80 protein-coding genes and 2 pseudogenes (2 of these 82 only partly in view) are annotated in these 115,343 nt (G+C 73.3%); 40 read left to right on the top strand and 42 right to left on the bottom strand.

From position 1 onward, the window contains the following. The 4 genes from K2224_RS19225 to K2224_RS19210 form a co-directional block, all read left to right on the top strand. Window positions 1–12,232, top strand: partial view of a non-ribosomal peptide synthetase gene (locus K2224_RS19225; RefSeq protein ID WP_221907742.1) — the 3' portion only. Its footprint begins 6,389 nt before the window's first position; only the last 12,232 of its 18,621 coding nucleotides appear in the window; its start codon lies beyond the left edge, outside the window; it ends in the stop codon at window positions 12,230–12,232. A gap of 11 nt (window positions 12,233–12,243) precedes the next feature. Then, window positions 12,244–32,265: a non-ribosomal peptide synthase/polyketide synthase gene (locus K2224_RS19220; protein WP_221907741.1), complete on the top strand. Its 20,022-nt coding sequence runs from the start codon at window positions 12,244–12,246 to the stop codon at window positions 32,263–32,265. 119 nt (window positions 32,266–32,384) lie between these two features. Next, window positions 32,385–32,588 carry an MbtH family NRPS accessory protein gene (locus K2224_RS19215; RefSeq protein ID WP_018539451.1) on the top strand — a complete coding sequence of 68 codons (204 nt, stop codon included), beginning with the start codon at window positions 32,385–32,387 and terminating at the stop codon, window positions 32,586–32,588. 264 nt (window positions 32,589–32,852) lie between these two features. Further along, window positions 32,853–33,356: a GNAT family N-acetyltransferase gene (locus tag K2224_RS19210; RefSeq protein WP_221907740.1), complete on the top strand. Its 504-nt coding sequence runs from the start codon at window positions 32,853–32,855 to the stop codon at window positions 33,354–33,356. A 105-nt stretch (window positions 33,357–33,461) separates the two neighbouring features. Here the strand turns inward: K2224_RS19210 and K2224_RS41710 are convergent. After that, window positions 33,462–33,611, bottom strand: a pseudogene (locus tag K2224_RS41710) (ribosome-inactivating family protein); the annotation flags it as partial. Between the two features lie 58 nt (window positions 33,612–33,669). Further along, window positions 33,670–34,272, bottom strand: coding sequence for a hypothetical protein (locus tag K2224_RS19200; RefSeq protein ID WP_260692793.1), 603 nt, complete (start codon window positions 34,270–34,272; stop codon window positions 33,670–33,672). A gap of 194 nt (window positions 34,273–34,466) precedes the next feature. Between K2224_RS19200 and K2224_RS19195 the strand changes: the two genes are divergently transcribed. The 4 genes from K2224_RS19195 to K2224_RS19180 all read left to right on the top strand — a co-directional run bounded on the left by K2224_RS19195 (window position 34,467) and on the right by K2224_RS19180 (window position 38,159). Next, entirely contained in the window at window positions 34,467–34,898 is a 432-nt protein-coding gene (locus tag K2224_RS19195) for a helix-turn-helix domain-containing protein (RefSeq protein ID WP_221907739.1), read from the top strand. A 13-nt stretch (window positions 34,899–34,911) separates the two neighbouring features. Next, the gene (locus K2224_RS19190) at window positions 34,912–35,838 is read left to right on the top strand and encodes an alpha/beta fold hydrolase (protein WP_221907738.1); all 927 of its coding nucleotides are present in this window, start codon (window positions 34,912–34,914) and stop codon (window positions 35,836–35,838) included. 150 nt (window positions 35,839–35,988) lie between these two features. Beyond that, the gene (locus K2224_RS19185; protein WP_221907737.1) at window positions 35,989–37,182 is read left to right on the top strand and encodes a M20 family metallopeptidase; all 1,194 of its coding nucleotides are present in this window, start codon (window positions 35,989–35,991) and stop codon (window positions 37,180–37,182) included. A 92-nt stretch (window positions 37,183–37,274) separates the two neighbouring features. Beyond that, entirely contained in the window at window positions 37,275–38,159 is an 885-nt protein-coding gene (locus K2224_RS19180) for an SAM-dependent methyltransferase (RefSeq protein ID WP_221907736.1), read from the top strand. Between the two features lie 65 nt (window positions 38,160–38,224). Here K2224_RS19180 and secD read toward each other — a convergent pair whose 3' ends face one another. Then, the gene (gene secD / locus K2224_RS19175; RefSeq protein WP_260692792.1) at window positions 38,225–40,531 is read right to left on the bottom strand and encodes a protein translocase subunit SecD; all 2,307 of its coding nucleotides are present in this window, start codon (window positions 40,529–40,531) and stop codon (window positions 38,225–38,227) included. Window positions 40,532–41,154: 623 nt separating this feature from the next. On the opposite strand from secD, the gene K2224_RS19170 reads away from it, so the two are divergent. From K2224_RS19170 to K2224_RS19160, 3 genes are all read left to right on the top strand, one after another. Continuing rightward, complete coding sequence (locus K2224_RS19170; RefSeq protein WP_221907735.1) at window positions 41,155–41,997, top strand: SAM-dependent methyltransferase; 843 nt, start codon at window positions 41,155–41,157, stop codon at window positions 41,995–41,997. Between the two features lie 254 nt (window positions 41,998–42,251). Next, window positions 42,252–42,488, top strand: coding sequence for a DUF397 domain-containing protein (locus K2224_RS19165; RefSeq protein WP_221907734.1), 237 nt, complete (start codon window positions 42,252–42,254; stop codon window positions 42,486–42,488). 128 nt (window positions 42,489–42,616) lie between these two features. Beyond that, window positions 42,617–43,528, top strand: a complete 912-nt coding sequence (locus K2224_RS19160) for a helix-turn-helix transcriptional regulator (protein WP_221907733.1) — start codon at window positions 42,617–42,619, stop codon at window positions 43,526–43,528. 66 nt (window positions 43,529–43,594) lie between these two features. Here K2224_RS19160 and K2224_RS19155 read toward each other — a convergent pair whose 3' ends face one another. After that, on the bottom strand, window positions 43,595–44,881 hold the full coding sequence (locus tag K2224_RS19155; RefSeq protein ID WP_221907732.1) for a glycoside hydrolase family 55 protein: 1,287 nt from the start codon (window positions 44,879–44,881) through the stop codon (window positions 43,595–43,597). Between the two features lie 39 nt (window positions 44,882–44,920). Between K2224_RS19155 and K2224_RS19150 the strand changes: the two genes are divergently transcribed. Then, window positions 44,921–45,652, top strand: coding sequence for a CDP-alcohol phosphatidyltransferase family protein (locus tag K2224_RS19150; RefSeq protein WP_221907731.1), 732 nt, complete (start codon window positions 44,921–44,923; stop codon window positions 45,650–45,652). A gap of 48 nt (window positions 45,653–45,700) precedes the next feature. Here K2224_RS19150 and K2224_RS19145 read toward each other — a convergent pair whose 3' ends face one another. The 5 genes from K2224_RS19145 to K2224_RS19125 form a co-directional block, all read right to left on the bottom strand. After that, entirely contained in the window at window positions 45,701–46,129 is a 429-nt protein-coding gene (locus tag K2224_RS19145; protein WP_221907730.1) for an adenylyltransferase/cytidyltransferase family protein, read from the bottom strand. Window positions 46,130–46,152: 23 nt separating this feature from the next. Beyond that, complete coding sequence (locus K2224_RS19140; protein ID WP_221907729.1) at window positions 46,153–47,694, bottom strand: fibronectin type III domain-containing protein; 1,542 nt, start codon at window positions 47,692–47,694, stop codon at window positions 46,153–46,155. Between the two features lie 89 nt (window positions 47,695–47,783). Beyond that, on the bottom strand, window positions 47,784–49,358 hold the full coding sequence (locus K2224_RS19135; protein WP_221907728.1) for an oligosaccharide flippase family protein: 1,575 nt from the start codon (window positions 49,356–49,358) through the stop codon (window positions 47,784–47,786). Then, a complete protein-coding gene (locus tag K2224_RS19130; RefSeq protein ID WP_221907727.1) occupies window positions 49,355–51,073 on the bottom strand; it encodes a polysaccharide biosynthesis tyrosine autokinase in 1,719 nt (572 codons plus the stop codon). Before K2224_RS19130 ends, K2224_RS19135 begins: the two co-directional genes overlap by 4 nt. Next, window positions 51,070–52,596, bottom strand: coding sequence for a hypothetical protein (locus K2224_RS19125; protein ID WP_221909807.1), 1,527 nt, complete (start codon window positions 52,594–52,596; stop codon window positions 51,070–51,072). The genes K2224_RS19130 and K2224_RS19125 overlap by 4 nt, the downstream gene beginning before the upstream one ends. A 218-nt stretch (window positions 52,597–52,814) precedes the next feature. On the opposite strand from K2224_RS19125, the gene K2224_RS19120 reads away from it, so the two are divergent. Continuing rightward, a complete protein-coding gene (locus tag K2224_RS19120) occupies window positions 52,815–54,050 on the top strand; it encodes a glycosyltransferase (RefSeq protein ID WP_260692791.1) in 1,236 nt (411 codons plus the stop codon). Window positions 54,051–54,115: 65 nt separating this feature from the next. Here K2224_RS19120 and K2224_RS19115 read toward each other — a convergent pair whose 3' ends face one another. The 3 genes from K2224_RS19115 to gmd are packed head-to-tail and all read right to left on the bottom strand — an operon-like array spanning window position 54,116 to window position 56,873. Beyond that, window positions 54,116–55,237 (bottom strand): glycosyltransferase, encoded by a 1,122-nt coding sequence (locus tag K2224_RS19115; RefSeq protein WP_221907726.1) that lies wholly within the window; start codon window positions 55,235–55,237, stop codon window positions 54,116–54,118. Continuing rightward, the gene (locus K2224_RS19110; RefSeq protein ID WP_221907725.1) at window positions 55,234–55,782 is read right to left on the bottom strand and encodes a DapH/DapD/GlmU-related protein; all 549 of its coding nucleotides are present in this window, start codon (window positions 55,780–55,782) and stop codon (window positions 55,234–55,236) included. Before K2224_RS19110 ends, K2224_RS19115 begins: the two co-directional genes overlap by 4 nt. Then, a complete protein-coding gene (gene gmd, locus K2224_RS19105; protein ID WP_260692789.1) occupies window positions 55,779–56,873 on the bottom strand; it encodes a GDP-mannose 4,6-dehydratase in 1,095 nt (364 codons plus the stop codon). The genes K2224_RS19110 and gmd overlap by 4 nt, the downstream gene beginning before the upstream one ends. 96 nt (window positions 56,874–56,969) lie before the next feature. Here gmd and K2224_RS19100 point away from each other — a divergent pair, with 96 nt between their 5' ends. Continuing rightward, a complete protein-coding gene (locus K2224_RS19100; RefSeq protein WP_221907724.1) occupies window positions 56,970–57,914 on the top strand; it encodes a GDP-L-fucose synthase in 945 nt (314 codons plus the stop codon). Window positions 57,915–57,987: 73 nt separating this feature from the next. Here the strand turns inward: K2224_RS19100 and K2224_RS19095 are convergent, their stop codons facing one another. Together K2224_RS19095 and K2224_RS19090 are read right to left on the bottom strand one after the other, a co-directional pair. Then, the gene (locus K2224_RS19095; protein ID WP_221907723.1) at window positions 57,988–59,040 is read right to left on the bottom strand and encodes a sugar transferase; all 1,053 of its coding nucleotides are present in this window, start codon (window positions 59,038–59,040) and stop codon (window positions 57,988–57,990) included. Between the two features lie 251 nt (window positions 59,041–59,291). Beyond that, window positions 59,292–60,296: a YdcF family protein gene (locus K2224_RS19090; protein ID WP_221907722.1), complete on the bottom strand. Its 1,005-nt coding sequence runs from the start codon at window positions 60,294–60,296 to the stop codon at window positions 59,292–59,294. Window positions 60,297–60,430: 134 nt separating this feature from the next. Here K2224_RS19090 and htpG point away from each other — a divergent pair, with 134 nt between their 5' ends. After that, window positions 60,431–62,332, top strand: a complete 1,902-nt coding sequence (gene htpG, locus K2224_RS19085; RefSeq protein ID WP_221907721.1) for a molecular chaperone HtpG — start codon at window positions 60,431–60,433, stop codon at window positions 62,330–62,332. 106 nt (window positions 62,333–62,438) lie between these two features. Here htpG and K2224_RS19080 read toward each other — a convergent pair whose 3' ends face one another. Continuing rightward, window positions 62,439–63,011, bottom strand: a complete 573-nt coding sequence (locus K2224_RS19080; RefSeq protein WP_221907720.1) for a DinB family protein — start codon at window positions 63,009–63,011, stop codon at window positions 62,439–62,441. Window positions 63,012–63,240: 229 nt separating this feature from the next. On the opposite strand from K2224_RS19080, the gene K2224_RS19075 reads away from it, so the two are divergent. Together K2224_RS19075 and K2224_RS19070 are read left to right on the top strand one after the other, a co-directional pair. Then, window positions 63,241–64,164, top strand: a complete 924-nt coding sequence (locus K2224_RS19075; protein WP_221907719.1) for an LLM class F420-dependent oxidoreductase — start codon at window positions 63,241–63,243, stop codon at window positions 64,162–64,164. Window positions 64,165–64,309: 145 nt separating this feature from the next. Then, window positions 64,310–65,914, top strand: coding sequence for an ABC-F family ATP-binding cassette domain-containing protein (locus K2224_RS19070; protein ID WP_221907718.1), 1,605 nt, complete (start codon window positions 64,310–64,312; stop codon window positions 65,912–65,914). 97 nt (window positions 65,915–66,011) lie between these two features. On the opposite strand, the gene K2224_RS19065 is transcribed toward K2224_RS19070, so the two are convergent. From K2224_RS19065 to K2224_RS19050, 4 genes are all read right to left on the bottom strand, one after another. Next, complete coding sequence (locus K2224_RS19065) at window positions 66,012–66,803, bottom strand: thioredoxin domain-containing protein (protein WP_221907717.1); 792 nt, start codon at window positions 66,801–66,803, stop codon at window positions 66,012–66,014. 344 nt (window positions 66,804–67,147) lie between these two features. Continuing rightward, the gene (locus K2224_RS19060; RefSeq protein WP_221909414.1) at window positions 67,148–68,350 is read right to left on the bottom strand and encodes an IS110 family transposase; all 1,203 of its coding nucleotides are present in this window, start codon (window positions 68,348–68,350) and stop codon (window positions 67,148–67,150) included. Between the two features lie 258 nt (window positions 68,351–68,608). After that, window positions 68,609–69,094 carry a hypothetical protein gene (locus K2224_RS19055; RefSeq protein WP_221907716.1) on the bottom strand — a complete coding sequence of 162 codons (486 nt, stop codon included), beginning with the start codon at window positions 69,092–69,094 and terminating at the stop codon, window positions 68,609–68,611. 12 nt (window positions 69,095–69,106) lie between these two features. Beyond that, window positions 69,107–69,778, bottom strand: a complete 672-nt coding sequence (locus K2224_RS19050; protein WP_221907715.1) for a DJ-1/PfpI family protein — start codon at window positions 69,776–69,778, stop codon at window positions 69,107–69,109. Window positions 69,779–70,013: 235 nt separating this feature from the next. Here K2224_RS19050 and K2224_RS19045 point away from each other — a divergent pair, with 235 nt between their 5' ends. Next, window positions 70,014–71,015, top strand: coding sequence for a GlxA family transcriptional regulator (locus K2224_RS19045; protein WP_221907714.1), 1,002 nt, complete (start codon window positions 70,014–70,016; stop codon window positions 71,013–71,015). Here the strand turns inward: K2224_RS19045 and K2224_RS19040 are convergent. Next, window positions 70,988–71,800 (bottom strand): GNAT family N-acetyltransferase, encoded by an 813-nt coding sequence (locus K2224_RS19040; RefSeq protein ID WP_399018990.1) that lies wholly within the window; start codon window positions 71,798–71,800, stop codon window positions 70,988–70,990. The two genes, K2224_RS19045 and K2224_RS19040, sit on opposite strands and share 28 nt — an antisense overlap. A gap of 166 nt (window positions 71,801–71,966) precedes the next feature. On the opposite strand from K2224_RS19040, the gene K2224_RS19035 reads away from it, so the two are divergent. Next, window positions 71,967–72,818 carry an alpha/beta fold hydrolase gene (locus K2224_RS19035; protein WP_260692788.1) on the top strand — a complete coding sequence of 284 codons (852 nt, stop codon included), beginning with the start codon at window positions 71,967–71,969 and terminating at the stop codon, window positions 72,816–72,818. Between the two features lie 166 nt (window positions 72,819–72,984). On the opposite strand, the gene K2224_RS19030 is transcribed toward K2224_RS19035, so the two are convergent. The 3 genes and pseudogenes from K2224_RS19030 to K2224_RS19020 all read right to left on the bottom strand — a co-directional run bounded on the left by K2224_RS19030 (window position 72,985) and on the right by K2224_RS19020 (window position 74,064). Next, window positions 72,985–73,431 carry an SRPBCC family protein gene (locus K2224_RS19030; protein WP_221907712.1) on the bottom strand — a complete coding sequence of 149 codons (447 nt, stop codon included), beginning with the start codon at window positions 73,429–73,431 and terminating at the stop codon, window positions 72,985–72,987. 52 nt (window positions 73,432–73,483) lie between these two features. After that, a pseudogene (locus tag K2224_RS19025) lies at window positions 73,484–73,681 on the bottom strand (GNAT family N-acetyltransferase); the annotation flags it as partial. Between the two features lie 56 nt (window positions 73,682–73,737). Further along, a complete protein-coding gene (locus tag K2224_RS19020; RefSeq protein WP_221909978.1) occupies window positions 73,738–74,064 on the bottom strand; it encodes a hypothetical protein in 327 nt (108 codons plus the stop codon). 27 nt (window positions 74,065–74,091) lie between these two features. Between K2224_RS19020 and K2224_RS19015 the strand changes: the two genes are divergently transcribed. Then, on the top strand, window positions 74,092–74,619 hold the full coding sequence (locus K2224_RS19015) for a S9 family peptidase (RefSeq protein WP_260692787.1): 528 nt from the start codon (window positions 74,092–74,094) through the stop codon (window positions 74,617–74,619). A 148-nt stretch (window positions 74,620–74,767) separates the two neighbouring features. Here K2224_RS19015 and K2224_RS19010 read toward each other — a convergent pair whose 3' ends face one another. The 3 genes from K2224_RS19010 to K2224_RS19000 all read right to left on the bottom strand — a co-directional run bounded on the left by K2224_RS19010 (window position 74,768) and on the right by K2224_RS19000 (window position 77,375). After that, the gene (locus K2224_RS19010; RefSeq protein WP_221907711.1) at window positions 74,768–75,157 is read right to left on the bottom strand and encodes a tautomerase family protein; all 390 of its coding nucleotides are present in this window, start codon (window positions 75,155–75,157) and stop codon (window positions 74,768–74,770) included. Window positions 75,158–75,393: 236 nt separating this feature from the next. Continuing rightward, a complete protein-coding gene (locus K2224_RS19005; RefSeq protein WP_221907710.1) occupies window positions 75,394–76,065 on the bottom strand; it encodes a response regulator transcription factor in 672 nt (223 codons plus the stop codon). A gap of 5 nt (window positions 76,066–76,070) precedes the next feature. Continuing rightward, window positions 76,071–77,375 carry a sensor histidine kinase gene (locus tag K2224_RS19000; protein WP_221907709.1) on the bottom strand — a complete coding sequence of 435 codons (1,305 nt, stop codon included), beginning with the start codon at window positions 77,373–77,375 and terminating at the stop codon, window positions 76,071–76,073. Between the two features lie 193 nt (window positions 77,376–77,568). Between K2224_RS19000 and K2224_RS18995 the strand changes: the two genes are divergently transcribed. Both K2224_RS18995 and K2224_RS18990 read left to right on the top strand, forming a co-directional pair. Continuing rightward, the gene (locus K2224_RS18995) at window positions 77,569–78,126 is read left to right on the top strand and encodes a heme-binding protein (protein WP_221907708.1); all 558 of its coding nucleotides are present in this window, start codon (window positions 77,569–77,571) and stop codon (window positions 78,124–78,126) included. Between the two features lie 255 nt (window positions 78,127–78,381). Continuing rightward, window positions 78,382–79,125, top strand: coding sequence for an SDR family NAD(P)-dependent oxidoreductase (locus K2224_RS18990; protein ID WP_221907707.1), 744 nt, complete (start codon window positions 78,382–78,384; stop codon window positions 79,123–79,125). Here the strand turns inward: K2224_RS18990 and K2224_RS18985 are convergent. After that, window positions 79,111–79,782, bottom strand: a complete 672-nt coding sequence (locus tag K2224_RS18985) for a TetR/AcrR family transcriptional regulator (RefSeq protein ID WP_221907706.1) — start codon at window positions 79,780–79,782, stop codon at window positions 79,111–79,113. The genes K2224_RS18990 and K2224_RS18985 overlap by 15 nt on opposite strands. A gap of 30 nt (window positions 79,783–79,812) precedes the next feature. After that, the gene (locus K2224_RS18980; RefSeq protein ID WP_221907705.1) at window positions 79,813–80,619 is read right to left on the bottom strand and encodes a HipA family kinase; all 807 of its coding nucleotides are present in this window, start codon (window positions 80,617–80,619) and stop codon (window positions 79,813–79,815) included. 152 nt (window positions 80,620–80,771) lie between these two features. Between K2224_RS18980 and K2224_RS18975 the strand changes: the two genes are divergently transcribed. The 3 genes from K2224_RS18975 to K2224_RS18965 all read left to right on the top strand — a co-directional run bounded on the left by K2224_RS18975 (window position 80,772) and on the right by K2224_RS18965 (window position 81,880). Further along, a complete protein-coding gene (locus K2224_RS18975; protein ID WP_221907704.1) occupies window positions 80,772–81,002 on the top strand; it encodes a hypothetical protein in 231 nt (76 codons plus the stop codon). A 64-nt stretch (window positions 81,003–81,066) separates the two neighbouring features. After that, entirely contained in the window at window positions 81,067–81,438 is a 372-nt protein-coding gene (locus tag K2224_RS18970) for a hypothetical protein (protein ID WP_260692786.1), read from the top strand. A 160-nt stretch (window positions 81,439–81,598) separates the two neighbouring features. Beyond that, a complete protein-coding gene (locus tag K2224_RS18965; protein WP_221907703.1) occupies window positions 81,599–81,880 on the top strand; it encodes a chaplin in 282 nt (93 codons plus the stop codon). A 122-nt stretch (window positions 81,881–82,002) separates the two neighbouring features. On the opposite strand, the gene K2224_RS18960 is transcribed toward K2224_RS18965, so the two are convergent. Beyond that, a complete protein-coding gene (locus tag K2224_RS18960; RefSeq protein ID WP_221907702.1) occupies window positions 82,003–82,473 on the bottom strand; it encodes a MarR family winged helix-turn-helix transcriptional regulator in 471 nt (156 codons plus the stop codon). Between the two features lie 150 nt (window positions 82,474–82,623). On the opposite strand from K2224_RS18960, the gene K2224_RS18955 reads away from it, so the two are divergent. From K2224_RS18955 to pcaB, 4 genes are all read left to right on the top strand, one after another. After that, window positions 82,624–83,406, top strand: coding sequence for a CoA transferase subunit A (locus K2224_RS18955; RefSeq protein ID WP_221907701.1), 783 nt, complete (start codon window positions 82,624–82,626; stop codon window positions 83,404–83,406). Then, window positions 83,406–84,110, top strand: a complete 705-nt coding sequence (locus tag K2224_RS18950; protein ID WP_221907700.1) for a CoA transferase subunit B — start codon at window positions 83,406–83,408, stop codon at window positions 84,108–84,110. Before K2224_RS18955 ends, K2224_RS18950 begins: the two co-directional genes overlap by 1 nt. Before the next feature lie 60 nt (window positions 84,111–84,170). Next, window positions 84,171–84,944, top strand: a complete 774-nt coding sequence (pcaH, locus tag K2224_RS18945; RefSeq protein ID WP_221907699.1) for a protocatechuate 3,4-dioxygenase subunit beta — start codon at window positions 84,171–84,173, stop codon at window positions 84,942–84,944. An 88-nt stretch (window positions 84,945–85,032) separates the two neighbouring features. Next, window positions 85,033–86,394 carry a 3-carboxy-cis,cis-muconate cycloisomerase gene (pcaB, locus tag K2224_RS18940; RefSeq protein ID WP_221907698.1) on the top strand — a complete coding sequence of 454 codons (1,362 nt, stop codon included), beginning with the start codon at window positions 85,033–85,035 and terminating at the stop codon, window positions 86,392–86,394. A gap of 391 nt (window positions 86,395–86,785) precedes the next feature. Here the strand turns inward: pcaB and K2224_RS18935 are convergent, their stop codons facing one another. Continuing rightward, the gene (locus K2224_RS18935) at window positions 86,786–87,049 is read right to left on the bottom strand and encodes a hypothetical protein (protein WP_221907697.1); all 264 of its coding nucleotides are present in this window, start codon (window positions 87,047–87,049) and stop codon (window positions 86,786–86,788) included. Between the two features lie 747 nt (window positions 87,050–87,796). Between K2224_RS18935 and K2224_RS18930 the strand changes: the two genes are divergently transcribed. Beyond that, on the top strand, window positions 87,797–89,827 hold the full coding sequence (locus K2224_RS18930; RefSeq protein WP_221907696.1) for a LodA/GoxA family CTQ-dependent oxidase: 2,031 nt from the start codon (window positions 87,797–87,799) through the stop codon (window positions 89,825–89,827). Further along, a complete protein-coding gene (locus K2224_RS41420) occupies window positions 89,824–91,704 on the top strand; it encodes an FAD-dependent monooxygenase (RefSeq protein WP_313904785.1) in 1,881 nt (626 codons plus the stop codon). Before K2224_RS18930 ends, K2224_RS41420 begins: the two co-directional genes overlap by 4 nt. Window positions 91,705–91,780: 76 nt before the next feature. On the opposite strand, the gene K2224_RS18915 is transcribed toward K2224_RS41420, so the two are convergent. The 3 genes from K2224_RS18915 to K2224_RS18905 all read right to left on the bottom strand — a co-directional run bounded on the left by K2224_RS18915 (window position 91,781) and on the right by K2224_RS18905 (window position 94,253). Next, on the bottom strand, window positions 91,781–92,605 hold the full coding sequence (locus K2224_RS18915) for a lipase family protein (protein ID WP_221907695.1): 825 nt from the start codon (window positions 92,603–92,605) through the stop codon (window positions 91,781–91,783). Between the two features lie 180 nt (window positions 92,606–92,785). Continuing rightward, the gene (locus K2224_RS18910; RefSeq protein ID WP_221907694.1) at window positions 92,786–93,568 is read right to left on the bottom strand and encodes an SDR family oxidoreductase; all 783 of its coding nucleotides are present in this window, start codon (window positions 93,566–93,568) and stop codon (window positions 92,786–92,788) included. Between the two features lie 130 nt (window positions 93,569–93,698). Next, on the bottom strand, window positions 93,699–94,253 hold the full coding sequence (locus K2224_RS18905; RefSeq protein WP_221907693.1) for a TetR/AcrR family transcriptional regulator: 555 nt from the start codon (window positions 94,251–94,253) through the stop codon (window positions 93,699–93,701). 211 nt (window positions 94,254–94,464) lie between these two features. On the opposite strand from K2224_RS18905, the gene K2224_RS18900 reads away from it, so the two are divergent. Both K2224_RS18900 and K2224_RS18895 read left to right on the top strand, forming a co-directional pair. After that, the gene (locus tag K2224_RS18900; protein ID WP_221907692.1) at window positions 94,465–95,685 is read left to right on the top strand and encodes a cytochrome P450; all 1,221 of its coding nucleotides are present in this window, start codon (window positions 94,465–94,467) and stop codon (window positions 95,683–95,685) included. Between the two features lie 32 nt (window positions 95,686–95,717). Beyond that, window positions 95,718–95,936, top strand: a complete 219-nt coding sequence (locus tag K2224_RS18895; protein WP_221909801.1) for a ferredoxin — start codon at window positions 95,718–95,720, stop codon at window positions 95,934–95,936. 88 nt (window positions 95,937–96,024) lie between these two features. On the opposite strand, the gene K2224_RS18890 is transcribed toward K2224_RS18895, so the two are convergent. From K2224_RS18890 to K2224_RS18880, 3 genes are all read right to left on the bottom strand, one after another. After that, window positions 96,025–97,008: a helix-turn-helix domain-containing protein gene (locus tag K2224_RS18890; RefSeq protein ID WP_221907691.1), complete on the bottom strand. Its 984-nt coding sequence runs from the start codon at window positions 97,006–97,008 to the stop codon at window positions 96,025–96,027. Window positions 97,009–97,197: 189 nt separating this feature from the next. Further along, window positions 97,198–97,779 carry an HAD family acid phosphatase gene (locus K2224_RS18885; protein WP_260692784.1) on the bottom strand — a complete coding sequence of 194 codons (582 nt, stop codon included), beginning with the start codon at window positions 97,777–97,779 and terminating at the stop codon, window positions 97,198–97,200. 285 nt (window positions 97,780–98,064) lie between these two features. After that, on the bottom strand, window positions 98,065–99,354 hold the full coding sequence (locus K2224_RS18880; RefSeq protein ID WP_313904784.1) for a Gfo/Idh/MocA family oxidoreductase: 1,290 nt from the start codon (window positions 99,352–99,354) through the stop codon (window positions 98,065–98,067). A 199-nt stretch (window positions 99,355–99,553) separates the two neighbouring features. Between K2224_RS18880 and K2224_RS18875 the strand changes: the two genes are divergently transcribed. From K2224_RS18875 to K2224_RS18855, 5 genes are all read left to right on the top strand, one after another. Continuing rightward, the gene (locus K2224_RS18875) at window positions 99,554–101,722 is read left to right on the top strand and encodes a DUF2264 domain-containing protein (RefSeq protein WP_221907690.1); all 2,169 of its coding nucleotides are present in this window, start codon (window positions 99,554–99,556) and stop codon (window positions 101,720–101,722) included. Between the two features lie 246 nt (window positions 101,723–101,968). Further along, the gene (locus K2224_RS18870; RefSeq protein ID WP_260692783.1) at window positions 101,969–102,880 is read left to right on the top strand and encodes a hypothetical protein; all 912 of its coding nucleotides are present in this window, start codon (window positions 101,969–101,971) and stop codon (window positions 102,878–102,880) included. A 291-nt stretch (window positions 102,881–103,171) separates the two neighbouring features. Next, on the top strand, window positions 103,172–103,615 hold the full coding sequence (locus K2224_RS18865; protein WP_221907688.1) for a hypothetical protein: 444 nt from the start codon (window positions 103,172–103,174) through the stop codon (window positions 103,613–103,615). A gap of 116 nt (window positions 103,616–103,731) precedes the next feature. Beyond that, window positions 103,732–104,076: a hypothetical protein gene (locus K2224_RS18860; RefSeq protein WP_221907687.1), complete on the top strand. Its 345-nt coding sequence runs from the start codon at window positions 103,732–103,734 to the stop codon at window positions 104,074–104,076. 549 nt (window positions 104,077–104,625) lie between these two features. Continuing rightward, window positions 104,626–106,596, top strand: a complete 1,971-nt coding sequence (locus K2224_RS18855; RefSeq protein ID WP_221907686.1) for a hypothetical protein — start codon at window positions 104,626–104,628, stop codon at window positions 106,594–106,596. Between the two features lie 16 nt (window positions 106,597–106,612). Here the strand turns inward: K2224_RS18855 and K2224_RS18850 are convergent, their stop codons facing one another. Beyond that, a complete protein-coding gene (locus tag K2224_RS18850) occupies window positions 106,613–108,640 on the bottom strand; it encodes a S8 family serine peptidase (protein ID WP_260692782.1) in 2,028 nt (675 codons plus the stop codon). Window positions 108,641–108,831: 191 nt separating this feature from the next. Between K2224_RS18850 and K2224_RS18845 the strand changes: the two genes are divergently transcribed. Next, entirely contained in the window at window positions 108,832–109,212 is a 381-nt protein-coding gene (locus K2224_RS18845; RefSeq protein ID WP_221907685.1) for a VOC family protein, read from the top strand. A 271-nt stretch (window positions 109,213–109,483) separates the two neighbouring features. Here the strand turns inward: K2224_RS18845 and K2224_RS18840 are convergent, their stop codons facing one another. Further along, on the bottom strand, window positions 109,484–109,705 hold the full coding sequence (locus K2224_RS18840) for a hypothetical protein (protein ID WP_221907684.1): 222 nt from the start codon (window positions 109,703–109,705) through the stop codon (window positions 109,484–109,486). A 396-nt stretch (window positions 109,706–110,101) separates the two neighbouring features. On the opposite strand from K2224_RS18840, the gene K2224_RS18835 reads away from it, so the two are divergent. Further along, window positions 110,102–110,191, top strand: a complete 90-nt coding sequence (locus K2224_RS18835; protein WP_018539510.1) for a hypothetical protein — start codon at window positions 110,102–110,104, stop codon at window positions 110,189–110,191. 76 nt (window positions 110,192–110,267) lie between these two features. On the opposite strand, the gene K2224_RS18830 is transcribed toward K2224_RS18835, so the two are convergent. The 4 genes from K2224_RS18830 to K2224_RS18815 all read right to left on the bottom strand — a co-directional run. Further along, on the bottom strand, window positions 110,268–111,836 hold the full coding sequence (locus K2224_RS18830; RefSeq protein WP_221907683.1) for a Na+/H+ antiporter: 1,569 nt from the start codon (window positions 111,834–111,836) through the stop codon (window positions 110,268–110,270). A 223-nt stretch (window positions 111,837–112,059) separates the two neighbouring features. Then, window positions 112,060–112,473, bottom strand: coding sequence for a DUF3592 domain-containing protein (locus K2224_RS18825; RefSeq protein ID WP_221907682.1), 414 nt, complete (start codon window positions 112,471–112,473; stop codon window positions 112,060–112,062). 62 nt (window positions 112,474–112,535) lie between these two features. Then, on the bottom strand, window positions 112,536–115,097 hold the full coding sequence (locus K2224_RS18820; RefSeq protein ID WP_221907681.1) for an ATP-binding protein: 2,562 nt from the start codon (window positions 115,095–115,097) through the stop codon (window positions 112,536–112,538). Window positions 115,098–115,257: 160 nt separating this feature from the next. Then, window positions 115,258–115,343 carry the 3' portion of a potassium-transporting ATPase subunit C gene (locus tag K2224_RS18815; protein WP_221907680.1) on the bottom strand. 583 nt of this gene lie beyond the right edge of the window, so 86 of the gene's 669 nt are visible here — the last part of the coding sequence; the start codon falls outside the window, past its right edge; its stop codon occupies window positions 115,258–115,260.

Here is a 115,343-nt window from a genome sequence, read left to right as displayed (position 1 = left end):
CGCGACCCAGGCCGGCATGCTCTTCCACCGGCTCGCCCAGGACGACGGCGGTGTCTACTTCCAGCAACTCACCTTCGTCCTGGACGGCGTGCCCGACCCCACGGCGCTCGCCGCCGCCTGGCAGCAGGTCACGGACCGCACCCCGGTGCTGCGCGGCCGCGTCGTCTGGCAGGACGTGCCCGAGCCGCTGATGGTGGTCGAGAACGGCGTCACCCTCCCGGTCACCCACCTCGACTGGCGCGCCCTGCCGCCCGATGCGCGCGGGGCCCGGCTGCGCGAACTGCTCGCCCGGGACCGGCGAGTCGGGCTGGACCTGGCCGCCGCCCCGCTCCAGCGCCTGGTACTGGCCCGGCTGTCCGCCACCGAGGTGCGGGTGGTGTGGTCCTTCCACCACCTGGTGCTGGACGGCTGGAGCCTGTTCCAGGTGCTCTCCGACGTCTTCGGCGACCATGCCCGGCTGAGCGGACCGGCGGACGGCAGCGGCCCGGCGCCGGAGACCGCCCCGCCCGCCCGCCGGCCGTTCCGCGACTACGTCGCCTGGCTGCGCGAGCGCGATCCGGCGGAGGCCGAGGACCACTGGCGGGCCCGGCTCGACGGGCTGACCGAACCCACCGCCCTGCCCTACGACCGCGACCCCCGGGAGAGCCACCGCACGGAGTCCACCGAGGCGGTGCGGGTCACCCTGCCCCCGGCGCTCACCGGGCGGCTGACGGACCTGGCCAAGGGCGCCGGCGTGACCATGAACACGCTGGTGCAGGCCGCCTGGGCGCTGCTGCTGGCCCGGCAGAGCGGCCGCCCGGAGGTGGTCTTCGGCACCACCGTCTCCGGCCGCCCGCCGGAGCTGCCCGGCGCCGAGGCGATGACCGGCCTGTTCATCGCGACCCTGCCGACCCGGCTGACCGTGCCCGCCGAGGGCACCCTGCCGGACTGGCTGCGCCGGGTGCAGGAGATCCAGACCGAGGACCGGCGCTTCGACTTCGTCCCGCTCGCCCGGCTGACGGCGTTCGGCGAACTGCCGGAACGCACCGCCCTGTTCGACAGCATCGTGGTCTTCGAGAACTACCCGGCCGGCGACGGTCTCGCCGCGGCGCACGGGCTGCGGCTGAGCGACCTCGACGGCATCGAGACCACCAACTACCCGCTGAGCCTGGTCGCCTACCCCGGCCCGGAACTGGCCCTGCGCCTCGGCTACGACCCCGAGCTGTTCGACACCGACACCGTCGAGCTGATGGCCGAGTACCTCACCGTGCTGCTGGCGGGCATGGCCGCCGACGCCCACCGCCCGCCCGCACGGCTGCCGGTGCTCGGCGCGGCACGCCGCCGCCAGGTGGTCGAGGAGTGGAACGACACCGCCGTCGCGCTGCCCGACGGGACGGTCGCCGGGCTCTTCGCCGACCGGGTCCGGCGCACCCCCGACGCACTCGCCGTGGACGCCGGCGCCATCCGCCTGACCTACCGCGAACTCGACGCCCGTGCCGAGGACTTGGCACACCGGCTGGTCGCGCTCGGCGTGCGCCCCGAGCAGCCGGTCGGGGTCCTGATGGACCGCTCGGCCGCCCTCGTCGTCGCCCAGGTCGCCCTCGCCAAGGCGGGCGGGGTGTACGTCCCGCTGGACGGCCGCGCCCCACGGGAGCGGCTGCGGCTGCTGCTGGGGGAGACCACCGCGGACCTGGTGCTCACCGACGCCGCCTGGGAGGACACCGCACGCGCGCTGGCGCCCGGCGGGCGGACGCTGCGGGTGACGGCAACCGCCCCGGACCCGACCGGGCACGAGCCCGCGCCCCGCACCGCCCTCCCTGCCCTCCACCCCGACAACGCGCTCCAGTTGATGTTCACCTCCGGCTCCACCGGCCGCCCCAAGGGCGTCGCGGTGCGCCACCGCGATGTCGTGGCGCTCGCCTTCGACCGCGCCTTCGAGGGGCACGAACGGGTCCTGGTGCACTCGCCGGCGGCGTTCGACGCGGCCACCTACGAACTGTGGGTGCCCCTGCTGCGCGGCGGCCGGGCCGTCCTGGCCCCGCCCGGCGACCTGGAGGCCGCCACCGTGCGCCGGGCGGTCACCGACCAGGGCGTGACCTGCCTGTGGCTGACCGCCGGGCTCTTCCGCCTGCTGGCCCAGGAGGACCCCGGCTGCCTGCGCGGCGCCCGCGAGGTGTGGACCGGCGGCGAGGCCGTGCCGGGCGCCGCGGTGCGCCGGTTCCTCGACGCCTGCCCGGACCTCGCCGTCGTCGACGGCTACGGCCCGACCGAGACGACCACCTTCGCGACCCGGCGGGCCTTCCGCGCCGGCGACCCGCTGCCCGCCACCCTGCCCATCGGCCGCCCCCTGGACAACACCCGCTGCTACGTCCTGGACGGCGCGCTGCGGCCGCAGCCGCCGGGCATCCCCGGCGAGCTGTACGTCGCCGGCGCGGGAGTCGCCCGCGGCTACCACGGCCGACCCGGCGCGACCGCCGCACGCTACCTCGCGGACCCGTTCGGGCCGCCCGGCGGCCGGATGTACCGCACCGGCGACCTCGTGCGCTGGAGCGCCGGCGGCGAACTCCACTTCGTGGGGCGCACCGACGACCAGATCAAGATCCGGGGCTTCCGCGTCGAACCGGCCGAGATCGAGGCCGCGCTCACCGGGCACCCCGCGGTCGCCGAGGCGCTGCTGACCGCCGTCGAGGCGGACGGCCGCAAACGCCTGGCCGCCTACCTCGTCCCCGCCCCGGAGGCGATCGTGCCCCCGGCCCAGGAACTGCGCGACTTCCTCGGCGCGCGGCTGCCGGACTACATGCTCCCCGCCGCCTTCGTCACACTCGACGCGCTGCCGCTGACCGGCAACGGGAAGGTGGACCGGCGCCGGCTGCCCGCCCCGCGATGGTCGACCGCCGCCGGCGGCACCCACCGCGCACCGCGCGCGGGGGCGGAACAGGCCCTCGCGGACATCTGGCGCGACCTGCTGGGCGTCGAGCGGATCGGCGCCGACGACAACTTCTTCATGCTGGGCGGCGATTCGATCCTCAGCATCCAGGTCGTCTCGCGCGCCCGCCGGGCGGGCCTGACCCTGACCCCCCGGGACGTGTTCCGCCACCCCACCGTCGCCGCCCTGGCCGCCGCCACCGGCGCCGCCGCACCCGTCACCGGCACCGGGCCGGTCACCGGCGAGGTCCGCCTGCTGCCGATCCAGCGCTGGTTCCTCGACGCCCGGCCGACCCGCCCGGGCTACTTCAACCAGTCCGTCGTCGTCGAACTCGCCGAGGACCCCGACCTCCGGGCACTGGAGGACGCCCTGGCCGCGCTGTGGGCCCACCACGACGCCCTGCGGGCCCGCTTCGCGCAGCGGGCGGACGGCGGCTGGGAGCAGCACTGCCCGGCCGCGGGCGCCGCCGAGCCGCCGGCCCTGCGGGTCCACGACCTGACCGGACGGGACGCGCGGGAGTGCGCCACCGCCGTCGAGGCCGCGATGGCCGAGGCCCACGCCGGCTTCGACCTCGCGCGTGGGCCGCTGGTCGCCGCCCGGCTCTTCACCGGCGCGCCGGACGCGCCGCCGCGGCTGTTCCTGACCGCCCACCACCTCGTCGTCGACGGCGTCTCCTGGCGCATCCTGCTGGAGGACCTGGAGAGCGGCTACCACCGGGCCCGCACCGGAGAGCCGGCGGCCCCGCCCGCCCGCACCACCTCCGTGCAGGAGTGGTCCAGGCTGCTGCACGAGCGCACCGAGGCCGGCGGGTTCGCCGCCGAGCAGGAGCACTGGAGCGCAGCGGCCGGCCACTGCGCGGCGCCGCTGCCGACCGACGCCGACGGCACCAACACCATCGCCGACCTCGGCACCGTCACCGTCCGCCTGGACCGGTCGCGCACCGCCGCCCTGCTGCGCGACGTCCCCGGCGCCTACCGGACGCAGATCAACGACGTCCTGCTCACCGCCCTCGGCCGGGTCCTGGCCGACTGGACCGGCCGGCGCACCGTCGCCGTCGGCCTGGAGGGCCACGGCCGCGAGGACGCGCTCTTCGACGGCGTCGATCTGTCGCGCACGGTCGGCTGGTTCACCACCCTCTTCCCGGTGGCCCTCGACATCCCCGACGGCGACTGGGGAACGGCGCTGAAGTCCGTCAAGGAACAGCTGCGCGCCGTGCCCGGCCGCGGCCTGGGCCACGGCGCACTGCGCCAACTCGACGCGGAGGGCGCTCTCGCCGGTACGCCGCAGCCCCGGATCAGCTTCAACTACCTGGGCCGGTTCGACTGGTCCGGCGAGGGCGGGCTGATCCGCGGTGTCCGCGGCGGACTGGACGGCGCCGCCGCCCCCGAATCCGTCCGCCCCCACCTGCTCGACGTGGTCGGCAGAGTCGAGGGCGGCGCCCTGGAACTCACCTGGTACCACAGCCGCGCGGTGCACCGCGACGAGACCGTCACCGCCCTGGCCACCGCCATGCGCACGGCACTTGAGGAGATCGTCGCGCACTGCGCCGGTCCGGACGCCGGCGGCCGCACCCCCTCCGACTTCCCGCTCGCCCGCCTCGACCAGCCCACCGTGGACCGGGTCGCCGGCGACGGCCGGGAGGTGGCGGACCTCTACCCGCTGACCCCCATGCAGGCGGGCATGCTCTTCCACACCCTGCTGGACCCCGCCTCCCACACCTACGTCAACCAGGTCCAGTTGGTGCTCTCCGGCGTCCGGGACCCGGCCGCGCTCGCCACCGCCTGGCAGCGGACGGCCGACGCCAACCCGGTGCTCCGCACCCGCCTGGTGTGGGCGCAGACCCCCGAACCGCTCCAGGTCGTCCAGGCCCGCGCCACCGTACCCGTCACCCACCACGACTGGACCGGTCGGAGCCCCGAGTCCTGCGAACGCGCCCTGGAGACGCTGCTCGCCGAGGACCGTGCGGCCGGCCTCGACCTCACCCGGGCCCCGCTGATGCGCCTGACCCTGATCAGGCTGCCCGCCGACCGGGTCCGTCTGGTGTGGACCTTCCACCACGTCCTCCTCGACGGCTGGAGCGCCGCCCAGATCTTCGACGAGGTCTGCGAACGGTACGCGGCGCGCACCGCCGGCCGGGCGCCCGAGGTCCCGGCCCGCCCGCCCTTCGACGGCTATCTGCGCTGGCTGGCGGAGCAGGACACCGGGCAGGCCGAACACCATTGGCGGGCCGCGCTGGCCGGGTTCACCGAGCCGACCCGGCTCCCCAAGGACCGCGCCCAAGCGCCGGCCCACCGCGCCTCGTCGTCCGCCTCCGTCCGCATCACCCTGGACGCGGCGGAGTCGGCGCGCCTGCGCCGGACCGCGCAGCACGCCGGCCTCACCATGAACACCGTGCTCCAGGGCGCCTGGGCCCTGCTGCTGTCCCGCTACAGCGCCAGTGACGACGTGGTCTTCGGCACCACCGTCTCCGGACGGCCCGCCACGCTGCCCGGCGTGGAGACCATGGTCGGCCTGTTCATCAACACCCTGCCCACCCGGGTCCGCATCGACGGGCGGCGCGCCCTGCTGGACTGGTTGCGCGAGCTCCAGACCGCCCAGTCCGAGGCGCGGCGGTTCGACTTCGTCTCCCTGGCGGACATCCGGTCCTGGAGCGAACTGCCCGCCGGAACAGACCTGTTCGAGACCATCGTCGTCTTCGAGAACTACCCCTTCGACAGCGACGCCCTGGGCCGGCACGGCCTCGGCCTCACCTCCGAACGCGACCTGGAGCCCACCAACTACCCGCTCAGTGTGATCGTCGCCCCCGGCGAGCGGTTGACCGTCGCCCTCGACCACGACCCGGCGGTCTTCGACACCGCGACGGTCGAGCGGCTCGGCGCCTGCCTGCGCACACTGCTCACCGGGATGGCGGCGGACCCGGAGCGCCGGCTCGCCGAGCTGCCGCTGCTCACCGAGGACGAACGGCACCGCGTCGTCACGGAGTTCGGCGGCGCCGTCGTGCCGCGGCCGCGCCGCACCCTGCCCGAGGCGTTCGAGGCGCAGGCCGCCCGCACCCCGCACGCCCCGGCCGTCCTGGCCGGCGCGGACCGGCTCACCTACCAGGAGCTCAACGACCGCGCCAACCGGTTGGCGCGGCTGCTGATCGCCGCGGGCGTGGGCCCCGAACGGTTCGTCGCGCTCGCCCTGCCGCGCACCTGCGACCTGGTCGTGGCCCTGCTGGCCGTCCTCAAGAGCGGCGCCGGCTATCTGCCGATCGATCCCGGCCACCCCGCCGAGCGGGTCGCCTTCCTCCTCGACGACATCGCACCGGACCTCGTCCTGGCCACCGCCGCGACGGCCGGCCGGCTGCCCGACGGGCCCGCCACCCGGCTCATCCTGGACGACCCCGGGGTGGCGGACCACCTCGCCGCCGGACCGGCCGCCGACGTGGACGACACCGAGCGCACCGGCGAACTGCTGGCCGACCACCCCGCCTATGTGCTGCACACCTCCGGCTCCACCGGAGTGCCCAAGGGCGTGGTGGTGACCCACGGCTCCGTCGTGGCGCTGGCCGACTGGGCGGCCGCCGAGTTCGGCACCCGGGGACTGTCCCACGTCGTGGCGTCCACCTCGCTCAACTTCGACGTGTCGGTGTTCGAACTGCTCTGCCCGTTGTTGTCCGGCGGCCGGGTGGAGATCGTCCGCGACCTGCTGGCCCTCGCCGAACGCCCCGGGCCCTGGACCGCCGGGCTGCTCAGCGCGGTCCCCTCCGCCCTCGGCCGGCTGCTCGCCGAGGACACCGTCCAGGTCACCGCGGACACCGTGGTGCTGGCCGGCGAGGCGCTCGCCGCCCGCACCGTCCGCGAGGTCCGCACCGCCGTCCCCGGCTGCCGGGTCGCCAACATCTACGGCCCCACCGAGGCCACCGTCTACGCCACCGCCTGGCACTGCGACCCCGCCGACCCGGACCGCACCCCACCCATCGGCCGCCCGGTCGGCGGCGCCCGGGCCTACGTCCTGGACCCGTGGCTGCGCCCGGTGCCGGTCGGGGCGCCCGGTGAGCTCCATCTCGCCGGCACCGGCGTGGCCCGCGGCTACTTCGCGCGGCCCGGCCTGACCGCCCGGTGCTTCCTGCCCGACCCCTTCGGTCCCCCGGGCGAGCGGATGTACCGCACCGGCGACCTCGTACGCTGGGACGCCGAGGGTCGGCTGGAGTACCTCGGCCGCACCGACGACCAGGTCAAGGTGCGCGGCTTCCGGATCGAACTGGGCGAGGTCGAGGCCGGGTTGGCCCGCCACCCGGACGTGGCCGCGGCCGCCGCCCGGGTCGTGGCGGCCGACGGCCACAAGCGCCTGGTGGGCTACGTCGTCGCCCGCGACGGGACCGCACCCGACCCCGTCGAGGTCCGTGCCTTCCTCGCCCGCGGCCTCCCCGACCACCTGGTCCCCGCGCTCGTCGTGCCCCTGGAACGGCTGCCGCTCGGCCCCACCGGCAAGCTCGACCGGCGCGCCCTGCCCGCGCCCGGCCCGGCCGCCACCCCGGCCGCCGGACACGTCCCGCCGCGCACGGACGCCGAGCGGGTACTCGCCGCCGTCTGGGCCGAGGTGCTGGGCGTGCCACAAGTGGGCGCCGAGGACAACTACTTCGCGCTCGGCGGCGACTCCATCCTCAGCATCCGCATCGTCTCCGCGGCCCGCCGCGCCGGCCTCGCGCTCACTCCGAGCCAGCTGTTCGTCCACCAGACCGTCGCCGCCCTCGCCGCGGCCGCCGGGGAACCGTGGGCCGCGGCCGCCACCGCCGAACAGGGCCCGGTGGTGGGCGAGATACCGCTCACCCCCGTCCAGCACTGGCTCTTCGCCACCATGCCCGACCACCCGGCGCACTTCACCCAGGCGCTCTCCTGCCACCTCGCCGCCGACACCGAGGAGGACGCGCTGCGCGCGGCGCTCGGCGCGGTGCTCGACCACCACGACGCGCTGCGCATGCGGTACCGCACCACCGAAGACGGCAACTGGCGCCAGTACGGCACGATGCCCGGGACGGGCGCCGCCCTGGAGGTGCGCGACCTGTCCGGCCGGCGGCCGGGGGAGCGCCCCGCCGCGCTGCGCGCGCTCACCCGTGAGCTGAGCGCCGGATTCGACCTGACCGAGGGGCCGCTGCTCAAGGCCGCCCTGTGCCACCTGGGCGGCCAGGACCGCCCGGTCCTGCTGCTCGTCGCCCACCACCTGGTCGTGGACGCGGTGTCCTGGCGCATCCTCCTGGAGGACCTCGACACCGCCTACCGCCAGGTGCGCACCGGCGGCCGGGCCGTGCTCGGACCCAAGACCACCTCGTTCCGTGCCTGGGCCGAGCGGCTGTGCGAGCACACCGCGGCCGGCGGCTTCGACGACGAACTCGCCCACTGGAAGGGGACCGGCGGCCACCACGAACTGCCCACCGACCGCACCGGCCGCAACACCGCGGACTCCGAGGAGACCGTGACCGTCCGCCTGGAAGCCGAGGAGACCCGCCGACTGCTCCAGGACGTGCCCGACGTCTACCGGACCCGGATCGACGACGTCCTGCTGTGCGCCCTGGGCCGGGTGCTGGCCCGCTGGACCGGGCACGACCGGGTGCTCATCGGGCTGGAGGGCCACGGCCGCGAGGAACTCTTCGGCGACGTCGACCTCTCCCGCACCGTCGGCTGGTTCACCACCATGTTCCCCGTCGCGCTGGACCTCCCGCCGCACGCGGACCTGGCGACGGCGCTGAAGTCCGCCAAGGAGGGGCTGCGGGCACTGCCGCGGCACGGCCTGGGCCACGGTGCGCTGCGCCGGCTGCGCACCCCGGCACCGGCCGGCCTCCCGGCCGCCCCGCAGCTCGTCTTCAACTACCTCGGCCGGCAGGACTGGAGCGCCACCGAGGACGGCGGCCTGCTGCACGCCCCGTACGGCGCGCTCGACGGCGACCTGGACCCGGCCGCCGAACGGCCGCACCTGATCGACGTGATCGGGCAGGTCGCCGACAAGCGGCTGGAGTTCACCTGGTCGTACTCGGCCAACCTGCACCGGCGCGCCACCGTGTCCCGGCTCGCCGAGGAGACCGCCGCCGAACTGCGGGACATCCTGCGGCACTGCGCCGCACCCGGTGCCGGCGGCCGCACCCCCTCCGACTTCCCGCTCGTCGCCCTCGACCAGCGCACCGTCGACCGGCTCGCCGGCGACGGCCGGGACGTCACCGACATCTACCCGCTGACCCCCACGCAGACCGGACTGGTCTTCCACGCCCTCGACGAACCCGGCCAGGGCCTCTACGTGGAACAGGCCACCTTCGTCCTGGACGGCGTCACCGACCCGGGGCTGCTGGCCGCCGCCTGGCAGCAGGTCGTGGACCGCACCCCCGTCCTGCGCACCGCCGTGATCCTGGGCGACGTGCCTACCCCCCTCCAGATCGTCCACCGTTCCGTCACCCTGCCTGTCACCACCCTCGACTGGAGCGCCCGCACACCGGAGGAGCGGGACGCCGCACTGGCCCGGCTGCTCGCCGAGGACCGGGACCGGGGCATCGCGCTGGACCGGCCCCCGCTGCTCCGGCTCACCCTCGTCCGGCTCGCCCCCACCGAGGTGCGGGTGGTGTGGACCTTCCACCACGTGCTGCTCGACGGGTGGAGCGTCTTCCAGGTCCTCTCCGACGTCTTCGCCTGCCACACGGCGCTGGCGCACGGCACCGAGCCACGGCTGCCGGACCGCCGCCCCTTCGCGGAGTACGTCGGCTGGCTGGCCGCACAGGACCGGGCCCCGGCCGAGGAGCACTGGCGCCGGGCGCTGGCCGGTCTCGCCGCCCCCACCCCGCTGCCCTACGACCGCCGCCCGGCCCCCGACGCGCCGACCCGCGCCGGCACCTGGCTCCCGTACCGGTTGGGGGAGTCGGAGACCGCCGCGCTCCAGGACTTCGCCCGGCGCCACCATCTCACCCTCAACACCGTCGTCCAGGGCGTCTGGGCGCTGCTGCTGTCGCGTTGGAGCGGGCAGCGGGAGGTGTGCTTCGGCAGCACCGTCTCGGGCCGCCCGGCCGGCCTGCCCGGCGCCGACGCCATCCCCGGCCTGTTCATCGCCACCCTGCCGGTGCGGTGCGACGTGGCCGGCGACGCGGACCCGGCCGACTGGCTGGGCGTGTTGCAGACCGCCCAGGCGACCGCCCGCGGCTTCGACCACGTCCCGCTCGCCGAGCTGCGCGAGTGGAGCGACGTGCCGGCCGGGACCCCGCTGTTCGAGAGCCTGCTGGTCTTCGAGAACTACCCGATCAACGACACCGCGGCCACCGCCCACGGCCTCCGCGTCCGCGACCTGCACGCCCTGGAGGCCACCAACTACCCGCTCACCGTGGTGATCTCACCCGACAGCCGGCTCGGCGTCGAACTCGGCTACGACCCCCGCCACTTCGAGGAGTCCACCGCCCGCTCCCTCGCCGACCAGCTGATGCACACCCTGGCCGCGACGGCCTTGGCGGGCTCGCCCGGGGGCCCGGCGACCCTCGACGCGATCACCACCCTGCCGCCGGCGGAGCACGCCCGGCTGACCGCGCCGGCCGCCCCCGACCCCGTCCCGCCGGCCACCCTGGCCGCGCTCGTCGAGGCGGCGGTGGACCGGTGGCCCGACGCCCCCGCGGTCGCCGCACCCGACCTGTGCCTGACCTTCGCCGAGCTGGAGGCGCGGGCCAACCGCCTCGCCCACCGGCTCGTTTCCCGCGGCGCGGGCCCCGGCGACCTCGTCGCGCTGGTCCTGCCGCGCTCGGCCGAGATGATCGTCGCCCAGCTCGCCACCGCCAAGGCGGGCGCCGCCTACCTGCCGGTGGACCCCGGATACCCGGCCGACCGGATCGCCCTGATGCTGCGCGACGCGGCCCCCGCGGTCACCCTGGAGGCCGACGAGGTCCACGCCCTCCTGGCAGCCGACGACGCACCGGACCACCGCCCCACCGACCGGGACCGCTCCCGTCCGCTCGCCCTCGACGACCCGGCCTATGTGCTCTACACCTCCGGCTCCACCGGCACCCCCAAGGGCGTGGTCGTCACCCACCGCGGCCTGGCCGCCTTCGCCGCCGCCGAGGCCGCCCACTACCAAGTGCGGCCCGGCGACCGCGTACTGGCCTTCGCCTCCCCCAGCTTCGACGCCTCGGTGTTGGAGCTGTGCATGGCGCTGCCGGCCGGCGCCCGCCTGGTGGTGCCGCCGCCCGGCCCGCTGCTCGGCACGCAGCTGGCCGAGGTGCTGCGGGCCGAACGCGTCACCCACACCCTGCTGCCGCCCGCCGCGCTCGGCACCGTGCCGCCCGGCACCGCCGGGACGCTGCCGGACCTGCGGACCCTGATCGTCGGCGCGGACGCCTGCGGCGCCGACCTCGTCGCCCGCTGGGCCCCGCACCACCGGATGATCAACTCCTACGGTCCCACCGAGGCCACGGTCGTCGCCACCTGGTCCGGGCCGCTGCGGCCGGACGGCACCGCGCCGCCCATCGGCCGCCCGCGGCCCGGCAGTTGCGGCTACGTCCTCGACGCTCGGCTCCGCCCCGTCCCCGACGGGGTCCCCGGCGAACTGTGGCTCAGCGGGCCCTCCCTGGCCCGCGGCTACCTCCGCCGCCCCGGCCTGACCGCCGCCCGCTTCGTCGCCGACCCCTACGGCCCGCCGGGCACCCGGATGTACCGCACCGGCGACCTGGTCCGCCGCGACGCCCACGGCGAACTGCACTACCTCGGCCGCACCGACCACCAGCTCAAGCTGCGCGGCCACCGGATCGAGGCCGGCGAGGTCGAGGCGACCCTGGCCGGCCACCCCGCCGTACGGGACGCGGTGGTGACCCTGCGGGAGGACGAGCCCGGCATGCCGCGCCTGGTGGCCCACCTGCTCGCCGCCCCCGACACCGACGTCCCGTCCGGCGCCGAGCTGCGCGCGTTCGCCGCCCGGACGCTGCCCGGACCGATGGTCCCCTCGGCCTTCGTCGTCCTGGAGCGCTTCCCGCTCACCGAGAACGGCAAGACCGACCGCGCCGCCCTCCCGGCCCCCGGTCCCGAACTGCCCGAACCCGCGGCGCGCCTGGCGCCCCGTACACCGACCGAGGAGTTCCTCGCCGACCTCTGGGCGTCGGTGCTGGGCCGGCCGGTGGGCGTCGAGGACGACTTCTTCGCCCTGGGCGGCGACTCGCTGCGCAGCCTGCAGCTCGCCTCCCGGACCAACGAGACCTTCGGCGTGCACCTCACACCCCGGGACGTGCTGACCGCCCGGACCGTCGCCGCCCTCGCGGACCTGGTGGAGGAGCACGTTCTGCGCGAACTGGAAGACGCCGCCCGCGACAGCGACCACGACCAACGGTGAGGAACGACGACATGACGTCCTCGGACGCGAAGAAGGACCGTGCCGCGGCCCTGCCGCCGGAGCTGCGGGAGGCACTGCGCCGCCGGCTGGCCGGACAGGCCCCGCCGGCCGCCACGGCCCGGCCGGGCATCCCGGCCGCGGACCGGTCCCGCCCCCTGCCGCTCTCCTTCGCCCAGCAGCGGCTCTGGTTCCTCGACCGGCTCCGGCCCGGTGACGCCCGCTACAACAGCGCCGTCGCCCTGCGGCTGGCCGGCCCCCTGGACCGCACCGCGCTGTCCGGGGCCCTCGACGCCGTGGTGGCGCGCCACGAGGCGCTGCGCACCACCTTCGACGAGGACGGCGGCCGGCCGCACCAGGTGGTCCACCCGGCCGCCCCCGTCCCGCTGCCGTTACACGACATGACGGGGCGTCAACCAGCTGCGTCCGGCGCGGGCGACCGGGACGGGACCCTGGACGGGCTGCTGCTCGCCGAGTACTCCCGCCCGTTCGACCTGCGTACCGGCCCGCTCCTGCGTGCCCTGCTGATCCGCCCGGCCGCGGAGGAGCACGTCCTGCTGCTCACCGCCCACCACATCGTCACCGACGGCTGGTCCATGGGCATAGTGCTGGAGGAGGTCTGCGCCCACTACGACGCCCTCGCCCACGGGGAGGCGCCCGACCCCGCCCCGGCCGCCACCCCCTACCCGGACTTCGCCGTCTGGCAGCGCGAACGGCTCTCCGGAGCCCTGCTGGAGGAGCAGCTCTCCTACTGGGCCAAGCAGTTGGACGGACTGGTGCCGTGGGAGCTGCCGCTCGACCGCCCGCGCGGCGGCGAGGAGTCCGGCGCCGGCGCGATCCACACCTTCCGGGTCCCGGCCGCCACCGCCGCCCGGCTGCGGGAGGTGGCGACCGAGCAGCACACCACCCTGTTCACCGCGCTGATCGCAGCCTGCCAGGCGCTGTTCGCCCGCTGGTCGGGACAGGACGACATCGCCGTCGGCTCCCTGACCCCCGGCCGCGGACGCACCGAACTGGAGCGCGCCGTCGGTCTCTTCGTCAACACCGTCGTGCTGCGCGCCCCGGTCGACGCCACCCGCTCCTACCGCGAACAGCTGGACACCTCCGCCACCGCCGTCCTCGACGCCTTCGCCCACGACGACCTCCCCTTCGAACGGGTCGTGGAGGCCGCCGGGGCCGCCCGGGAAGCGGGCCGCAACCCGCTCTTCGACGTCATGGTCCTGCTCCACCCGGCCCCGCCCGCGGCCCCCGCCCCGCGCGGGCTGACCGCCGGGACCGTCCCGGTGCCCCGCCGCGCCGCCGCCTTCGACCTGAGCTTCGAGTTCGTCCCCGACGGCGACGGGCTGAGCGGACTGCTGGAGTACCGCACCGACCTCTTCGACGCCCCGACCGCCGCGCGGATGGCCGACCAACTCGTCGTCCTGCTCGGCGGGGTGGCCGCCGAACCCGACCGGCCGCTGGGCGAACTGCCGCTGCTGTCCGAACGGGAACGGCGGCGGCTGACCACCGAGTGGAACGCCACCGCACTGCCGGTCGCGCCCACCACCTACCCCGCCGTCTTCGAGGCACGGGCAGCCCGCACTCCGCATGCCACCGCGCTGGTGGCCGGCGACACCGTGCTGGACTTCGCCACGCTCAACGCCCGCGCCAACCGGCTCGCCCACCGCCTCATCGCGCGCGGCGCCGGGCCCGAACGGCTCGTGGCCGTGCGGCTGCCGCGCACCGCCGACCTGATCGTGGCGCTCCTCGCGGTCCTCAAGAGCGGCGCCGCCCACCTGCCCGTCGACCCCGAACTCCCCGACGAGCGGCAGCGGTTCCTGCTCGACGACGCCCGCCCGCTGCTGGTCCTCGACGAGGCCGCCGTGCGCGACCTGCCCGGCCCTGACCGCACCGACGACCCCACCGACGCCGACCGCCGCGCACCACTGCTCCCCGACCACACCGCCTACGTCCTGTACACCTCCGGCTCCACCGGCCGCCCCAAGGGAGTGGCCGTCGCACACCGCTCCCTGATGAACCTGCTCGCCGGCCACCGGCACGGATTCGTCGCCGACGCCGGCGGCGGCCCGCTGCGGGTCGCGCTGACCGCGTCGTTCTCCTTCGACACCGCGCTGGAGGGCGTGCTGCTGATGGCCGACGGCCACCGGCTGCATCTCGTCGACGAGGCGACCCGGCTCGATCCGGCGGCCCTGGTCGAGTACGTAGTCGAGCACCGCGTCGACTTCCTCGACCTCACCCCTTCCCACCTGCGCCAACTGCTGCCCGCCGGACTGCTCACCGACCCCCGGCACCACCCCCGGGTGCTGATGCTCGGCGGCGAGGCGGTCCGCCCGGACCTGTGGCGGGAACTCGCCGCACTGCCCGACGTCGCCGCCTACAACTTCTACGGGCCCACCGAGTGCACCGTCGACGCGCTGTCCTGCCGCATCGACGGCACCGGGCGGCCCCTGGTGGGCCGGCCGCTGCCGAACGTGCGCGCCCACGTCCTGGACGGCCGGCTCCAGCCGGTGCCGCCCGGCGTCGGAGGCGAGCTGTACCTCGCCGGCGACCAGGTCGCCCGCGGCTACCACCACCGCCCCGGCCTGACCGCCGCCCGGTTCGTCGCCGACCCGTTCGGGCCGCCCGGCAGCCGGATGTACCGCACCGGCGACCTGGCCCGCCGGACGGCCGACGGCCGCCTCGACTACCTCGGCCGCGCCGACGACCAGGTCAAGATCCGCGGCCACCGCATCGAACCGGGCGAGGTCGAGGCGGCGCTCACCGCCCTGCCGGACGTCGCCGAGGCGGCCGTCGCCGCCGTCCCCGACGCCCATGGCCACGCCCGGCTCGCCGCCTACCTGGTGCCCGCCGCCGGCGCCGCCCGGCCCGCCGCCGCGGCTCTGCGCGCGGCCCTGCGGCGCACCCTGCCTGACCACATGATCCCCGCCGCCTTCGTCGTGCTGGCCGTGCTGCCGCTCACCACCAGCGGCAAACTGGACCGCCGCGCCCTGCCCGCCCCCGACCTCGAAGCCGACCGCGACGAGCGAGAGTTCGTGGCCCCGCGCACCGAGGCCGAACGGACCCTGGCCGGCATCTGGTCCGAGGTACTGGGGATCGCGCGGGTGGGTGTCACCGACAACTTCTTCGAACTCGGCGGCGACTCGATCCTCAGCATCCAGGCGGTCTCCCAAGCCCGTGCCGCCGGACTCCGGCTCACCTCCCGGGACGTCTTCCGGCACCAGACCGTCGCCGAACTCGCCGCCGCATGCGTGCACAGCGCCCCGGCCGCCACGCCCCGCCCGGCCGACGCCGCCGGACCGGCCCCGCTCACCCCCATCCAGGAGTGGTTCTTCGCCGCCCACGGGCCGCTGCGGCACTTCAGCATGTCGGTCCTGCTCGACCTGCCGCACGACCTCGATCCCGACGCCCTGGAGCGCGCCCTGCACGCGGTGGCCGCCCACCATCCGGCGCTGCGCACCCGGTTCGTCCGCACCGGCGACACCTGGCGCCAGGAACCCGGCGCCGCCGTCCCGCCCGGCCTGCTGGCCCACCCCGACCTGCCGGGCGCCGCCGGCACCGCCCGGGACGCCGCGCGCACCGCCGCCGCCGACGCCGCCCGCGCCGCCCTCGACCCCGCAGCCGGTACCCTGCTGCGCGCCGCCCTGTTCCCCGCGGCACCCGGCGGCCGCCCGCAACTCTTCCTCGCCGCCCACCACCTGGCCGTCGACAGCGTCTCCTGGCGGATACTCCTCGCCGACCTGGAGACCGCCTACCGCCAGGCCGCCGCCGGCGAACCGGTCCAACTACAGCCCACCACCACACCGTTCACCACCTGGGCCGCACACCTGTCCCGATACGTCCGGGACGGCGGACTCGACGGCGACCTGGCCCACTGGACGGCCGAGTGCGCCGCGCCCCGCACCCCACTGCCGGTGGACACCCCGGGCACCGCGCTCGCCGGCTCGGTCCGCACCGTCCGCGCCCGCCTGGACCGCGACACCACCGAGGCGCTGCTGCGCCGGGTGCCCGGGGTGTACCGCACCCAGATGAACGACGTCCTGCTCAGCGCGGTGGGCCGGGTGCTCGCCGACTGGGCCGGCGCCGACCGCGTCACGGTGGCGCTGGAAGGCCACGGCCGCGAGGACCCGGCCGGAGCCGAGAGCCTCGAACTGTCCCGTACCGTCGGCTGGTTCACCACCCAGTACCCCGTCACCCTCGTCCCGGCCGGGACACCGGAGGAACCCGACTGGGGCGCCACCCTCAAGGCGGTGAAGGAGCGCCTGCGGGCCGTCCCGCACCGCGGCCTCGGCTACGAGGCGACGGCCCGCCTCGGCTCGCCCCACCCGGCCGCCCGCACCCTCGCCGAACTCCCGCTGCCCCAGGTCTGCTTCACGTACCACGGCCAGTGGGAGAGCACCCCCGGCCGGGACTTCGCGCCCGCCGGCGAGACTCCCGGCCGCGACATCGCCCCCGGTGAACCCCTCGACCACCTGCTGGACATCTCGGCCGTGGTGGCCGACGGCGTGCTGGAGTTCACCTGGCACTACAGCGACCGGATCCACCGCGAGCACACGGTCCGCGAGCTGGCGGACGGCACCGTGCGCGCGCTGGCCGCCCTCGCCGCGCACTGCGCCCGCCCCGAAGCGGGCGGCCGCACCCCCTCCGACTTCCCGCTGACCCGGCTCGACCAGGCAGGGGTGGACCAACTGGCCGGTGACGGGCGCACGGTCGAGGACATCCTCCCGCTCACCCCGCTCCAGGAAGGCATGCTCTTCCACCGCCTGATGGGCGGCGCCGACGACGTCTACCTCGACCAGGCCGGCCTGCTGCTGGACGGCGTCGCCGACCCCGAGGAGTTCGCCCGCGCCTGGCAGCACGTCACCGACCGGACCCCGGCGCTGCGCACCTCGGTCGTCTGGGAAGGGGTGCCGATACCGCTGCAGCTCGTCCACCGACGGGTGACGGTGCCCACCGCCCATCTCGACTGGCGCGACCTGGACGAGGAACGGCGCACGGCCGAACTCGCCCGCGTACGGGCCGAGGACCTGGCGCGGGGCCTGGACCTCACCACCGCGCCCTTGATGCGGCTCACCCTGATCCGGCTGCCCGCCGGCCGGCTGCGCCTGCTGTGGACCTCGCACCATCTGATCCTGGACGGCTGGAGCCTGGCCCAGGTCCTGACCGACGTGTGCGAGGAGTACGCCGCCCTCGTCGCCGGCCGCACCACGGCCCCGCCCGTGCGCCGCCCGTTCGGTGACTACGTACGCCGGCTCGCCGCCCGGGACGACCGCGCAGCCGAGGAGCACTGGCGCACCGTCCTCGCCGGCTTCGCCACCCCCACCCCGCTTCCCTGCGACCGCCCGGCCCGGGAGGCGCACCGCGCCCGTTCCGCCGCGGTGCGCAGCGGCGGCCTGGACCCCGAGCGGTCCCGCCGCCTGGCGCACGCCGCCCGGCGCCGCGGCCTGACCCTCAACACCGTTGTCCAGGGCGCCTGGGCGCTGCTGATATCCCGCTACAGCGGGGAGCGGGACGTGGTGTTCGGCACCACGGTCTCCGGCCGCCCCGACGACCTGCCCGGCGCCGAGTCCATGGTGGGGATGTTCATCAACACCCTGCCCACCCGCGTCCGGGTGGACGAGCGCCGCCCGGCCACCGCCTGGCTGCGGGAGCTCCAGGACGGCCAGGCCGAGTCCCGGCGCTTCGAGTCCGTCTCCCTGGCGCGGCTCACCGGGCTCAGCGACGTCCCGGCGGGCAGCGCGCTGTTCGAGTCCATGGTGGCCTTCGAGAACTACCCGTTCGACGACGCCCGGACCGCCGGCGCCGGCGTCCGCATCCTCGACGTCGCCTCGCGGGACGCCACCAACTACCCCCTGGTGCTGCGCGCCCACCACACCGACCGCCTCGGCTTCGACCTCGCCTACGACCCGGACCGCTTCGACCCCACCACCGCCGACGCCCTCGCCGACCGGCTGTGCCTGCTCCTCACCGGCCTCGCCGACGACCCGGACCGGCCGCTGCGCGACCTGCCCTGGACCACCGCCGAGGAACGCCGGCGCATCCTGGAGGACTGGAACGGCACGGACCGCGGCCGGCCCGCGGCGACCCTGGTGGACCTCTTCGAGGACCAGGTGGCCCGGACACCCGACGCCACCGCCGTGACCTTCGAGGGCAGCGCCCTGAGCTACGCCGAACTCGACGCCCGGGCAGGCCGGTTGGCCCACCGGCTCGCCGGGAGCGGTGCCGGCCCCGAGAGCCTCGTGGCGCTCGCCCTGCCGCGCTCCGCAGAGATGATCGTGGCGCTCGTCGCGGTGCTCAGGACCGGTGCCGCCTACCTGCCCCTGGACCCCGAGCTTCCCGCCGACCGGATCGCCGGCCTCCTCGCCGACGCGGCACCGGCCCTGTTGGTGACCACCACCGCCGTCGCCGGGCGCCTCACCGGCAGCGCCTGCCCCCGGCTGCTCCTCGACGACCCCGCGGTCCGCGCCGACCTGGACCGGCGCCCCACCACCGGCCCGGCCCCGGCCCGCCGCCCGCTGCCGGAGCACCCCGCCTACGTCATCTACACCTCCGGCTCCACCGGCCGGCCCAAGGGCGTCGTCGTACCGCACGCCAACGTGGTGCGGCTGTTCACCCGCACCCGCGGCCACTTCGCCTTCGGCGCCCACGACGTCTGGACGCTGTTCCACTCCTACGCCTTCGACTTCTCCGTCTGGGAGATCTGGGGCGCGCTGCTGCACGGCGGCCGGCTCGTCGTCGTCCCGCACGACGTCGCGCGTTCCCCCGAGGACTTCCTGCGCCTGCTGGCGGACGAACGGGTCACCGTGCTCAGCCAGACGCCCTCGGCCTTCCAACCCCTGATGCGCGCCGACGCCGAACACCCGGACGTGGGCGCGCGGTTGGCGCTGCGCCGGATCGTCTTCGGCGGCGAGGCGCTGGACTCGTCCCGGCTCGCCGACTGGTACACCCGGCACCCGGACACCGCACCCGTCCTGGTCAACATGTACGGGATCACCGAGACCACCGTGCACGTCACGTACGCCCCGCTGGACCGGGCCACCGCGGCCGAGGCCACCGGCAGCGCCATCGGCCGCGGCCTGTCCGACCTGCGCGTACGGGTGCTGGACGGTGGCCTCGCCCCGGTGCCGCCCGGTGCCGCCGGTGAGCTGTACGTGGCGGGGGAGGGGCTGGCCCGCGGCTATCTGAACCGGCCCGGCCTGACCGCCGCCCGGTTCGTCGCGGACCCGTTCGGCCCGCCCGGCACCCGGATGTACCGCACCGGCGACCGGGCCCGGTGGCGGGCCGACGGCACCCTGGAATACCTGGGCCGCGCCGACCAGCAGGTCAAGATCCGCGGGTTCCGGATCGAACCCGGCGAGATCGAGGCCGCACTGACCGCCCACCCGGACCTCGCCCAGGCCGTGGTCACGGTCCGCGCGGACGCCGACGAGGTGCGGCGCCTGGTCGCTCATGTCGTACCCGCCGCCCGGCGCCCCGCGCCCGCCCCGGCCGCCCTCCGCGCCCATCTGGCCCGGACCCTGCCCGCCCACATGGTGCCCGCCGCCTACGTCACCCTGGACGCGCTGCCGCTGACCCCCAACGGCAAACTCGACCACCGGGCGCTGCCCGCCCCCGGCCGCGACGGGTTCGCCGCCGCCGGCGCGGACCGCACCGCACCGCGCACCGCCGCCGAACGGCTCGTCGCCCGCGTCTGGGCCGACGTCCTCGGCGCCGACGACGCCGAGCCGGCCATCGGCGCCGAGGACGGCTTCTTCGCCCTGGGCGGCGACTCGATCCTCGCGCTGCGCGTCGCCTCCCGGCTCCGCGCCGCACTCGGCACCGACGTCTCCCCCCGGCTGCTGTTCGCCCACCCCACCCTCGAAGCCCTGGCCGCCGCCCTGCCCGGCCCGGCCACCCACCGCCCGGCCGGCCACGAGCCGATCCCGGCGGCCGACCGCACCGCCGACCTGCCGCTCTCCTTCGCCCAGCAGCGCCTGTGGTTCCTGGACAGCTTCGAACCGGGCGGCACCGCCTACCTGACCTTCTTCGTGCTGCGCCTGCGCGGACCGCTCGACGAACCCGCCCTGCACACCGCCCTGGACGCCCTGGTGGCCCGGCACGAACCGCTGCGCACCACCTTCACCGAGCGGGACGGCCGGGCCCACCAGACCGTCCACGACCCCCGACCGGTCGCACTGCCGCTGCACGACCTGTCGGACACCCCGCAGGCGGACCGCGAGGCCGCCCTCGACGCCGTGCTGGCCCGCGAGGGCGCCACCCCGTTCGACCTGGGCGAGGGGCCGCTGCTGCGGACCCGCCTGATCCGGCTCGCCGACGACGAGCACGTCCTCACCCTGGCCATGCACCACATCGTCACCGACGGCTGGTCCACCGCCGTGCTCGGCCGCGACCTCGGCGAGCTGTACGCCGCGGCCCTGGACGGCCGCCGCCCCGACCTGCCCCCGCTCCCCGTCCAGTACGCCGACCACGCCGCCTGGCAGCGGGCCCGGGCCGACGAGACCGAGCGCGCCCAGCTCGGCTACTGGACCGCCAAGTTGGCCGACCTGGCCCCGTTGGAGCTGCCCACCGACCGGCCGCGCCCCGCCGTGCGCACCACCAACGGCGCGCTGCTGGAGTTCACCCTGCCCGCCCCGCTCACCGAACGGCTGCGCGCGGTCGGCCACCGCGCCGACGCCACCCTCTACATGACGCTGCTGGCGACCTGCAAGGTGCTCCTCGCGCGCTGGGCCGGCCAGGAGGACATCGCGGTCGGCACCGTCGCCGCCGGCCGCGACCACCCCCAACTGGAGCATCTGGTCGGGATGTTCGCGCACACCCTGGTACTGCGCAGCCGGGTGCCCGACGGCCTGCCGTTCAGTGCGCTGCTGTCCGAGGTGCGCACCACCGTGCTGGACGCCTTCGCCCACCAGGACGTGCCCTTCGAGCGGCTCGTCGACGTGCTCCAGCCGGAGCGGGACACCAGCCGCACCCCGCTGTTCCAGGTCATGGTCGCCCTGCACAACCTGGGCGCCGAGGCCCCGCACCTGCCCGGCCTCGACGTGCGGACCCTCCAACCGCCCGGCCGGCACGCCGCGTTCGACCTCGCCTTCGACTTCGTGGCCCGCGACGGCGGGCTGACCTGCTTCGTCGAGTACAACACCGACCTGTTCGACACGGCCACCGTCGAAGCCGCCGCCGAGCGGCTGCGCCGCCTGCTGACCGCGGTCGCGGAGGACCCCGGGCGCCCGGTGGGCGCCCTGCCGCTGCTCTCCGACGCGGAGCGGCGCCGGCTCCTCCAGGAGTGGCAGGGCGCCTCCCTGCCCGTACCGGACACCACCTTCGTGGAACTCTTCGAGGAGCAGGTGGCCCGCACCCCCCACGCCACGGCTCTGATCGCCCGGGACGCCACCCTCGACTTCAGCACGCTGAACGAGCGCGCCAACCGGCTGGCCCACCACCTCATCGCCCTCGGCGTCGGCCCCGAGCGGGTGGTCGCCGTCCAACTGCCGCGCACCTCCGACATGCCGGTGGCGCTCCTCGCCGTCCTCAAGGCGGGCGGCACCCTGCTGGCCCTCGACCCGGAACTGCCCGCCGCCCGCCTCGCGTTCCTGCACGCCGACGCCGTACCGCACACCGTGCTGACGGCCGACGCGCTGCGCACCGCTCCGCTCGGCCACCGGCCGGCCCACAACCCCACCGACGCCGACCGCACCGCCCCGCTGGACCCCGCCCACACCGCCTACCTCACCTACACCTCCGGTTCCACCGGCCGTCCCAAGGGCGTCGCGGTCGAACACCGCCAGCTGGTCAACCTCTGCCACGACCACCGGGCCGGCCTGGTCGCCCCGCACACCACCGGCAGGGAACCGCTGCGCTTCGCGCTGAGCGCCGCCTTCTCCTTCGACACCTCGTGGGAGGGGCCGGTGCTGCTGGCCCTGGGCCAGCAGGTCCACCTCGTCGACGAGGACGAACGCCTGGACCCGGCCGCCTTCGTCCGCCGGATCGTCGAGCACCGCCTGGACGCCGTCAACGTGACACCGTCCTTCCTGCACGAGCTGCTGGCCGCCGGGCTGCTCGACGGCGACCACCACCGCCCCGGGATCGTCATGGTGGGCGGCGAGGCCGTCGGCACCCCGCTGTGGCAGGAGCTGCGCGCGGCCCGGGGCGTCACCGCCTACAACGTCTACGGCCCCACCGAGTGCACCGTGGACGCGGTCTACGGCCGCTTCACCGACCACCGCGAGCGGCCGGTCCTCGGCCGGCCGGGCCGCAACGTGCGCGCCTATGTGCTGGACGGCGCGCTGCGGCCGGTCCCGGCGGGCGTGCCGGGCGAACTCCACCTCGCCGGCGCCCAGGTCGCCCGCGGCTATCTCGGACGGCCCGGACTGACGGCCGGGCGCTACCTCGCGGACCCGTTCGGCCCGCCCGGCACCCGGATGTACCGCACCGGCGACCGCGCCCGCTGGAACGCGGCGGGGCAGCTGGAGTTCCTGGGCCGCACCGACGACCAGGTCAAGGTCCGCGGCTTCCGCATCGAGCCCGGCGAGGTCGAGGCCGCGCTGCTCGGCCACCCCGCCATCGGGGACGCCGTGGTGGTGGCCCGCGACGACGACGGCCGGGCCCGGCTGGTGGCCTACCTGGTGCCCACCGCACCCACGGCGCCGCCCGCCGAGGAACTCCGCGTCCACCTGCGCCGTACCCTGCCCGACCACCTCGTCCCCACCGTCTTCGTCCCCCTGGCGCGGATACCCCGCACCACCAGCGGCAAGACCGACCGGCGCGCCCTGCCCGCGCCCCCCGACCGGCCCGACGGCGGCGCCCGCCACGTGGCCCCGCGCAACGGGACCGAGCGGAAGCTCGCCGCCATCTGGGCGGAGGTGCTGGGCCTGCCCCGGGTCGGCGTCGACGACAACTTCTTCGCCCTGGGCGGCGACTCGATCCTCAGCATCCAGATCGTCTCCCGGGCCCGCCGCGCCGGATACGCCCTCACCTCCAAGGACGTCTTCCGCCACCAGACCGTCGCCGAACTCGCCCTGCGCACCGCCCCGGTGGACCCCTCGCCCGCCGCCGAAGCGCCGGCCGTGGCCGGACCGGCGCCGCTCACCCCCATCCAGCACTGGTACCTCGACCGGCGGCGCCCCGGGGACGCCCTCCGCTTCACCATGACCCACCGCTTCGCGCTGACCGGCGGCACCGGCGAGGAGACGCTGCGGCGCGCGGTGGACGCGCTCGTCGCCCACCACCCCGCGCTGCGCACCCGGTTCCTCCGCACCGGCGGCACCTGGCACCAGGAGGCGCTGCCCGCCGCCCCCGGCGAGGTCTTCGCCCGCCACGACCTGACGGGCCTGGACGACCCGCGGGCCGAGGAGGCCGTCCAGCGCGCCGCCACCGCGGCCCAGACCTCCATGGACCCCACCGAGGGCCGGGTCGTGCGGGCCCTGTACTTCGACCTCGGCGACCACCGTCCCGCGCAACTCCTGCTCACCGCACACCACCTGGTCGTCGACGGGGTGTCCTGGCGGATCCTGCTGGAGGACCTGGCGACCGCCTGCCGAACGGCCGCCGCCGGCCATCCGGCCGCCCTGCCCCCGGCGAGCGCCGGCCCCGACCGCTGGGCGGCCCGCCTGGAACAGCACACCCGCGCCGGCGGCTTCGACGGCGACCTGGCGTACTGGACCCGGACCGCCGAAGTCCCCGCCGACCTCCCCACGGACCGCCCCGCCACCACACCGCCCGCGACCGCGGCCACCGCCGCCACGGTGACCGTCCGCCTGGACCGGGACACCACCGACGCCCTGCTCCGGCAGGTCCCCGACGTCTACCGCACCCAGGTCAACGACGTCCTGCTCAGCGCCCTGGGCCGCACCCTGACCCGCTGGGCCGGCCGCGACACCGTGCTCGTCGGCGTGGAGGGCCACGGCCGCGAGGACCTCTTCGACGACCTGGACCTCTCCCGCACCGTCGGCTGGTTCACCGCCGAGTTCCCGCTCGCCCTGACCGTCGCCCCGGACGCCGACTGGCACGCCACCCTGCGCTCCGTCAAGGAGCAGCTGCGCGCCGTCCCGCTGCGCGGACTCAGCTACGGCGCGCTGCGCCACCTGGCCCCCGACAGCTCGCTGGCCGCGGCGCCCACGCCGGGCATCGGCTTCAACTACCACGGGCAGTGGAGCCCCGCCGCGGGCGACGGTTCGGCCGCGCCCGGCCCCTACGGCTCCACCCTGCCCCCGGCCGGGCAGGACACCGACCCCGACGAGCCCCGCGGCCACCCTCTGGAGGTCACTGGCGCCGTCCAGGACGGCCGGCTCGAACTCGGCTGGACCTACCCGCCCGAGCTCTACGACGAGGCCACCGTGCGCCGCCTCGCCGAGGACACCCGCGCCGCCCTGATCGAGATCGTCGCGCACTGCGCCCGCCCGGGCACCGGCGGCCGCACGCCCTCCGACTTCCCGCTCGCCCGGCTCGACCAGCGCCGGTTGGACCTGGTCGCCGGCGACGGACGGGACGTCGAGGACGTCCTCCCGCTCACCCCGCTCCAGGCCGGCATGGTCTTCCACGGGCTGGTCGGCGAGGACGGTGCCTACCTCGACCGGATCGTGCTCCGGATCGCCGGGGTCGCCGACCCGCGGGCGTTCGCCGCGGCCTGGCAGACCGTCGCCGACCGCACCCCGGCCCTGCGCAGCAGTGTCCACTGGCGCGGCCTGCCGCACCCCGTGCAGGTCGTCCACCGGCAGGCCGTCCTGCCCGTCGTGCACCACGACTGGCGCACCCTGGCCCCCGCCGAGCGCGACGGGGCGCTGGAGCGGCTGCTCGCCGAGGACCGGGCGGCCGGCTCGGACGTGACCACCGCGCCGCTCAGCCGCCTCGCGGTGGCCGCGCTCCCCGGAGACGAGATCGTCCTGGTGTGGACCTCGCACCATGTGATGCTCGACGGCTGGAGCACCGGCGCCCTCTTCGCCGACGTCTGCGCGCAGTACGCGGCGGACGTGTCGGGCCGGGCCGGCCGCCCGCCGGCGCGCAGGCCGTTCCGGGACTTCCTGGAGTGGCTGGACGGACAGGACCGGGCGGCCGCCGAGCAGCACTGGGCCGCCACCCTCGCCGGGTTCACCGCCCGCACCCCGCTCCCGTACGACCGGCCCCCCGTCGAGGCGCACCGCGCCCGCTCCACCACCCTGGTCCACCTGGAGCTGGACGACGAGGTCTCCGCCCGGCTGCGCGCGAAGGCCCGGAACGGCGGGCTGACCGTCAACACGGTGGTGCAGGGCGCCTGGGCGCTGCTGCTGGCCCGCTACAGCGGTCGCCCGGACGTGGTCTTCGGCACCACGGTCTCCGGCCGCCCGGCGGAACTGCCCGGCGTGGAGTCGATGATCGGCATGTTCATCAACACCGTGCCGACGCGCGCCCGGACCGACCGCGCCGGCGGCGTGCTGCCCTGGCTGCGCGAACTCCAGGAGCAGCAGAGCGACGCCCGCCGCTTCGACTTCGTCTCGCTCGCCCGCATCCAGGCACTCGCCCCGCTCCGACCCGGCGAGCCGCTCTTCGACAGCATGGTGGTGTTCGAGAACTACCCCTTCGACGAGGCCGCCACCAACGGCGCCGGCATCCGCATCCTGGACGTCCAAGCCGAGGACGCCACCAACTTCCCGCTGTGCCTGCGCGCCTACCTCGCCGACCGCCTCGGCTTCGACCTCGCGTACGACCCGGCGCTCTTCGACCGCACCACGGTCGAGCGGGCCGCGCAGCGACTCGAAACCCTGCTGACCGCGCTCGCCGACGGCACCGCCCGCACCCTCGACGACCTCACCCTGCTCACCGCCGCCGACCGGGAGGTGCTGCGCGGCTGGAACACCACGGCCCGCCCCGCCGCGGGCGGTTCGCCGGTCGACCTCTTCGCCGAGCAGGCCCGGCGCACCCCGGAAGCGGTCGCGGTCACCGAAGCGGACACGGAGCTGACCTACCGTCAGCTCGATGACTGGTCCGGCCGGCTGGCCGGCCTCCTGCGGGCCGGTGGGCTGTGCCCCGAGGACCGCGTGGCGCTCCACCTGGACCGCTCGGCCGCCCTCGTGGCGGCCCAGCTCGCCGTGCTGAAGGCGGGTGGCGCCTACGTACCGGTGGACGGCCGTGCCCCCGAGGACCGCCGCCGACTGCTGCTCGACCAGGCCCGGGTGACCGCCCACCTGACCGCCGGCGAAGTCCTGGCCGCCCGGACCGCCGACCCGGCCGCCGCGCCGCCGCTGCCGCCCGCGGACCCCGACCGGCTGGCCTACGTGATGTTCACCTCCGGCTCGACCGGCACACCGAAGGCGGTGGGGGTGCGCCACCGCGACGTGGCGGCCCTCGCCACCGACAGCCGCTTCACCGGCCCCGCCTTCGACCGGGTCCTGCTGCACTCGCCGGTCGCCTTCGACGCCGCCACCTTCGAGGTGTGGGTGCCACTGCTCAACGGCGGCCGGGTCGTGGTGGCCCCGACGGGCACGGTGGACGCGGCGTCGCTGCGGCGGCTGACGGCCGGGGGAGCGGTCACCGCGCTGTGGCTGACGGCCGGCCTGTTCCGGCTGCTGGCCCAGGACGCGCCGGAGTGCTTCGCCGGGCTGCACCAGGTGTGGACCGGCGGCGACGTGGTCCCGTCCGCCGCCGTCCGCCGGGTGCTGACCGCCTGCCCCGGCCTGACCGTGGTCGACGGCTACGGCCCCACCGAGACCACCACCTTCGCGACGTCCTTCGCCCTCACCGACCCCGCGGCCGTCCCCGCCGCCGTCCCGATCGGCCGGCCGCTGGACGACATGCGCGTCCACGTCCTCGACAGCCGGATGCGGCCGGTGCCGCCGGGCACCGCGGGCGAACTCTTCCTGGCCGGCGAGGGCGTGGCCCGCGGCTACCTCGGCCGCCCCGCCGCCACCGCGGACCGGTTCGTCGCGGACCCCTTCGGTCCGCCCGGCGGCCGGATGTACCGCACCGGCGACCTGGCCCGCCGGCGGCTCGACGGCACGGTGGAGTTCCTCGGCCGCACCGACGACCAGGTCAAGATCCGGGGCTTCCGGGTCGAGCCCGGCGAGGTGGCGGGCGCGCTCGCGGCCCACCCCGGCGTCGCGGACGTCGCGGTGGTGGCGCAGGCGGCCCGCTCCGGCGCCCGGCACCTGGTCGCCTACGTGGTGGTGCGCGACGGCCTCGACCTGGAGGAGCTGCGCGCCCACGCCCGCGCCACCCTCCCCGACTACCTGGTGCCCACCGCGTTCGTGCCGCTGGCGGCCCTGCCGCTCAGCCCCAACGGCAAGGTGGACCGGGCCGCCCTGCCCGTGCCCGAGGACGGACCGGGCCGGCCGGAGCCGGTCGCCCCGCGCACCGAGGCCGAACGCCGCACGGCCGAGGTCTGGGCCGAGGTGCTCGGCACCGAACGGATCGGCATGCGGGACGACTTCTTCGCCCTGGGCGGCGACTCGATCCTCAGCATCCGGCTCGCCTCCCGCCTCGCGGAGGTCTTCGGCACCGAGTTGACCCCGCGGGCGGTCTTCACCCACCCCACCCCCGAAGCGCTCACCGCACTGCTCGCCCGCCCGGACACCGCCGGCCGGACCGCGCCCACCCCCGTCCCCCGGGACACCCCGCCGCCGCTCTCCTACGCCCAGCAACGCCTTTGGTTCCTCGACGCGTTCGAGCCCGGCGGCACCGAGTACCTCACCCCGCTCGCCCTCCGCCTGCGCGGCCGCCTCGACACCGCCGCGCTCGGCACCGCCCTGACGAAGCTCGCCGCCCGCCACGAGTCGCTGCGCACCACCTTCGACACCGTGGAGGGCCGGGGCGTCCAGATCATCCACCCGCCCCACGACGTGCCGCTGCCGCTGCGCGACCTGTCGACGCTGCCCGCCGCGGCGCGCCGGGACCGGCTGGCGCGACTGCTCACCCAGGAGCGCACCCGACCCTTCGACCTGCGCCGCGGCCCTCTGTTGCGGGCCGGGCTGATCCGGCTGGCCGACGACGACCACGTCCTGACCCTGACCCTGCACCACATCATCACCGACGGCTGGTCGACCGCCGTGCTCACCGGCGACCTGGCCCACTACTACCGGGCCGCGCTCGGCGCCCCCACCGCCGAACTCCCGCCGCTGCCCGTCCAGTACGCCGACATCGCACACTGGCAGCGGACCGCGCCGGACGCCGCGGCCGAGGAGCAACTGCGGTACTGGCGGGACCACCTGGCCGGCCTGGAGCCCCTGCAACTGCCCACCGACCGGCCGCGCCCCGCCGTGCGGACCAGGAACGGCGCCACGGCCCGGCTCGTCCTGCCGCCGCAGACCGCGCGCCGCCTGGCGGACTTCGGCCGGGCCCGGCGAACCACCCTGTTCACCACCCTGGTCGCCGCGGTGCAGACCTTCTTCGCCCGGCTCTCCGGCCAGCGCGACATCGCCGTCGGAACCGTCACCTCCGGCCGCGACCGCGCCGAGACCCAGCGTCTGATCGGATTCTTCGTCAACACCCTCGTGCTCCGCTCGACCGTCGACCCGGACCTGCCGTTCCCCGAGTTCCTCGCGCGGGTGCGGGAGACGGTGCTGACCGCCTTCGCCCACCAGGACGTGCCGTTCGAGCGGGTGGTGGACGAGGTCCAACCCGCCCGGGACACCAGCCGGACCCCGCTCTTCCAGGCCATGGTCGTCCTGCAGAACGCCCCCGGGGCCGCGCTGGACCTGCCGGGCCTCCAGGTCGACGACATCGAACCGGACACCCACCACGCCGGCTTCGATCTCACCCTGGAGTTCGCCGAGCACGACTCCGGCGCCCTGCACGGACTGCTCACCTACAACACCGACCTGTTCGACCCCACCACCGCCGAGCGGATCACGGACCAGCTCACCACACTGCTGACCGCCCTCGCCGACGCCCCCCAACGGCCCCTCGGGGCACTGCCGTTGGCCCCCCGCGAGGAACTGCGGCGGCTGCTGGCCGACGGCCGCGGCACGGACCGCCCGGTGCCCCCGGCCACCCTCGGCGAACTGTTCCGGCGCCGCGCGGCCCGCACACCACGGGCGGTGGCCCTCACCACCGGCACCCGCGCACTGACCTACGCGGAGCTGGAGTACGCCGCCAACCGGCTGGCGCACCATCTGATCGGCCGCGGCGTCGGCCCCGAGCGGGTGGTGGCGGTGGCGCTGCCCCGCTCGGCGGAGACCGTCGTGGCCCAGTTGGCGGTGGCCAAGGCCGGCGGCGCCTTCCTGCCCGTCGACCCGGCCTACCCGGCCGACCGCCGCGCCTTCATGCTGCGCGACTCCGGGGCCCACCTGGTCCTCGACGACCCCGCCGCCGTCTGGCGCCCGGACGGCCCCGACACCGCGCCCACCGACGCCGACCGCCGCGCCCCGCTCACCACCGACCATCCCGCCTACGTCATCTACACCTCGGGCTCGACCGGCACCCCCAAGGCCGTGGTGGTCCCGCACACCGGGCTCGCCGGTTTCGCCGCGGCCGCCACCGCCCGGTACGAGGTGCGCCCGGGCGACCGGGTCCTGCAGTTCGCCTCGCCCAGCTTCGACGCCGCCGTCCTGGAACTGTGCGTCTCGCTGCTCTCCGGGGCCACCCTGGTCGCCGGCGAGGAGGGCCCGCTGCTCGGCGAACGGCTCGCCCAGGTCCTCGCCGAGCGGCGGATCACCCACGCCCTGATCCCGCCCGCGGCACTGGCCACCGTGCCGCCCGAGACGGCCGCCGCCCTGCCCTGCCTGCGCACCCTGATCGTCGGCGCCGAGGCGTGCCCGGCGGACCTCGTGACGCACTGGGCCCCCGGCCGCCGCGTGATCAACTCCTACGGCCCGACCGAGGCCACCGTGGTGGCCACCTGGACCGGCCCGCTCGCCCCGGCGGCCGGCCCGCCGCCCATCGGCCGCCCCGCCGCCGGCACCCGGGTCCAGGTGCTGGACGGCGCACTGCGCCCCGTACCGGTCGGCGTGACCGGTGAACTGTACGTGGCCGGGCCCGGATTGGCCCGCGGCTACCTAGGCCGCCCGGGGCTGACCGCGAGCCGCTTCCTGGCCGACCCGTACGGCCAGCCCGGCTCCCGCATGTACCGCACCGGAGACCTGGTGCGCTGGGACACCGACGGCCAACTGCGGTTCGCCGGCCGCGTCGACGACCAGGTCAAGGTGCGCGGCTTCCGCATCGAGCCAGGCGAGATCGAGAGCGCGCTGCGCCGCAGCCCGCTGGTGCGCGACGCGGTGGTCGTGGTCCGCGCCGTCGGCCGCGACGAACCGCGCCCGACCGGCACCGGACGGCTGGTCGCCTACGTCGTCCCGGCTCCCGGTACCCCGGAGCCGCTGCCGGTCCCCGAACTCCGCGACCACCTGGCCCGGTTGCTGCCGCCGCACATGGTGCCCGCACTGTTCGTGCCGCTGGCGGCGCTGCCGCTCACCCCGAACGGCAAGACCGATCGGCGCGCCCTGCCGGACCCCGGAGGGGCAGCCGTCTCCGCCGCCCCGCACATCGCACCGCGCACCGAGACCGAACGCCGGATCGCGCGGATCTGGGCCGACGTCCTCGGGCTCGACACCGTCGGGGCCGACGACAACTTCTTCGACCTCGGCGGCGATTCCATCCTGACCATGCAGGTGGTCTCGCGGCTGCGCCGGGACGGGCTCCACCTGGCGACCAAGGACCTGTTCACCCATCAGACGGTGGCCGCGCTGGCCGCCGTCGTGACCACCGGCCCGACCCGCCCCGACAACGGCCCGGTGACCGGGGAGCTGCCGCTCACCCCCATCCAGGAGTGGTTCTTCGCCACTCCCCGCGCGGCCCGCCACCACTTCAACCAGTCGGCGCTGCTCGAACTGGCCGGCACCCCCGACCCGTCGGCGCTGCGCACGGCGCTGGCCGCGCTGCTGGAGCACCACGACGCGCTGCGGATGCGGTTCACCGAGGAGGACGGCCGCTGGCACCAGCACAACCCGCCGCCGTCCCCGCCGGACGACCTCCTCGTCCGGCACGATCTGAGCGGACTGTCGCCGGAGGAGGCCGACGCCGCCATGGACCGGGCGGCCGACGCGCTGCACACCGGCTTCGACCTCGGCCGCGGGCCGCTGTTCCGGGCGGCGCTGTTCACCGGCGGCCCGGACCGGCCCGCCCACCTGCTGCTGGTGGCCCATCACCTCGTCGTCGACGCGGTGTCCTGGCGCATCCTCCAGGACGACCTGGAGACCGCCTACGGGCAGGCCGTCGCGGGAGCTCCGACCGACCTCGGCGACCGCACCACCGCCTTCCGGGACTGGGCCCGTGGCCTGGCCGCGCACGTCGCCGAGGGCGGCCTGGACCACGAACTGCCGTACTGGGAGGAGGCCGTGTCCCCCGCCCCGCTGCCCGTGGACCACGACCCCGGCACCCCCGGCGAGTCGTCCCGCACGGTCACCGTGACGCTGGACGAGCGGGACACGACGGCGCTGCTCCGCTCCGCCCCGCTCGCGTACCGCACCCGCATCAACGACGTCCTGCTCGCGGCCCTGGCGCTCGCCCTGGCCCGCTGGACCGGGAACGAACGGGTCTGCGTGGACCTCGAAGGCCACGGCCGCGAGGACCTCCTGGACGGGGTGGACCTCTCCCGCACGGTCGGCTGGTTCACCACCGTCCACCCGGTGGGCCTGCGGGTCTTCGACCCGGAGGACCTCGGACCGGACCGGGACTGGCGGGCGCTGGTCAAGTCGGTCCGGCGGCAGCTTCGCGCGGTGCCCGGCAACGGCCTGGGCTTCGGCGCGCTGCGCACCCACGGCCCCACGGAGATCCGCGAGCGCCTGGCGCGCACCGGCCGCGGCCAGCTGGTCTTCAACTACCTGGGCCAGTGGGACGCTCGGCCCGACGGCACCGGTGGCGCGCTCGTCCGCGCCGAGCACGGCTCCTTCGGCCGGGACCACGACCCCCGGGACGGCGGCTCCCACCTGCTGGAGGCGGTCGGCGCCGTGCAGGACGGCCGGCTCGCCTTCACCTGGCACTACCGCCCCGACGTCCACGCGGAGGCCACCGTACGGGCGGTCGCCGAGGACTTCGCGCTGGCCCTCGGACGGATCGCCCGACACGCCCGGGACAGCCTGTGAGCGGCGCGACCGGCGTGGGCACGGCCTACGGAAAAGGCCCCCGCGCCCCGGCCCGCCGCGGCACCCTGGACCCGACCGATCACCGCACCGCACACCCACGCCCGACAGGAGAACCGGAAATGGACGAGAACGCCCGCTACCAGGTGCTGCGCAACGACGAGGACCAGTACTCGCTGTGGCTCGCCGACCTCGAAATACCCGCCGGCTGGCACGCGGTGGGCAAGGAGGGCACCCAGGACGAGTGCGCCGCCTACGTCGACGAGGTCTGGACCGACATGCGCCCCCGCAGCCTGCGCGAGCGGATGGACCAGGTCGGCTCCTGACCCGGCGCTCCGCGCGGGCCGGGACCGGCCACCGCCGGGCCGGCCCGCACGGACCGCCCGCGCCGCACGGCGGCACACACCAGCACCACCGCACACCGCGCCCGGGCCGGACGCCCGGCCGCGGCACCGACACGCTCACCGAGGCGGGGGAAGCGCGGATCACGGGGGATCCGCCGGGCAGGCCGGTGCGCACCCCGTCACGGTGCCCGGAGGGCTCGGCACCCCCGGAAGTTCTCCCGCTCACCACGAGAGGGGACTTGCGGAATGACTCCGACAGTGCACACCCGGCGCCTGGTGCTCTCGCCCTACCGCCCCGAGGACGAGGACGCCTTCGTGGCCCTCCTGCGGGACGAGACGGTCTGCCGCTGGATGGGCCAGGAACGCGCGCCCGAGAAGGAGATCCGGGCCGTGTTCCGGGCGATCCTCGAAGAGATCTATCCCCAGGCCCTGTTCGACGTGTGGGGCGTCCGGGCCGAGGGCCGCTACGTCGGCCATGCGGAGATCAAGCCGACCGGCAACGTCGACGGGCACGAACTGGTCGCCGCACTGGTCAGACCGAGCTGGGGAAGAGGGCTCGGCACGGAACTGGTGCGCGGCCTGATCGACTACGCCGCCCGCGCCCTGCAACTCCCCGAGGTCTACGGCATGGTGGGCGCGGAGAACACCGCCAGCCTGGCGCTCTGCGCCCGCCTGGGCTTCAGACACGTCCGCGATGTGGTCGGCGACGACGGCACGGTGACCCGGATGCTGGTCGTGTCGACCGGCTGACCGCGAGGCAGGAGGCCGGCCTCGGTCGCGGTCACCGGGGCGCGGACCGACGGCCGCCCCCGGTGACCGGGTTCGCCACGTCAGTGCTCCGGCGGCGGCGATCAGCCCGGGGATCACCTGGAACCGCGCCCCTTCGGCCAGGGCCACGGCCAGCGTCTCCACCCTCTCCCGCAGATGGTGGTCGCTCGTGCCGGGATCGTTGTCGAACAGCCGGCGTACGGCGTCCCTCAGGCGGCCCCGGCCGACCTGGATGGTGGGGAGGCCGCGATGGGTGACGGGGAAGGGTAAGCGCGACCTCTGGGCCTTGTCGGAGTCAGGCCCAGAATTCGAACTCGGCCCGCAGACGGCCCTTGGTGACCCGGCCGCCGTCGCTCCAGTAACGGGCCTTGTACTCCTCGCCCTTGTTCGTCGACATGCCGATCACGGTCGAGCCGTACGCGCCGCAGTGGGCGTTGCCGCAGGCCCAGTCCCACGTGATGCGCTTGCCCTTGCTGTCCACGATCTCGATCCAGTCCCGGCCGTTGTACGGATCCCGTCCCGAGGGCGTCGTCCAAGTCACGTTGATGCCGGTGAGGTGGGACTGGTACCACCAGCCGCGGTACTGCGCCGGTGACACCTCGCGGATCAGGTAGTCGGTGTTGAGCGCCGGGTCCCCGGGACCCTGGTGCGTCGGGTCCCCGGAGCTCGGCTGCGTCGGTGGCTGCCAGTGCTCACGCGCCGAGTCGGTCGCCGGAGCCTTCTGCACGGCGGCCGTCGTCGGCTTCTCCGGAGCCTGCGGTGCCGCGGAAGCCGTCCCGAGCGCCATCATGGACACACTCGCGAGCACCCCGGCCATGACCGCGGTCCGCCGCTGGGGCGTGTTCGCCCGGGCGCACAGAGAAGAGATCCTGCCCTTGCCTAGCGTGCGGAACAACATGCCTGGTTCACCCAATCGTTGATCGGTGATCGATGCGCCGGAAATGCTAGGGAGCGGCGATCAACGTTCTGTTGACGACCGCTCAACATGAGGTCGCCCCGTGCCGTACGGGCAGCCGAAGACTCCTGAGCATTCTCTATCCTTCCCTAACTTTCCCTATTGGGTAGGCGCATGAGGAAGGTTAGGGTAGTTTCATGAGTGACCGTTTGTACTCCGTGGAGCAGGTGGCCGAGCGACTCGGGCTGCATGTGCGCACCGTCCGCAACTACGTGCGCGACGGGCGGCTGCCCGCCGTCCGGATCGGCAAGCAGTACCGCATCGCGCACGACGACCTGGAGGTCTTCACCGGCCGGCCGGTGCCCGCGCCCGACGCCGGACCGGGCGTCCGGCAGCGACATGCCGAGGTGTCGAGCATCGTCGAGGTCGAGGGCGTCGACCGGGCGACCGCCGACCGCCTGGCCACGCTCATGATGACCGCGGCCGCCGGCCGTGGCCCGGGGGAGCGTCCGCTGCGGATCGAGACGGTGCACGACAAGGACCGGGCTCGGATGAAGGTCGTCGTCCTGGGCGGACTGGCCGACACGGCCCGGCTGTTGGAGTGCGTGGAGGCGGTGATCGAGTCATGAGCACCGTCGAGTCATGAGTACCGGAGAAGGCGAGGAAGTCGTGAGTGTGCAGGGGGGAGCGGATGCGCGTCCTGACGCGCGGGCGCTCTACAAGTCGCAGGCCGGCGCGGAGGAGATCCTGCGGCGCTATCGGGCGGCGCTGGAGACCTGGCCGGTACCGGCCGAGCACGTACGGGTGCCGACCGTGCAGGGGGAGACGTTCGTCGTGGTGTCCGGACCGGAGGACGCACCGCCCCTGGTGCTGCTGCACGGTTCCGGCGCGAACGCGACGATGTGGCTGGACGACGTCGCCGGCTGGTCCCGGCACTTCCGCACGTACGCCGTGGACGTCATCGGGGAGCCCGGCCTCAGCGCGCCCGCCCGGCCGTCGTTGGCTTCGGAGGACCTCGCGCGATGGTTGGACGAGGTGCTGGAGGGGCTCGGCATCTCCGCAACGTCCTTGGTGGGAACCTCACTTGGCGGTTGGCTGGCGCTGGACTACGCCCGGCGGCGGCCGGAACGGGTGACGCGGCTGGCGCTGCTGTGCCCGGGCGGAATCGGACGGCAGAAGATGGGCTGGCTGTTCCGGACGCTGCTGCTGCGCGCCCTGGGCCGCAGGGGAGTCGCCCGGTCGGTGCGCAAGGCGACGGGTCTGGAGGACCCGAAGTTCCGGGACGTCCTGGACACGGTGGTCCTCACGTTCACGCACTTCAGGCCGCGTACCGAGCGGTTGCCGACGGTCCCGGACGAGGAACTGCGCCGACTCGCCATGCCGGTGTTGGTGATCGCCGGGGAGCGGGACGCGCTGTTCGACTCGGCCGGCACCGCGCGGCGGGTGCGGGCGTGCGTACCGCGGGCGACCGTCCACCTCCTGCCCGGGACCGGACACGCCCTGTTCGGTCAGACCGACACCGTCCTCGACTTCCTGCGCGAGCCCGAACCCGCCCGCCACGGAACCTGACCGAGGGCTCCGGAGGCCCGGTCGACGCGGGCCCCCTGGGGCCCCGGGGGGCGGCCGGTGCCTCGGCCGTCCCCTTTCCGGGTACGTACCCCGTCCGTACACCGAGCGACTCCACCGGACACCCCTCGGCCCGACCTCTGAGGAGCACGCATGAACCTCCGTGACGACGCCCGCGCTCTCTCCGACGACCTCGTACGGCTGCGCCGCACCCTGCACCGCGCCCCCGAGACCGGCCTGGACCTCCCGCGCACCCAGGAGACCGTGCTGGCCCAACTGGACGGGCTGCCACTGGAGGTCACCACCGGCAGGGGGCTCAGCTCGGTGACCGCGGTGCTGCGCGGCGCGGCGCCCGGGCCCGTCGTCCTGCTCCGCGGAGACATGGACGCCCTCCCGGTCACCGAGCGCACCGGCCTGGACTTCGCGGCCGACAACGGACGGATGCACGCCTGCGGCCACGACCTGCACACCGCCATGCTCACCGGCGCCGCGACCCTGCTCTGCGCCCACCGCGACCGGCTCGCCGGCGATGTGGTGTTCATGTTCCAGCCCGGCGAGGAGGGCTTCGACGGTGCCCGGCACATGCTGGCCGAAGGGCTGCTGGACGCCGCCGGCCGGCGCCCGGACGCCGCCTACGCCGTCCACGTGATGTCCGCGGGGCTGCCCGGCGGCGTCTTCGGCACCCGCGGCGGCCCGGCCCTGGCCGCGTCCGACGTGCTGCGGGTGACCGTCCGGGGCGCCGGCGGGCACGGCTCGATGCCGCACCGCGCCAAGGACCCGGTGCAGGCGGGCTGTGCGATGGTCACCGCGCTCCAGGCATGGATCACCCGCACCTTCGACGTCTTCGACCCGGTGGTCCTGACCGTCGGGACGTTCCACGCCGGCACCCGGGAGAACGTCATCCCGGACACCGCGGTCTTCGAGGCGACGGTCCGCAGCTTCTCGGCCGCCGCCCGGGCGCGCCTCAAGGACGGCACGGTGGAGGTGTGCCGGGGGATCGCCGCGGCCTACGGGGTCGGGGTGGACGCCGAGTTCGCCGCGCTGTACCCGGTGACCGTCAACGACCACGCCGAGGCGGCATTCGCGGCCCACGTGGTGCGCGAGGCCCTGGGCGAGGAGCGCTTCGCACCGCAGCCCCGGCCGCTGCACGGCTCGGAGGACTTCTCCCGGGTGCTGGCCGAAGTGCCCGGTGCGATGCTCATCCTCGGCGCGCCACCGGCCGGTGCGGATCCCGAGCAGAGCCCCAACAACCACTCGCCGCTGGCCGAGTTCGACGACGCGGTGCTGGCGGACGGCGCGGCGGTGTACGCGGAGCTGGCGGCCCGGCGACTGGCACCCGCGGCGTAGCTGCTTGCACCGCCCGACCGTCCCGATCAGAGTGACGGGATGGAATCGATGTCCGGTTTTCCCGGTCTGTTCGCGTCGGTGGAGGAGTCCGTATGACGGAGTTCGAGCAGTGGGACATCGTCACCGGTATCGGGCTGACCGCCCTCGGCGTCGCGGCCGGGCGGGCGCTGGAGACCGAACGCCCCGACGGCCTGGTGAGCGACCCCTACGCCGATGCCTTCGTGGCGGCGGCGGACGCACCGGTGCCCGTGCCGCGACGGCTCGCGGACACGGAGCCGCTGTCCGCCGCCGCCCGCGACATGTGGACCTCGATGGCCGCGTACCTCGGCGTGCGCTCGCTGTTCTTCGACCGCTTCCTGATGACCGCGGCGGCCGGCGGGATCGCCCAGGTCGTGGTGGCCGCCGCCGGCCTCGACGCCCGGGCCTACCGGCTGGAGTGGCCGCCGGGCGTCGAGCTGTTCGAGATCGACCAGCCAAGGGTGCTGGAGTTCAAGGACGGTGTCCTGGACCGCCTCGGCGCCCGGCCCCGGTGCGGCCGGCACGTGGTCCCGGTCGACCTGCGGGACGACTGGCCCGCCGCCCTGGAGGACGCCGGTTTCGACCGCGGCCGGGCGGCCGTATGGCTGGCCGAGGGCCTGCTGCCCTTCCTGTCCGCGGCCGCCGAGCGGCTGCTCTTCGACCGCATCGGCCGGCTCTCCGCGCCCGGCAGCCGGCTGGCCGCCGAACATCTGGAGCCGAGCGTCCTGGCGATCGTCGAGGAGCCGGAGTACCGCGCGGCCACCAGGCAACTCGGCGTCGACCTCGTCGAACTGTGGCACTTCGAGGACAAGGAGGACCCCTGCCGGCCGCTCACCTCCGCCGGCTGGGAGGTACGGGCCGTCCCGGCCTACGAGGTCGCCGCGGCGTACCGGCGGGAGCTCCACGGCCCGATGGGGCGCACCGTGGCACACAGCCGCTTCCTCACCGCCGAGCGATAGCGCCCGCCGGCGAGGAAGCGACCGGACTGACGCCCCGTCAGCCGTCGGCCATGGGTGATCGGTCGTCAGACGCGGGCGCCACTGTCCCGCCGGTCGCGCCGTGCGCCCCGCCGCGCGGTCCCACGGCCGGTCCGCCGGGGCACCGCCCCGCCGCGCCCTTCCAGGACGACGGCCAGCGGGGTCGCGGTGAACACCGACGAATACGTGCCGACGGTGATGCCGATCAGCAGCGCCAGCGCGAAGTCGGTGAGCGAGTCGCCGCCCAGCGCGGCGAGCGCGGCCAGGATGAAGAGCGCTCCCATGCCGGTGTTGACGGTGCGCGGCACGGTCTGCAGCACCGCGTCGTCGGCCAGCTCCGGGAACGGGGTACGGCGCGCGCCGGCGCGGAGTTCGCGCACCCGGTCGAAGACCACCACCGAGTCGTTGACGGAGTAGCCGATGACGGTCAGCAGGGCCGCCAGGAAGACCCCGTCGACCGGCTTGCCGAGCCAGGCGAACACCCCGACGAGGATCAGGACGTCATGCGCCATGGCCACCACGGCCGACAGCGCGAACGTCCACCGGAACCGCACCGCCAGATAGACCAGCTGCGCGGCCAGGGCCAGGCCGAGGGCCACCAGTGCGCCGCGGCGCAGCTCGTCGCCCAGGCTCGGGCCGATCAGCTCGTCGCGCATCTTCTGCGCGCCGCCGCCGAGTTCGTCGACGACCCGGTCCGCCGTGCGCAGCTGCCGGGCGGAGAGCCGCTCGGTGCGCACCGTCACCGAGTCCTCGCCCGAGGCGGTGATCTGCGCCCGATCCAGGCCCGCCGTGCCGAGCGCGGCGCGGGCCCGCTCGGTGTCGACCGGTTGCGTGGTGCGGTACTCGATCATCCGGCCGCCGGTGAACTCCACGCCGTACTCCAGCCCGCGGACGGCGATACCGGAGGTGGCCAGGAGCAGGGCGGCGCCGCTCAGCGCCAGCCAGCGGCGCCGGTGGCGCATCAGGGCCGGCCGGCGGCGGGCCAGCAGGGCACGGATCCGGCCCGGGCCGGCCAGACCGGTCAGCCGCGGGCGGCGCCGGACCGGCGGCAGCGCCACCGCGTACTCCGCCAGCACCCGGGTCACCAGCAGCGCGCCGACCATCGAGGCGGCCACCCCGATGCACAGCGTCACGCCGAAGCCGCGCACCGGCCCGGAGGCGAAGAAGAACAGCAGCACCGCGGCCAGCAGGGTGGTGACGTTGGTGTCGGCGATGGCGCTGAAGGCGTTGCGGAAGCCGGCCGCCAGGGCGCTGCGCAGGGTGCGCGGGCGGCTGCCGGAGCCCGCCGCGTACTCCTCACGGGCGCGCTCGAAGACCAGGACATTGGCGTCCACGGCCATCCCGATCGCCAGCACGAAACCGGCCAGGCCGGGCAGGGTGAGGGTGGCGCCCAGGGCCACCAGGGCCGCGTAGGAGATCAGCGCGTAGCAGGCGAGCGCCAGGGTGGCGAGCGCACCGAGCAGGCGGTAGACGACGGTGACGAAGAGTGCCGTCAGGGCGACGCCGATCACCGCCGCGCGGGCGCTGGAGGTGATGGCCAGGGCGCCCAGCGTCGGGCCGACGGCGCGCTGTTCGACGATCTCCACCGGCACCGGCAGTGCCCCGCCGTTGATCAGCAGCGCCAGCTCCTGCGCGGTGCGCTGGTCGAAGCCGCCGGTGATCCGCGTCGTCCCGCCGGTGATGCCGACACCGCAGGCCACCGACGCCTCGACCCGCGGCGCGGAGATGATCCGGTGGTCCAGGACGATGGCCGCGCGGCGGGCCGGATCGTGCGGCGCGGCGCACGCCGCCGCGCCGGTCAGCCGCGCCCAGGCACGTTCGCCGGCGCCGCGCAGACCGAGCCCGACGGACCAGCCGCCGCCGCCCTGGCCGTCGAACTCGGCCTCGGCGTGGCGCACTTCGGCACCGGTCAGGGCGGCGGGCCCGAGCCGCAGCGGGGTGCCCGAGTCGTCGGGCAGGACGGTGCCGGCCGGTCCGGACGGGCCGGGCCGGGCTCCGGGGGCGGTACCGAGGACGGGATGGACGGTGAGCTGGGCGGTGCGTCCGAGGACCGCGGCGGCCTCGTCGGGGTCGTCGAGGCCGGGCAGTTCCACGACGATGCGGTGGTCGCCGGCGCGGGTGAGCTGCGGTTCGCTCACCCCGAGGGCGTCCACGCGGCGGCGGAGCACCTCCAGCGTGCGGTCGGTGGCGTCCCGGTCGGCCTCGGTGGTGGGGGAGTCACGGGTCTCCAGGACGAGGCGGGTGCCGCCGCGCAGGTCAAGACCGAGCCGTACGGGCTGGGTCAGGGCGAGGAACGTGGACAGGGCAAGGATCGCGAGCGCGAGCAGCGCCCGCACCCTTGTGGCGCGGGTCAAGGTGCCTCCAGCAGGCATGCGCGGGCCGCGGGCGCGGCCCGGGGTGAGCGATGTGCGGATGTGCTGGAGGCGGCGGCGGGGCACGGTCCCGGCACCGGCCGGCGTAGCCGGGCGCGTCCGCCCCGGCGGAAGCGGACCGGGCGGAACGGGCCGCGCGGCGCGGCGGATCGGGGCACGGACGCCGGGGAGGCGTGCCCGACTCGGGTACGTGCGAAGGGAAGTGACGGTACGTCGGACCGGTGAAGTGGGGGAGGCCGTGGTCGGCGGTATGGCCGGCCGCGGTGTGGTGCGCACAGGCCGCGCCGGGCGCGGCAGCGACGGCCGCCGTCGACGGAGCGCCCGCGGGTCCGGCGAGGAGCAGGACGAGTGCGGCCAGGAGGGCCGACAGGACGGAGCGGCGCCGATGCGCCACATGAGCAGACACAGTACGCAAACCCTCCCTTAGCGACACTCTGTCATGGCGAGCCGGCGCGGTGCTCTTCGGGGGCCTACCCGTGCGTACGTCGGCGCGGAGCGGCGCGTCCCGGTAGCGTCGCCGCTGCGCGCTCCGCCCGGCCAACGCATTAGGGTGGCCGGGAAGTTGCGGGGGCTGCGCGGCAGCACGACGGAAGGACGACCGGAACATGGCGGTGCCGGAGGACTGGATGGGGGCGCGGCCCCAGGAACCGATCGACCTGCACACCGATCGGCCGCACGCCGCCCGCGTCTACGACGTACTGCTCGGCGGCAAGACCAACTACCCGGCGGACCGGGAGGCGGCCGAGCAGACCCTCGTATCGCTGCCCAACGCCGCCACGATCGCCCGGCAGAACCGCGGCTTCATGCACCGTGCGGCCCGCTATCTGGCGGACCAGGCCGGCATCCGGCAGTTCCTGGACATCGGCACCGGCATCCCGACCTCGCCCAACCTCCACGAGATCGCCCAGGCGACCGTGCCGAAGGCCCGCATCGTCTACGCCGACAACGACCCGATCGTGCTGGCGCATTCGCGGGCGCTGCACACCAGCCACCCCGAGGGCCGGACCGCCTACATCCAGGCCGACCTCGGCCGTCCGCAGGAGATCCTGCGGGACGCGACCCTGCGGGACACCCTCGACCTCGACGAGCCGGTGGCACTGACCCTGATCGCCGTCCTGCACTGGCTCCCGCCGGAGCGCGACGTCCACGCCGTCGTCCGCGAGCTGATGGACGCGTTCGCGCCGGGCAGCTACCTGGCCCTGACGTATGCCACCGCCGACTTCGAGCCACAGGCACTTCAGGAGATCAGCGACAACTTCGAGTCCAAGGGCTCCCATGTGCGCGCCCGCCCCCGGGCCGAGGTGCTGCGCCTCTTCGACGGCCTGGAGCTGGTCGACCCCGGCCTGACCGTGGTCCACCGCTGGCGCCCCGACCCCGTCGAGATCGGCGCCGACTCCCTCTCCGACGCGGACATCCCGCTCTACGCCGGGCTCGGCCGCAAGGGCTGACCGGCGGCCCCGTGGCACCGCGACGACGGTGCCACGGGCCTCACTCCGGTCGGCAACGCGGCACGGACGGCCTTGCCGGCCGCTGTCGCGGTGGTCCAACACTCCGGTTCCACTATTCTTTGGCGGCCGCTGGCGCTGCAAGTGCATCTGCAATTACATTCGAGGTGGACGTAATTGCATCGGCAAGTGCAGCCGTAAGCACGGTGGCGCGTGATGCCTGGTCAGACACCTGCGCATGACAAGGGAGTGGCAGGATGCAGCAGTTCGACAACGGCGTGGCCGCGGACCTGATCGACGGTGCGGTCTGGAGGAAGAGCCGACGCAGCGCGCCCGGTGGCGACTGTGTCGAGGTCGCCCGGCTGACCGACGGCGGCTTCGCCGTGCGCAACTCCCGTGACCCGCACGGGCCGGCGCTTATCTACACCCACGCGGAGATGGCCGCGTTCGTCGGCGGAGCCAAGGACGGCGACTTCGACGCGCTGCTGAGCTGAGCGGCGGCCACGCGGCGGACCCGCGCCGACCGGGTCCGCCGCCCACCGCGACGATGGCGCGTTTCTGTACCTGGTGACCCGCAGATGCGACACTGCTGGTATCAACACTGTCGCTCACGGGAGTTGGGATGACCGCGATGATGCGGCCGGAAGTCGAGCTGTCGATAACGCGCTACCTGAAGGAGACGCAGGTAGGGCCCACCGCCGCGCGCATCGTGCTGGGCGCCCAGCTCCGGAGGCTGCGCACCGGCGCGGGCATCACGCGTGAGGCCGCGGGCAAGTCGATCCGTGGTTCTCACGCCAAGATCACCCGCCTCGAAAGAGGACAGGTCGGCTTCAAGAGACAGGACCTGGCCGATCTGCTGACCCTCTATCGCGTGCTCGAACCGGAGCGCCGGGCCGACTACTTCGAGCTGGCGGACCAGGCCAACTCCAACGGCTGGTGGCACGAGTACAGCGACGTCCTGGAGGACTGGTTCGAGCTCCACCTCGGCCTGGAGGAGGCCGCCGCGCTGATCCGCACCTATCAGGTGCAGTTCCTGCCCGGCCTGCTCCAGACGGAGGAGTACGCCCGGGCGGTCACCCGCGTCGGCTACCCCAACGCGCCGCAGGAGAAGGTGGACCGCCTGGTCGCGCTGCGGATGGAGCGCCAGCGGCTGCTCACCCGGCCGGAGGCCCCGCGGCTGTGGGCGGTGGTGGACGAGGCGGTGCTGCGCCGTCCGTTCGGCGGCACCGAGGTGATGGCCGCCCAACTGCGCCACCTCCTGCAGGCGGTGCAGATGCCGAACGTCACACTTCAGATCGCCCCCTTCAGCGTGGGGGCGAACGCGGCGGCCGGCGCCCCGTTCAGCATCCTGCGGTTCGCCGAACCCGAACTGCCCGACAAGGTCTATCTGGAGCAGCTGACCAGCGCCCTGTATCTGGACAAGCAGGAGTCGGTGGACCAGTACACCGCGGTCATGGACCGGCTGTGCACCGAGGCCGACACACCGGCGGAGACCGGTGCCTTCCTGACCCGGTTGATCGACCAGCTCGACTGATCCCGGTCCCGGTCCCGGTCCCGGTCCCGGTCCCGTTCCCAGTCCCGGCCCTGGCCCCTGTCCCGGTCACGGTCCCAGGCAGTCGGTGAACTGCACGCCCGCGCTCGCCCCCGCGATGAAGTCCGCCGGGGCGTGGTTGCGGAGCACGCACATGTCGTAGCGGGCGCGCGGGCCGTTGCCGTCCTGCTCGTAGAGGTGCTGCCCGGACAGCTGGCAGGAGTCGTAGCGGACCAGCGCGCCCCGGGCGCCGCTGCGGTAGCGGTGCGGACGGCTGTCCTTGGCGAACGGGCGGAACGCGAGCGCGGTGTCGTCACAGTCGTTGAAGTGCACCGTCCCGCCGTCCCAGGCACAGTCGATGACCACGGTGTCCGGGCCGCGCACCTCGAAGCGGATGTCCTCGGCGTGGAAGCGCTGCACCGAGTCGTGGTGGACGCCGCGCGGGAAGCGGAAGAAGGTGCTGGTGCGGCCGTAGTCCGCGGAATCCGTGGGGCGGCGGCCGGTGACGATGTAGGAACCCCCGCGGCAGGTGATGGAGCCGCCGTAGGGGAACTCCAGGAAGTTCCCCCAGTCGTACTCCACCTTCATGTCGGTGAACCAGTAGTTGAGGAACTGGTCCTGCTGGGGATGGTCGAGGGACTTCTGCGACAGGCCCGAGTAGAGGAACGCCTTGCGGTAGGAACCGCCGATGCGGCAGGCGTCCCAGCGCATCTCCGAGTTGGTGTTGGAGCCGTCCAGCGCCAGTCCGTAGGTCCACTCGCCGGTCCACTCGCAGGCGGTGAAGCGGTAGTCCTGTGCCTGGCCGGTGGAGTAGGAGGAGAAGAACGAGGCGCCCGGGGTCCCGGACCGGAAGGCCAGCTCCTCGAACGACACATTGGCCCAGCTGTCCTCGTTGCGGCACAGAAAGGCGTTCTGCGGCCGGTTCGGTGCGAAGAGCAGCTGCGTCATCCGCTTCCCGGCCCCGCGGAACCGCAGGCCGTTGGCCTTGAGCCTCCCCGCCGGGGCGTTGAGCAGGGCGTACGGGGAGGCGATGAGGTAGGTGCCGGCCGGGATGTCGATCACCGTCCGGCCGATGTGGTCCCAGACCCGGCCCGCGGCATGGGCGTAGGCGCGGGCGAACGCCCGGCTGTCGTCGGTGCGGCCGTCGCCCTTGGCGCCGCAGTCCGCCACCACGTCGATGACGTCCCTGCCCTTGGGCTTGGTGCCGGAGATCCGCGGTGGCACGGCGTCCTCGTCGGACGGGTCCGGGGAGTCGGAGTCGCAGCCGGTGAGCACCGCCGCCAGAGTGGCGGCCGACGCGGCCAGAATCGTCCGGCGGCCGGGCGCGCCGTTGGACGGGGAGGGCCTGCCTGCCATGATGTTGCTCCTTCGGGGCGGTACGACGGGTGGGGGGAGATGAGCCGGTTCGCAGCTGCGGTCGAGGAACTGTCGGCGGCCCAGAAATCCGCGAAGGGGGTGTCGCTCTACTCGCGCCACATCAACCGCCCGGTCGGACGGGGACTGGCCGCCGCGAGCTACTGCCTGAACCTGAAACCCAATCAAGTCACTTTGCTCAGCGCGGTGTTCACCTTCGTCGGCGTGGGGATGATCGCCGCGCTGCCGCCCGGGCCGGGCACCGCGGCGGGTGTCTTCGCGGCACTCTTCCTGGGCTTCGCGCTGGACTCGGCCGACGGCCAGCTGGCCCGTCTGACGGGGACCGGCAGCGCCGCCGGCGAATGGCTGGACCACGTCGTCGACTGCGCGAAGATGCTCGCCCTCCACATGGCCGTACTGGTCTCCTTCCACCGCTACTTCGCCCCCTCCGAACCGCTGTTGCTGCTCGCCCCCGTCGTCTTCCAGTTCGCCGCCGTGCTGGTGTTCTTCGGCGGGATCCTGACCGACCAGCTCAAACGGGCTGAATGCCTGCGGAACGGCGGTGCCGGACCACGGCCCGCGGAACCGGCCTCCGCCGTCCGTGCGGTGGCCCTGCTGCCGGTCGACTACGGGGTGTTCTGCGCGGCCTTCCTGCTGTTCGGCAGCGGGCGGCTGTTCGTCGTGGTGTACTGCGCGCTGCTCGTGGCGCATGTGCTCTTCATGGTGGCCTTTCTGGCCAAGTGGTACCGCGAACTGGCCGGCCCCGGACGGTGACGACCGGGGCCGGGGCGGGAGGGGAGGGGCACACCGCACCGGCGGCCGTCAGGCCGGACTCCCCAGCACGTCGAGCGCCGCACGGAGCAGCGTGCTCGACGTATGGACGGTGTACGGGAAGTAGACCACCTCGACTCCCAGGGGCGCGAAGTCCCGTTCCAACCGGATGCCCTTGCTCGTGCCCCGCCAGTCGTCCCCCTTGAAGATGACATCGAACCGCACCTGCTGCCAGGTCTCCAGCTTGTCGGGCACCGTCTCGACGAACGCCGCGTCCACGTACCGGACACTGCGCACGATCTCCAGGCGCTCGATCAACGGGATCACCGGTGCCTGTCCCTTGGCCCGCCGCGCCATGTCGTCCGAGACGACTCCGGCCACCAAGTGGTCGCACCGGCTCCTGGCGTGCCGGAGGAGATTCAGGTGCCCCACATGGAACAGGTCGTAGACCCCGGGTGCGTATCCAACTCGGTGCGTCATCTGCCCCCCCACTCGGCGTACGGTCACTTCCCGGCGGTCACCTTGACCGGGCCGTTGCGGCCCGAGACGTTGGTGCCGTCGGTGACGTCGAGGGAGTAGCGGTGCGTCGAGCCGGGCCGGACGGTGTCGGTGAAGGACATGTCCGGCCGGTTCCAGTAGCGGGATTCCCGGGTCAGCGAGGTCAGGTGCCTGCCGTCGCGGTAGATGCGGTAGGTCAGCACGCCGTTGTCGCGGTCCCACGACGCCTTCCACTTCAGGGTGATCCGGCCCGGGGCCCCGCTCGCCCCGCTCATCAGCGGCACCTGCGGTGCGTTGGTGTCCGCACCGGCCCCGAAGCGGGTGAGGCCCTGCTGGGGCGCCTCGTTGACGGTGGTGAACCCCCCGCCCGCCCACAGCACACCGTCGGCCATGGTCAGTGCGCGCGGGCCGATCTGCTCGCCGATCCCGTCGTTGGTGTCGGGGAACCACGGCAGGATCGTCTTGTCGGCGATGGACTGGGCCAGGAAGTGCTGCCGGTTGTTGATGTCGGGGAAGCCGCCCGGGGTGTCGTGGCAGTCGTGCGCGTGCGAGGCGCTGTAGAGGACGCCCTTGTAGGGCAGGACTGCCTGGGTGGCGCCCAGGCAGGTGTCCTTCCACAGCATCGCGCCGTCCGACAGCCGTCCGGCGATGCGGCCGTCGAAGACGCCGCCGCCGGTGCCCTCGGCGCCCAGGTAGAAGTTGGTGCCGTCGTTGGTGAGTGCCTTGACCGCCGAGCGCCGGGGGATCCAGCCGGTGAAGGTGTTGACGACCCGGCCCGTGGTGGCGTCCAGGCCGGCCAGTGCGTGCACGCTCGACCGGGTGCCGTTCACCGAGGTGAACCGGCCGCCGATGATGAGTTCGCCGAGTTTCGGGATGGCCGTCAGGGCGTTGACACCGGGCGTGGTGTCGTTGGGGACGGAGGAGCCGCGGATGGTCGCCTTGAACGGCAGCAGCGTGCCGTTGGGTCGCAGCGCGGCGACCCGCTCGCGGGTCTGCCCCTGGACGGTGGTGAACTGGCCGCCGAGATAGACGGTGTCGTCGGTGACGTCCAGGGCCCGGACGGTGGAGCTGACCTTCGGCTTCCAGGCGTTGTCGACGGCGCAGTCGGCGGTGCGCAGGGCGGCGGTGTTGGAGCGGCCGGCGGAGCCCGCCTTGCCGAACGATCCGCCGATGTAGAGCAGTGTCCCGTCGGGGGAGGGTTTGAGGGCCCGGATCTGGTTCGCGCCGCCGCTGAACGCCGGGGCGCACGGCAGGGGTTGGCCGGTGCGGGCGTCGAAGGCCGCGAAGTTCCGGCGGGCCAGCTGCCGGCCGCTGCCGGGGGGCGCGCCCGGTGGCCGGATGTGGTCGAACCTGCCTCCTACGTAGACGACGCCCTTGGCGTACGCCAGGGCCCAGACGATGCCGTCGGTCTGCCAGGTGGGCAGCGGATCCGCGGTGAGGGTGGGCTCGCCGGTTGCCTGGGCGGACCCGGCGGCGAGTGCCGTCGCGGCGGTGCCCAGCACGGCGGCGGCCAGGACGAGATGGACGGGTCGGTTCTTTCGGCGCACGGGTCCCCCCTGGAAGCACGGCGCGGTGGAATGGTGAAGAGAGGAGCGGTGAAGGAGATCAGCTCTGTACGGAATGGCTCGTGCAGTGTTCATGGCGAGTTTTCCGCGCGCCGCTTGCGCAGCACCCCGAAGAACTCCGCTACCCCCAGCGGCACACGATAGCGGCGGACGAGGGCGCAGAACGCCACAATGGACAAAAGAATGCCGAAGAGGGTACCGGCGAAGGTGTCACCGCATAGCACCCGTATCAGGAACGCAAGCGGAGCTACCGCCCCGATGGTGATCAATGCGGCGAGAAGGTAACCGCGGTCCACGGCGCCGAACCCCAGCCGACGGCGGACCAGCCAGGCCGAAGCGCCGTTGTCCACCACGATCGCCAGACCGAACGAGACCGCGGCGCCCAGCACTCCGTAGCGCGGAACCAGCCATATCCCGAAGCACAGTTGGACCGCGAAGGCCGCACCGGCGACGACGAGGTTCGGCACGCTCCGGCCCGCCATCAGCAGCGCCGTCTGCGCGTTGCCGACGGCGACGTTGACCAGGCTCGCCGTGGCCAGCACCACCAGGCCCGGCGCGCCCGGCCCGAAGTCCGCGCCGAATAGCGCGAGCACCGTACGCGGAAAGGCCGCCAGCAGCACGAACACCGGCCAGGAGAACAGCGCGATCCAGCGCGTCGACAGCCGGTGCAGACGGTGGGCGCCGGCCCGGTCGCCGTCCGCCAGCAGCCGGCCGAGCTGCGGGGCCACCGCCAGCCGGACGGCCAGTTGCAGCAGCGTCCCCGCGGTCACCAGGCGCCCCAGCGCGGTGTAGACACCCGCCTCGGCGCTGGTGCCGAGCACCGACAGCAGGATCACACCGATCCACACGGCGGCGATGTCGAAGATCGAGGAGATCGCCCGTGGGCCGGCGAACGACCAGAACTCCCCGGCGGGAGTGGTGTGTTGGGGGGACCGAGGGCGGCTCCGGAGGGCGCGGCGGAGTGCGAGCCAGGCCGCCGCCGCGCCCAGTACGCCGGGGGCCAGCCAGGCGGCACTCAACGTCACCACGCCCGGCGCGAGCAGGACCAGGGGGACGGCGAGCAGCACCCGGAGCACCGGCTTCCCGATCTGCTCCACGCCCACGAACGGCACCACCGAGCCGTACCCCCGGGTCGCCCCCAGCAGCACCAGCGCCACCGTCGTCACCGGCAGGAACACCGCGAACAGCCGCAGCACCGCGGTCCCTTGCCCCGGGGACAGGTCCGGCAGCAGCCATCCGGCGAGGCCGGGGGCCAGCGGCACGGCCGCCGCCGCGACCGCGGTGCTCGCCACCAGCGGCGGCAGCACCGCGATCCGCAGCAGACCGGGCACCCCCGCCCCGTCCGTGTGCGCCAGGTCCCGGGAGACGAACCGCACCAGCGCGGTGTCCGCCCCCAGCTTCAGGGCGTTGCTCGCCAGCGTGAACGCGGCGACACCGGCGAACACCGCGCCGGCCCCGCGCGCCCCGAGCCCGTGGGTGACGATGGTGACCAGCACGAACCCGAAGACCGCGTTGGCCGCCGAGCCCGCCAGACCGAACAGGCTGCCGCGGGCCGTGCCGGCGATGCCCCGCCCGGCGGCCGCGGTGCCCGAGCGTGCCGGGGCGTCCCGGGCGTCGCCGGTGTCCGCCGGGCGCAGGGCGGTCACCCGCGCGCGGAGCGGGTGTCGGCGGGTGCGCCGTCCGCCCGGCTCGGGTCGACGCCGGGCAGCGGCGGGCCCGGCGGCACGGCCGACGCCGGCCCGGACGGGGCGTACGGGAACGCGTGCGGGTGGACCGGCGGCGCCGGCACCGTCCGCGACCCGTGCCGGCCGCGCTTGCGCTGGGCCGGGCCGCCGTCGGCGAGCCGACGCAGTACGCGCCGCCGGCTGCCCTTGTCCAGGACGGCGCCCAGGATGTGCCCGCCGGCCGCCGTGATCAGCTCCCGGACCCGGTCCAGGTCGTCCCGGCGGACCTCGTGCAGATCGCAGACCACCACCACACCGGCCGCCTGCTTGGCCACCGCCAGCCCGTCGGCGTGCGCCAGCAGCGGGCCGGTGACCACCACCACGTGCTCGTCCGGGCCCGCCGCGTTCAGCAGCCGTGCGAACTGCGGCGAGGTCAGGGCCCGCGCCGGATTGGGCACCTCCCGTCCGGGCAGCAGCGCGAACCGCCCGTCGGCACCGGCGTCCACGGTGAGCCGCTCGCCCTCGGCCCAACTGCCCGGCACCGGCCGCCCGTGACTTGGGCGCAGCGGCAGCCGCTGGGCGAGGACCGGCGTCCGCAGGTTCGCCTCCACCAGCAGGACGTCGGCGCCGATCTCGGCCAGCGCCCCGGCGAGGTTGACCGCCACCGGCACCGCGTCCGCATCGTCCCGGGGCGAGACGATCAACAGGCTTCCGCAGCCGGCGAAGCGACGGTCGTGCACCAGCCGGAACGCTATGGTGCGGTGCGCCTCGGCACGATTGCCGCGCCCGGACCCGCCGACCTCCAGCACCCCGCCACCGCTCCGCCGGCGCGGCAGGATGCCGAGCACCGGAGCCCGCAGGCTCTCCTGCACGTCCGCCACCGACCGGATCCGCGGCTCCAGCACCGAGCGGACCCAGGCCGCCAGGATGCCCAGGGCGAGGCCGGCCACCGCACCGGTCAGCAGCAGCACGTTGAGCCCCGGGCTGGACGGGAAGGCCGGCGGATCGCCCTTGCGGACGATGTCGCCGGGCGTGGTGTCCAGGGACTTGAGGGTGGAGATCCGGCCCCGCAGGGTGGCGATCGCCGACACCAGGTCGCTGCGCCCGGACTGGTCGGCGGCGTGTGCCGGGCCGCCGCCGGCCGCGGCGAGCCGTTCGTCCAGTGCCTTGCGCTGCTCCAGCAGCGGTGTCAGCTCACCGTTGAGCTTCTGCACCGTGGTGTCGATCCGCTGGGCCGCGGTGTCCCGCCGGTAGTCCAGATACGCCTGGACGAAGGCGTTGACGAGCCGGGCCGCCCGGTCCGCGGAGCCCGCGCTGTACTCGAAGACCAGGGTCTGCGTCTCGGGCGGATTGCTCACCCGCAGATCGCGCTGGAGCGCCGCCGGGGCGGTCCGTTCGCCCAGCGCCTGGGCGGCCTTGGCCGCGACCGAGGCGCTCTGCGCGATCTGCCGCTCGGTGCCCATGCTGATCTGCTTGTCGGCGGAGACGCCGCCGCCCTCGAACGGGGCGGTGCCGATCGCCTGCACCACTACCTCGCCGGTCGCCGTGTAGGTCGGGCCGCCCAGTACGAACACCGCGGCGCCGCCCAGCAGGCCCAGCAGCAGGCCGAGCACCAGGCACGCCCGATAGCGGAACAGCTGGCGCAACTGGTCGCGGATCTGGTCCGGTTCCTCCGCGGGCTCGTCGATGACGCTCACGTACCTGTTCCTCCTGTGGGTCGGGACAACGCGGTGCGGGGCCGGGACGACGCGGTGCGGGGTGACGGCAGGAGCGGGACGCCGAGCGGCGCGGGAGCGGCGGCGTGCCGGACCGTCCGCCGCGCCCTGCGGGTGATCAACAGCGGGATGCACACCAGCAGCGCGAGCGGGCCGACGATCGCCATCAGGCTGCCGCGCAGCAGCACCAACTGGTAGAAGCCGAAGGCCGGTACCAGCAGTGCCGCCAGCGTCCCCGGTCGGTGCCGCAACCGGTGCCGGAGCTCGTCGATCCGCCGTCCGACCAGGCCGATCAGGGTGAAGACGACGACGACCGACGGGAAACCGGCCCACATGTACGCCTCGATCCACAGCGGCGCGGAGAGGTTCTCGAAGGTGTAGCCCGCGTGCCGGGCGAGCAGGATGCCCGCGTCGTCCGGCTTCTCGGGCCACACCGGGCGCGGCACGAAGAACAGCGGCGGCCCCAGCGCCGCGGACGGGGTGAAGCCGTGGCCGTCGACGTAGTCCACCCCCGTCTGGATCTGCTGGAAGGCGTCGTAGTCGCCGTTGGAGGTGAACTGCTCGGCGAGCGAGAGGACTTGAACGTCCTGCCGTTTGTCGTAGCGGAAGTAGTCGCTGTACGGGAAGACCACCAGCACCATCGCCGCCACGGCCGCCGCGCCGATCCGGAAGGCGGCCGGTCCGCGCATCCAGGACGCGCCGAAGACCAGCGCCAGCAACACCGTGCCGGCCCAGAAGCGCGGCTGGCTGACGGGGTTGTTCACCACCACGTTCACCACGATCAGCAGCGGCAGCAGGCCGCGGCGCAGCCCGCGCAGCGTCCGGTCGCCGCCGGCGGACCGCGGTACGTGCACCAGGGCCAGCAGCGCCCAGAACGCCGGCACCGACAGCGCCCAGGCGGCCAGTGCCCGGCCGGCCGAACCCGACGGCTCGGCCTGCGCGGCGGCAGCCGCATGGGCCTGCCGGCTCACGAAGAACGCCGGCAGCCCGCCCAGCGCCGGGACCAGCACCGCCGCGATCAGCAGTGCCACCCCGCACAGCAGCAACACCCGGCCGGGCGCCAACTGCCGGGCCAGCAGCGGGGCGAGCACCGTGGAGCCGCGGGAGGAGCGCCACGACGCCAGCGCCGACCCCGCGCTGTAGGCCACAAGTCCCGTCTCCACCAGGAGGGTCGAGGTGAACGCGGTCGGCGCGTCGACGAGGAACCCGCGCGGATAGGCGTCCGTCGCGAGCATCGCCAGCGGTGCCAGCCCCAGCCAGACATAGGTGAACAGCCAGAAGCCGAAGGCGATCAGCCGGGCCCGGACGTCCGTCAGCACCCGGGCCAGGGCGATGCCGCTGTGCACCACCACCACGCACTGCACGGCGAGCGCGGCCCCGAACCGGGCGTCCGACGACCGCAGGACCACCAGCGGCAACAGCACCACCAGGAACAGCCCCCAGCAGCACAGTGCGGCCGCCGGACGCGCCGCCGGCCGAGCGCCCGACCAGCTCACCGGCCGCATGGACACACCCCCAACTTCCCTACCAGGAGCCGTAATTCCTCAGATTCGGTCCACCTGGTGACGCATCGCAATGCTAGGGTCACCTGCGTCCAAGCCGTGTGTACGTGGTGAAACAGACAGTTCGGTCGGTTGATCCGGCCGGCGTCGACACCCGCCGGACCCGTCCGCGGCGGCGCCGGCCGGCGCCCGGGCCGACCGCACCTCCAGAGGGGGCAGCCGTGCAAGAACCCTTCGCCGGCCGGCGCGTGCTCGTGGTCTCCACCAACTACGCGCCCGAACACACCGGCATAGGGCCCTACGCCACCCAGATCGCCGAGCACCTGGCCGCATCCGGCGCGGACACCCACGTCCTGGCCGGTATGCCGCACTATCCGGCCTGGCGGGTGGCGCAGGAGTACCGCGGTCGCTGGCGGCTGCGGGAGCGCCGGGGCGGGGTGACCGTGCACCGCCGCCGGCACACCGTCCCGTCCCGCCAGACCGCCGCCCACCGGGCGCTGTACGAGGCCACCGTGCTGGCCCACGGCCTGCTCGCGCCGCCGCCGGTCCGGCCGGACGTGGTGCTGACCCAGATGCCCACCCTGGCCGGGGCGGTGCTCGGCGGCCGACTGGCGCGGCGGGCCGGCGTGCCGCACGTCGTGGTGGTGCAGGACCTGATGGGCGCGGCCGCCGCGCAGAGCGGCATCCGGGGCGGGGGCGGGGCGGCCGAGCCGGCCGCGGCGGTCGAGGCCCGGGTGCTGCGCGCCGCGGATGCCGTCGGGGTGGTGCACGAGTCGTTCGTGGACCGGGTGGTGGCGACGGGGGTGCCCCGCTCCCGGGTGCATGTGGTGCCGAACTGGACGCACGTCCGCGCCCCGCGCGGCGACCGGGAGCGGACCCGGGCCCGACTGGGCTGGCGGGCCGACGAGACGGTCCTGCTGCACGCCGGCAACATGGGCCTCAAACAGGGACTGGAGGTCCTGGTCGAGACCGCGCGGCTCGCCGAGCAGGAGGCGGATCCACTCCGCGTCGTCCTCATGGGGGACGGCAGCCAGCGCGCACATCTGCGTCGACTCGCCGCGGGAATCCGCACGTTCAGCGTTCTGCCGCCCGCGCCGGCCGGGGAGTTCCCCGAGGTGCTGGCGGCCGCCGACATCCTCGTCGTCACCCAGCGGGCCTCGGTGCTCGACATGAGCCTGCCGTCCAAGCTGACCTCGTACTTCATGACCGGCCGGCCGGTCATCGCCTCGGTGGCCGCCCAGGGCGGGACCGCCCAGGAGGTGCGGCGCTCGGGCGCCGGCACGCTCGTCCCGCCCGAGGACCCCGAGGCGCTGCTGGCAGAGGTCCGGGCGCTGGCCGCCGACCCCGAGCGGGCCGCCCGGCTCGGCGCCCACGGGCCCCGCTACGTCGACGAGCGGCTCAGCAGCCGGGCCGGACTGGCGCGGATCACCGCTCTGCTGCGCCTGGCCATGGCCTAGGGCCGGTGCCGGGCCGGCCCTGAGGACCGGCGACGGCCGCCGCGCGCCCGGCCGGTCCGGGCGCCTCATCCGCCGCCGCCGAGGAAGCCGTACCACTCCTCCAGCCGGTCGGCGACCGCCCCGAGGGAGAACTCCGCGGCGATCGCCGACCGCCCGGCCGCCGCCCGGCGCTGCCGCAGCTCGGCGTCGTCCAGGAGCCGCAGCACCGCCTCGGCCAGTTCCTCCGGCGACCCGTCGGTGACCTCGGCGGCATCGTGGCGGCGCAGCGCGCCGGCGATCCCGCAGCTCTCGGTGCAGACCACCGGGGTACCCACGGCCAGCGACTCCAACAGGCTCATCGGGAACGGCTCGTGCACGCTCGGCAGCACATACACGGTGGCCGCGGCCAGGCGCCGCACCGCCGCGTCATGGTCCAGCGCACCGCCGTACGCCACCACCCCGCCCAGCGCCTCCTCGGCCACCACCCGCCGTACCGCGGCCAACCGCCCCTCGTCCGCGCCGTAGACGGCGAACGACACCTCCGGCCGCTTGGCGTGCACCAGCGCCGCCATCCGCACAAACGCCTCCGGCCGCTTGCGGGCCTGGAGCCGGGCCAGGAACAGCACCTCGGTCGGGCTCCGCGCCACTCCGCCGGGCTCGGCGACCCGGACGCCGTTGGGCAGCCGGACCAGGCGCGGCCCCCGCGGTCCCAGCACCTTGCGCAGCCCGGCCTCCTCCTCGTCGGTCAGCATCAGCACCGCCGCCGCCCGCCGCAGCAGCGGGACGTAGAACCGGTCGAAGAGCCGGGCCGACGCCGTCCGGCGGGGCTGGACCATGCCGTGCGTCTGCGCCAGGAACGGCCGGCGGCGCGCCACCGCCGCCGCGAGCGCGGCCAGTGACACCAGATCGCGCCCCGCGTGCAGTTGAAGCACCTCGGCGTGGCCGGTCCGCCGCCACAGCAGCCGCGGCAGGCCCGGATGGAACAGGCCGAGGAAGCCCTGCCCCGGAACCAGCGTGCGGGCGGGCCGGGCGCGCAGCGGCACCCCGTCCACGGTGTCCGGCGGCGGGCCCGCACCGCGCCACAGGGACACCAACTCGACCTCGTGGCCCCGCGCGGCCAGCTCGCCGAGCTGACCGGTTGCCACGCTCACCGGGCCGCCGTACGCCCCGTCCTCGCTCACCAGCGTGACGACATGGGTGATCCTCACCGGTCACCCCCGGTGGTGTGCACGGTCCCCGGCGGCACGTCCCGGTGGGCGACCGCGCCGGCACCGACCACCGCGTCCGCGCCGACCGTCACGCCGCGCAGCACCACGGCCCGGGCCGCCACCCAGGCACCGGGCTCCAGGCGGACCGGTCCGTTGTCGAACTCGAAGGTGGGGGAGCGGCGTTGATGACTGCCGGTGCAGAGCACCGCGCCCTGGGACACGCAGACATCGTGTCCGATGCTGATCGGCTCGAGATTGATCAGCCAGGCACCCTCGCCCACCCAGACGTCGTCGCCGACCGTCAGCTTCCACGGCCACTGCACCCGCACCCGGTGCCGGATCAGCACCCGCGCGCCGACCCGGGCGCCGAACGCCCGCAGCAGCACCGGCCGCAGCCGCGGCGGGCACCACCACTTGACGAAGACGAGGTTGAGCACGGCGAACCAGGCGGCCTGGACGAGCAGCCCGCGGCCCTTGTCGTAACCGGCCCCGGTGAAACCGCGCAGCCGGCGGGTGGTGGCCGGTGCGGCGGCGGGGGCGGTCATCGGTCCACCCGCACGCGCTGGCCGGAGAGCTCGTCCGCCAGCTGCCGGATGTCCGACTCGACCATGATCCGGGCCAGTTCGTCGTACCGGACCGTCGCGGACCAGTCCAGCAGACGCTCGGCCTTGGCTGGATCGCCGATCAGCGCGTCCACCTCGCTGGGGCGCTGGTACCTCGGATCGAAGCGCACGCTGCGTTCCCAGTCCAGTCCGGCGGCGGTGAACGCGGCCTGGAGGAAGTCCCGGACCGTCGCGGCCACGCCGGTCGCCACGACGTAGTCGTCCGGCTCGTCGCGCTGCAACATCCGCCACATCGCCTCGACGTACTCCGGCGCGTAGCCCCAGTCACGGACCGCGTCGAGGTTGCCGAGATAGAGGTGCTCCTGGAGACCGGCCTGGATGCGCGCCACCGCGCGGGTGATCTTGCGGGTGACGAAGGTCCCGCCGCGCCGTGGGCTCTCGTGGTTGAAGAGAATGCCGTTCACCCCGAACAGCCCATATGCCTCACGGTAGTTGACGGTGGACCAGTAGGCCATGACCTTGGCGCAGCCGTACGGGCTGCGGGGGTGGAACGGGGTGGACTCGTTCTGCGGTGGCGGGGTGGCGCCGAACATCTCCGACGAGGACGCCTGGTAGAGGCGGGTCCGGATGCCGCTGGCGCGGATCGCCTCCAGCAGCCGCAGGGCGCCCAGCCCGGTGACGTCCCCGGTGTAGAGCGGCGCGTCGAAGGAGACCCGGACATGTGACTGGGCGCCGAGGTTGTACACCTCGTCCGGCTGCAGGTCGCGCAGCAGGTTCACCAGTGCCACCCCGTCCGAGAGGTCGACATGATGCAGCATCAGCCGCCGGCCGGGGGTGTGCGGATCCTGGTAGATGTGGTCGATGCGCTCGGTGTTGAAGCTCGACGAGCGCCGCATCAGGCCATGCACCTCGTAGCCCTTGCCGAGCAGCAACTCCGCCAGATAGGAACCGTCCTGGCCCGTTATGCCGGTGACGACGGCGGTCCTGGCGGCGCGCTCACCGGCGCCGTTCGCGCCTCTCGTCCCCTTCGCCTCCGGCGCTCCCCCGGCTTCCCTGGCTCCCACGGCTTCCATGGCTTCCCCCCACGAGAAGTGCGTGCGCCCCGTCGACGCTGGATATTTCCGGAAAAAGACGGTCCATGCGGCGGATTCGCTGCCACAATCCGGGCCATGGACGACCTGCTGCCCGTACCCGCCCGCGTCTTCGTCGCCGGCCACCGGGGCCTGACCGGCTCCGCCGTCGCCCGGCACCTCACCGCCCGCGGCTACGAGGTCCTGACCCGGCCCCGGGAACGCCTCGACCTCCGCGACGCCACGGCCACCGGCGCCTATCTGCGCGCCGAACGCCCCGACGCCGTCGTGCTCGCCGCCGCCAGGGTCGGCGGCATCATGGCCAACAGCACCCGACCCGTGGACTTCCTGGAGGACAACCTCGCCATCCAGCTCAGCGTCATCGCGGGCGCGCACCGGGCCGGCGTCCGCCGACTGCTCTTCCTCGGTTCGAGCTGCATCTACCCCCGGCACACCGCCCAGCCCATCACCGAGGACGCCCTGCTCACCGGCCCGCTGGAGCCCACCAACGAGGCATACGCGATAGCCAAGATCGCCGGCCTGCTCCAGATCCGCGCCTACCGCCGGCAGTACGGCTCCTCCTTCGTCTCCGCGATGCCGACCAACCTCTACGGCCCCGGCGACAACTTCGACCTGGCGACCTCGCACGTCCTCCCCGCGCTCATCCGCCGCTGCCACGAGGCCAAGGAAGCCGGGCACGCCGACCTCACCCTGTGGGGCACCGGCACCCCGCGCCGCGAGTTCCTGCACGTCGACGACCTCGCCGCCGCCTGCGAGGTGCTGCTGCGCCACTACGACGGCGACGACCCGGTCAACGTCGGCTGCGGCGAGGACCTCACCATCGCCGAACTCGCCGCACTGGTCGCCGAAGCCGTCGGCTACCGAGGCCGGATCTCCTTCGACCCGGCCAAGCCCGACGGCACCCCGCGCAAACTCCTCGACATCGGCCGGATCCGCTCCCTGGGCTGGTCGCCGGCGGTCCCGCTCGCGGACGGCATCGCCGGCACCTACCAGGCATGGCGGACGCAGGCGGCCCCGAGGTGATCCGCACCGGCCCGGCGCGGGCGCGCCGCCGTCCGATGCGGCGGCGCGCTCCGGCCACCGGGCCCCGGCCCGCTCAGTACGCACCGCGCCCGTCCAGCACCGCGCGCACCGTCCGTACCAGCACATCGAGGTCCCGCCCGTAGGACCAGTTGTCCACGTAGCTCAGGTCCAGCGCGACGGTCTCGTCCCACGACAGGTCCGACCGGCCGCTGACCTGCCACAGCCCGGTCAGCCCCGGCTTCACGCTCAGCCGGCGCAACTCCGTGCCGCTGTACCGTTCCACCTCCTCCGGCAACGGCGGCCGAGGCCCCACCAACGACATATGACCGGCCAGTACGTTGCACAACTGCGGCAGCTCGTCCAGCGAGAAGCGGCGCAGCACCCGGCCGACCCGGGTCACCCGGGGATCGCGCCGCATCTTGAACATCGCCCCGTCGTGCTCGTTGGCCGACTCCAGTGCGGTCCGCATCCGGTCGGCGGCGACCACCATCGTGCGGAACTTCCACATCCGGAACGGCGCCAGATCGCGGCCGACGCGCACCTGCCGGTAGAAGACCGGACCGGCCGAGTCCAGCCGGATCAGCGCCGCCACCACCGCGAACACCGGGGCCAGCAGCACCAACAGGAGCAGCGCCCCGAGCCGGTCGGTGGTCTGTTTCAACAACACCGGCAGACCGCGCCGCGCCGCAGGCGCTGCGTGCGGCACCGTCAGGCCCGCCGCCCGGGCCAGCCGGACCCGGTGCCGGGCCACCTCGACGGCGGCGCCCTCCCCGACGATCAGCACCCGGCGCAGCGCCCCCGCCCGCCGTCGCGCCGTGCGCAGATACCGGTGCAGCAGCGTGCACCGGATCGCGGTCGGCGCCGGACAGGGCACCAGCGCCCGCCACGCCGCGCCCGCCCCCACACCCAGGAGGAGCGGCTGCGGCTGCCGGGTCGCGGCGCAGACCGGTGCGGCCGGCACCGCGGCACCCAGCGCGTCCGACGTCACGGCGACGGCGGCCGGCCGCCGCTCGTCGGGCCGGTGGCGGTGCGCCCGTTCCGCGCGTCCCTCCGGTCCGCATGGCGGTTCCGCCGGCCCGGCGGGAGGCACGATCCCCCGAGACGCGGCGGCTTCGAACAACCCCATGGCCCCCCACTCGGTCGTCCCGCACGTCCGGTGCGGTCGGCCCCCCCTGGTACGACCGCCTCCGTGTGTAGGAGCTGAACGCTAGAGCACCTTGCGGCTTACTGCTGCCGTTTCCCTGATTTGACGATTCTTGTGGCTTGTTGTCGGCAACTGCGTCGTATTCGTAGGCCAGTTGCTACGCGTGGCCGATACCTACCACTTCCGGTACGCGGCCCTCCGAAGGGCCCTTCGCCGGTCTCCGCGCACCCCGCTCAGCGGGCCCACCAGATCAGCGCCCCGCCGAGGACGAGCAGCAGACAGACCCCGAGATTGACCACCTTGTGGGCCAGGAACACCGCGGCGAACTCGCGGATGGTCGCGCTCGGCCAGAAGTACGCGGCGGTGGGCGAACCCACGACCTGGCCGTTCAGGCCGGTCTTCCGGGCCATCAACGCGGCCCGGAAGGCGTGGTAGTTGTTGGTGACGACCACACAGCGGTAGTCCGGCTTCGCCTCCGCCATCAGCGCCCGGCTGAACCGCAGGTTCTCCTCCGTGGTCCGCGAACGGTCCTCGCGCACGATCCGGTCCGTGGGAAACCCGCGCTCGACGAGGTAGTCGGCCATCGCATGGGACTCCGGGAGCTTCTCGTCCGGACCCTGGCCGCCGGACGTGATCAGCAGCGGCGTGGAACCCCGCGCCACCAGCCGCTCGTACACCGCGCGCCCCCGCTCCAGCCGACTGGCCAGCAGCGGCGGCACCTTGGACCCGCCGATCAGGCCGGAACCGAGCACCACCACATAGTCGGCCCGCCGCCGCACCGGCCACCGCCCGTAGAGGAAGGCATAGCCCACGAAGCAGAGGAAGAGGAACGACACATAGCCGACCACCCCGACGGTGACCGCCGCGCTCACCAGCAGGCCGACCGTGTGCAGGACAACCGCCGTGACCAGCAACACGATCACGCCGATGATCCCGAGCCCGGCGAGCAGCGACAGCAGGTTGGCCGGGCGACGCCCCTCCTTGCGGACCATCGTCACACCGTTGGCGATCAGGAAGCCGGCGAGGACCAGCGTCCCCAGTGCGGGCAGCACCAACAGTGCCAGCCCGGCGACCGCTCCCCATACGGGATGCGACCGACCCAGGGTGCCGACCGTCGCCGACAGTCCGAAGGCCACGGCCAGTCCCAGATGGACGGCGTTGCCGAACCGGCGTCGGTCGCGGAGCACACCGAAGCAGAAGAGGAGAAGGAACAACAGCGCAGGGGAGAAGGCCAACATGCCCGCATCGTAGACAGCGATCGCGGGTCGGTGATCATTGTTTCCCGCACCGGTGCGGTCCGCGGGCGGACGCGCTGATTAAAGTGACGGCAACAAGTCCGGTGATCCAGGATCAAGTGAGGTAATCGCGAACCATGCCGACCGAAACGTTTGAGTTCCAGGTGGAGGCCCGTCAGCTGCTCCAGCTGATGATCCACTCGATCTACTCGAACAAGGACGTCTTCCTCCGGGAGCTAGTCTCCAACGCCTCCGACGCACTGGACAAGCTGCGTCTGGCCGCGCTGCGCGACGACTCCCTCGACGCCGACGTCTCCGACCTGCACATCGAGCTGGAGATCGACAAGGACGCCCGTACGCTCACGGTGCGGGACAACGGCATCGGGATGTCGTACGACGAGGTCGGCCGGCTCATCGGCACCATCGCCAACTCGGGGACGGCCGCCTTCCTCCAGGAGCTGAAGGAGGCCAAGGACGCGGCCGGCGCTGAGGGGCTGATCGGCCAGTTCGGCGTCGGCTTCTACTCCGGCTTCATGGTGGCCGACGAGGTCACCCTGCTGACGCGGCGGGCGGGCGAGAAGAAGGGCACCCGCTGGGCGTCCCGCGGCGAGGGCACCTACACCCTCCAGGAGGTCGACGACGCACCGCAGGGCACCTCGGTGACACTGCACCTCAAGCCCGCCGACTCCGACAACCAGCTGCACGACTACACCTCGCCGTGGAAGCTCAAGGAGATCGTCAAGCGCTACTCGGACTTCATCACCTGGCCCGTCAAACTGGTCGGTGAGACCGGGAACGAGGGCGACGAGCCCGCCGAACCCGAGACGCTGAACTCGATGAAGGCCCTGTGGGCGCGCTCGCGCGACGAGGTGTCCGAGGACGAGTACCACGAGCTGTACAAGCACATCAGCCATGACTGGCGCGACCCGCTGGAGACCGTCCAGCTGCAGGCCGAGGGAACCTTCGAGTACCAGGCACTGCTGTTCGTCCCGTCGCACGCCCCGCACGACCTGTTCACCCAGAACTACCAGCGCGGGCTGCAGCTCTACGTCAAGCGCGTGTTCATCATGGACGACTGCGAGGCGCTGCTGCCGCCCTACCTCCGCTTCGTCAAGGGCGTGGTCGACGCCCAGGACCTCTCGCTCAACGTCTCCCGTGAGATCCTCCAGCAGGACCGGCACATCCTCATGATGCAGCGCCGGCTGACGAAGAAGGTGCTGGCGTCGGTCAAGAGCATGCGGGCCGACGACGCCGAGCGCTACGGCACGTTCTGGCGGGAGTTCGGCGCGGTGCTCAAGGAGGGGCTGATCACCGACTCCGACAACCGGGACGCGCTGCTCGCGGTGTCGTCGTTCGCGACCACGCACGGCGAGGACGAGTCGGTCACGCTGGAGCAGTACGTCGCGCGGATGCGGGACGGCCAGGAGGACATCTACTACATCACCGGCGAGTCCCGGCAGAGCATCGACAACTCCCCGCACGTGGAGGCGTTCCGGGAGCGGGGCATCGAGGTGCTGCTGCTCACCGACCCGGTCGACGAGGTGTGGGTCGACGTGGTCGGCGAGTTCCAGGGCAAGCGGCTGCAGTCGATCACCAAGGGCGAGATCGACCTCGGCGCGCAGGGGGACGAGAAGTCCGAGGACGAGCGCGAGAAGCAGGCCGAGCAGTACGCGGACCTGCTCGGCTGGATGACCGAGCAACTGGCCGACGACGTCAAGGAGGTGCGTCTGTCGTCCCGCCTGACGGTCTCGCCGGCCTGCATCGTCGCGGGCGCCGAAGACCTGACCCCGGCCCTGGAGAACATGTACCGGGCCATGGGACAGGAGGTGCCGCACACCAAGCGCATCCTCGAACTCAACCCGGCCCACGAGCTGGTGAAGGGCCTGAACCAGGCATACGGGGAGCGCGAGGACCGCGCCGGTCTCACCGAGACCGCCGAACTGCTCTACTCCCTGGCCGTCCTGGCCGAGGGCGGCCGGCCGGCCGACCCCGCGCACTTCGTGAAGGTGGTGGCGGACCGCCTGGGCCGCACCCTGTGATCAGGCCCCGCCCCACGACGCGGACATGAGCACCGCGGCAGAGCGTCCGCCGACGGCCCCCCGGCCTCCGGCGGACGCTCTGCCTGTCTGCCTGCCCGGCCGGTGCCTAGCCCATGCTCTTGGCGCCGTCCAGGGACTCGCGGACGATGTCGGCGTGCCCGGCGTGCTGCGCGGTCTCGGCGACGATGTGCATCAGCACCCGACGGGCCGACCACTGTGTGCCGGGCTCGAACCAGGGCGCCTTGGGCAGCGGCCAGGCACGGTCCAGGTCGGGCAGGGCGGCCACCACCTCGTCGGTCCGGCGGGCCACCGCCTCGTAGTCGGCCAGTACGCCGGCCAGCGTCTCGCCGGGCAGCATCCGGAACTGGTCGGCACGACGGGCCAGGTCGTCCTCGGTCATCGCCGTGAAGTCCGGCATCGCCGAGGTGCCGTGCAGGATGAAGTCCACCCAGCGCTCCTCGACCGCGCTGACATGCTTGATCAGACCGCCCAGACACAACTCGCCGGCGGTGGTGCGCCGTCCGGCCTGCTCGTCGGTGAGGTCCCGGGTGGTGAAGCGCAGGAAGTGCCGGTGCTTGGCCAGTGCCTCCAGCCATTCGGCGCGCTCGCCGGTGACGGCCGGGACCTCGTCGGCCGGGGACTCGGACTGGTCGCGGGTGGTCGCCTGGGTGTCGGTCATGGTCGTCGCCTCTCGGTGTTCTCGTGCGGTGGTGAGAACCACGCTAGGCACCAAGGAGGACAACTGCTGTCCTAGATCGCCGAGCAGTTGGAAATCGGTGGCCGGAAGGCAGCGATCGGAAGGTGGCGGCCGGAAGGCGCCATGTCGGGACCGCGGCGGACTCCCGCCCGTCCGCAATCGCTTCCGCATTCCGGGAATCATGCGTCAACACACGCTGTTGCCAACGGACATGACCGTAGGAGTCGCCCTCAACCCGACCGATCCCGCCAATCAGATCGACGCGAGCGTGGCGCTCGCCAAGGAGGCCGCGGCCGCGGGGCTGCGATCCGCGTGGTTCGGCCAGACCTTCGGCGCGGACTCGCCCCAGCTCGCCGCGATCGTCGGCCGCGAAGTGCCCGGACTGCACGTGGGGACGTCCGCCGTCCCCGTCTTCGGACGTCACCCGCTGATCGTCTCCAGCCAGGCCCAGACCGCACAGGCGGCCACCCACGGCCGCTACCACCTCGGCCTCGCGCTCGGCACCAGGCTCCTGACCGAGGGCGGCTTCGGAATCCCCTTCGAACGGCCCGTCGCCCGCCTGCGGGAATTCCTCACCGCGCTACGGCAGTTGACCGAGACCGGCAGCGCCGACTTCCACGGTGAGCTCCTCACCGCGGCCACTCCCATACCCGCCCGGGTGCCGGGCGCGGAGTCCGGCGTCCCGTTGCTCGTCGCCGCGATGGGCCCGCGGGCCCTGCGGGTCAGCGGCGAGCTTGCGGACGGGATCCTGCCCTACCTCGCCGGGCCCCGCGCCCTCGCCGACCACATCGTGCCGGCCGTCACCGCCGCAGCCGAGGCCGCCGGGCGCCCTGCGCCCCGGATCGTGGCACTCGTCCATGGCGTGGTCACCGACGACGCCGACGCGGTCCGCGCCACGGCCGCCGAGCAGTTGGCCTTCTACGAGCAGGTTCCGTCCTACGCCCGGGCCATCGAGCTCTCCGGCGCCCGGCGGGCCGTCGATGTCGCGGTGATCGGTGACGAGAGGACGGTCGCCGCAGAGGTGCAGCGCTACCGCGACGCCGGTGCGACGGAAGTGGTGTTCGTCGGAACGGAGATCGACGGCGACACCAACCGCCGCCGCACCTGGGATCTCCTGGGCACCCTGGCGGGCTGACCGGGCGCGCCGCCGGCAGAAAAGCGGATGCACCGTTCCCCGGGCCTCCGTTACGGTGTCCGCATGTCCACGCCCCGAATTTCCTAGCCGAGGAACCGCTTCCACGCCAGAAGTGTGTCCTCGTGCTTTTTCGGAGCGTTACCACATGATCACCGTTCGCGATGTCGAGCTGCGCGCCGGCGCCCGCCTGCTGCTCTCCGATGTCTCCTTCACCGTCTCGCCCGGCGACCGGATCGGCCTGGTCGGCCGCAACGGCGCGGGCAAGACCACTCTCATGACCGCCCTCGCGGGCCGGGCCAGGCCCGCCGTGGGGACCGTCACCCACACCGGCCCGGTCGGCCATCTCGCGCAGGACTACCGGGCCGCCGACCCGGCCGGCACGGTCGCCGACCGGATCCTCTCCGCCCGCGGACTGGACGTGGCCCTGCACCGACTGCGCGCGGCCGAGTCCGCGATGGCCGACGCCGACGACCCGCGCGGGCTGGAGCGCGCGATGGCCGCCTACGCCCGCGCGGAGACCGCGTTCCAGGCCGGCGGCGGATACGCCGCGGAGGCCGAGGCGGCCCGGGTCGCCGCGGGGCTCGGCCTGCCGCAGCGGGTGCTGAACGGGCCCGTCGGAGCCCTCTCCGGCGGCCAGCGGCGCCGCGTCGAACTCGCCCGGATCCTCTTCGCCGGGCACCAGGGCACCCTGCTGCTGGACGAGCCCACCAACCACCTCGACGCCGACTCGCTCGGCTGGCTCCGCACCTTCCTCCGGGCCCACCAGGGCGGGCTGGTGGTGATCAGCCATGACTCCGGCCTGCTCGCGGACGTCGTCAACCGCGTCTTCCACCTCGACGCCACCCGCGCGACGATCGACCTCCACAACACCGGCTGGACCGGGTATCTCGCCCAGCGGGCCGCGGACGAGCGGCGCCGCACCCGCGAACGGTCCAACGCCGAACGCAAGGCGGCGTCCCTGCATGCCCAGGCCGAGAAGATGAAGGCCCGCTCGGCCACCGCCGTGATGGCCAGGAGCATGGCCCGCCGCGCCGACCGCATGCTGGCCGATCTCGAACCGGCCAGGCGGCGTGAGAAGGTCGCCCGGATCCGGCTGCCCGAGCCGCACCCCTGCGGCCGGATGCCACTCGGCGCGATCAGCCTCGCCAAGTCCTACGGCGACCACCAGGTCCTCACCGGCGTCGATCTGGCCGTGGACCGGGGCAGCCGCCTGGTGATCCTCGGCCTCAACGGCGCCGGGAAGACCACACTGCTACGGATCCTCGCCGGCGCGGAGACCCCGGACGCCGGCCGGGTCGTGCACGGGCAGGGGCTGCGGCTGGGCTACTTCGCCCAGGAACACGACACGCTCGACGGCACCCGCACCGTCCGCGACAATCTCGCGGCCGTCGCCCCGCATCTCACGGACCAGGAGATCCGCCGGGTGCTGGGGGCGTTCCTGTTCGCCGGGGACGACGCCGACAAGCCCGCCGGCGTCCTCTCGGGCGGTGAGAAGACCCGGCTGGCGCTGGCCGGGCTCGTCCACTCCGGGGCCAATGTGCTGCTCCTGGACGAGCCGACCAACAACCTCGACCCCGCCTCCAGGGACGAGGTGCTGGCCGCGGTCGGCTCCTACCCCGGCGCGATCGTGATGGTCACCCACGACGAGGGCGCCATCGACGCCCTGCGCCCCGACCGGGTGCTCCTGCTGCCCGACGCGGACGAGGACCTGTGGAACGAGGAGTACCGGGAGCTGGTGACCCTGGCCTGAGCCCGACCATGGCCTGACCGACGACGAACGACACCGACCGGCCGGGTCCTTGCCCGGTCGATCGGTGTCCCGGTCTCATCGGTGCCCCGCACTCACCTCACGACGTGGGTGTGGGCGAGGGGGTCGCCGGCGGCGCGGCCGCCACCTGGCGCGCCTCCTTGGTGACCAGAGCGGTGAGCTTCTTCGGCGTCAGCTGGGTCTTGGGGTCCGGGAGGGTGCGCCCGTTGATCTGGACGACGGGGACCGGCCCCAGGCCCGAGGCGGCGTAGTCCTCCTGTGCCTTCTTCACCCAGCCCTGGCGCGAGCCGCGGTCGAGGCAGAGATCGAAGGTGTCGCGCTCGATCTTCTTGGCCTTCTTGGCGATCTCCTTGAGGAGATTGCGGTTCTTCAGACCGTCGGTCGTCGGAGCCGGCTGCTGCTTCCACAGCTGGTCCATGAACTGGCTGAAGCGGCCCTGGTCCTGGGCGCAGGCGGCCGCGGCGGCGGCCTCCCGCGCGCCGCTCCCCCCGTACTGCCGGTCGCTCTGGGTGACCAACCGGTAGTTGATCTGGACCTGGCCGGACGCCAGGAGGTGCGAGAACGTGTCGGCGTACTGCTGGGCGAAGTCGCGCGAGTCGGGGCTGCGCGGGTCCTCGTACACCGTCAGCGTGACCGGGATGGTCGGCTTGACCGGAAGGTCCAGCTTTGTGTCGTCCGTCTTCCCCAAGGCACCGGAGGGCGGCTCGATGGCCGTCGCCTCGTTGGCGCGGGAGAACTGGCCGACGACGACCGCCGCTCCACAGACCACGGCGAGGCCGACGGCCGTCACCGCGTAGTTGCGCCACTTGGCGCCGGAGCTCTTTCGCGTCGCGTCGCCACCGTTGTCCGTTTTCCCTGCGGAGGCCACCATGCGCACCCTTTCACCAGGCATTTCACTGTGCTCGCCGACGGCTCCGGGCGTCCTGCCGGGCCGTTCTCAGCCGTCCTCGCGCGGAGCGGGTCCCAGCTGTGGCACGCACAGTGTGGCAGCTTCCGCTGCCCGCGTCGGTGCCGGGGCCGGAAGCGCCCGCTTCGCACGGTGGCGAGCGGGAGCCTCCGCAGGGCGAGCAGCCCGCCGACGCCCGGGATGCAGGAGAGCCTGACCGACCGGCGGATGGACCGTCGCCAGATTGGTCAGCAGCGCCGGCAGCGAGACCGGCTCGACGGTGGCGGCGGTGCGCAGCGGGTGGCGGGGGGGTGCCCCTATGGGTTTCGTCAACCCGTGGGGGCTGGTTGGGGTTGGTAGAAGGTGCCGTCGCGGAGCATGGCGAAGAGCACGTCGGCTCGTCGTCTGGCGAGGCAGAGGAGGGCTTGGGTGTGGTGTTTTCCCTGGGCGATCTTCTTGTCGTAGTAGGCCCTGGAGACGGGGTCGGCCAGGGCGGCGAACGCGGAGAGGAAGAAGGCGCGTTTGAGCTGTTTGTTTCCTCTGCGCGATGGCTGTTCGCCGCGGATGGAGGACCCGGAACTGCGGGTTGCCGGGGCGAGGCCGGCGTAGGCGGCGAGGTGGGCGGCGCTGGGGAAGCTGCTGGCGTCGCCGATGTCGATGAGGATGCGTGCTCCGGTCCTGACGCCGATCCCCGGCATGGACGTCAGGACCTTGGAAAGAGGGTGAGCCTCCAGCAGTTCCTCGATCCTTGTGGCGAGGAGTTTGCGCTGGTCAAGTACCGACTGGAGCGAGCTGGCGAGGCTGGGGACGATCAATGCGGCCGCGGCCGTGCCTGGCACGACCACTGTCTGCTCGTCCAGGGCGGTGAAGATGTCATCGACGAGCCGTTCCGCCATCCGTGGTGCCTTTGGGCGGATCAGGTTCACCAGCCGACGCCGTCCGGCCTTGCGGACCTGGGCCGGCGAACCGCACTGGTCGAGCAGCTTGAGCACGGCTGGGTGCTGCATTCGCGGTCCCAGTACCCGTTCCAGCGACGGGTGGATCTGTGTCAGCAGTCCCCGCAGTCTGTTGCTGATGCGGGTGGCTTCGCCGGCCAGGTCGTCGTCGAAACCCACGATCATTTCCAGCTCGGCTACTGCCTCGTCGGCAAGCTCGACGGCCCGCAGAGTGTGCGGCATCGACCGGGCCGCGTCCGCGATGATGAAGGCGTCGCGGGCGTCGGTTTTGGCTTCACCGGGGTAGAGGTCGGCGATCCGCCGCATCGTCAGGCCCGGCAGGTAAGCCACGGGGCAGTCCATGTCGCGGGCCACGGCCAGCGGCAGGGCGCCGATGGAGGCGGGCTGGTCGACGACCACGAGCACGGTGCCGTGCTTGGCTTTCAGCTTGGCGAACACGTCGCGGAGCTTGGGTTCGCTGTTGGGCAGCCGCTTGTCGAAGGCCTTCCTTCCGGCCGGAGTGACGGCGGTGGCGTGGTGTTCGCTCTTGCCGACGTCCAGGCCGAGGAAGGCGCCGATCTCACTGACGTCGATCACGTGCGTCCTCTGGTCGTTCCCGCCCGGCCGTCCCACGGCACCGATCGCCACATCCACATTACGAAGAGCCTCCCGACCTGCGGACAAGCCGGTGGTCATGCCCCTAATCAGCGGTCTGTCGATGCCTCCGGAGCCGGTGACACCACCCCCCAGGCCATACGTTCGACAGGGGGAGAAAGTCATGCCAACTCCGAAGGCCGGGCGCCCCATTGCGGGGCCACCAAGAAGGTAATGGGGAGAGGATGTGGAACGGGTGCCTCATGCTCCTGTGGACGAGCCGGGGCGAACGACCATGAGGATGGTCACCGCCGCCCAGAGCAGGTTGAACAGGCCGGTGAACATGGCCAGTTGGGAGGTGGCGGAGCGATCCGGGGCAGGCGCCGGCGGGTCGGCGCCGAGGGCGGCCAGCAGCTCGTCCTGCCGCGGCAGCACCAGCACGACCAGGACGCCGGCGGCGGCCGCGGTCAGCGCGACGGAGGTGACCAGCCAGCCGTCGCCCAGAATCCCCATGGCGGAGGCGGTGGCGAAGCCGAGGACCGGCACGGCCATGCCGATCCCGGCGTACACCCGGCAGATGCGGTGCAGCAGCCGCACGGTGCCCATCCCCTCCGGGCCGCCCGGTTCGCCGGTGTCGCCGGCCAGGGCACGCCGGACGGCGGGCGGAAACATACTGGCCGCCACGGTGACCGGCCCGATCGCGAGGATCGCGGCCAGGACGTGCAGCGAGAGCAGGATCTTCGTCATCGGGCGCCGCCGTCAGACCGAGAGGACGGGGGCGGTGCCGGTTGCCGACCAGACGGTGCCGCGCCGCTCATGCACCAGGACCCGCTCGACGGCAGCAGCCACCCGGGGACCGATCTCCCGCTCGACGAGATGGAGCGCGAGGTCGAGCCCCGAGGTGACACCGCCGCCGGTGACGAGGTCACCGTCGTCCACGACCCGTGCGTCGACGTGCTCGGCGCCGCCGGCCACCAGTACCTCCCGGCCCATGGGATGGGTGCTGACCGGGCGCCCCCTGACGAGCCCCGCCATGGCCAGGATCAGCGAACCGCCGCAGACCGTCGCCACCAGCGTGTCCGGCCGGGCCAGCGCCGCGCCGGCCAGCCGCGGCAGAGCGGTGTCGAGGGTGCGGCGCAGGATCGCCGCGATGGTCCGCTCCGCTTCCGCCTCGCTCAGCTCCGCCGGATCGCGCAGATCACCCACCGCACCCGGCAGCACGACGAGGTCGGCGCGCTCCGGGTCGAGCGCGGCGACGGCCCGCAGCGAGACCCCCGCCAGCCCGCTGGGGACCTCCCGCGGCCCCTCCGCGCTGACCAGCTCGGTCCGGACCGCACCCGCGGTGAGCTGACCGGCACAGTGCAGCACCTCGTAGGGCGCGACGACGTCCAACGGGTCGAAGCCGTCGAACAGAACGAACTGGGCGAGCATGGGGGTGCCCCTTTCTCCTGTCGTGATCACCAGTGCCCGACCACGGTAGGAAGGCGGCCCAGGCCCGCACAGTGGCTGAAATGACAACTTTCCACGGATTCCCGCCAGTGCTCTGCCGATGCCCCCACCAGTGCTCTGCCAGCGCTCCTGCCAGTGCGACGACACGGGTCGCAGGGGTCGATGGCCAGTGATCAGGGAACCCATCCACTGGCGGGAATCCCTCTATCGTGTGGCCATGCACACCGTGGCCATCCTCGCCCTCGACCAGGTGGTGCCGTTCGACCTGGCGGCGCCCCTGGAGATCTTCGGCCGCACCCGGCTGCCCGACGGCCGCCGCCCCTACCGCACACGGGTCTGCGCGGCCACGCCGCAGGTACGGACCGACGGCTTCGCCCTGCACATCGAGCGCGGCCTGGAGGCGCTGGCGGACGCCGACACGGTCATCGTGCCCGGCTGCGCGGAGCAGGCCCCCGTACCGCACCCGGAGGCGCTGCGGGCCCTCCGCGCCGCCGCGGCCGCCGGCACGAGGATCGCCTCGGTCTGTGTGGGGGCCTTCGTCCTGGCCGAAGCCGGGCTGCTGGACGGGCTGCGCGCCACCACCCACTGGGCGGCGGCGGCCGAACTCGCCCGCCGCTACCCGCTCGTCGACGCCCAGCCCGACGCCCTCTACGTCGACAACGGCCAGATCCTCACCTCGGCCGGTGCCGCGGCGAGCATGGACCTCTGCCTGCACATGATCCGGCGCGACCTCGGCTCGGCGGTCGCCGCGGACGCGGCACGGATGTCCGTGATGCCCCTGGAACGGGAGGGCGGCCAAGCCCAGTTCATCGTCCACGAGCATCCGCCGGTGCCGCAGGGCTCCACGCTCCAGCCCGTCCTCGACTGGATCGAGGACAACCTCGCCCACGAGATCACCCTCAAGGCGATGGCCGACCGCTCCGGGATGAGCGAGCGCACCTTCAGCCGCCGCTTCCGCGAACAGACCGGCTCCACCCCGGTGCAGTGGGTGCTCCGGGCCCGGGTCCGCCGGGCCCAGTTCCTCCTGGAGAACACCGACCACCCGGTCGAACGCATCGCCCACCAGGCCGGCTTCGGCTCGCCGACCGCGTTCCGTGAGCGGTTCCGCCGGGTGGTCGGCACCACCCCGCAGTCCTACCGCACCGCCTTCCAGGGACGGCCCCCGGCGCGTCCGGACGGCGTCCCGGCACGTCAGGACGGGGTCGGCGTCCAGACGTAGGGCGTGGTGGTGGTCACGGCGTGGAAGCCCAGCCGGCGCAGGATGGGCGCACTGTCGGCGGAGGCGTCGACCTGGAGGTACTTCACCCCGCGGGCGGCGGCGAGTTCGGCACGGGCGGCGACCAGCGCGCGGTAGATTCCCCGGCCGCGCCAGTCCCGCAGCGTCGAGCCGCCCCACAGACCGGCGAAGTCGGTTCCGTCGCGGAAGACCAACCACGCCGCGCAGACCACCTCGCCGCCGGCCTCGGCCACCATCACGGCGATCTCGTCCGGTGCCGCCGCGATCCGGCTGATCAGATCCTCGGCCAGCCAGCTCCAGTCCTGCCCCCACACGGCCGATTCCATCGCGGCGATGCGGTGCATGTCGGCGTCCGCGGTCACCCGCCGCAGGACCACTCCGTCCGGCAGGACCGGTGCCGCGGCCATCTCCTGCGCCAGGCCGATCAGGACGGTCTCCGGCTCCTCGGGCACGAAGCCCGCGGCGCGCAGCCGGTCGGTGAGGTCGGCCGGCCGGTCGTGCCCCCGGGTCTTCCACTCCACCGCCTCGCCGCGGGCCGCGAAGTAGTCGCGCTGACGGACGATCAGCCGGTCCAACTCTGCGCCGCACACACCGACGTCCCGCGGCGCGCTCACAAAGCCGCGGAACTGGCCGACGATCCGCAGCAGCGGACCGTCCTGCTCGTAGCCGACCCCTTCGGGCGGGGTGGGCGGTACGCCCCGCATCTGCTCGTCGTAGGCCGAGAGCAAGCCGTCGATGTCCGTCACAGGAGAGACGGTACGGGCCATGGCAACTGGTTTTCCGGCCGACGGCCACCGCCGGTCCGATCGCCGCCCCGGCAGCCGACGCGCCTATCGTCACCCAGGACCCCTCAAGCCCTCAGGACTCCCAGGCACTCAACGCCCTTCTGGGGGAACGACGATGACACAACCCACGACGACGGAGCCCAAGCCCATGACCGAGCCCATGACCAAGCCCACGGCCGGACCGACGACCGAGCCCACGACCACGACCATGACTGTCGAGACCGCCACGGTGCGGGGCCTGCGACTGGCCTATGCGGATGCCGGCGGTCCCGGCGAGCCGCTGTTGGCCCTGCACGGCCACTTCGGGCGGGCCCGCGCCTTCGCCGGACTGGCGGCCGCGCTGGCACCGGAGTTCCGGGTGATCGCCCTGGAACAGCGCGGCCACGGCCGGAGCGACCACCCCGACGACCTCTCCCCGGACGCCTATGTGGCCGACGCGGCCGCGTTCGTGCGGGCCCTCGGGCTGGGGCCGCTGCCGGTGCTCGGCCACTCGATGGGCGGTGTGGTGGCCTTCCGCCTGGCGGCGCGCCATCCCGAGCTCGTCCGGGCCCTGGTCGTCGAGGAGGGCGGCGCGCTCAACCGCCGCCCCGAGGTGGCCCATCCGGTCCTGGACGTCCGGGACTGGCCGCGCCGCGCGCCGACGCTGGGCGCACTGCGCCGCGAGGTCGAGGCGCGCGGCATCCCCGACGCCGGCTACTTCCTGGAGAGCGCCGTCGAACGCCCCGACGGCTGGGGCTTCCTCTTCGACCACGCGGACATGATGCGGTCCCAGGAGGCCCTGGTCGGTGACTGGTGGCCCGACTGGCTGGCCGGCACCTGCCCGGCACTGCTGCTGCACGGCCTGGACAGTTTCGTCCTGCCGACGTCGATGGCACGGGAGATGGCCGAGCGCCGGCCGGCCACCACCCTGCGGGAGTTCCCCGGCTGCGGCCACTGGCTGCACGACGACGATCCGACCGGATTCGCCACGGCGGTGAGGGAGTTCCTGACCGCACTGTGAACAGTCGCCCTGCCTGTACCGCCGACAGAGTGTGCCGCCGACCGGGCGTGCTGTTGACCGGCCGTGCTATTGACTGGCCGTGCTATTGACCGGGCGCGCAGGCGACCGGGTACGCCGGCGACCGGGCGCGCGGCCCGCCGTCGGCGCACTCCGGTCGTCTCGTCGGCTACCGGCCCAACAGCCCGTCCACGATGCGGCCGTAAAGCCACCGCGCCGACCAGGCCACCACAGGGCGCAACGTCCCGGGGACCCCGCGCGGCCGCACCTCTCCGCTCCACACGACGCGGCAGCCCCCAGCCCTGGGCGCCACCTCGATCTCCGACCACCCGCCCACGACCCGCCCCCGCTTCTCGATCCGGCACCGCCCCACCGCCGTCCCGTCGCCCGAGGCGCCGGGCGGCTCCCACCGCACCACACGCATCTCATCGTCGAACGCCAGCGGCCCGAGCCCGGTACGGGCGACGAACGTGGTGCCCTCGTGCGTCGGAGGGGGCGTCGTCACGGTGATCGCGGTCAGCGGCACCCGCGCGGAGTGCGCCTCCCAGCACACCAGCCGCTGCCACGCCGCGTCGGGGGAACACGGCGCGACGCGCTCGATCCGGAACCCGGCCACCACTCCATGCTACGCAGCCGCCGGATTCCCACACCTCGACAGCGTCCGCCCGCTACAACTCCCGCGTCATGAACGCGCTGTTCGGATCGGGCCGGTAGCCCGCGAACGGCTCGCAGCGCACGAACCCGAACTTCGCGTAGAGCCGCCGGGCAGGCAGAAAGAAGTCGGCCGCCCCCGTCTCCAGACTCAACCGCCGAAAGCCCCTGGACCGGGCCTCGTCGATGAGGCGGGTGAGCAGCAGTGAGGCGATCGCGATCTGCACGGGGGCTTGCTCCTACGCTCGGGACGGGGCGGCGTCGGCCGCGCTCACCGGCTCCCGGCCGGTGGTTCCGCGACCGGAAACAGTATGGGGCTGAGCAGGTGCCGGGAACGGTGGGGAGTCGGTCCGTTGGCCAGTCGCGGCGCGATGACACTGCGCAACTCGCCGATCATCTCCCGGAGTTCGCTGTCAGTCAGCCATACGGCGTGCTGCCGGTATCCCACCAGATCGTCCACCGGCGCGGCGTGCTCCTGGTCGAGATAGGCGTTGAACTCGGTGAGCAGGACGGTCATGGCGACGGCGAACGCACGGCGGTGGTCGTCGGGAGTCAGCGAGGCGACGGCCTCCCCGCCCGCGTCTTCGTCCTCGGCCACAGCATGGGCGGCAAGGTCGCCCCGCGCGTGGCCGCGGCGGAACCGTCCGTCGCCGGCCTGGTGATCCTCGCCGGCGACACCCAGCCGATGCACCGGGCCGCCGTCCGCGTCGCCCGCCATCTCGCCGACCTCGCCCCGACTCCCGGGGCCCAGGCACTCGTCGACACCCTCACCCGCCAGGCCGCCCTCGTCGACAGCCCCGACCTCTCACCCGCCACACCCGCCGCCGACCTGCCCCTGGGCCTCTCCGGCTCCTACTGGCTGGACCTGCGCGCCTACGACCCAGTCGCAACCGCCGCCACGCTCGACATCCCCCTGCTCATCCTCCAGGGCGGACGCGACTACCAAGTCACCGTCGAGGACGACCTCGCCGGCTGGCGGACCGGCCGGGCACACCGCCCGGAGGTCACCGTCCACGTCCACGACGCCGCCGACCACCTCTTCTTCCCGGGAGCCGGACCTTCCACCCCCGCCGACTACCAACGCCCCCAGCATGTGGACCCCGCGGTCATCGCCGACATCGCCACCTGGCTGGCTCCAGGCATGGACGCCTGAACGACCCGACGCCGCCCCGTGGTTCAGGCCGATGGGCAACCGTGACTGCGGACCGGTTCCCGGGGCGGGCCGCTGGACGCGCATGGACCGCGGCGCTCCGGCAGGCGTCCGTGCGACGCAGTAGCGCGACGATCCGGGCGCCCCGCCCCTACGCGGGTGCGAGGTACTGCGCCACCCCGTTGCCGAGCGACCAGTCACTTGAGGTGTTCTCGGTCAGCAGGACGAACACATTGCGCGGTTCGGTGCCCGCGTACTCCTGGGCCAGTTCGGCGATCCGCCGGTAGAGCGCCTGCTTCTGCTCGTCCGTGCGTCCCGTGCGCAGGGTGATCGCCACGTAGACGATGTCGTCGTCGCGCTGCACGCCGTAGTAAGTGCCGTGGCGCAGCGTGCTGTTGACGCCGTCGTGGCTGGTCAGGACCTGGAATCGGTCGTCCGGCGGGATGCCGATCGTCTCGACCAGGGCGTCCTGCACGGCGCGGCCGAGCGCATCGAGCCGCTCGCCGTCGGCCCGCAGTGCGTCGATGCGTACGAAGGGCATGTCGGTTCTCCTCGCGGATCTATGGGGCCGATGGCTGACAGCTCCACGGCACTACGGCCCTTCGGCGATCAGTGTTCTGCGGAAAGCCTCCGGCCTGAGTGTACATACTAGTAGTTACAGTAGTTGCGATTTCGCGGAGTCGTGTGACCTGGGCCGCGGGACATCGAAAGGCGCCGGCGGGTGGCTCTTCCTGTGTTGTGAGCCCAGGTCTATCGGTCAGCTGGTGATACGCCAGGTCAGGGGATCAGCCGCTGTTCCTTGGCCGCGGCGACCGCGCCAGCCCGGGTGTCGACGCCGAGTTTGGCGTAGATGCGGACGAGGTGTGTCTTGACGGTCGCCTCGCTGATGAACAGGGCGCGGGCGATCTCACGGTTGCCCAGGCCACGGGCGAGCTGGGCCAGGATGTCCAACTGGCGGTCGGTGAGCGCGGCATGGGGCTTGCGTACGCGTTCCATCACGCGGTTGGCCGCGGGCGCCGACAGCACGGCCCGCCCCTCCGCCGCCGCCGCGATCGCGGCGAACAGCTCCTCGGGCCGCTCGGCCTTCAGGAGATAGCCGGTCGCGCCGACCTGGACGGCGCGGGTGACATCGGCGTCGGTGTCGTACGTGGTGAGCACCAGGACGCGGGCGCCCGGGACCTCGGTGACGAGGCGGCGGGTGGTCTCGATCCCGTCGATGCCGGTGCCCAGGCTGAGGTCCATCAGCACCACGTCGGGCCGCTGTTTGGCGGCGACCGCCAGGGCTTCCTCGCCGGTGGCCGCCTCGCCGACGACCTCGATGCCCGGTTCGGCGGACAGCAGGGCGCGCAGACCGGCCCGGACCACGGCGTGGTCGTCGCAGAGCAGCAGGCGGATCCGCCGGCCGGGCGTGGCGGCGCGGGCGTCGGGGGAGTGCGGGGTACGGGACATGCGGGTCACTCCTCGTCCGGGCCGGCCGCCGGGCCGCTCGCCCGGAGCGGCACGGACGCGGAGACCACCGTCCCCTCCCCGGGGTGGGATTCGACGGTCAGCGTGCCGTCGAGCTGACGCAACCGGGCCGCCATGGCCCGCAGCCCGTGTCCGCGGTGGGGCGCCGACGCCTGCGCGCCTTCCTGCTCCGGGGTGAAACCACGGCCGTTGTCGGCGATGTCGAGGACCACGTCCTCGTCGAGATAACTGAGGGTCAGTACCGCGTCCTTGGCCCGCGCGTGCTCGCGCACGTTGGCGACGGCACCCTGGGCCACCCTCAGCAGGCCCGCCTCGACGGCCGGCGGCAGCGGAACGGGCTCGCCGTCGATCCGGAAGCGCACGGCCGGGCCGCCGACCTCCGGGTCCGCCGCGGCGCCCTCCGCGGCCGCCCCGGCGGCGGTCTCGCGCCGGGCCAGCGCGCGCAGGGCCTCGGGCAGTCCGCCCCCGCCGGAGAGATCGGCGGGCGCCAGGTCGTGCACGAACCGGCGGGCCTCGACGAGATTGCGTTCCGCGATGGCCGACGCGGTGGCCATGTGCTGATGCGCCGCTGCCGGGTCCGTCTCCCACAGCCGCTCGGCTGCCTGGAGCAGCATCCGCTGACTGGACAGTGCCTGGGCGAGGGTGTCGTGGATCTCCATCGACAACCGTTCGCGTTCGGCCAGCATGCCCGCCCGCCGCTGGCTGGAGGCCAGCACCCGGCGGGTCCGCACCAGATCCTCGATGAGCGTGTGCTGCCTGGCCGCCTGCCGCTGCATATGTGTGAAGACCGTCGCGGCCAGGCCCGCGACCACCGGTGGCACGACGATCAGCAGCGGGTCCGGGCCGTTGATCCGCACCTGTGCGACGACCACCAGCACCGCCAGCACGGTGATCAACGCCAGCGCGGCACGCGCCGGGAGCAGCTGCAGCGCGGTGTAGACGATGGCCACCGCACTCCAGGCGAAGCTCGGTGCCTGGAGGACGAGCGCCACCCAGCCCAGGACGAAGACGCCGAGCCAGGCACGCCGCCACCGTGGCGCGATCGCCCCGTCCGCAGCCGGCCGCGCCACGTACGCGACCGCCAGGAGCGCGGTGAGCGCGATCACCCACCAGGTGCCCGGGGCGCCGGGATGACGGGTCAGGAAGCGGGCCATCGCGGCGATCAGCAGCAGGACGAAGGAGGCCGAGATCACCGCCTCCATCCCGCGGCCGGCCGGCGCCACCGCGGTGTCCGTCCGCGGTACGCCGTCCGCCGCCTCGGTCCGGCCACCGCTCACGTGCTTCACGTCCATCCCTGATTCGTAGCCCGGTTTCCGGCCCACGCCCGTCATCCGATCGGTTGACACCGACGTCATCCATGATGCTCCGCGGCCCCATCCGCTCCGTCGACGGCGGTCCACCGGCGGCCGCCAAGGATGGGAGCACCGCAACCACTGCGGACCCCACGGCCACCCGGCCCCGGGGTGACGAAGAGGAGCAGACCCCATGAAGATGCCGTCCCCGCGTACCCGGATCCTCACCGGAGCGGTCGCGCTGGCCGCCGTCGGCGTGACCGCGGTCGGCGCCGTCGCCGTAGCGGCCCCGGACGCCGGCGGCCGGACCCCGTCGGCCCCGGCCGCGCAGACCCGGCCCCGGAACGTCGTCGCCACCGACCACCTGACCGTCCACGCCGCGGCCGAGGCGGCCCGGGCCGCGCTCGACGCCGCCGAGAAGGCCGACCAGCGTGTGTCGGTCGCCGTGGTGGACCGCAACGGCAACACCCTGGTCACGCTGCGCGGCGACGGCGCCGGCCCGCAGTCGTACAAGGCGGCCGAGGCCAAGGCGTTCACCGCGGTGTCCTGGAACGCGCCCACCTCGGCACTGGTCAAGCGCCTGGAGCAGGCACCCACCCTGAAGGACATCCCGGGCACGCTGTTCCTCGCCGGCGGAGCCCCCGTCCAGGCCAAGGGCGCCCCGATCGCCGGCATCGGCGTCGCCGGCGCACCCAGCGGCGACCTGGACGAGCAGTTCGCCCAGGCCGGCGCCGCCGCGCTCAACCAGTAGGCGGCGCCTGCCACTTGACGGCCCGGCGGTGCCGGCGCAGGCTCCACGGCCCTCCCGTGAAGCCTGCGCCTGCCCGGCCCCGTCCCCGCCGATCCCCGCCCGCCGACACTGCGAACGGGAACGGGATCAGGATCGCGGACGGGAACGGCGACGAAAACGCCCAGGTCTTCACTCCCGCGCGGTCGCGTGCAAGGGTGTCCAGCAAGATCGTTGAGCCGTGCGGCCGCCGCGCCGCCCACCGTTGGAGGGTGCCCGATGAACCGCAGCCGGACCGTACTGGTGACGGGAGCCTCGCGCGGCATCGGCCGCGCCGTCGCCACGGCCTTCGCCGCCGACGGCGACCGGGTCGCCCTGCACTACGCGTCCAGCCGGGAGGCGGCCGAAGACACCCTGCGCGCCCTGGAGGGCAGCGGCCACGTCCTCGTCCAGGGGGACATCGGCACCCCGGACGGCGCGGCCGCCGTGGTCGCCTCGGCCGTCGAAGCGCTCGGCCCGATCGACGTCCTGGTCAACAACGCCGCGGCGAACATCGCGCACCCCCTGGCCACCACCTCCTACGAGGACTGGCAGGACGCCTGGCGGCGCACCGTGGACGTGAATCTGCTGGGCACGGCCCACGTCACCTACTGCGTGGCCCGGAACATGATCGACCACAAGATCGAGGGCCGTATCGTCAACATCGGTTCCCGCGGCGCCTTCCGTGGCGAGCCGGACCACCCCGCCTACGGTGCGACGAAGGCCGCCCTGCACGCCCTGGGCCAGTCGCTCGCCGTCTCGCTGGCCCCACACGGCATCGCGGTCGCCTCGGTCGCGCCCGGTTTCGTCGCCACCGAACGGGTCGCCGACCGGATCACCGACGCCGTGGAGCAGCAGAGCCCGTTCGGACGGGTCGCCGCGCCCGAGGAGATCGCCGCCGCCGTGCGGTACCTCGCCTCGCCGGAGGCGGCCTGGTCCTCGGGCGCCGTGCTGGATGTCAACGGGGCGTCATACCTGCGCTGAGGCCGTCACGGGCGCCGCGTCGGGCGGGCGGGTGGCGTAGGCGAGGGCGCCGGGGCTCAGCATCTCCTCGACCACGTCGAGGAGTTCCAGGATCGCCGCCGCGATCGCGTCCGGCTTCTCGCCGGCCACGATGCGCCGCCCGATCTCGCCGTAGACCAGCGAGTGGAACCAGCCGATCTGACCGGCGACCACGCGGGGCGTCGGATCGCCCGGTGCGGCACCGGTCTCCTCGGCCAGTACGGTGCCGAGCGCGTCGGTCATCTGCCGGCCGAGGTCTTCCAGCCGGGCGGTGAGGGTGGGAGCGGCCCGCATCATCTCGAAGACCCGGCCGAAGCCCGCCGACAGGCCCACCTTGCGGTCGCGCCGCCGCAGTTCGTCGCGGAGGTGGGCCAGGACCGCCCGGGCCGCCGACTCCCCGGGCTCGCGGGCGCGGACGATGTCGGCGAGCCGCTGCGGGGATGCCTGGTCCGGAGGCAGGACCAGGTCCTCCTTGGACTCGTAGTAGTTGTAGAGGGTGTTGACGGAGACCTCCGCGGCCGCCGCGACCTCGGCGATGGTGACGCGGTCGAAGCCCCGCTCCACGAACAGCCCGACGGCCACTTCGGAGATCCGCTGCCGGGTCTGCCGCTTCTTCCGTTCCCGCAGTCCTTCAGCCATGCCGCAACCCCGACTCCAACCTCGACCCGATCACCGGAACCACTCCTTCGGAAGCCACCGCGCCGAGTCCCGGGCCCGGGCGGTGAGATGGCCGACGTACGCATCGCGGACCTCGGCCGCCGACGCGAAGCCCGGTTCGTCGACGAGCCAGGCATCGGGAACGGCGGAGACGACCTCGCGCAGCAGCCGTGCGGTGACCCGAGGGGCGAACTCGGCGTCGGCCGCGGCCATGTCGGGCCGTCGGGCGCCCAGCACATGGTGCCGGAAGTCGTACGCCCTCAGGGCCGCCTCCGTCGCGGTGTCCCAGCGGTGGTGGAAGACGAGGGCGGCGCCGTGGTCGATCAGCCACAGCCGCGGGCGCCGATGACCGGAGGTGGGCCAGGCCATGAGATTGGGACTGTGCGTCGTCCGGTCGACGTTCGCGGTGAACGCGTCCAGCCAGACGATCCGGGCGGCCTCCACCGGATCGACGTCGAGTGCGTCCACGCCGTCCGGTGCCACGTCGGCGGCTCCCGGCAGATAGTCCATGCCGAGGTTGAGCCCCGCACTGGCGTGCAGCAGGTCCTGGACCTCCTGGTGCGGTTCCGCCGCGGCGACCGCGGGGTCGAAGTCCACCAGGACCAGCTCCGGCACCCGCAGCCCCAGCCGCCGGGCCAGTTCGCCCACGATGATCTCGGCCACCAACGCCTTGCGTCCCTGTGCCGAGCCGGTGAACTTGACGACATAGGTCCCCAGGTCGTCGGCCTCCACGACACCTGGGACGGAACCCCCGCTGCGCAACGGCTCCACGTACCGCACGGCGGTCACCCTACGCAGCGCCCCCGACCCCGTGGTCATCGCTCCCGCCCTCCCCGATTCCCCGGCGAACCCGACCGACGAGCCCACCCGGACGAAAAATGCATCGTACTCCAAACTTGCAGTCCACTACGATTTTCTCGTGGAGCGGCCCCGGTAGGCGGGCCCGGCCCGGTAGCGGAAGGCAGGACGACATGACCGGCACGGACGAGCGCGAGGCGGCGGTGCGGCGCGCCAACGAGGCCCTGCAGGCGTACACCCTCTCCGGCGACGGCTGGCGCAGAGGTCCCGGCGAGACCCTGCAACGCGTCCTCGCCGATCTGCTGCACTGGTGCGAGGACACCCAGCGCGACTTCGACGCCGCGCTGCGACGGGCTCGCGCCCAGCACGCCGCGACGGGCGACGGCACCACGCGCGGCGCCTGACCCGCCACCGCCGAACGGCGCATGAGGACCTCGGAGTGCCGCCTGATGAGAGGGAGTTCGACCGGTGAGCGGCGAGGAGAGACCGGAACGCCACCGCCAGGCCGCAGGTGAGGCCACCCGCAGGGTCTGGACGGAATCGATGCATGCCACCGCGCGGCCGTGGTCCGGCACCCGGGTGCTGGTCGACCGCAGCCTGCCGCTGGGACGTCTCTGCGGGGTGGCCTACCCGGACGTCTGGACCGCCGTCACTCCGATACATCTCAGCCATGCCCGGGTCCTGGCGGGGCGGCTGCGGACCGGTGTGCCGGGCGCCCTTCGGGACGAGGGCGGCGAGGCCGCGTGCTGGCTGGACGAGGTCTGCCCCGACTGCGGTCGACCCGCCGAATCCCAGGGGGTCCCGGTCTGCACGTACTGCCATGCGTCGATGGCATGTTGACGGGCGGGGCCGATGAGCACGAAGTGATGCCGTGGTCGGCATCGCTGAAACGACGCGAAAGAGGGAATTGTCCGCTGCTGGCTCAATGGTGACGTTCCGTGTGCCGAAGGGAGGAGAAGCGAGCGGCAGTGGGTCGCTTGGACTGAGCGAAAGGTTCGGAATGTCACGGATCACTCGGATCACCGCCATGGCCGTGCTCGCGGCCGGGACCGCGCTGGGCGGGAGTTCGGCAGCCTTCGCCGACAGTCACGCGGGGGGCGCCGCCGTCCGTTCGCCCGGCGTGCTGTCGGGCAACCTCATCCAGATCCCGTTGGACGTTCCCATCAACGTGTGCGGCAACACGGTCGACGGCCTGGCCCTGCTGAACCCGGCCTTCGGCAACATCTGCGTCAACGGCGGGAAGCACAAGGAGAAGCACCACGGCCACGAAGGCCGCCGCTAGCGCCAACGCTGCCGGCCGTGTGAGCCGCGGTTGCCAGGCTACGGACCCGCCCCGTCCCCACCGGTCGTCCCGGTGGGGACGGGGCGGGTCCGGTTGTGTGCCGTGCGGGTGTCGCACCTGGCTCAGGGCGCCGGATTCTCCGCCGGCTCCGTGGCGGGGTTGCGCAGCCCCTCGGTCGCGTCGGCGACCCGTCGCAGCAACTCCAGGAAAGTGGACCGCTCTTGAGCGTCCAGTGGAGCCAGGAAGATCTGGTTCATCCGGGCGGTCCGTCCGGCGAGCCGGCGGTGCAGCCCGGTGCCCTCGTCGGTGAGGCGGAGCACGGAGCGCCGGCCGTCCCGGGGGTCGCGGACCTTGTCGACCAGGCCGCGCGCGGTCAGGCGGCGGACCACCTCGGCGATGGTGGAGCGGTCGAGGCCGACCCGCTCGCCGACCGTCCGCTGGTCGAGGCCGTCCTCGCCGACCAGGGCGTTGAGCACGGCGAACTGTGGGGAGGTGACGTCCTCCGACACGACCGTGGTCCACAGCAGCGTGTGTGCCTGCTGCAACCGCCGGGCCAGGTGGCCGGGATGGGTGCTGAGGTCGAGCGCGTGCACGGTGGGGACCTGTTCCTCTCGCAGATGCTCACTGCACTGAGGGTCTTGCCCTCGAATCCTCATCATGCCACGCTTCAAAACTGCCGGCAGTTAGTCAGTGTACTGATTATTTTGCAGGGTCGGGGCATTCGGGACCGGGGAGGAGCGGGGATGGACAAGGTGGTGGCTTCGGCCGCCGAGGCGGTGGCCGACGTGGGGGAGGGGGCGTCGCTGGCCGTCGGCGGCTTCGGGCTCGGCGGCGTGCCGGAGGTACTCCTGCACGCCCTTTACGAGACGGGGGTCGGCGGCCTCCGCGTCGTCTCCAACAACTGCGGCGCCATGGACCGCGGGCTGGCCGTGCTGCTCGCCGCGGGCCGGATCGCCCGCGTCACCGGTTCGTACATCGGCGCCAACAAGGAGTTCGCGCGCCGGTATCTGGCCGGCGAGCTGGAGGTCGAGCTGATCCCGCAGGGGACGCTCGCCGAGCGGCTGCGCGCCGGGGGCGCGGGCATCCCCGCCTTCTACACCCCGGCGGGCGTCGGCACCCAGGTCGCCGACGGCGGGCTGCCCTGGCGGTACGACGGCGCGGGCGGGGTCGCGGTGGCTTCGCCGGCCAAGGAGGTGCGGGAGTTCGACGGGCAGCGCTTTGTGCTGGAGCGGGGGATCCGCACCGACTTCGGCCTGGTCCGGGCCGCCAAGGGTGACCGGCACGGCAATCTGGTCTTCGCCAAGTCCGCCCGGAACTTCAACCCCCTTGCGGCGATGGCCGGACGCGTCACCCTCGCCGAGGTGGAGCAGCTGGTCGAGCCCGGCGAGCTCGATCCGGACCAGGTCCATCTGCCGGGCATCTTCGTCCAGCGCGTCCTGGTACTCACCCCGGAACAGGCCGCCGACAAACACATCGAACGGCGCACCGTCGCCGCACCGGAGCCCCGGGGAAGGGAGGCGCGCTGATGCCGTGGACCCGTGAGGAGATGGCCGCGCGGGCGGCCGGTGAGCTGACGGACGGTCAGTACGTCAACCTCGGCATCGGACTGCCCACCCGCATTCCCGACCACCTGCCCGAAGGCATGGAGGTGGTCCTGCAGTCGGAGAACGGGATCCTGGGGACCGGGCCGTATCCCACCGAGGAGGAGATCGACCCGGATCTCATCAACGCCGGCAAGGAGACCGTCACCGTCCTGCCCGGCGCCGCCTACTTCGACTCCGCCCTGTCCTTCGGGATGATCCGCGGCGGCCACATCGACGTTGCGGTGCTCGGCGCCATGCAGGTGTCCCGGTGCGGCGACCTCGCCAACTGGGCCGTCCCCGGGAAGTTGATCACCGGGATCGGCGGTGCCATGGACCTGGTGCACGGCGCCCGCACCGTCCTCGTGGTCATGACCCACACCGCCAAGGACGGCTCGGCCAAGCTCGTCGCGGACTGCACGCTCCCGCTCACCGGACGGGCCTGTGTCGACCGCGTCGTCACCGATCTCGGCGTGTTCGACATCGCGGAGGGCGGCTTCGAACTCGTCGAGCGGGCGCCCGGCGTCACGGTCGAGGAGATCGTCGTGAAGACGGGCGGACCGGTCCGCATCCCGCGCCGGGTGGGGGAGGGGAGCCGGTCCTTCGCTTCGCCGCCCGCGCCGCACTCCTCGTCACGGTCCGGGGAGTGATCCGCCGGCCCAGTGTTCCCTTGGCCCAATCAGCCCTGGAAGGAAGGGAGTTCAGCGAGGATGGCAGCTACTCAACGCGAGATCGATCGTGAGATCGCGCGGGAGCGGGAGGCGTACGAGCAGGCCGTCGCCGGGGGCGTCCCGCGCGCCGCGCATCCGGACCGGAACTATCCGCCGTACCGCTCCAGCGCGCTGCGCCACCCCCGGCAACCCCTCGTCCAGGTGGCGCTGCGGCAGGACCCGGAGGCCGTCGAACTGGCCTCGCCCGCCTTCGGCCGCGCCGACGTCACCGAGCTCGACCACGATCTGACCCGCCGGCACCAGGGCGAACCGCTCGGTGAGCGCATCACCGTCAGCGGCCGGCTGCTGGACCGCTCCGGCCGACCCGTACGGGGCCAACTGGTCGAGATCTGGCAGGCCAACGCCGCCGGGCGCTACGCCCACCAGCGGGACCAGCACCCCGCGCCGCTCGACCCGAACTTCACCGGCGTCGGCCGGACGTTGACCGGCGACGACGGCGGCTACACCTTCACCACCATCAAACCCGGCGCCTACCCCTGGCGGAACCACACCGGAGCCTGGCGGCCCGCCCATATCCACTTCTCGCTCTTCGGTACCGCGTTCACCCAACGGCTGATCACGCAGATGTACTTCCCCGGCGACCCCCTCTTCCGCCACGACCCCATCCTGCAGTCCGTCACCGACGCCGCCGCACGGCAACGGCTGGTCGCCCGCTACGACCACGGCCGGTCGGTGCCGGAGTGGTCCCTGGGCTACCACTGGGACATCGTCCTGGACGGTCCGACCGCCACGTGGATCGAGGAGGGGCGTTGAGCGGGCGATCGAGCCCCCGTCCCATGGAGCCCCATCCCTTCGACATCCGGCCGCAGGGTGCGGCGGAGACGGTGTTTGTGGAGTGTGTATGAGCGACGACCGAGACGCCGGCCTGCTCGATCCGGTGCGCGTGGGATCGGCGGCCGAGACGGCCACCGGCGACACCGCGTTCCTCCAGGCGATGCTGGACGCGGAGGCCGCCCTCACCCGAGCCCAGGCCGCCGTCGGTCTGGCGCCGGGCGAGGCGGCCCGGGAGGTCACCGAGGCCGCCCGCGCCGACCGCTTCGACGCCCGCGAACTCGCACTGCGGGCCCGGGCCGGCGGCAATCCGGTCATCCCACTGGTGGCCGCACTGACCGCCGCGGTGCCCGACGCCCAGGCGCCGTATGTGCACCGCGGTGCCACCAGTCAGGACATCCTCGACACGGCGTCGATGCTGGTCGCCCACCGGGCGCTGCGGCCGGTCCTGGCCGACCTGGAAGGCACGGCCGGCGCCCTGGCCCGCCTCGCCGCCGAGCACCGCGACACACCCATGCCGGGCCGCACCCTCACCCAGCACGCCGTCCCCACCACCTTCGGACTCAAGGCCGCCGGCTGGCGCAGTCTGGCGCTGGACGCCCGGGACCGCCTGAGCGCCGTACGTCGCAGCTTGCCGGCCCAACTGGGCGGCGCAGCAGGCACGTTGGCGGCGTTCCAGGCGTACGCGGAGGCGGCAGAGGGCCCGGTGCGCGCGGTGTCCGCCGAATCGATGCTCCTCCTCGTCGGTGCCTACGCCCGCGAAGTCGGGCTTGCCGAGCCCACGATGCCCTGGCATGCCCTGCGCACCCCGGTTGCCGATCTGGCCGCGGCCCTGGCGTTCACCGCCGGAGCGCTCGGCAAGGTCGCCGCCGATGTGCTGGTGCTCTCCCGAACCGAGATCGGCGAGTTGAGCGAGGGCGCCGGCGGCGGTTCGTCGGCCATGCCGCACAAGGCGAACCCGGTCCGGGCCACGCTGCTGGCCGCCGCCGCGCGCCGGGCGCCCGCGTCGGCCGCCGTGCTGTACGGCTGCGTCGCCGCGGAGGACGAGCGCCCCGCCGGGGCCTGGCATGCGGAGTGGGAGACCCTGCGGGACCTCCTCCGCCTGGTCGGCGGCGCGGCCCGGGACGCCGCGGAACTCGCCTTGGGCCTGCGGGTGCACGCCGAGCGGATGCGGGCGAACCTCGATCTGACCGAGGGAATGGTCGTCTCGGAGCGGCTGACGGCCGTCCTCGCCGCCCGGCTGGGCCGGACCCGAGCCCGCGACCTGCTGACCGAGGCCGCCCGCACCGTCCGTAGGAGCGGCGGCAGTCTCGCTGAGGCGCTCTCGTCGGAGCCCGCCCTGAAGGAGGTCGACTTGGGCTCCCTGACCGACCCCGCCCGCTACACCGGCGCGGCGGCGGCGCTCACCGACCGTGCCCTCGCCCGACGGTGAGCGTGCCGAAACGAACCTCCAACGTCCGTATCACAGCAGAGAACTGACGGCCCATCATTCAATGTGGCCACAGGCGGAGCAGACGAACTGGCTCTCCTGTGTCGGATTCCCGTCCCGGTCCGTCTCGACCGTCCGGTACATGGTGCCGCCGCACTTGCTGCAGCCTCGGGTCTGAATGAGCTGGCCCATGGGCAGGTCCTCCCTCGGGGAGCGCGTGCGGCACCTGCCGCGCAGCGCTATCGCGTAGTCGAGCAGGACGAACGCCTCCTGGCGCCACCGTTCGCGAAGGGTGATGTCGTCCGGGGTCTCACCGGTCGCCGCGACGCGACCGCATCGATAACACCAGTGTCGATTACTCTGCGGGTCAGGCTCAAGCATCGGCAAGCGGCAGTCAGGACAGTCCACTGTCGGCCTCCTTGACGAACCCGCACCGCGCACAGACGGCGATCGGGTGCCCGTCCCGATCGCGTTGGCCCCACATGGTGTTCCGGCACTGCGGGCAGCCGCTGGTGTGGATGCCGCGCGGCCCGAGCGGCGGCGGCTCGGGTGTGGACTCCACATACGCGATGATCAGCGCCCGGTCCCGCTCGCTGTTTCCTGCCATCCGCAGCAGATTCGCCAGCCGTGACCGTGCTTCGTCGGCGAAGGTCCCCATGGCGCGGAGGGTATCCGGCTCGCGCCCCCGAGACGACGACCTACCCCGGAGTGCACTCGATCAGTTGAGCTGATCCGTGCCGCGGGCCTGGGCCTCTGCGTGACGTCGCAAGGGCGCCCGGCCGTTGATCGCGCCGGGCGCGTCGGCGGCGCCCGTGTCTCCGTCGGCCCCGCCGGTTCGCGCGTCCGTCCCGGCCGGTCACCGGCCCGGACCGAAGCCCGGGCCGTGCTCGATGTCCGGCCGTGTCGCCTGCGAGACGTCGAACTCTCCGTGCGATGCGAGGAGTTGGTGTTTCGTAGTCCTGACCGCCGCCTGGCCGCTCTGTCGTTGTCCGTACGGTTCGAACGCGTCGTCATGGCCCGGCAGTTGAGGGTGGACGGTGCACACCCTCGCCGGGTGTGGACGCGCCCTCGCCGGCAGCGCCCCTCGCCGTGCATCCGGACTGGGACGTGCCTGCGCGGACGGGCGCGTCGGCGCGATCGCCGGCCGGTGGCTCCGGCCCGGTGACGGCCAGGGGCCGGAGCCGACGCGACCGCTCGCCCCGCTCGCACCACCCGATCGGAGGGGCGACACCACTCGCCCGGCCCCGCGCCGCCGCGCCGGAGAAGCCGCCTTCTCCTGCGCGGTGGCGCGACGGAGTGAACGGTGTACCCGTTAGGACGCAGCAGGATCGCCGGGGCGCCGGAAGATAACGAACATTACGTAACTGAGGGGGCTATAGACATCACTCCACTATGAGGTCCCGTAATGGATCAGCAGATTGCCCAGGTGAAGATTCACCCCGCCATCGGCATAGCCAGGGTCGGCAACAGTGACCACGCGTACTACATCGGGCCGGAGTCGCCGGACCAGCCGCCGCTGCCGCCGGGCTCTTACAAGGACGGCTCAGGCAAGATCATCAAGCAGGCCGCGCGGTTCCGGCTCTACGGCTACAACAAGGCCGGCGAGGTCGTCCGGGAACTGGAGACGGGCCAGGACGACGTCACCGAGATCCGGTGGTCGGTGCACCTCGCCAACAAGAAGGCCGCCTGGTATCAGTTCCACTTCCCGCTCGACATCCCGGAGGCCAAGGACCCGACGAAGCTGAAGCCGGACATGCGACGGCGGCGGAACGCCACCGTGAAGGGTGCGGAGCGCAAGAAGCTCGTCATCGACTCCGGTCGGCAGACCATCGAGGTGCCTCAGGAGAAGCCCTTCACCCTCGCCGGGGAGATCATGGGGAAACCGATCACGCTGGGTCAGGCGTTCGCCGAATCCGGTGGCCGGCTGGTCGTGACCGGCGGCGACGGCGCGTCGGCCTCCTGGGACGAGAAGAACAACCCCATCTCCGGTGTGGCCAACAACGACACTTGGTACGACAACATCTCCGACGGCCCGATCACCGCCGAGGTGACCATCGGAGGCGTGACCAAGACCGCCAGCCCGGCCTGGGTCGTGGTCGGCCCGCCCCACTACGCCCCCGGCGTGAAGACCATCCGTACCCTCTACGACCTGCTCTACGACGTGTTCGTCACCGAGAAGACCCTGAAGGTCGGGCCCCGGCCCTCCTACCCGGAGGACGTCGAACCGCTGCTGGCCCGCTTCTGTGAACTGCAGTGGGTCAACCACGGCTTCGCCACCCAGTTCGGCTGGCGGGGCCCGTACCACTTCCTCGACCCGGCCATGCGCAAGCGCCTCAACGACACCAGCGAGACCAACCGGGACCTGCGCCGCCAGATCTACCACCAGATGCGCGACTACGAGCGGGACGGCATGTCGCCGGTGCCCTGGCCATGGCTGTACGGCGACGCCATGTCGGGCAAGAAGCCCGACTCCGTACGGCAGCACCTCACGCTCTCGCCCACCCAGGACTGGATCCTGGCCCGGTGGGCCGACGGCGACTTCGTCCCGGGACCGCCCCGCACCGGCTACCCCGACGTGGACCAGGCCCCCATCGCCCGACAGCCCGGTCTGCTGGACCGCGCGGCGCTCGACAACTGCGCCGCCGACGCCTTCCACCCCGGCAGCGAGGTCACCTGGCCGATCCGCCACAAGACCATGTTCTCCGAGCCGTTCCGCATCCTGCACCGTGCCGAGGGCACCCAGGAACCGGACTACGGCGACGAGTTCAAGGTCGACGACATGCTGGGCAAGACCGGCCCGCTCTACGCGCAGAGCCCCGGCGACCTCACCCGCTGGATGGCCGCACCCTGGCAGTGCGACACCGCCAGCTGCCGCTTCGGCTACCAGGTGGTGAACCAGCTCGGCCCGCGCTACAGCCCCTATCTGCCCACCTTCTGGCCCGCCCAGATGCCCAACCACGTCCTGAAGAAGGCCGACTTCGACATCGTCAACACCAAACCGGTCGGCGGCGACGACACCGCCCGGGAGAAGGCGTTCGAGAACCGGGCGGTCTGGCTGCGCGGCCTCAAGAACGTGAAGTACAACGACCAACGTCGGCAGATGATCGACGACTGGTTCAAGTTCGGCATCGTCGAGCCGCACGAATACAAGGTGGGCGACGGCAAGTTCCCCAAGTACATGCAGGTCGAGTCCGAGCCCAGCTACGACCGGGCCCCGGACCACGCCAACCTCATCAACATCCATGTGCCCGAGGCCGGCGTACCCCGGCTGGCCGCGGCCGCTGGTACCTGGCGCGGCGCCATCCCCGCCGAGGACGTCGAGTCGGCCCTGGTCCAGCAGGCGGTCGAGGAGGCCAAGGCGCTGACCGGCTACGACGAGACGGCGATCGCCGCCGGCTACCTGGAGAAGCTCGACCCGTTCCACGAGAACCAGTGAGCCGAGAACCGCGGGCCCCCGCGCCCGCCTATGACGTGGTGGTCGCGGGCGGCGGCCCGGCCGGTTGCGCCGCCGCGCTGACCCTCGTCCGGGCGGGGCGCCGGGTGCTGCTGGCCGACGCCGGCACCGGCCCGCCCAAGGTCGGCGAGTCGCTCGTCTCCGTGGGGCGGCTGATCCTGGCCGACCTCGGCGTCGAGCGCCCGGTGCTGGGCGGCGGCCATCTGCCCTGCCACGGCAACCAGTCCGCCTGGGGCTCGTCCGCACTGCACGAGGTGGACTTCCTCCGCGACCCCTACGGCCACGGATGGCATCTCGACCGGGCGCTCTTCGACCGGCGGCTGCGGGCGGCCACCCGGGCCGCGGGCGCGGACGTCGCCGAACGCACCGCCGTACGAGGCCCCGTCCGGCAGCCCGACGGCAGTTGGCGGGTCCCGCTGCGCGACCGCGGCACCAGGGGCGGCGACCGCACGGTCCGCTGCCGCTGGCTGGTCGACGCCACCGGCCGGGGCGCCGCGCTCGCCGTCCGCGCCGGCGCCCGCCGCCGCACCGGCGACCGGCTCACCGCCCTGCACCTCCTCCTCGACCCGGCGCGGGACGGTGCCACCGACGGCCGTTCGCTGGTCGAGTCCGACCAGGACGGCTGGTGGTACACCGCTCTGCTGCCCTCCCGGCAGCGCCTGGTCGCCTACTTCACCGACCCCGACCTGCCCCTCGCCGCCGTCCGCGGCGCCGAGGGGTTCCGCGACCGGCTGCTGGCCACCCGGCACGTCTCCGGCCGGGCCCGTCCGCACGGGCTCGACGCCCTCCGGCCGCCCCGCCGCGCCCCCGCGCACACCGCCCATCTGGACCGGGTGCACGGGGACGGCTGGACGGCCGCCGGGGACGCGGCCGCCGCCTTCGACCCGCTCAGCTCCCAGGGCATCCTGACCGCCCTCTACACCGGGCTGAGCGCGGGCGAGGCGGTGGACGGCCAACTGCGCGGCGACCGCACGGCACTGGCCGACTACGCGGCGAAGGTCGCCACCGCACGTACCGCCTACCAGGACGGCCACCGCGCCGTCCACGCTCAGGAAACCCGATGGGCCGGCCGCCCCTTCTGGGCCAGACGGCACACCAACCCCACCCCACCCCACGAAAGGCGCCCGCACACCATGAACACCGCACCCGACTCGACCCAGCACGACGGCCACGGTGGCCACTTCCACCGCTTCCTCATCCTGGGCAAGGAAAAGCTCTTCTTCTACCACCTCGCCCTCTACAGCGAGACCTCCGGCCACAACTACCAGGCCGTCTACACCTTCGACGTCCCGGACGCCCTGCGCGACAAGTACCGGGAGGACCTGAAGGCGAACGAGGACAAGTGGGTGTTCTACTCGCTGCAGTGCCCGGAGCACTTCCTGCTGCCGGACCTGAAGCCGGGCAAGGAGTTCAACGTCTACCTGGAGCGCGTCCTCGTCTCGGACGGTGGTGCCACGCGCAAGTTCGAGAAGATCACCACCACGCTGACCAGGGTGAAGTGCCAGGAGGTTCTGAGCTTCCGCAAGCTCGGGGGCGCGGACTACCCCTACCCCGACTACCTCACCTACCTGGTGTTCGGCGAAGGCAAGGAGATCCACCTCGCCCACCAGCTCGCGCAGAAGCCGAACTGGGACGAGGTCGTCACCGTCGTCACCGACCAGACCATCGACCCCGCGACGCTGAAGAAGGTCCCGACGCTCGTCATCGAGTCGATCAAGGACCCCAGGGAAGTGATCAAGAAGAGCAAGCTCGAAAAGGGCAAGAAGTACCAGGGCCGGCTCAACGGGAGCAGCCCGACGATCGACTTCACCGTCGGCCGCCAGGGCTGGTGGAACCACACCAGTCTCAACAACCCCTGACGGCGCCCGGTGGCCCGGGCCGCGAACTCCGCGCGGACCGGGCGCACTTGATGCTCCGTCGGATCCAGGTCGAGGGTCAGGAGAGGTTCTGCTCGATGGCGGCGATGTAGCGCTTGATCAAGTGGTCCCGGACACCGTCCGAGGCCGGCGCGAACGCGTCCGCGGTCAGCCCCTTGGCCCGGTCCGCCAGGCCGCCGAGCAGCCCCATGGAGTCGTGCAGCCGCCCGCCCGAGTCGATGTACCTCAGCGCGTCGACGTGCGTGAAGGCAGGCTCGGGCGGAAGCTGCGGGACGATGTCGTTGTTGTTGACGAAGCGGTACATGCGGCCCTTGAAGCCCTTGTTGTACGCGTCCGCCAGGAGGCGGTCGCAGGTGCGGGGCTGCCCGTAGGTGTAGACGCCGTCCGCCTGCAACCGCGGGTCCTCCAGGTACATCCACGCGCCGGCAAGCATGGCCAGCGCACCGCCGAGACTGTGCCCGGTGAACCACACCGACTGGCCGTTGGTGCGCAGCTCCGCCAGGGTCTTCCTGACGTCCGGGAAGACCGACTGAAGTGCCTCGGCGAAGCCGTAGTGGACATAGCCGGTCCTGGCCGGGCCCGGCCACGGGGGAGTGGTGGCGTCGGAGAGCCAGTCACGGATCTGCACCGGTTCGGTGCCGCGGAAGGCGGTGATGATCATGTGGTCGCTGGCCGCCGTGTACGCCTGGGTGTCCTCCAGCGGGAACGGCGGCGTGAACCGTGTCTGATGGTGACGCACCTGGTCGAAGCCCCAGGCGCGGGCCCGGGACTCGATGGTGGACTCGTCCTTGTAGGCGAGGTCCGATGCCTGGGCCAGCCAGTAGGCCAGCGGCAGGCTGTACCCGGTCTTCGCATGGTGGTCGATCGCGGTCGGTGCGGACACGCGCGGATCCTTTCGTTCCGAGTCGCGCGCCGGCGGGACGGGCGGACCGCCCCGGCGGCGCGGGGTCGGTCCCTTCGTAACGGCAGTGGACCGGCCCGCGAGCCCGCGCCGCGCCCGTGGTCCCTCGAACGGCGGGCCGCCGCCGCTCCCGTGGGAAGGCGCCGGCCGGCCGATGACCCGTCAGAGCCTGACGCCGCCGGTCGCGTCGAGGACCTTGCCGGTGATCCAGCGGGAGTCGTGCGAGGCGAGGAACGCGACGATGTCGGCGACGTCGTCCGGCCGGCCGACCCGGCCGAGCGCGGCGCGGGCGGCCGCATCCGCCTCCGCCGCCGGATTGCCGCGCAGCCAGTCGGCGTTGACGTCGGTGTCGATGATCCCCGGGGCGACCGCGTTCGCCGTGATGCCCCGGCCGCCCAGTTCCTGGGCCAGGTTGAGGGTGAAGTTGTCAAGGGCGGCCTTGGTGGCTCCGTAGGCGATGGCCACGGGCATGGCGAGGCGGCCCGCGCCACTGGAGACGTTGATGATCCGGCCGCCGTCGCGCAGCCGCGTGAGCCCTTCTCGGACGACGAAGAACGGCGCGCGGACGTTCACCGCGAAGACCCTGTCGAAGTCGTCCTCGGTCAGTGCGGGAAGCGCCGACAGCATGCCGATGCCGGCGTTGTTGACGATGATGTCGACCGCCGGGCCCGTCCCGGGCGCGTGTTCCGCGATCCGTGCGTCGAAGGCCGACCACAGCGCTGCGGCATCGCCGCGCTCGCCGAGCGGGGCGTGCAGCGCGACCGCCCGGCCGCCGTCCTTGCGGATGCGGGCGACCGTCTCGTCCGCCGCGGCCTGGTCGCGGGCGTAGGTCAGGGCGACCACGGCGCCGTCGCGCCCGAGGCGTTCGGCGATGGCCCGGCCGATGCCCCGGCTGCCCCCGGTCACCAGTGCGGTCTTCCCGTCGAGCGGGCGGTTGGTGGTCATGGCAAGGACTCCCTGTCGTCTCGTGCGGCGCCGCGAGCGGATGTCGCGGAGCGCCTGCTGATGCCGGGGACGCTAGGGCCTCACATCGATGTGAGAGTCAACTCGTGGGGTGGGGTGGGACGGTGCTGTCCTAGGTGCCGTCGCCCGCGCGCTTCGGGGCCGGATGCAGGATCAGGGGGAGGTAGATGTCGTCGACGATGTCGGTGATGACGTCGTCGGAGACGGGCGTGCCGAAGAGCAGGAACTGGTTGCGCAGCAGGTCGGTGGCGACCGTGGCGCGCCGGGAGTCCAGGACCCAGGGTTGGATCTCGCCGCGTTCGACCGCGCGTTCCAGGACGGTCCGGAGGGCCACCGGGCCGACGGTGTGGACGCTTTCCCGGACGAGTTTGGCGAAGTCGGAGTCGCGGGTCATCTCGGCCAGCAGGCCGCGCAGGATGCCGCCGAGCGGGCTGGCCACCTTGGCGGCGAGCTGCCGCATGAGCTCTATCACGTCCGAGCGCAGGGCGCCGGTGTCGGGCGGCTCGACGGCGGTCAGACCGGTCGACCGGCAGGCGTCCATGACCAGTTCGGCACGGCTGGACCAGCGTCGGTAGAGGGCGGCCTTGCCGGTGCGGGCCCGACTGGCCACCCGCTCCATCGTCAGCTCGGCATAGCCGGTCTCACTGAGCTCCTCCAGGGTCGCCATCAGGATGGCTTTCTCCAGCTCCGCGCCGCGGCGGCGGGGGCCTTTGCGGTGGTCGGCGGCGGGTGCGGCGGTGGGACCGGCGTTGGGTGACAGCGTGACTCCCGAAGATGTCTCGTAGAGGCCGTTGCGTTCTCTATGGGGCCCAGTCTATTCTCCGAATTAGAGAACACCGCGTTCTTTAACCATGAGGTTTTTGATTCGGAGTGGACCGATGGCCGATATCGCCACCACGCCCCAGGCAACCGAAGCGCCCGCCTTCCCGAGCGACCGAACCTGTCCGTACCAGTTACCGCAGGGCTACACAGAGCTGCGGGACGCCCCCGGCCCCCTGCACCGGGTGACCCTCTACGACGGCCGCCAGGCATGGGTGGTCACCAAGCACGAGGCCGCGCGCAAGCTGCTCGCCGACCCGCGCCTGTCCTCCGACCGCGCCGACGTCAACTTCCCCGCCACCTCACCGCGCTTCGAGATCGCCCGGGAGAACCGTCCGGCGTTCATCGCCATGGATCCGCCCGAGCACGGCGTCGCGCGACGGATGACGATCAGCGAGTTCACCGTCAAGCGGATCAAGGGCATGCGCCCCGAGGTCGAGGAGATCGTGCACGGCTTCCTCGACGAGATGCTCGCCTCCGGCTCGCCCGCCGATCTCGTCGGCCGGTTCGCGCTGCCGGTGCCGTCCATGGTGATCTGCCGGCTGCTCGGCGTGCCCTATGCCGACCACGACTTCTTCCAGGACGCGAGCAGGCGCCTGGTGCAGGCCACGGACGTGGCGAGCGCCTCTGCGGCGCGCGACGACCTCAGGCACTACATGGACGGACTCATCACCGCCTTCCAGGCCGAGCCCGGTACGGGACTCGTGGGCAGCCTGGTCGCCGAGCAACTCGCCAACGGCGAGATCGACCGCGAGGAACTGATCTCCACCGCACTGCTGCTGCTCGTCGCCGGCCACGAGACCACCGCCTCGATGACCTCGCTCGGCGTGATCACCCTGCTGGAACACCCCGAGCAGTTCGCGGCCCTGCGGGACGATCGCCGCCTCGTGCCCGGTGCGGTCGAGGAACTGCTCCGCCTCCTGGCCATCGCGGACATCGCCGGTGGCCGGGTCGCCACCGCCGACATCGAGATCGAGGGCCGGCTCATCCGGGCCGGCGAGGGCGTGATCGTCGTCAACTCCATAGCCAACCGGGACGGCACGGTGTACGAGGACCCGGACGCCTTCGACGTCCGCCGCTCCGCGCGCCACCACCTGGCCTTCGGTTTCGGCGTGCACCAGTGCCTGGGGCAGAACCTCGCCCGCCTGGAGCTGGAGGTGATCCTCAACGCGCTGATGGACCGGGTGCCGACGCTTCGACTCGTCACTCCTGCGGACCAGTTGAAGCTGCGGCCGGGCACCACGATCCAGGGCGTCAACGAGCTCCTGGTCACCTGGTGACGCGGGGAGAGGGAAGGAGGAGCGCGATGACCATGCGGGTGAGTGCCGACCGGACGGTCTGCGTGGGCGCCGGGCTGTGCGCGCTGACCGCGCCCGGCGTGTTCGACCAGGACGACGACGGGATCGTCACGGTGCTGGAAGCCGCCCCCGCCGGCGACGACGGCACGGCGGCGCGCGAGGCCGGCCTGCTCTGCCCGTCCCGCGCCCTCCGCGTCGTCGAGGCGGAGGTCGGGGCGGCGTCGGAGGCGTAGCGAGGCTCCGTGGACAAGCAGCGGAGGGGCCCCGCCCAGCCCGGTGTCCTACCGGGGCGTGGGCCCCTCCGGGACCGGCCGGCGACGGTCAGACCCACCCCTTCCGCGCGGCGTACAGGGCGAGTTGGAAGCGGGTGGTGGCGTCGGCGGCCCGGTTGAGCTGCTCCAGCTGACGGGAGAGGGTGCGGCGGCTGATGCCCAGCAGTTCGGCGATGGTCTCGTCGGTGACACCGCTGCCGAGCAGTTCAAGGATGCGGCGCTGTATCGGGCGCAGCGCGGGCGGCACCCGCTCGCCGAAGTGCAGCGGATAGGCCGACCGCCAGGACGTCTCGAACAGGCCGGTGAGCGCGCGCAGCAGACTGGACGGGCGGACCAGCAGCATCGAGTCGTTCACCTCGGCGTCGCCGAACGTCATCGAGACGATCGCCAGTCGCTGGTCGAAGATGCCCAGTTTCACCGGCAGGGACTGCAGCACCCGGGCCTGCTCGCCGGCCGTGATGCAGGGTCTGATGTTGCGCGCGTAGTAATCGCTGTTCTCCACCGCGGACTTGGAGTAGACGATGCGATAGCACACACCGCGCTCCAGGTTGCGGATCTCGGTGGGGTTGGGGGTGCCGCCGGTGTGCCACGGCGGGGCGTCGAAGCGCAGCACCTCGGACGCCGCGGCGTCCTCGACCTGGAGGATGCGCTCCACGATCTGCGGTCCGGTGACCACCTCGACGAGGTCGTCGGTGGCCTGCGGGTGCACCTGGCGACGGTAGGTGCGGTAGGCGTCCATGGCCACCAGATGGGCCTGTTGCAGTTCCGCGGTACGGGTGCTGGTCAGGCGGCCCAGGCCGATGGACGGTTCGATCGGCGCGATGCCGGAGCGATCGGGACCGTGACTGGCGGCCAGGCCCAGATGGATGAGCCGGGCGAGGGCACGTTCGGCGTCGGCGGGCGCCACGCCCAGCCGGCGGGCCAGCGCGGTGACGGTGGTGGGGCCGGTGTCCAGCATGGCCAGATAGGTGGTGGCCTCGGTCTCGGAGAGGCCGAGCCGGGCGAGGTGGGCCGGCCGGTCGTCTTCGCTCATGGGGGGCTCCGGGCGGGTGGGTGTGGGGGTGGGGGTGTTGGGGGTGGGGGCGTTACCTGGAACCGATCATGAGTGTGGGCCCACCGTCACGGGTGGGCCCACACTCACAAGTCATGACGCGTGCCGGCAGGTCGGCAGTTGGGGAATTGGACGGTCCGGGGTTCGGGAGGGGGTCCGGGAGCTCGGCAATCAGCTCAACTGCCCGTCGTAGTCGGGAAGTTTGAAGCCCTTTTCGTAGTGCCCGCCGTCGAAGTCGGTGCTGCGGTTCCCGACGTTGGCGACGAGGGTGTAGCCCTGTGACTCGTACTTCTTCCGGCAGCCGAGCTTGACCTGTGCCTTTCCTGGGCTGTCGCCGTGCGGCTTGAGGCAGAGGCCGTCGACGGTGTAGCCGGCCGAGGCGAGTTCCTGCTTCGTGGCGTCCTGCTCGTCGGGGTCGCGGTACGAGGCGAACAGCACCGCCGCGCCGTGCTCGTGCGCGTACTCCGTGGCCTTGAGGATCGCCTCGACCGGCTTCCCCCGGTCGTAGTGCGTGGCCAGGGAGGTGTTGTCGATGTCCAGGACGACCGCAGGCTTCTCGCCGCTCCTTCCCTCGGCCAGACGCTGTTTCAGATAGTCCTGGAGGGACGCCGCGACCGGTGCGACGTCCTTGAGCCACTCGCTCTCGCTCGGCAGCGAGTCCGGGCGGACGGCCGCCTGCGCGGAGAGCGGCAGCGCCAGCAACGCGCCCAGCACCGGCCCCAGTACGAGCGCGGCCCTTTTGCCCATGACCATGATTCCCTCATTCCTTTTGTGTGCGTTCCGCTCGATGGCCACCGGGCATTCCGAACCGGATTGCGGAGTATCAAGACATTTGCGTCAGCCGGGCGGTGAAGCAACCCGGATTCCGGAATCCCCGTGGTCGTCCAGGTCATTGCTACCCGAATCAGCAGTCCCACGGTGTCCAAGTCGCGCCAATGGCCACAATGGGACGTGATGCACTCCGCGCCACATCCCCCGAAGGAATCCGCCGATCTGCACACTACGAAGGCTTTACCTCCATGAAATAAGGATTTCAACTCACATTCCCCGGCTATTGGTGGAGAAATGGTCGACCAACTCCTGTGACAATGCGGGCACATTGACGGGCACGCCGTCGGCGCGCAGCGACGCGGTGGCGGCGCAGCCGGCCGCCACCGCCTGCCGGGCCGCCACCGGTGAGGTGAGCGTCTGCCCGCCCTCGCGTACGAAGTCCACGAATTCGGCCACCAGTCGCGGGTCGGCCCCGCCGTGCCCGCCCTCGCCCGGGGGCACCTCGACGACCAGATCGGCGTCCGCGCGATAGCCGCTGCGCCGGCCGTTCCACACCTTGACCACCGCCCCGTCGGTGTCGCCGAAGTTCTCCAGCCGCCCGTGGGTGCCGATGACGGTGTAGTTGCGCCAGTAGTCGGGTGTGTAGTGGCACTGCTCGTACGTGGCGAACACCCCGTTGTCCAGGCGCATGGTCATCATCGACAGGTCCTCGACGTCGACCACGTCGTTCAGGCCGGTCAGGGACGTGGGCGGCCAGTTGTTCTCCGGGTCGAACCACTCGGTCAGCGTCCGCTCGCCCTGCCCGCCGCGCGCGGTGATGTCGCCGTAGACGGTCAGCCCGCCCATCGCCTGGGTCCGCACGGTGTAGCCGTCGGCCAGCCAGTGGATCACATCGAGGTCGTGCGCCCCCTTCTGCAGCAGCAGACCGGTGGTCCGGCGGCGGTCGGCGTGCCAGTCCTTGAAGTAGAAGTCCCCGCCGTGGCCGACGAAATGACGGCACCAGACGGCCTTCACCTCGCCGATCACGCCCTTGCGGACCAGCTCGCGCATGGTGCGGACGACCGGCATGTGGCGCATGTTGTGGCCGACGTAGAGCCGGGTGCCGGTGCGTCGCGCCGTCTCCAGTACGCGGTCGCATCCGGCGGTGGTGATCGCCAGCGGCTTGTCGACGAACACCGCGACGCCGGCCGTCAGGAAGTCGACGGCCAACTGCTCGTGGGTGTCGTCCGGCGTCGTCAGGATCACCCCGTCCAGCCCGGCATCGAGCAACCGGCGGTGGTCGGCGTGCCGCTCGGCCTCCGGGTACGGTTCCCGGCTGCCTTCCCGGCGAGCCGCGACCGGGTCGCACACCGCCACCACCCGCGCCCGCAGCCGCCGGTCGGCGACATGCCTGCCGAGCGTCCCGCGCATCCCGAGCCCCACCACCGCGAGCCGCAGCTCCTCCGCGGTCCGTGACGTCTCCTGAGCCTCAGGCGCCTGGAATTCCCTCAACTCCTGTCGGCCATCGTGCTCTTGAGGGCCGTTCGGTTCCTGCTGGGTGCTACTGGACAACCTCATCAGCCTTCTTTCGGGACGTCGACGGGGCGGCCGGCGACCGTGCGGCGGTCGGCCCGGGGCACCCGTGTCCCGTCCGTTTCGGGTGCTTGTGGCCTTCGCCGGCGAGCGGCCATGCTGGCGCGGGGCACACCCCGACATCTGCAGCACGGCCACCCGATGACCACCACACCACCGCAGAGCACCGGACTCAAGGAGCCCCATGTCGCGCACGAGCGGGACCGGACCGGCACTGCCGCCCGAGGACCGTACGCTCTCGCCCTTCACGGGATACGTCCGCACGCACTGGCTGGCCCTCGCCGACCGGCTGCTGACGGACGCGCACCGGTTCGCCTCGCCCTCCGGCGCACGCCTCGTGCTGCCCGGCAGACCGTCGTCCTCCGGTACCGACTCCGACCAACTCGAAGGCTTCGCCCGTACCTTCCTCCTGCTGGCCTTCCGCACCGCGGGCTGCCAAGGACGGGCACCCGCCGGCCTGCTCCAGCGCTACGCGGAGGGCATCGGCGCCGGCACCGACCCACGGCATCCCGAGGCGTGGCCGGCGCTCGGCCAGGAGTGCCGGCAGACCCTCGTCGAGGCGTGCTCCCTGGCACTGGGGCTGCACCTGACGCGGCCGTGGTTGTGGGATCGCCTGCCGGACGGGGTGCGGCAACGGGTCGTCGAGTGGTTGCAGGGTGCCTGGGGCCTGCGGATCCCCGACAACAACTGGCACATGTTCCGGGTGATCGTCGGAGAGTTCCTGGCGAGTGTCGGAGCCGCCCACGACCGGGCCGCGATGGACGACGACCTGGCCCGTATCGAGGCGTTCCACGTCGGCGACGGCTGGTACCGCGACGGCGGCGACGCCCGCACCGCCGACAACTTCGACCACTACAACGGCTGGGCCCTGCACACCTACCCCCTCCTGTGGTCCCTGATGGCCGGCGAGCGTGCCACGGATCGAACGGTCCTCAAGGCACGACTGCGGCGCTTCCTCGCCGACTACGCGCTGTTCTTCGGCGCGGACGGCGCCCCCGTGCACCAGGGCCGCTCACTGATCTACCGGTTCGCGGCGGCCGCTGCCCCGTGGCTGGGCGCACTGGTGGACGCGACACCGCTCGGCCCGGGCCAGACCCGCCGGCTGGCCAGTGGTGCGCTGCGCCACTTCACCGACCGCGGATTCCGCGACCGGAACGGCATCCCCACCCTGGGCTGGTACGGGCCGTACCCGCCACTGGTGCAGGGTTACTCCGGCCCGGCCTCCCCGTACTGGCTCGCCAAGGCGTTCCTCGGCCTGCTGCTGCCGGCCGACCACCCGTGCTGGACGGAGCCGGAGGAACCGCTGCCCGTCGAACGAGGCGACCGGATCCAGGCACTGCCCGTACCCGGCTTCGTGCTCTCGGCGACCCGGGCGGACGGCGTGGTCCGGCTCGTCAACCACGGCAGCGACAACTACGCAACGGCCGACCACGGCGGTCCCGACCAGGCACGGGACGCCCGCGCGCCGGGCAGCTACCCGGCGGTCCGAACAGCCGGGGACCCGCTCTACTCACGGTTCGCCTACTCCACGGCGACCGGCCCGTGCCACGTCGCCGACGGTTCCCGCCGCCTCCTGGCCGACAACCATGTGGCGCTCCACCACCCCGAGCTCGGCCTGTCCCGCCGCACTCGCATCCACCGCCTGCACGTCCACGACCACTACGCCGCATCCTGGCACCAGCCTGCCTGGGATCAACCTGCCTGGCACGGATCTGCCTGGCATCGATCGGCCGGTCACCGTCCCGCTCGCCATCAGGCGGACCGGCGCGGCGGGCCGGACCCCGAGGCCCGGATCGAGACCGCGAGCGTGGTCCGGGGCGCGTTCGAACTGCGCGTCCACCTCGTCGACGCGCCGGCGTACCTGCCGCTGCACGACAGCGGGTGGCAGCTCGCTGGGGAGCGGCCACCGCGCGTCCGGACCGTCGGCAACCGGGCCGAAGCCGCCACCGACGGCGGTCTGACCAGTACATTCGTCTCCCTCGCCGGTCATCCGCACCTCGACGTGGCGACCGCGGAGGGCACCGGTGCCTTCGGTCGGCACACCGCCGTCCCGTATGCCACCGGCCGGCGCGCGACGGACCGGTCCGTGCATGTCGCCCTGGTCGGTCTCACCGGGTACGGTGCGGACCCCGAGCCTCCGGCCGTACGATGCGCCGTCGAGGGGACCACCGTCATCGTCTGCTTTCCCGGCGGCACTTGGGTGCTGGTGGCCCTCGGTGCGGAGCCGGCACGGTCGCCGGTGGTGGGCGGGGTGCCGCTGAGCGGGCCGGTGCGCTACGCCCGGATCTCCCCGGAAGAGGAGCCGGTGATCGTTCGCGACCGAGTGCCGGGGTCACCGTGTGCACAAAGGTAATCAATTCATGGCCAGGCTTTTACAAACCGGTTGAAAGTATGTGCCACGCGGGTGAAGGTTCTGGACAAGTATGTTCTGGGATCGAAATGGACGCGTCTGGGTATCGGGTGCGTCTCGGAGTGCGGGCGGCGGATTGCGTGGCCGACCTTCGCCCGTACGATGCCGGAACTCCGTCCACCCGCACCTCATCCGGAAGGCCACCGCGGAATGCCCGTCTTCAGACGCCGCAAAGGCAGCCGTCCCCGCATGCTCCCCGAACTCGACGACGCCGCCCTGGGACAGGTCAGGCGACGCGTCGAGACCTGTTGGGACCGCGGTTCGCTCGACACGCCTGTCATGGCCCTGATGGCAGACGTCCTCGGCGACGCCGGCGACGACTGGGACCGAAAGGCGCACCGCCTGCGCGTCCTGGCCGCAGCCGCCGGACGGGCCCTGCCCGGCATCTGGCGCGAGCACAACCCGCACAACCAGGACGCCCTGCTGCTGCATGCCTGGTCGGACCTGTTGCAGGCCCGCCAGGAAGGCTCCGCCGTCGACCTGGAGGCCACCCGGCAGACCTGTCACCGCGCGGCCGAACTGCTGCCCGCCGACCCCACGCCCTGGACCCTGCACCTGGCCATCCTCCGTCTGGAACGCCGCCCGTCCGCCGAACTGGCCGCGATCTGGCGCGAGATCAAGGCCCGCGACCCGTGGAACCGCGAGGCCCACCTCCAGGCACTGGGCTACCTCTCGCCGGACGAGTGCGGCTCCAGCAGTCAGGTGCTCGACCTGCTCGACAGCGTCCGCTCCGCGATGCCCACCAACGCTCCCGCGGCCGGCCTGGAACTCACCGCCCTGGTCCGCAACCACCAGCGGTCCATGGCCCCCGGCGGGGTCACGGCCCTCGGCGCGGGCGAGTTCTGGCGCCGGCACGACGCCGTCGCGGTGCTCGATCACGCGGCGCACTACTGGCCGGGCCAGGGCTTCCTCCGGCACGCGCAGGCGCTCGCCGACCTGAACCTGCTGGCCTATGCGCTGATGAAGGCGGTGCGCCCCGGTGAGGCCGCGAACGTGCTGCGCACCACCGGCGGCGTGGCCACGCCCTGGCCGTGGAGCGCGGAGGGCGAGCCGCTGGAGCGGTTCTCCCACTACTACGCCCGTGCGCGCGAAAGCGAGTGAACGAAGGCCGGTGGGGTTCGTCAACGTGACGGCCGCCCGGCGACGTTGAGCAGGCGCGGGCGGTGCGGACGGCGCGGGCGGTGGGCGCGGTGCGGGTCTCGCAGGTGAGGGGCGTCCGCTTCGACGGCGCCGGACGCCACCGCCCACCACCGCGGTGCAGCTCGCCGCGTTGGGATCACGCATACGACGCATAGCCGGAACGAGTGGAATAACCGACTCTTTCCCGTGTCTCCCGAATGTCCCGATCTCTCCCAGGGGAATTTCTTCTCGGAAGAGTGTTGGGAGACCCGCATGCGTGACACCGTCGGCACCGGCCGCTCCGCGGCGTCCGGCGGCGCTCGCATGCTGTTTCTCCTGGGGCTGCTCGCGCTGCTGTTCGCGGCGCTCACCACCGGCTACGCCGACGCGGCGGACGCCGGGTCCGGCCGGTGCCCCACCCGGGTCGACGCTCCGGCCTCCACCAGTGCCGCGGACCGGATCTGCGACACCACGAGTCATGTGCTGACACCGTCCGACGGCATCGTTCACCAGCATCCGGGCAACGGCTTCCGGCGGCTGTGCCACGCCACCGCCTGCCATCTGCGTCACCATGTCCCGTCCGGGCCGAACGGCAAGGCCCTGCGGGAATCCCATGTCGAAGGCCCCCTGGCCGCATCGGGACACCCCGCCTTCTGGGCCGTCCTCCCGTCCGCCGCCACCGGCCTGCCTGCACGGGTGACCGTTCTGCGCTGCTGAGCCGGCCCGGCCGCGTACCACCATGCCCCGCTCCTCCCGCGCACCACAGGGCCGAGGGGGCGGTCGCGGCCTGCCGCACCAGCGTCCACGACATCCCACACCGCAGGAGTTCCGGCATGCCCGCCGACGTCTTCGCCGCCCTCGCCGCCCTCGTGCGCGCCGAGGCCCGCCGCAACGCACCCCGACCCGAGCCATGCCCACCGGCCGGCACCGAACCGACCGATCCGTGCACGTCACCGGACGAGTCGACACCACGGGACCGGTCCGCCTCCGTGCCCGCGCAGCCCGCACCGCCGCCGGTCGGACCGGACGATCCGGCCGTCGTCCCCGCGGCCCCGGACCCGGCCGGCGGACGGCCGCACCGTGGGCTGCTGCGCAGGCTGCGCGCGCTCATCGCCTCCGTCGTGCTGTGCCGGCGCCTCCGCGCCGCCGGCCGCAGACCGGCTCCCGAAAATTCCTGACGGCGCCGCGCGGGTCCGCGGCGGCGGCCAGGGCGGCGACCACCGCGCCGTCCGCCGAGGATCAGCGCCGGCAGCGAACCGGCTGCCGCGACGGCCGGGCCTGCCCGCACCACCGGGACCGGACCGGGGACCCCGGACATCCGTACCTCGGCCGGCGGCACCCCCGCGTGCCAGACGAGCGGTGCCGAGCACGGCCAGGAGCGCGGCCTGGAGGACGCCGCCTGCCGTGACGTCGGCCCCGACGCCCAGGTGGCCGGCGTCGGCGGTGCCGCCGACGAGACAGGCCGTCGATTCCGCCGGATACGTGGTCGGGTGGCCGGAGGGCGGGCGGATCCGGAACTCCGCGCGCGAGGGCGGGGGTTAGGGCGCTTCTGGATCTCCGCGGCGTCCACGGAGATCCGTCAGAAGCGCCCTGGGCGCGGAGGGGCGTTGTCAGTGGGGTGTGTCACGATCGAAAACGTCGGGTCGGTGCGTGCGACCGCTGCGCAGCAGGCCCGCGCGCAGACACCGGTTTCCCGCCTGTCCACACTGCCGTGAAGGGACCCGATCGTGAGTGACAGCTCCCGCTCCGCGCTTCGTCTCGCGTTGCGCCTCGCCGATCCGGCCACCGCCGACGCGCTGGCCGAGCGCATGCGGCCGCAGCTGCTGGCCCTGCTCTCCGACCGGTTGGGTCTCCCCCGGGAGTTGGTGGGCGAACTCCTCGGCCAGGACGACGCCGGACGGCTGCGGGCGGTCCTGGAGGAGGACCCGGTGGAATGGCTCGCCTCGGTGGCCCGGACGGGAGACCCGGCCCTCGGCCCGGCGCTGTGGCGTGCGGAGTACCGCGACGACGACGGGAGCAAGATCCGTGCGGTGGAGGAGGCGCCGGGGCTGCTGGCGATCCTGCTGGAGGCCGCCGACTTCCTGGATGATCGCTGGTACGCCGAGGACGGCCTGCTGAACATGGTCCACGGAGCCGAGGGATTCCTGATGCTCCCCGCACTGACAAGCGGGGCCGCGGGGCTCTCCGTGGATCTCCTCGCCGCGTTCGGTCCCTACCTCCCGCCGCCGGCCGTCGTCGACGCCTGTCTGAGCCTGTTCGCGCTCTGGGGCTCCACCGAGCCCTTCGAGGACTTCCTCCGTATGCACGAGGAGGTGCCGCTGCTCACCCACTGGCATCCGTGGCTGCCCGACATGCTGCGCGCCGCTCTGACGGCCCCCGATCCGGAGGCGTACCTACGGGAGCACCGGGCCGCGGAGGAGTGGACCGACCCGGAGCACCTGCACGCGTTGGCGAGGGTGCGCTGCGGATGCCCCGGCCTCGCGGCCAGGCCCGACGGCCTGGACTGGGCGCTGATCCGGCGGGAACACCAGCGCCTGTCCTTCCACCGGGAGAATCTCCCCGCGGACGACACCGGGCGGGCGGTCACTCCGCTCCTCCTGCTCACCGAGTGGGAGGGGTGTCCCGCCCACCTGCTGTGGGAGAGCTTCCGGGCCGATCCGGTCGGGACCGCCGAGTACGCCGCGGAGCTCCCCTTCGAGGCGTTCACCGTGTTGTGGACCGACCGCGAGGAGCGCAACGGGGTGTTGCGCCATGCCCTGGAGCGCGGCATCCTCGCAGGCCGGCTGCCCGTGGAGCGGGTACTGGCCGAGGTGGGCCCGGCCGGGACGGTCCTGGCGCATCTCCCGCTCGACCACGGCCCGACCAGGAAGGCGCTCACCGACCTGCTGGACACGCTCGGCACGGACCCCGTCAACTGGCTGACGTTCTACGCCGGTCTGAGCACGTCCTCCGGCAGCGTCACCGCACTCGTCGCGGACGCCACCGCGACGGACGCCCGTACGGGGCGGCACACGAGCTGGCCGCGGCCGGCCCCGGCGCAGTCCCCGGCCGAGCAGCCCGATGAGGCTCGGTCCGCCTTCCTCACGGTGCTGGCGTGCGCCTCCGAGGAGGCCCAACTCGCCGTCGTGCCCCACTTCGACGAGCAGGCCGTGCAGCACCTCCTCGTCTTCGGCAGCCCCTCCCCGGCGGTCCGCGCGGCGGTGGTGGCCGCCCACGGCCCGTCCGCCCAGGTGGCGAGGGCCGGCGGTCGGCTAGCCGAAGCGGAGTCGGCGGAGGCAGTGCCGGCGTATCGCACCGGGCCGGGTGGTCCCCTGGAGGAGCTTCCCGACCGCCCCCGCGCGCTGCTGCTGGCGGCGTTGGAGAAGACGCCGGTGTGGGGAGCGGACTGGATAGGTGCCGCGCTCGGTCGGGGCCGCCTCACCCATACCGATGTCCTCCTCCACGCGGCCCCGGCCCGCGCCGCCCTGCACACCCTCCAGCAGTACTCCGACGAGCGGCCCGGTGAGCAGGTCCACGGCGACGCGTCAGGCGGCGCCGCCCCGCCGTCCGTATGCGTCCGGGCGAAGAGGCTCGCCCGGGAGCATCTGGGCACGGACGTCGATGCCTGGGTCGGCTGCCTCCGGCTGCTGCCGACCTTCGCCGGGACGCTTCCCGAACTCCTGGCGGAGGCGAACGCCCTTGCCCGAAAGGGGATATGACCGCCCGGCGGCCGCGTCAGACGAAGCGCCAGGCCACGGCGTACGGCTGGGCGAACTGCGTGATGCGATGTGCACGGACGACGACCTCGGCGTCCCCGTTCGGGATGCCGGGCCAGCGGATCTGCTCGATGTTGTTGACCCGGTCGAAGCCGGGGTCCGTGTCCATGTTCCCGTGGCGTTCCTGCCCGCCCGCGCGGACGATCAGGTCAAGGTCGTTCTGCAGGGCGGGACCGGGCGGGTCCGTCCAGACCAGCGTGACCTTCAGCTCGTGGCCGCCGTCCTGCGGGACGGTGAGGGGGAAGGCGTGTTCCCCGTCCTGGTCCAGCGCGTCGCCCTCGGTGAAGCCCGCATGGTCGCCGGCGTCGGGCAGCACGATGGCCTGTTCCAGATTGACCAGCCCGAAGCCGGAGTTGTTGTTCGGTGAAGGACCGGCCTCGGAAGGGTCGTACTGGCCCGGAAGGTCGTCCGCCCCGTTGATCAGCAGGGCCTTCATCAGCGCCGCGCTCGGATCGGGGGTGCCGTTCTTCACCAGGGATTCCCGCAGTACCGCCAGGCAGCCCGCGACCAGCGGCGTGGCCATGCTCGTACCGCTGTCGAAGAAGAACGCCGGATCGTCGGAGACCCCGAACACCGTGCTGAATTTGGCCGCACGCGAGTGGGTCGACAGGATCGACGTGCCGGGGGCGACGACATCCGGAGCGAAGCGGCCCTCCTGCGTGGGGCCCCGGCTGCTGAACGCCGCCATGCCGGCGGGGTTGTCCGCCTGCCGGTCGTCGTGGATCGGGTTGACCGGGAAGGAGAACGAACTCAACTGGCCGTAGGTCAGCGCGATGTCGGGGCGCCGGCTTTCACTGGCGCCGACGGTGACGCAGTTCTTGGCCGCGGCCGGACCGCTGACGGAGGCCGGGCTGATCCGGCCGGTCCGGCCCAGATCGCGCCCCGCGTTGCCCGCGGCGAAGCAGATGACGAGGTTCTTGTTGTCCCACACCATCTGGTCGATCTCCGCCGACTGCTCGTTGTAGGGCAGCCCCGGCTGGGTCGGGCCCCATGAGTTGGTGTGGACCCGGGCCTCGTCCTCGGCGTACGGCGGCCCGAACAGGTCCTGAAGATCGGTCGGGATGCCGCCCAGCCCGCCGTTGTCGTCCAGCAGGGACTGCAGCACGAGCGTGGCCTCGGGCGCGGTGCCGTCGATGACGCCGCCCATCGACGCGGACTGGCCGCTGCCGAGGACCGAACCGGCCACATGCGTGCCGTGGCCGTCCGGATCGTCGGTCTGGTCCGGGCCGGTGCGGCCGAGGGCGACCAGGCGCTTGACCCGGCCGTGGAACGCCGGGTGCACGTCCTGGGGGGAGCCCTTGTCGAGGCCGGTGTCGGCGATGGCCACCACCTGCCCCGCGCCCCGGAACGGGGTGCCGTTGTGGGAGATCCGGGCGTGCAGCAGCGTCCCCGCGACGGAGTTGTACAGCACCATCGCCGGGACTTCCTCGACGTGCCGGATGTCGTCCAGGGAGGTCAGCGCGGTGAGGTTCTCCTCCGGCACCGTCATCCGCACCTTCCGGCGTCCGGGCTGGATGTCGCCGATGCCGACCCCGCCGGCCTGCGCGATCCGCTCCTGCACCTCGGTGGAGCCGGCGTCGACGTCCTGGTGCAGGACGACATCGACGGTGTGGGTGCGGGGCTCCGCCACCTCCAGCGGCTCGGCGAGCACCGCGACGCCCGGCCGCATCCGGCCCGAGCGCAGCGAGGGGGCGAGCTTGAAGCCCTTGAGATAGACATCCGCCCAGGCGACGAACGGCAGGGCGCGAACGGCCGCCAGATCGGACGGCCGGTATCCGCACAGATAGGTACTGTCCGGTACGTACTCGTGGATGACCACGCCCAGTGCCGCCAGCCGGCTCTTCTCCTCCGGGGACGGCACGTGCGTGGTCTGTACAAGAAGATAGTTCGATGCCGAAGCATCCTCGGAGACCAGCTCTTCGCCGGCCAGCTCTGCGGACTGGACCAAGGGGTCGATCGTCACGCCGTTGATGGTGATGCGAGCCACGGCTAGCTCCAATTTCGCGCACGTATGGTGGCTCCCACTCCTCACTATAGGAGCGATGCCGAAGGCCGGCTCGGGGGACGAACCCCCGCTGGATTCCCGCATGTCCGTGTCCTGTTCAACTTCCCGGCCGGCCCCTTGTGACGGGAAATTCCCCTGGACAGGCGCCGCGGGACTGCCGGATAGTGCGCCGCATGGCATCTCGCGTGCGGCACCTCACCTTCGACTGCTCCGACGCCTACCGCCTGGGACGGTTCTGGGCCGCCGTCCTGGACGGCGCACTGGCCGACGACGACGCCCCGGGAGACCCCGAGGCGCTGGTCACCGCCCAGGGTTCGGCGCTGCTGTTCCTGGCGGTGCCGGAGGGCAAGGCCGTGAAGAACCGGCTGCATGTGGACCTCCAACCCCAGGACCGGTCGCGGGACGAGGAGGTGGCCCGCGTCCTCGCCCTGGGGGCCACGCTGGTGGCCGACCACCGCAGGCCCGACGGCACGGGCTGGGTGACCCTGGCCGACCCCGAGGGCAACGAGTTCTGCGTCGAACGCAGCGCCGCCGAGCGGGCGCAGCATCCCTGAGCCGCCCGCATGCGGGGCCGCCCGTCCCGCGCCGACACCGCTTCCCGGTGCCGACGTTGTACGACCGACGGGACTTCACACGGAACCTTGACGTGCAACTGTTGTGCGCGCGCAACCGGGCATCCCGCCTTGGAGAACTCGACGGTGTTGACGTCAACTCTCCCACTGGGCACGACCTTCGGACAGCGCTCCCAGCACATGGTGATCTGCGGCGACGACGGGCTCGCCCACCGACTCGCGGAGACCCTGGACGGGGTGTGCGGCGAGGCGGTCACCGTTGGTGGTGGCCGCCACGATGAACGCCGGCGACGCCCTCCGCAAGGGCTCCGTCGGGCATCCGCCGGCCCAGGACCTCAGCGGCCACCTCGTGCTGGTCGGCCTGGGCACGGTCGGCACCCGGGTACTCGCCCAACTGCGCACCACCGAGCACCAGGTGGTCGTCGTCGGCACTCGACGCGCGCCCTCCCTCGCGGCCGCCATGACGGGGCGTCATGTGCTGGGGATCATGCCGGTCGAACGGGGGTCGCTGCTGTTCACCACCGTGGATGTCGCCGGGCACCCGGAGCTGGAGGGGGGCCGTCCACCAGGCGTTCCGGCAGTACGAGTGGCGGGTCCTGGCCGTCGGGCCGGCCGAAGCGCCGTCCTCGCGCGCCGCGCCCCGTCCGCCGCAACGGCAGCGGCCGTGATGGCCGGGACTTCCGTTGTCGCGATGTGCGATGTGCGATGTTGCGATCGAGTTGTCCGGATGCCAGGACGGTACGGAGGGCGGCCTCCGTGCCGGGCCGTTCGGATTCCGTCAGGGAATTGGCTCCCGTGCGCACACGCGGCCGGACGGGGCACCACCGTGGAGCGGACCCCGACCGGCGGGGCGCAGAAGGGGAGGTCCGTGGTGAGCGCGGAGCACATCGTGGGGGTGTTGGTGGCGGTGGCGCTGGTCGGGCTGCTGGTGGCCGGAGTCAAGTTCCCGGACCGGTTCTGAGCCGGCGCCGGGCTGTCGGGCCGGGCGGCCCGATCGTGGTCGGGGGCCCGGGTCGCGATGACCACCGCGCGGGCGGTCAGTCCTCGCCCAGTCCGGCCTCTTCGAGGTCCAGACCGCGTTGCAGCCGGCGCCGCGTGGTGTCACTTATGTGGTGGTCCGCGTACAGCCGTTGGAGCTGGTTGGATTCGGCGGCTATCACGGTGCGACGCAGCTCCCGGTAGGTGGTGGCCGAGGCCCAGGTGGACGGCGTGGTGTCGTCGTCCTGGTCGGCGTCGGCCTGGTCCAGGCGGACCAGCAGGCCGCGACGCAGCTGGTCGATCAGCGCGGTGGGCGCCGCCTCGGCCGCCTCCAACTCGTCCAGGCAGGCCAGACCGGCCGTGGCCAGTCCGGCGCGGGCGCGGGCCTCTTCGCGGGCGGTGTGCTCCGGCTCCAGCGCGATCCCGGACCAGCGGACGACCGGCGCGAGGGTGAAGCCCTGCAGGACGAGGGTGAAGACGACCACGCCGGTGGTCAGCACCAGGATCAGCGGGCGGTGCGGCAGCGGGCTGCCGTCACCGGCGGCCAGCGGGATGGACAGCGCGGCGGCCAGCGGCATCACCCCGCGGGTGCCGGCCCAGGAGACCACCGCCGGGATGCGCCAGGTGACCGTGCCGTTGCCGCGTCGGCGCTGCATGACGGCGGAGAGCGGCAGCACCCCCAGCAGCCGCACGGCGATCACGGTGCTGGCCACCGCGAGCACGCCCAGCGGCCAGGCTCGGTCGGACACGTTCAACTGGCGTACCAGTGCGGGGAGTTCCAGCCCTATCAGCGCGAAGACGACGCTCTCCAGCAGGAACACCACCGTGCCGTAGACGGCGTGGACCTGGAGGCGGATGGTGGCGTTGGTGAGCCGGTGCCCGGTGCTGCCGAGCACCACCCCGGCGACCACCACCGCGGTGACCCCGGAGGCGTGCAGATCCTCGGCCAGGACGTACGAGGCGTAGGGCGTGACGAGGGCGGTCACCGTCTCCAGGATCGGGTCCTCGGTCCGCCGCCGGATCAGCGCCACCAGGGCCGCGACGGCGCCGCCGACCAGCGCCCCACCGCCGCCCAGGACCAGGAACTGGCGGCCGGCCGACGGCAGGGTGACGGCATGGGCCGCTGCCGCGGTGCCCACCGCCACCTTGAAGAGCACCAGGCTGGTGGCGTCGTTGAACAGGCTCTCGGACTGGACCAGGACCTGTATCCGCGGCGGCAGCGCGATCTTGCGGCCGAGCGCCGTCACGGCGACCGGGTCGGTGCTCGCCAGCACGGCACCCAGGACGAACGCCATGGTGGGGGAGAGCGGGGTGACCGCGGATGCCACGGCTCCGACGGCGGCCGCGGTGGCCAGCACCAGACCGAAGGCGAGCACTGTCACCGGCCGCCACACCACTCGTAGTTCGCGCCAGGGGATCTCCTCGGCGGAGGCGTACAGCAATGGAGGCAGCACCACCACGCTGATCACCTCGGGCGCCACCTGGACATCCCGGAGCCAGGGCAGCAGCCCGATCAGCAGCCCGCCGACGACCAGCAGTGAAGGGGCGGGGATGCGCCAGTGACGGGCGCCGGTGGCCACCAACGTGGCGAACACCACGAGGAGGAGAATGGCAGTCAGGTCGGTCACGCGCTCGTCTCTCGATGGCTCCGGCTGTTGTTGAACCGTCGCCGACCAGACTTCCCGGCACTCCGCTGGAAAACCTACCGGGTTTTAGCGAGTTACTGCCACGGTTCCTACGCCCTGCGGGCGCGTTCGGACATGACGACCGGACCTTTCGCAGGGGAGGGACGAGGGGGTGCGGTCGTGCGTGGTGGCCGCCGCCCCGAATACGCCGCCCCGGAACGGGCGACTACGCGACCGTCAGCAGCGTCAGCGACAGCAGTAGGACGGCCGCACCGCCGGCGATGAAGGCCCGTTCCAGGCCCAGGTGTTCCCGTCCCTGGACGACGACGGTCCGTGGATCGGCGGGGTCGTAGCGGAGGAGCACGCGGTCGCCGTCGGTGAGCGGACGCCGGCGGGTCGGTGCCACGGGGCAGACGATCTCCATCACGCGCTCGTCGTCGGTCACGAACTGGAGCAGCGGACGCGGTCGGCCCGACCCGTCGGAGGTGCGGCCCGGGGGCTGCTTGACCAGGGCCGCCACGCCCACCCCGGTCCGCTGCACCCGGCGCACCTGCCGGAGCCCGAACAGCCCGGCCAGCACGCCGAGCAGGCCGCCGAACGCGGCGATTCCCGCCAGCACGGCCACCGCCCCCGTGTCCATCGACGCTCCTTCCTCCGGATGCGCCGCGCACCCGGTCTCGCGTGGCTGCGTGGCTGCGCGCATCAGCCGAGCTCCACCGCTTCCACCGGCGCCTTCTGTGCCGCTGCGGCGGGCAGGGAGAGGACCATGGTCAGCCCGCCGCCCGGGGTGTCCTCGGGGTCGAGGGTGCCGCCCATCGCCTCGGCCAGGCCCCGGGAGAGCGCGAGGCCCAGTCCCAGGCCGCTGGTGTTGTCGCGGTCGCCCAGCCGCTGGAACGGCACGAAGATCCGGTCCCGGTCCTCCGGCGGCAGCCCGGGGCCCTTGTCGACGACCCGCAGCTCGACCCGTCGGCCCAGGGCACTGGCGGTGATCAGCACCCGCTGCCCGGCGTCGGAGTGGCGCACCGCATTGGTGACGAGGTTGGCGATGACCCGTTCCAGGAGCGGCGGGTCGGCGAGGACGTCGCAAACCTCCGTCAGGCCCTGGGTCTCGATCCGTACCGGGGACGCGGCCAGAGTGGACAGGGCCGTCGGCAGGACGTCGGCGAAGGCGGTGGGCTGGAGGTTCAGGGCGAGCGCGCCGGCGCGGAGCCGGCTCATGTCCAGGAGGTTGTCGACCAGTCGGTTGAGCTGGATCAGCGAGTCCTCGGCGGTGGCCAGCAGTTCCTCGCGTTCGGCCGGGGTGAAGTCCACGTCCGCGCTGCGCAGGGAGCTGATCGCGGCGCGTCCGCCGGCCAGCGGTGTCCGCAGGTCGTGGCTGACCGCGGCCAGCAGCGCGGTGCGCAGCCGGTCCGCCGCCTTGACGGGTTCGACCTCGGCGGCGGCCTCCACCAGTCGGGCGCGGTCGAGGGCGGCGGCCAGATGGGCGGCGAAGGCGGTCAGTACGCGGTGTTCGGAGGCGGGCAGCCGGCGGCCGCGGAGGACGAGCAGGCGGTCCGGTCCGGCCGGCACCTTCACCAGGCCGTCGCTCTCCTCGTCGGCGTCGGCGTCGAGGTCGGCACGCGGGACGAGCTCGGCGGACGTCATGCCGAACGACTCCCGGGTGCGCTCCAGCAGCACCGCGACCCCCTGCTCGCCACGGAGGATGGTGCCGGCCATGGACGACAGCGTCTCGGCCTCCGCGGTGGCGCTGGCGGCCCGCCGGGACAGCCGCAGGGAGCGGTCCACCAGGGCGGCGACGGTGCCCGCGACCAGCGCGAAGACGGCGAGCGCCAGCGCGTTGTTGGGCTCGGTGATGGTGAACTCGCCGCTGGGCGGGATGAAGTAGTAGTTGAGCAGCAGCGACGCGGTGAGCGAGGCGAGCAGCGCGGAGACCACGCCGCCGAAGCAGGCCACGCCGACGACGGTCACCAGGAAGAGCAGCGCCTCGCTGGTCAGGTTGAGGGCGCCCCGGGTGTGGGTGAGCACGGTGGTCAGGAGGGAGGGGAGGACGAGGCCGGCCACCGGGCCCGCGACGCGTCGGGAGTGCGGCAGCTGCCAGCCGGGCATCGTCAACCGGCGGCCGCGGCCGGCCCGTTCGTGGGTGACCATGTGGACGTCGATGTCGCCGGACAGCTCGACGGTGTCCTCCCCGATGCCGCGCGGTGCCACCAGCCGGGACAGCCAGCTGCGGCGGCTGGTGCCCAGGACGAGCTGGGTGGCGTTCTCGGCGCGGGCGAAGTCCAGCAGCGCGGTGGGCACATGGTCGCCGACGACGGAGTGGTAGCTGCCGCCCAGCTTCTCCACCAGGGCGCGCTGCTTGGCGAGCGCGGCGGGGGAGGCGTAGGCGAGACCGTCGCTGCGGGCGACGTGGACGGCCAGCAGGTCGCCGCCCGACGACCGGCCCGCGATCCGCTCCGCGCGGCGGATCAGCGTCTCGCCCTCCGGGCCGCCGGTGAGCGCCACCACCACGCGTTCGCGGGTCTCCCAGACCGTGCCGATGCCGTGTTCGGACCGGTACCTCTGCAGGGTCTCGTCGACCCGGCCCGCGACCCACAGGAGCGCCAGCTCCCGAAGGGCCGTCAGATTCCCGATGCGGAAGTAGTGCGCGAGCGCGGCGTCGACCTTCTCGGGCTGGTAGATGTTGCCGTGCGCCATACGTCGGCGCAGCGCCTCGGCGGGCATGTCCACCAGCTCGATCTGGTCGGCGCGGCGGACCACCTCGTCCGGCACGGTCTCCCGCTGCGGGACTCCGGTGATCTTCTCGACCACGTCGTTGAGCGACTCCAGGTGCTGGACGTTGACGGTGGTGACCACGTCGATGCCGGCGGCCAGCAGCTCGTCGATGTCCTGCCAGCGCTTGGCGTTGCGGCCGCCGGGCACGTTGGTGTGCGGCAGTTCGTCGACCAGGGCGACCGCGGGGCGACGGGCGAGGACGGCGTCCAGATCCAGCTCGGTGAAGGTCGTACCGCGGTAGGAGCGGTGCAGCCGCGGGACGACCTCCAGCCCGGCGAGCTGCTCCTCGGTGTGCCGCCGGCCGTGGCACTCGGCATACGCCACCACCACGTCGGTGCCGCGCCGCAGTCGCCGGCGCCCCTCGTCCAGCATCCGGTACGTCTTGCCCACGCCGGGCGCCGCGCCGAGGAACACCTTGAGCTTCCCCGGGCGTGCGTCCGGCGCCCCGGCCGCGACCCCATTCGGCGCCACCGAAAGCCCCTCCCTCGCCATTCCGCCACGATCCCACGGCGCCTGGTTCGGCGAGGGGACCTCGGGCGGCCGAGCGGACATGGGTTGGGTGCCATGGTCACACCACCGCGGCCGGGCCGCGGCAGAACGGGGGGATGTTGACGTTTTCCTGATCCGGGCAGCTCGGAGCGCCCAGAGTCCGTCAGCCCGGTGCGTGCCTGAGCCCGGGGCCGCCCGCCCGGACCGCGTCGGCCAGTGCCTGGTTCAGCTCCACCACATCGACGTACG

Origin of the sequence: Streptomyces sp. BHT-5-2, from assembly GCF_019774615.1 — a bacterium.
Classification (GTDB): Bacteria; Actinomycetota; Actinomycetes; order Streptomycetales; family Streptomycetaceae; genus Streptomyces.
Note: the sequence above shows the minus strand (reverse complement) of the source record. Positions and strands in the feature narration are given on the sequence as shown.

Excerpts from the sequence above, each read along its gene's own strand:
- K2224_RS19220 (WP_221907741.1), top strand. The coding sequence starts at position 12,244 with ATGACGTCCTCGGACGCGAAGAAGGACCGTGCCGCGGCCCTGCCGCCG.
- K2224_RS19215 (WP_018539451.1), top strand. The coding sequence starts at position 32,385 with ATGGACGAGAACGCCCGCTACCAGGTGCTGCGCAACGACGAGGACCAG.
- K2224_RS19210 (WP_221907740.1), top strand. The coding sequence starts at position 32,853 with ATGACTCCGACAGTGCACACCCGGCGCCTGGTGCTCTCGCCCTACCGC.
- K2224_RS19200 (WP_260692793.1), bottom strand. The coding sequence starts at position 34,272 with ATGTTGTTCCGCACGCTAGGCAAGGGCAGGATCTCTTCTCTGTGCGCC.
- K2224_RS19195 (WP_221907739.1), top strand. The coding sequence starts at position 34,467 with ATGAGTGACCGTTTGTACTCCGTGGAGCAGGTGGCCGAGCGACTCGGG.
- K2224_RS19190 (WP_221907738.1), top strand. The coding sequence starts at position 34,912 with ATGAGTACCGGAGAAGGCGAGGAAGTCGTGAGTGTGCAGGGGGGAGCG.
- K2224_RS19185 (WP_221907737.1), top strand. The coding sequence starts at position 35,989 with ATGAACCTCCGTGACGACGCCCGCGCTCTCTCCGACGACCTCGTACGG.
- K2224_RS19180 (WP_221907736.1), top strand. The coding sequence starts at position 37,275 with ATGACGGAGTTCGAGCAGTGGGACATCGTCACCGGTATCGGGCTGACC.
- K2224_RS19170 (WP_221907735.1), top strand. The coding sequence starts at position 41,155 with ATGGCGGTGCCGGAGGACTGGATGGGGGCGCGGCCCCAGGAACCGATC.
- K2224_RS19165 (WP_221907734.1), top strand. The coding sequence starts at position 42,252 with ATGCAGCAGTTCGACAACGGCGTGGCCGCGGACCTGATCGACGGTGCG.
- K2224_RS19160 (WP_221907733.1), top strand. The coding sequence starts at position 42,617 with ATGACCGCGATGATGCGGCCGGAAGTCGAGCTGTCGATAACGCGCTAC.
- K2224_RS19155 (WP_221907732.1), bottom strand. The coding sequence starts at position 44,881 with ATGGCAGGCAGGCCCTCCCCGTCCAACGGCGCGCCCGGCCGCCGGACG.
- K2224_RS19150 (WP_221907731.1), top strand. The coding sequence starts at position 44,921 with ATGAGCCGGTTCGCAGCTGCGGTCGAGGAACTGTCGGCGGCCCAGAAA.
- K2224_RS19145 (WP_221907730.1), bottom strand. The coding sequence starts at position 46,129 with ATGACGCACCGAGTTGGATACGCACCCGGGGTCTACGACCTGTTCCAT.
- K2224_RS19125 (WP_221909807.1), bottom strand. The coding sequence starts at position 52,596 with ATGCGGCCGGTGAGCTGGTCGGGCGCTCGGCCGGCGGCGCGTCCGGCG.
- K2224_RS19110 (WP_221907725.1), bottom strand. The coding sequence starts at position 55,782 with ATGACCGCCCCCGCCGCCGCACCGGCCACCACCCGCCGGCTGCGCGGT.
- gmd (WP_260692789.1), bottom strand. The coding sequence starts at position 56,873 with ATGGAAGCCGTGGGAGCCAGGGAAGCCGGGGGAGCGCCGGAGGCGAAG.
- K2224_RS19100 (WP_221907724.1), top strand. The coding sequence starts at position 56,970 with ATGGACGACCTGCTGCCCGTACCCGCCCGCGTCTTCGTCGCCGGCCAC.
- K2224_RS19095 (WP_221907723.1), bottom strand. The coding sequence starts at position 59,040 with ATGGGGTTGTTCGAAGCCGCCGCGTCTCGGGGGATCGTGCCTCCCGCC.
- K2224_RS19090 (WP_221907722.1), bottom strand. The coding sequence starts at position 60,296 with ATGTTGGCCTTCTCCCCTGCGCTGTTGTTCCTTCTCCTCTTCTGCTTC.
- htpG (WP_221907721.1), top strand. The coding sequence starts at position 60,431 with ATGCCGACCGAAACGTTTGAGTTCCAGGTGGAGGCCCGTCAGCTGCTC.
- K2224_RS19080 (WP_221907720.1), bottom strand. The coding sequence starts at position 63,011 with ATGACCGACACCCAGGCGACCACCCGCGACCAGTCCGAGTCCCCGGCC.
- K2224_RS19075 (WP_221907719.1), top strand. The coding sequence starts at position 63,241 with ATGACCGTAGGAGTCGCCCTCAACCCGACCGATCCCGCCAATCAGATC.
- K2224_RS19070 (WP_221907718.1), top strand. The coding sequence starts at position 64,310 with ATGATCACCGTTCGCGATGTCGAGCTGCGCGCCGGCGCCCGCCTGCTG.
- K2224_RS19065 (WP_221907717.1), bottom strand. The coding sequence starts at position 66,803 with ATGGTGGCCTCCGCAGGGAAAACGGACAACGGTGGCGACGCGACGCGA.
- K2224_RS19055 (WP_221907716.1), bottom strand. The coding sequence starts at position 69,094 with ATGACGAAGATCCTGCTCTCGCTGCACGTCCTGGCCGCGATCCTCGCG.
- K2224_RS19050 (WP_221907715.1), bottom strand. The coding sequence starts at position 69,778 with ATGCTCGCCCAGTTCGTTCTGTTCGACGGCTTCGACCCGTTGGACGTC.
- K2224_RS19045 (WP_221907714.1), top strand. The coding sequence starts at position 70,014 with ATGCACACCGTGGCCATCCTCGCCCTCGACCAGGTGGTGCCGTTCGAC.
- K2224_RS19040 (WP_399018990.1), bottom strand. The coding sequence starts at position 71,800 with ATGGCCCGTACCGTCTCTCCTGTGACGGACATCGACGGCTTGCTCTCG.
- K2224_RS19035 (WP_260692788.1), top strand. The coding sequence starts at position 71,967 with ATGACCGAGCCCATGACCAAGCCCACGGCCGGACCGACGACCGAGCCC.
- K2224_RS19010 (WP_221907711.1), bottom strand. The coding sequence starts at position 75,157 with ATGCCCTTCGTACGCATCGACGCACTGCGGGCCGACGGCGAGCGGCTC.
- K2224_RS19005 (WP_221907710.1), bottom strand. The coding sequence starts at position 76,065 with ATGTCCCGTACCCCGCACTCCCCCGACGCCCGCGCCGCCACGCCCGGC.
- K2224_RS19000 (WP_221907709.1), bottom strand. The coding sequence starts at position 77,375 with ATGGACGTGAAGCACGTGAGCGGTGGCCGGACCGAGGCGGCGGACGGC.
- K2224_RS18995 (WP_221907708.1), top strand. The coding sequence starts at position 77,569 with ATGAAGATGCCGTCCCCGCGTACCCGGATCCTCACCGGAGCGGTCGCG.
- K2224_RS18990 (WP_221907707.1), top strand. The coding sequence starts at position 78,382 with ATGAACCGCAGCCGGACCGTACTGGTGACGGGAGCCTCGCGCGGCATC.
- K2224_RS18985 (WP_221907706.1), bottom strand. The coding sequence starts at position 79,782 with ATGGCTGAAGGACTGCGGGAACGGAAGAAGCGGCAGACCCGGCAGCGG.
- K2224_RS18980 (WP_221907705.1), bottom strand. The coding sequence starts at position 80,619 with ATGACCACGGGGTCGGGGGCGCTGCGTAGGGTGACCGCCGTGCGGTAC.
- K2224_RS18975 (WP_221907704.1), top strand. The coding sequence starts at position 80,772 with ATGACCGGCACGGACGAGCGCGAGGCGGCGGTGCGGCGCGCCAACGAG.
- K2224_RS18965 (WP_221907703.1), top strand. The coding sequence starts at position 81,599 with ATGTCACGGATCACTCGGATCACCGCCATGGCCGTGCTCGCGGCCGGG.
- K2224_RS18955 (WP_221907701.1), top strand. The coding sequence starts at position 82,624 with ATGGACAAGGTGGTGGCTTCGGCCGCCGAGGCGGTGGCCGACGTGGGG.
- K2224_RS18950 (WP_221907700.1), top strand. The coding sequence starts at position 83,406 with ATGCCGTGGACCCGTGAGGAGATGGCCGCGCGGGCGGCCGGTGAGCTG.
- pcaH (WP_221907699.1), top strand. The coding sequence starts at position 84,171 with ATGGCAGCTACTCAACGCGAGATCGATCGTGAGATCGCGCGGGAGCGG.
- pcaB (WP_221907698.1), top strand. The coding sequence starts at position 85,033 with ATGAGCGACGACCGAGACGCCGGCCTGCTCGATCCGGTGCGCGTGGGA.
- K2224_RS18935 (WP_221907697.1), bottom strand. The coding sequence starts at position 87,049 with ATGGGGACCTTCGCCGACGAAGCACGGTCACGGCTGGCGAATCTGCTG.
- K2224_RS18930 (WP_221907696.1), top strand. The coding sequence starts at position 87,797 with ATGGATCAGCAGATTGCCCAGGTGAAGATTCACCCCGCCATCGGCATA.
- K2224_RS18910 (WP_221907694.1), bottom strand. The coding sequence starts at position 93,568 with ATGACCACCAACCGCCCGCTCGACGGGAAGACCGCACTGGTGACCGGG.
- K2224_RS18905 (WP_221907693.1), bottom strand. The coding sequence starts at position 94,253 with ATGGCGACCCTGGAGGAGCTCAGTGAGACCGGCTATGCCGAGCTGACG.
- K2224_RS18900 (WP_221907692.1), top strand. The coding sequence starts at position 94,465 with ATGGCCGATATCGCCACCACGCCCCAGGCAACCGAAGCGCCCGCCTTC.
- K2224_RS18895 (WP_221909801.1), top strand. The coding sequence starts at position 95,718 with ATGCGGGTGAGTGCCGACCGGACGGTCTGCGTGGGCGCCGGGCTGTGC.
- K2224_RS18890 (WP_221907691.1), bottom strand. The coding sequence starts at position 97,008 with ATGAGCGAAGACGACCGGCCGGCCCACCTCGCCCGGCTCGGCCTCTCC.
- K2224_RS18885 (WP_260692784.1), bottom strand. The coding sequence starts at position 97,779 with ATGGTCATGGGCAAAAGGGCCGCGCTCGTACTGGGGCCGGTGCTGGGC.
- K2224_RS18880 (WP_313904784.1), bottom strand. The coding sequence starts at position 99,354 with ATGAGGTTGTCCAGTAGCACCCAGCAGGAACCGAACGGCCCTCAAGAG.
- K2224_RS18875 (WP_221907690.1), top strand. The coding sequence starts at position 99,554 with ATGTCGCGCACGAGCGGGACCGGACCGGCACTGCCGCCCGAGGACCGT.
- K2224_RS18870 (WP_260692783.1), top strand. The coding sequence starts at position 101,969 with ATGCTCCCCGAACTCGACGACGCCGCCCTGGGACAGGTCAGGCGACGC.
- K2224_RS18865 (WP_221907688.1), top strand. The coding sequence starts at position 103,172 with ATGCGTGACACCGTCGGCACCGGCCGCTCCGCGGCGTCCGGCGGCGCT.
- K2224_RS18860 (WP_221907687.1), top strand. The coding sequence starts at position 103,732 with ATGCCCGCCGACGTCTTCGCCGCCCTCGCCGCCCTCGTGCGCGCCGAG.
- K2224_RS18845 (WP_221907685.1), top strand. The coding sequence starts at position 108,832 with ATGGCATCTCGCGTGCGGCACCTCACCTTCGACTGCTCCGACGCCTAC.
- K2224_RS18840 (WP_221907684.1), bottom strand. The coding sequence starts at position 109,705 with ATGACGCCCCGTCATGGCGGCCGCGAGGGAGGGCGCGCGTCGAGTGCC.
- K2224_RS18825 (WP_221907682.1), bottom strand. The coding sequence starts at position 112,473 with ATGGACACGGGGGCGGTGGCCGTGCTGGCGGGAATCGCCGCGTTCGGC.
- K2224_RS18820 (WP_221907681.1), bottom strand. The coding sequence starts at position 115,097 with ATGGCGAGGGAGGGGCTTTCGGTGGCGCCGAATGGGGTCGCGGCCGGG.